101 protein-coding genes (1 of these 101 only partly in view) are annotated in these 114645 nt (G+C 63.2%); 60 read left to right on the forward strand and 41 right to left on the reverse strand.

Annotated elements, in window-relative coordinates:
- Window positions 1–109: 109 nt before the first annotated feature.
- Window positions 110–589, reverse strand: coding sequence for a DUF6538 domain-containing protein (locus AC19YR_RS01450; RefSeq protein WP_500596869.1), 480 nt, complete (start codon window positions 587–589; stop codon window positions 110–112).
- A gap of 285 nt (window positions 590–874) precedes the next feature.
- A complete protein-coding gene (locus tag AC19YR_RS01455; RefSeq protein WP_095107202.1) occupies window positions 875–1075 on the reverse strand; it encodes a YegP family protein in 201 nt (66 codons plus the stop codon).
- A 331-nt stretch (window positions 1076–1406) separates the two neighbouring features.
- On the opposite strand from AC19YR_RS01455, the gene AC19YR_RS01460 reads away from it, so the two are divergent.
- The 5 genes from AC19YR_RS01460 to AC19YR_RS01480 all read left to right on the forward strand — a co-directional run bounded on the left by AC19YR_RS01460 (window position 1407) and on the right by AC19YR_RS01480 (window position 6312).
- The gene (locus AC19YR_RS01460) at window positions 1407–2375 is read left to right on the forward strand and encodes a glycosyltransferase family 2 protein (protein ID WP_095107204.1); all 969 of its coding nucleotides are present in this window, start codon (window positions 1407–1409) and stop codon (window positions 2373–2375) included.
- Between the two features lie 3 nt (window positions 2376–2378).
- Window positions 2379–3089, forward strand: a complete 711-nt coding sequence (locus AC19YR_RS01465) for a class I SAM-dependent methyltransferase (protein ID WP_095107206.1) — start codon at window positions 2379–2381, stop codon at window positions 3087–3089.
- A 13-nt stretch (window positions 3090–3102) separates the two neighbouring features.
- Window positions 3103–3486: a GtrA family protein gene (locus AC19YR_RS01470; RefSeq protein ID WP_095107208.1), complete on the forward strand. Its 384-nt coding sequence runs from the start codon at window positions 3103–3105 to the stop codon at window positions 3484–3486.
- Window positions 3483–5591 carry a DUF6311 domain-containing protein gene (locus AC19YR_RS01475; RefSeq protein ID WP_500596870.1) on the forward strand — a complete coding sequence of 703 codons (2109 nt, stop codon included), beginning with the start codon at window positions 3483–3485 and terminating at the stop codon, window positions 5589–5591. The genes AC19YR_RS01470 and AC19YR_RS01475 overlap by 4 nt, the downstream gene beginning before the upstream one ends.
- Before the next feature lie 355 nt (window positions 5592–5946).
- A complete protein-coding gene (locus AC19YR_RS01480; RefSeq protein ID WP_095107212.1) occupies window positions 5947–6312 on the forward strand; it encodes a 5-carboxymethyl-2-hydroxymuconate Delta-isomerase in 366 nt (121 codons plus the stop codon).
- A gap of 2 nt (window positions 6313–6314) precedes the next feature.
- On the opposite strand, the gene AC19YR_RS01485 is transcribed toward AC19YR_RS01480, so the two are convergent.
- Complete coding sequence (locus tag AC19YR_RS01485) at window positions 6315–7241, reverse strand: LysR family transcriptional regulator (protein ID WP_095107214.1); 927 nt, start codon at window positions 7239–7241, stop codon at window positions 6315–6317.
- Window positions 7242–7328: 87 nt separating this feature from the next.
- Entirely contained in the window at window positions 7329–8240 is a 912-nt protein-coding gene (locus tag AC19YR_RS01490; protein ID WP_500596873.1) for a DMT family transporter, read from the reverse strand.
- Between the two features lie 427 nt (window positions 8241–8667).
- Between AC19YR_RS01490 and AC19YR_RS01495 the strand changes: the two genes are divergently transcribed.
- From AC19YR_RS01495 to AC19YR_RS01520, 6 genes are all read left to right on the forward strand, one after another.
- Window positions 8668–10050: a glutamine synthetase family protein gene (locus tag AC19YR_RS01495; protein WP_095107218.1), complete on the forward strand. Its 1383-nt coding sequence runs from the start codon at window positions 8668–8670 to the stop codon at window positions 10048–10050.
- 175 nt (window positions 10051–10225) lie between these two features.
- Window positions 10226–12025, forward strand: a complete 1800-nt coding sequence (locus AC19YR_RS01500; RefSeq protein WP_500596874.1) for a phosphoethanolamine transferase — start codon at window positions 10226–10228, stop codon at window positions 12023–12025.
- Window positions 12026–12049: 24 nt separating this feature from the next.
- Entirely contained in the window at window positions 12050–12703 is a 654-nt protein-coding gene (locus AC19YR_RS01505) for a class I SAM-dependent methyltransferase (RefSeq protein WP_095107222.1), read from the forward strand.
- Between the two features lie 123 nt (window positions 12704–12826).
- Window positions 12827–13960: a ribonuclease D gene (gene rnd / locus AC19YR_RS01510; protein WP_500596876.1), complete on the forward strand. Its 1134-nt coding sequence runs from the start codon at window positions 12827–12829 to the stop codon at window positions 13958–13960.
- Window positions 13957–14250 carry a YcgL domain-containing protein gene (locus tag AC19YR_RS01515; protein ID WP_095107227.1) on the forward strand — a complete coding sequence of 98 codons (294 nt, stop codon included), beginning with the start codon at window positions 13957–13959 and terminating at the stop codon, window positions 14248–14250. The genes rnd and AC19YR_RS01515 overlap by 4 nt, the downstream gene beginning before the upstream one ends.
- A 119-nt stretch (window positions 14251–14369) precedes the next feature.
- On the forward strand, window positions 14370–15302 hold the full coding sequence (locus tag AC19YR_RS01520; protein ID WP_095107229.1) for a D-2-hydroxyacid dehydrogenase: 933 nt from the start codon (window positions 14370–14372) through the stop codon (window positions 15300–15302).
- A gap of 40 nt (window positions 15303–15342) precedes the next feature.
- Here AC19YR_RS01520 and AC19YR_RS01525 read toward each other — a convergent pair whose 3' ends face one another.
- Window positions 15343–15936 carry a nitroreductase family protein gene (locus AC19YR_RS01525; RefSeq protein ID WP_500596877.1) on the reverse strand — a complete coding sequence of 198 codons (594 nt, stop codon included), beginning with the start codon at window positions 15934–15936 and terminating at the stop codon, window positions 15343–15345.
- Window positions 15937–16197: 261 nt separating this feature from the next.
- Between AC19YR_RS01525 and AC19YR_RS01530 the strand changes: the two genes are divergently transcribed.
- On the forward strand, window positions 16198–16647 hold the full coding sequence (locus tag AC19YR_RS01530) for a YcgN family cysteine cluster protein (RefSeq protein WP_095107234.1): 450 nt from the start codon (window positions 16198–16200) through the stop codon (window positions 16645–16647).
- Between the two features lie 47 nt (window positions 16648–16694).
- The gene (locus AC19YR_RS01535; RefSeq protein ID WP_500596878.1) at window positions 16695–17921 is read left to right on the forward strand and encodes a hypothetical protein; all 1227 of its coding nucleotides are present in this window, start codon (window positions 16695–16697) and stop codon (window positions 17919–17921) included.
- 18 nt (window positions 17922–17939) lie between these two features.
- Here the strand turns inward: AC19YR_RS01535 and AC19YR_RS01540 are convergent, their stop codons facing one another.
- The 4 genes from AC19YR_RS01540 to AC19YR_RS01555 form a co-directional block, all read right to left on the reverse strand.
- Window positions 17940–18287, reverse strand: a complete 348-nt coding sequence (locus tag AC19YR_RS01540) for a YgaP family membrane protein (RefSeq protein ID WP_500596880.1) — start codon at window positions 18285–18287, stop codon at window positions 17940–17942.
- 71 nt (window positions 18288–18358) lie between these two features.
- Window positions 18359–18826, reverse strand: a complete 468-nt coding sequence (locus AC19YR_RS01545) for an RNA methyltransferase (protein WP_095107241.1) — start codon at window positions 18824–18826, stop codon at window positions 18359–18361.
- A gap of 226 nt (window positions 18827–19052) precedes the next feature.
- Window positions 19053–19415, reverse strand: a complete 363-nt coding sequence (locus tag AC19YR_RS01550; RefSeq protein ID WP_095107243.1) for a YajD family HNH nuclease — start codon at window positions 19413–19415, stop codon at window positions 19053–19055.
- Window positions 19416–19463: 48 nt separating this feature from the next.
- Window positions 19464–20150, reverse strand: a complete 687-nt coding sequence (locus AC19YR_RS01555; RefSeq protein ID WP_500596882.1) for a spermidine synthase — start codon at window positions 20148–20150, stop codon at window positions 19464–19466.
- A 101-nt stretch (window positions 20151–20251) separates the two neighbouring features.
- Between AC19YR_RS01555 and AC19YR_RS01560 the strand changes: the two genes are divergently transcribed.
- Window positions 20252–20536: a hypothetical protein gene (locus AC19YR_RS01560; protein ID WP_095107247.1), complete on the forward strand. Its 285-nt coding sequence runs from the start codon at window positions 20252–20254 to the stop codon at window positions 20534–20536.
- Here the strand turns inward: AC19YR_RS01560 and AC19YR_RS01565 are convergent.
- Complete coding sequence (locus tag AC19YR_RS01565) at window positions 20533–21006, reverse strand: cyclic nucleotide-binding domain-containing protein (RefSeq protein ID WP_500596884.1); 474 nt, start codon at window positions 21004–21006, stop codon at window positions 20533–20535. The genes AC19YR_RS01560 and AC19YR_RS01565 overlap by 4 nt on opposite strands.
- 67 nt (window positions 21007–21073) lie before the next feature.
- Complete coding sequence (locus AC19YR_RS01570; RefSeq protein WP_500596886.1) at window positions 21074–23128, reverse strand: S9 family peptidase; 2055 nt, start codon at window positions 23126–23128, stop codon at window positions 21074–21076.
- 98 nt (window positions 23129–23226) lie between these two features.
- Here AC19YR_RS01570 and AC19YR_RS01575 point away from each other — a divergent pair, with 98 nt between their 5' ends.
- Genes AC19YR_RS01575 through AC19YR_RS01585 form a run of 3 tightly spaced genes read left to right on the forward strand, consistent with a single transcriptional unit; the run spans window position 23227 to window position 25093 of the window.
- Window positions 23227–23727, forward strand: coding sequence for an MFS transporter (locus AC19YR_RS01575; protein WP_500596887.1), 501 nt, complete (start codon window positions 23227–23229; stop codon window positions 23725–23727).
- Window positions 23728–23759: 32 nt separating this feature from the next.
- The gene (locus tag AC19YR_RS01580) at window positions 23760–24539 is read left to right on the forward strand and encodes a class II glutamine amidotransferase (RefSeq protein ID WP_500596888.1); all 780 of its coding nucleotides are present in this window, start codon (window positions 23760–23762) and stop codon (window positions 24537–24539) included.
- An 11-nt stretch (window positions 24540–24550) separates the two neighbouring features.
- On the forward strand, window positions 24551–25093 hold the full coding sequence (locus AC19YR_RS01585) for a DUF2937 family protein (RefSeq protein ID WP_095107257.1): 543 nt from the start codon (window positions 24551–24553) through the stop codon (window positions 25091–25093).
- A 41-nt stretch (window positions 25094–25134) separates the two neighbouring features.
- Here the strand turns inward: AC19YR_RS01585 and AC19YR_RS01590 are convergent, their stop codons facing one another.
- Window positions 25135–26046, reverse strand: coding sequence for a LysR family transcriptional regulator (locus tag AC19YR_RS01590; protein ID WP_095107259.1), 912 nt, complete (start codon window positions 26044–26046; stop codon window positions 25135–25137).
- Window positions 26047–26288: 242 nt separating this feature from the next.
- Here AC19YR_RS01590 and AC19YR_RS01595 point away from each other — a divergent pair, with 242 nt between their 5' ends.
- From AC19YR_RS01595 to AC19YR_RS01605, 3 genes are read left to right on the forward strand one after another with little or no spacing between them, the layout of a single operon-like run.
- Window positions 26289–27041: a 5-oxoprolinase subunit PxpA gene (locus AC19YR_RS01595; protein ID WP_500596890.1), complete on the forward strand. Its 753-nt coding sequence runs from the start codon at window positions 26289–26291 to the stop codon at window positions 27039–27041.
- Window positions 27038–27742, forward strand: a complete 705-nt coding sequence (locus AC19YR_RS01600; protein ID WP_500596892.1) for a 5-oxoprolinase subunit B family protein — start codon at window positions 27038–27040, stop codon at window positions 27740–27742. The genes AC19YR_RS01595 and AC19YR_RS01600 overlap by 4 nt, the downstream gene beginning before the upstream one ends.
- Window positions 27739–28662, forward strand: coding sequence for a 5-oxoprolinase subunit C family protein (locus AC19YR_RS01605; protein WP_500596894.1), 924 nt, complete (start codon window positions 27739–27741; stop codon window positions 28660–28662). Before AC19YR_RS01600 ends, AC19YR_RS01605 begins: the two co-directional genes overlap by 4 nt.
- A gap of 63 nt (window positions 28663–28725) precedes the next feature.
- On the opposite strand, the gene AC19YR_RS01610 is transcribed toward AC19YR_RS01605, so the two are convergent.
- From AC19YR_RS01610 to AC19YR_RS01620, 3 genes are all read right to left on the reverse strand, one after another.
- The gene (locus AC19YR_RS01610; RefSeq protein WP_095107268.1) at window positions 28726–29904 is read right to left on the reverse strand and encodes a vWA domain-containing protein; all 1179 of its coding nucleotides are present in this window, start codon (window positions 29902–29904) and stop codon (window positions 28726–28728) included.
- An 11-nt stretch (window positions 29905–29915) separates the two neighbouring features.
- Complete coding sequence (locus AC19YR_RS01615) at window positions 29916–30761, reverse strand: AAA family ATPase (protein WP_095107270.1); 846 nt, start codon at window positions 30759–30761, stop codon at window positions 29916–29918.
- A gap of 144 nt (window positions 30762–30905) precedes the next feature.
- Entirely contained in the window at window positions 30906–31982 is a 1077-nt protein-coding gene (locus AC19YR_RS01620) for a DUF748 domain-containing protein (RefSeq protein WP_500596895.1), read from the reverse strand.
- Window positions 31983–32108: 126 nt separating this feature from the next.
- Here AC19YR_RS01620 and cysK point away from each other — a divergent pair, with 126 nt between their 5' ends.
- From cysK to AC19YR_RS01640, 4 genes are all read left to right on the forward strand, one after another.
- Entirely contained in the window at window positions 32109–33083 is a 975-nt protein-coding gene (gene cysK, locus AC19YR_RS01625; RefSeq protein WP_095107274.1) for a cysteine synthase A, read from the forward strand.
- A gap of 194 nt (window positions 33084–33277) precedes the next feature.
- Window positions 33278–34216, forward strand: coding sequence for an aspartyl/asparaginyl beta-hydroxylase domain-containing protein (locus AC19YR_RS01630; protein ID WP_500596897.1), 939 nt, complete (start codon window positions 33278–33280; stop codon window positions 34214–34216).
- Between the two features lie 92 nt (window positions 34217–34308).
- The gene (locus AC19YR_RS01635) at window positions 34309–34473 is read left to right on the forward strand and encodes a hypothetical protein (protein ID WP_176465043.1); all 165 of its coding nucleotides are present in this window, start codon (window positions 34309–34311) and stop codon (window positions 34471–34473) included.
- Window positions 34474–34567: 94 nt separating this feature from the next.
- Window positions 34568–35431 (forward strand): DMT family transporter, encoded by an 864-nt coding sequence (locus tag AC19YR_RS01640; protein ID WP_095107720.1) that lies wholly within the window; start codon window positions 34568–34570, stop codon window positions 35429–35431.
- A gap of 123 nt (window positions 35432–35554) precedes the next feature.
- Here AC19YR_RS01640 and AC19YR_RS01645 read toward each other — a convergent pair whose 3' ends face one another.
- Window positions 35555–36346, reverse strand: a complete 792-nt coding sequence (locus AC19YR_RS01645; RefSeq protein ID WP_095107276.1) for a hypothetical protein — start codon at window positions 36344–36346, stop codon at window positions 35555–35557.
- Window positions 36347–36556: 210 nt separating this feature from the next.
- Entirely contained in the window at window positions 36557–37510 is a 954-nt protein-coding gene (locus AC19YR_RS01650; RefSeq protein ID WP_500596899.1) for an alpha/beta hydrolase, read from the reverse strand.
- A 145-nt stretch (window positions 37511–37655) separates the two neighbouring features.
- On the opposite strand from AC19YR_RS01650, the gene aroC reads away from it, so the two are divergent.
- The 6 genes from aroC (at window position 37656) to AC19YR_RS01680 (ending at window position 42406) form a co-directional block, all read left to right on the forward strand.
- Window positions 37656–38747: a chorismate synthase gene (aroC, locus tag AC19YR_RS01655; RefSeq protein WP_095107279.1), complete on the forward strand. Its 1092-nt coding sequence runs from the start codon at window positions 37656–37658 to the stop codon at window positions 38745–38747.
- 13 nt (window positions 38748–38760) lie between these two features.
- Window positions 38761–39909, forward strand: coding sequence for an MFS transporter (locus AC19YR_RS01660; RefSeq protein ID WP_500597038.1), 1149 nt, complete (start codon window positions 38761–38763; stop codon window positions 39907–39909).
- Complete coding sequence (locus AC19YR_RS01665; RefSeq protein ID WP_095107283.1) at window positions 39906–40526, forward strand: methylthioribulose 1-phosphate dehydratase; 621 nt, start codon at window positions 39906–39908, stop codon at window positions 40524–40526. The genes AC19YR_RS01660 and AC19YR_RS01665 overlap by 4 nt, the downstream gene beginning before the upstream one ends.
- A gap of 98 nt (window positions 40527–40624) precedes the next feature.
- Complete coding sequence (locus AC19YR_RS01670; RefSeq protein ID WP_500596901.1) at window positions 40625–41170, forward strand: 1,2-dihydroxy-3-keto-5-methylthiopentene dioxygenase; 546 nt, start codon at window positions 40625–40627, stop codon at window positions 41168–41170.
- Between the two features lie 4 nt (window positions 41171–41174).
- Window positions 41175–41858, forward strand: a complete 684-nt coding sequence (gene mtnC, locus AC19YR_RS01675) for an acireductone synthase (protein WP_095107288.1) — start codon at window positions 41175–41177, stop codon at window positions 41856–41858.
- Window positions 41859–42118: 260 nt separating this feature from the next.
- Complete coding sequence (locus AC19YR_RS01680; RefSeq protein ID WP_095107289.1) at window positions 42119–42406, forward strand: helix-turn-helix domain-containing protein; 288 nt, start codon at window positions 42119–42121, stop codon at window positions 42404–42406.
- A 39-nt stretch (window positions 42407–42445) separates the two neighbouring features.
- On the opposite strand, the gene AC19YR_RS01685 is transcribed toward AC19YR_RS01680, so the two are convergent.
- Window positions 42446–42724 (reverse strand): DUF3509 domain-containing protein, encoded by a 279-nt coding sequence (locus AC19YR_RS01685; protein ID WP_095107291.1) that lies wholly within the window; start codon window positions 42722–42724, stop codon window positions 42446–42448.
- Window positions 42725–43443: 719 nt separating this feature from the next.
- Between AC19YR_RS01685 and AC19YR_RS01690 the strand changes: the two genes are divergently transcribed.
- The 4 genes from AC19YR_RS01690 (at window position 43444) to AC19YR_RS01705 (ending at window position 46921) form a co-directional block, all read left to right on the forward strand.
- Entirely contained in the window at window positions 43444–45282 is a 1839-nt protein-coding gene (locus AC19YR_RS01690) for a long-chain-acyl-CoA synthetase (RefSeq protein ID WP_500596903.1), read from the forward strand.
- A gap of 97 nt (window positions 45283–45379) precedes the next feature.
- Entirely contained in the window at window positions 45380–45901 is a 522-nt protein-coding gene (locus tag AC19YR_RS01695) for an ankyrin repeat domain-containing protein (RefSeq protein WP_095107294.1), read from the forward strand.
- 226 nt (window positions 45902–46127) lie between these two features.
- Window positions 46128–46658: a hypothetical protein gene (locus tag AC19YR_RS01700; RefSeq protein WP_095107296.1), complete on the forward strand. Its 531-nt coding sequence runs from the start codon at window positions 46128–46130 to the stop codon at window positions 46656–46658.
- A 71-nt stretch (window positions 46659–46729) separates the two neighbouring features.
- A complete protein-coding gene (locus tag AC19YR_RS01705; RefSeq protein WP_074755146.1) occupies window positions 46730–46921 on the forward strand; it encodes a PLDc N-terminal domain-containing protein in 192 nt (63 codons plus the stop codon).
- 3 nt (window positions 46922–46924) lie between these two features.
- On the opposite strand, the gene AC19YR_RS01710 is transcribed toward AC19YR_RS01705, so the two are convergent.
- Entirely contained in the window at window positions 46925–47398 is a 474-nt protein-coding gene (locus AC19YR_RS01710) for a methylated-DNA--[protein]-cysteine S-methyltransferase (RefSeq protein ID WP_500596904.1), read from the reverse strand.
- 168 nt (window positions 47399–47566) lie between these two features.
- On the opposite strand from AC19YR_RS01710, the gene speE reads away from it, so the two are divergent.
- Both speE and AC19YR_RS01720 read left to right on the forward strand, forming a co-directional pair.
- Window positions 47567–48442: a polyamine aminopropyltransferase gene (speE, locus tag AC19YR_RS01715; protein ID WP_500596905.1), complete on the forward strand. Its 876-nt coding sequence runs from the start codon at window positions 47567–47569 to the stop codon at window positions 48440–48442.
- A gap of 410 nt (window positions 48443–48852) precedes the next feature.
- Entirely contained in the window at window positions 48853–50940 is a 2088-nt protein-coding gene (locus tag AC19YR_RS01720; protein ID WP_500596907.1) for an LTA synthase family protein, read from the forward strand.
- A gap of 70 nt (window positions 50941–51010) precedes the next feature.
- On the opposite strand, the gene AC19YR_RS01725 is transcribed toward AC19YR_RS01720, so the two are convergent.
- Entirely contained in the window at window positions 51011–51169 is a 159-nt protein-coding gene (locus tag AC19YR_RS01725; protein WP_169858239.1) for a DUF3309 family protein, read from the reverse strand.
- A gap of 279 nt (window positions 51170–51448) precedes the next feature.
- Between AC19YR_RS01725 and AC19YR_RS01730 the strand changes: the two genes are divergently transcribed.
- The 3 genes from AC19YR_RS01730 (at window position 51449) to csrA (ending at window position 53077) form a co-directional block, all read left to right on the forward strand.
- On the forward strand, window positions 51449–52264 hold the full coding sequence (locus AC19YR_RS01730; RefSeq protein ID WP_095107304.1) for an SDR family oxidoreductase: 816 nt from the start codon (window positions 51449–51451) through the stop codon (window positions 52262–52264).
- Window positions 52265–52328: 64 nt separating this feature from the next.
- Window positions 52329–52661, forward strand: a complete 333-nt coding sequence (locus tag AC19YR_RS01735; protein WP_095107306.1) for a YnfA family protein — start codon at window positions 52329–52331, stop codon at window positions 52659–52661.
- A gap of 221 nt (window positions 52662–52882) precedes the next feature.
- On the forward strand, window positions 52883–53077 hold the full coding sequence (gene csrA, locus AC19YR_RS01740) for a carbon storage regulator CsrA (protein ID WP_095107307.1): 195 nt from the start codon (window positions 52883–52885) through the stop codon (window positions 53075–53077).
- Here csrA and AC19YR_RS01745 read toward each other — a convergent pair.
- Window positions 53074–53301, reverse strand: a complete 228-nt coding sequence (locus AC19YR_RS01745; RefSeq protein ID WP_095107308.1) for a YheU family protein — start codon at window positions 53299–53301, stop codon at window positions 53074–53076. The genes csrA and AC19YR_RS01745 overlap by 4 nt on opposite strands.
- A gap of 118 nt (window positions 53302–53419) precedes the next feature.
- Between AC19YR_RS01745 and AC19YR_RS01750 the strand changes: the two genes are divergently transcribed.
- On the forward strand, window positions 53420–54190 hold the full coding sequence (locus AC19YR_RS01750) for a DNA/RNA non-specific endonuclease (RefSeq protein ID WP_500596908.1): 771 nt from the start codon (window positions 53420–53422) through the stop codon (window positions 54188–54190).
- Window positions 54191–54196: 6 nt separating this feature from the next.
- Here the strand turns inward: AC19YR_RS01750 and AC19YR_RS01755 are convergent, their stop codons facing one another.
- From AC19YR_RS01755 to mnmC, 4 genes are all read right to left on the reverse strand, one after another.
- Window positions 54197–55387 (reverse strand): osmoprotectant NAGGN system M42 family peptidase, encoded by a 1191-nt coding sequence (locus AC19YR_RS01755; RefSeq protein WP_095107311.1) that lies wholly within the window; start codon window positions 55385–55387, stop codon window positions 54197–54199.
- A gap of 195 nt (window positions 55388–55582) precedes the next feature.
- Entirely contained in the window at window positions 55583–57319 is a 1737-nt protein-coding gene (gene ngg / locus AC19YR_RS01760; protein WP_095107312.1) for an N-acetylglutaminylglutamine synthetase, read from the reverse strand.
- Window positions 57320–57322: 3 nt separating this feature from the next.
- Window positions 57323–59095, reverse strand: a complete 1773-nt coding sequence (locus AC19YR_RS01765) for an N-acetylglutaminylglutamine amidotransferase (protein ID WP_095107314.1) — start codon at window positions 59093–59095, stop codon at window positions 57323–57325.
- A gap of 584 nt (window positions 59096–59679) precedes the next feature.
- Window positions 59680–61662 (reverse strand): bifunctional tRNA (5-methylaminomethyl-2-thiouridine)(34)-methyltransferase MnmC2/FAD-dependent 5-carboxymethylaminomethyl-2-thiouridine(34) oxidoreductase MnmC1, encoded by a 1983-nt coding sequence (gene mnmC / locus AC19YR_RS01770; protein WP_500596909.1) that lies wholly within the window; start codon window positions 61660–61662, stop codon window positions 59680–59682.
- 198 nt (window positions 61663–61860) lie between these two features.
- Between mnmC and pap the strand changes: the two genes are divergently transcribed.
- The 10 genes from pap to AC19YR_RS01820 all read left to right on the forward strand — a co-directional run bounded on the left by pap (window position 61861) and on the right by AC19YR_RS01820 (window position 77011).
- Window positions 61861–63369: a polyphosphate:AMP phosphotransferase gene (pap, locus tag AC19YR_RS01775; RefSeq protein WP_095107318.1), complete on the forward strand. Its 1509-nt coding sequence runs from the start codon at window positions 61861–61863 to the stop codon at window positions 63367–63369.
- 148 nt (window positions 63370–63517) lie between these two features.
- The gene (locus tag AC19YR_RS01780; protein ID WP_095107319.1) at window positions 63518–64702 is read left to right on the forward strand and encodes a thiolase family protein; all 1185 of its coding nucleotides are present in this window, start codon (window positions 63518–63520) and stop codon (window positions 64700–64702) included.
- Window positions 64703–65045: 343 nt separating this feature from the next.
- Window positions 65046–66008 (forward strand): DMT family transporter, encoded by a 963-nt coding sequence (locus tag AC19YR_RS01785; RefSeq protein ID WP_095107321.1) that lies wholly within the window; start codon window positions 65046–65048, stop codon window positions 66006–66008.
- An 81-nt stretch (window positions 66009–66089) separates the two neighbouring features.
- Window positions 66090–67811 carry a bifunctional isocitrate dehydrogenase kinase/phosphatase gene (gene aceK, locus AC19YR_RS01790; RefSeq protein ID WP_500596911.1) on the forward strand — a complete coding sequence of 574 codons (1722 nt, stop codon included), beginning with the start codon at window positions 66090–66092 and terminating at the stop codon, window positions 67809–67811.
- Window positions 67812–67919: 108 nt separating this feature from the next.
- Window positions 67920–71831, forward strand: coding sequence for an ATP-dependent RNA helicase HrpA (gene hrpA, locus AC19YR_RS01795; protein WP_500596912.1), 3912 nt, complete (start codon window positions 67920–67922; stop codon window positions 71829–71831).
- 223 nt (window positions 71832–72054) lie between these two features.
- A complete protein-coding gene (locus AC19YR_RS01800; protein ID WP_095107324.1) occupies window positions 72055–73176 on the forward strand; it encodes a beta-ketoacyl-ACP synthase III in 1122 nt (373 codons plus the stop codon).
- 137 nt (window positions 73177–73313) lie between these two features.
- A complete protein-coding gene (locus AC19YR_RS01805; RefSeq protein WP_095107326.1) occupies window positions 73314–73928 on the forward strand; it encodes an RNA polymerase sigma factor in 615 nt (204 codons plus the stop codon).
- Entirely contained in the window at window positions 73922–74158 is a 237-nt protein-coding gene (locus tag AC19YR_RS01810; RefSeq protein ID WP_095107327.1) for an anti-sigma factor family protein, read from the forward strand. The genes AC19YR_RS01805 and AC19YR_RS01810 overlap by 7 nt, the downstream gene beginning before the upstream one ends.
- Before the next feature lie 235 nt (window positions 74159–74393).
- Window positions 74394–75737: an OprO/OprP family phosphate-selective porin gene (locus AC19YR_RS01815; RefSeq protein WP_095107328.1), complete on the forward strand. Its 1344-nt coding sequence runs from the start codon at window positions 74394–74396 to the stop codon at window positions 75735–75737.
- Between the two features lie 149 nt (window positions 75738–75886).
- Complete coding sequence (locus AC19YR_RS01820) at window positions 75887–77011, forward strand: GNAT family N-acetyltransferase (protein ID WP_095107330.1); 1125 nt, start codon at window positions 75887–75889, stop codon at window positions 77009–77011.
- A 20-nt stretch (window positions 77012–77031) separates the two neighbouring features.
- Here AC19YR_RS01820 and aqpZ read toward each other — a convergent pair whose 3' ends face one another.
- The 5 genes from aqpZ to AC19YR_RS01845 form a co-directional block, all read right to left on the reverse strand.
- Window positions 77032–77730, reverse strand: coding sequence for an aquaporin Z (gene aqpZ / locus AC19YR_RS01825; RefSeq protein ID WP_500596915.1), 699 nt, complete (start codon window positions 77728–77730; stop codon window positions 77032–77034).
- A gap of 190 nt (window positions 77731–77920) precedes the next feature.
- Window positions 77921–79753: an ABC transporter ATP-binding protein gene (locus AC19YR_RS01830; protein ID WP_095107332.1), complete on the reverse strand. Its 1833-nt coding sequence runs from the start codon at window positions 79751–79753 to the stop codon at window positions 77921–77923.
- A 77-nt stretch (window positions 79754–79830) separates the two neighbouring features.
- Window positions 79831–80394: a peptidylprolyl isomerase gene (locus AC19YR_RS01835; protein WP_500596916.1), complete on the reverse strand. Its 564-nt coding sequence runs from the start codon at window positions 80392–80394 to the stop codon at window positions 79831–79833.
- Window positions 80395–80397: 3 nt separating this feature from the next.
- Window positions 80398–81201 carry an alpha/beta fold hydrolase gene (locus AC19YR_RS01840; RefSeq protein ID WP_095107335.1) on the reverse strand — a complete coding sequence of 268 codons (804 nt, stop codon included), beginning with the start codon at window positions 81199–81201 and terminating at the stop codon, window positions 80398–80400.
- Between the two features lie 23 nt (window positions 81202–81224).
- A complete protein-coding gene (locus AC19YR_RS01845; protein WP_095107336.1) occupies window positions 81225–82148 on the reverse strand; it encodes a PA3225 family LysR-type transcriptional regulator in 924 nt (307 codons plus the stop codon).
- A 50-nt stretch (window positions 82149–82198) separates the two neighbouring features.
- Here AC19YR_RS01845 and AC19YR_RS01850 point away from each other — a divergent pair, with 50 nt between their 5' ends.
- The 3 genes from AC19YR_RS01850 to AC19YR_RS01860 all read left to right on the forward strand — a co-directional run bounded on the left by AC19YR_RS01850 (window position 82199) and on the right by AC19YR_RS01860 (window position 84346).
- The gene (locus AC19YR_RS01850) at window positions 82199–82513 is read left to right on the forward strand and encodes a 3-phosphoglycerate kinase (RefSeq protein WP_095107338.1); all 315 of its coding nucleotides are present in this window, start codon (window positions 82199–82201) and stop codon (window positions 82511–82513) included.
- Window positions 82514–82663: 150 nt separating this feature from the next.
- Complete coding sequence (locus AC19YR_RS01855; protein ID WP_500596917.1) at window positions 82664–83263, forward strand: FMN-dependent NADH-azoreductase; 600 nt, start codon at window positions 82664–82666, stop codon at window positions 83261–83263.
- 225 nt (window positions 83264–83488) lie between these two features.
- Window positions 83489–84346, forward strand: coding sequence for a carboxylate/amino acid/amine transporter (locus AC19YR_RS01860; RefSeq protein ID WP_500596919.1), 858 nt, complete (start codon window positions 83489–83491; stop codon window positions 84344–84346).
- A 20-nt stretch (window positions 84347–84366) separates the two neighbouring features.
- Here the strand turns inward: AC19YR_RS01860 and AC19YR_RS01865 are convergent, their stop codons facing one another.
- Window positions 84367–85638 (reverse strand): mechanosensitive ion channel family protein, encoded by a 1272-nt coding sequence (locus AC19YR_RS01865; RefSeq protein WP_500596921.1) that lies wholly within the window; start codon window positions 85636–85638, stop codon window positions 84367–84369.
- 192 nt (window positions 85639–85830) lie between these two features.
- On the opposite strand from AC19YR_RS01865, the gene AC19YR_RS01870 reads away from it, so the two are divergent.
- Window positions 85831–87177 (forward strand): DEAD/DEAH box helicase, encoded by a 1347-nt coding sequence (locus AC19YR_RS01870; protein ID WP_095107343.1) that lies wholly within the window; start codon window positions 85831–85833, stop codon window positions 87175–87177.
- A gap of 48 nt (window positions 87178–87225) precedes the next feature.
- Here the strand turns inward: AC19YR_RS01870 and AC19YR_RS01875 are convergent, their stop codons facing one another.
- Window positions 87226–87501, reverse strand: coding sequence for a hypothetical protein (locus tag AC19YR_RS01875; RefSeq protein ID WP_500596923.1), 276 nt, complete (start codon window positions 87499–87501; stop codon window positions 87226–87228).
- A gap of 164 nt (window positions 87502–87665) precedes the next feature.
- Here AC19YR_RS01875 and AC19YR_RS01880 point away from each other — a divergent pair, with 164 nt between their 5' ends.
- The gene (locus AC19YR_RS01880; RefSeq protein WP_095107347.1) at window positions 87666–88058 is read left to right on the forward strand and encodes a transcriptional regulator; all 393 of its coding nucleotides are present in this window, start codon (window positions 87666–87668) and stop codon (window positions 88056–88058) included.
- On the opposite strand, the gene AC19YR_RS01885 is transcribed toward AC19YR_RS01880, so the two are convergent.
- The gene (locus AC19YR_RS01885) at window positions 88059–88928 is read right to left on the reverse strand and encodes a DUF6279 family lipoprotein (RefSeq protein WP_500596924.1); all 870 of its coding nucleotides are present in this window, start codon (window positions 88926–88928) and stop codon (window positions 88059–88061) included.
- 175 nt (window positions 88929–89103) lie between these two features.
- On the reverse strand, window positions 89104–89292 hold the full coding sequence (locus AC19YR_RS01890; protein ID WP_176465044.1) for a PFL_1563 family small protein: 189 nt from the start codon (window positions 89290–89292) through the stop codon (window positions 89104–89106).
- 326 nt (window positions 89293–89618) lie between these two features.
- Here AC19YR_RS01890 and AC19YR_RS01895 point away from each other — a divergent pair, with 326 nt between their 5' ends.
- The 3 genes from AC19YR_RS01895 (at window position 89619) to AC19YR_RS01905 (ending at window position 91472) form a co-directional block, all read left to right on the forward strand.
- A complete protein-coding gene (locus tag AC19YR_RS01895; RefSeq protein WP_500596925.1) occupies window positions 89619–90455 on the forward strand; it encodes a CvfB family protein in 837 nt (278 codons plus the stop codon).
- A gap of 200 nt (window positions 90456–90655) precedes the next feature.
- A complete protein-coding gene (locus tag AC19YR_RS01900; protein WP_003184145.1) occupies window positions 90656–90784 on the forward strand; it encodes a PA1414 family protein in 129 nt (42 codons plus the stop codon).
- Window positions 90785–90878: 94 nt separating this feature from the next.
- Window positions 90879–91472, forward strand: a complete 594-nt coding sequence (locus tag AC19YR_RS01905; RefSeq protein WP_500596927.1) for a tRNA-uridine aminocarboxypropyltransferase — start codon at window positions 90879–90881, stop codon at window positions 91470–91472.
- Here AC19YR_RS01905 and AC19YR_RS01910 read toward each other — a convergent pair.
- The 3 genes from AC19YR_RS01910 to AC19YR_RS01920 are packed head-to-tail and all read right to left on the reverse strand — an operon-like array spanning window position 91469 to window position 96373.
- Entirely contained in the window at window positions 91469–92824 is a 1356-nt protein-coding gene (locus tag AC19YR_RS01910) for an HlyD family type I secretion periplasmic adaptor subunit (RefSeq protein ID WP_095107355.1), read from the reverse strand. The two genes, AC19YR_RS01905 and AC19YR_RS01910, sit on opposite strands and share 4 nt — an antisense overlap.
- Window positions 92825–92833: 9 nt before the next feature.
- A complete protein-coding gene (locus AC19YR_RS01915; RefSeq protein ID WP_500596929.1) occupies window positions 92834–94993 on the reverse strand; it encodes a type I secretion system permease/ATPase in 2160 nt (719 codons plus the stop codon).
- Between the two features lie 21 nt (window positions 94994–95014).
- Window positions 95015–96373, reverse strand: a complete 1359-nt coding sequence (locus AC19YR_RS01920) for a TolC family outer membrane protein (protein WP_095107357.1) — start codon at window positions 96371–96373, stop codon at window positions 95015–95017.
- A gap of 548 nt (window positions 96374–96921) precedes the next feature.
- On the opposite strand from AC19YR_RS01920, the gene AC19YR_RS01925 reads away from it, so the two are divergent.
- Window positions 96922–109257 carry a retention module-containing protein gene (locus AC19YR_RS01925; protein WP_500596931.1) on the forward strand — a complete coding sequence of 4112 codons (12336 nt, stop codon included), beginning with the start codon at window positions 96922–96924 and terminating at the stop codon, window positions 109255–109257.
- An 80-nt stretch (window positions 109258–109337) separates the two neighbouring features.
- Here AC19YR_RS01925 and lapD read toward each other — a convergent pair whose 3' ends face one another.
- The 4 genes from lapD to AC19YR_RS01945 form a co-directional block, all read right to left on the reverse strand.
- Entirely contained in the window at window positions 109338–111278 is a 1941-nt protein-coding gene (gene lapD / locus AC19YR_RS01930; protein ID WP_500596932.1) for a cyclic di-GMP receptor LapD, read from the reverse strand.
- 21 nt (window positions 111279–111299) lie between these two features.
- Window positions 111300–112004, reverse strand: a complete 705-nt coding sequence (lapG, locus tag AC19YR_RS01935; RefSeq protein WP_095107361.1) for a cysteine protease LapG — start codon at window positions 112002–112004, stop codon at window positions 111300–111302.
- A gap of 74 nt (window positions 112005–112078) precedes the next feature.
- Window positions 112079–112477, reverse strand: a complete 399-nt coding sequence (locus AC19YR_RS01940; protein WP_176465045.1) for a YbaN family protein — start codon at window positions 112475–112477, stop codon at window positions 112079–112081.
- A 10-nt stretch (window positions 112478–112487) separates the two neighbouring features.
- On the reverse strand, window positions 112488–113075 hold the full coding sequence (locus AC19YR_RS01945; protein ID WP_095107363.1) for a UPF0149 family protein: 588 nt from the start codon (window positions 113073–113075) through the stop codon (window positions 112488–112490).
- A 275-nt stretch (window positions 113076–113350) separates the two neighbouring features.
- On the opposite strand from AC19YR_RS01945, the gene recQ reads away from it, so the two are divergent.
- Window positions 113351–114645, forward strand: the 5' portion of a protein-coding gene (gene recQ / locus AC19YR_RS01950; protein ID WP_500596933.1) for a DNA helicase RecQ. 832 nt of this gene lie beyond the right edge of the window; the window shows 1295 of its 2127 coding nt (coding positions 1–1295); its start codon is at window positions 113351–113353; its stop codon lies off the right edge, out of view.

Raw genomic sequence — 114645 nt, forward strand, 5'->3', positions numbered from 1 at the left:
CAGGCTGAACGCTTGGGCACGAGCGATTTGAATGGTGGCGCGTTCTTCAACGCTGAGTTCGGAATAAGACATAGGGGCAACACCGTACCGGAAAGGTCAGGTGTTGCACTCAGTTTTTGCCGCCGCCCTGATATTCACGGAAGGGTTTTTGGCCGTATAGGTCAAACTTGGCCTCTTCGGCCTCCTGAGTGGTTGTCCATTTTTGAGTGTGTAGGATTAGATCGGTGATGTAACCGCCGAGTTCATCCACACTTTCCCGGCTGAGCCTCATATCTACGTCATCGGGACTTTTAGGCATGACGAGGCTTAACAGCCCGTTTTGCTGGCTCGTCTGGATCATCTGGGAAACGCTAAACGACGTTTCTGGGAGTTGGTCGGGGGTAGGCCCTGCCATGAGCTGCCGGGCTTTCGTAATGGCCTCCTTCCACATGTAGAGGTAGGCCAGCTTTTTCACCTGAGCTTCTGGCTTGCTGCCGGTCCTGAGCGATTCGGTGAACTCGCTTCGGTTCAAGACGTGCCGAACGTCCTTCGGGACGCTTAGACGGACGTACCACGTTCCTGACCGTAAAAGGAGGTTTTCGCTTGCCATTTTCGTCCCTTACCGGGTGGGGTTGGATGACGAAAAAATAGCTGTTTTTGGAACTAATTTGTAGCAAGATTTTGTAGCAAAATCGCCTGATAGCCTTGTAACCATTGATTTTAAAGGGATGCAGGGTTGGATTCGGAAAGTCCCTATCTCTCCGCCATTATTGAATAAGACTAAGCCCCTGAAATGGTTAAACATTTCAGGGGCTTTTTCGTTTCTGTATATCAGTTTTGCATGCCCTAAGGCCCCGCCAGGAATGGACGGGGCTTTTTGGTTTATACGTTGCGCTCAGCGGGCGGCGACCTCTTTTACTGGGGTGTCACGGTGGGTGCTGACGATAAGGGTGATGGCGTGTAGGCAATCGGCCTTGTTGTGGTAGGCCTCGCCGCTGGCGATGGGCTCATGGTTGCCGGCTTTCAAGCGCCAGCGCCATTGGTTCAGGCCGGTCAGGCTTGTGCCAGTGGTCTGTTGGTAGATCTCAAAGTACATGGGGCTGCTCCTTGCAGTTGTTGTGGGGTGACAGGCGCCTGGCCTGTGGGAAAGAACCTTAGCTGCCGACCTCAATACGGCCAGGTCGCACCTGTTAGCAATGGTGAGGGGATATTGCCTATAAAGGTTTGAGGCAGAGGGCATATAGGGGGAAATCTCCGACAACTTCGGCGAAATGAACGCCAGAAGCGAAAAAACTGCGGGCCAATGCCCTTGCCAGCCCCGTTCGCCTGCTGCTTAATACGACGCTCCTTGGGGGTGTAATCGGCGCTGTAGAGCGGCCGGCCAAGGTTCTGATTGATAAAAACTCATATAAAAAAAGAGCAATCAATTGACCCATGCGCACGTAACAGGCCCAACCACGCCGCTGACGCTTTCTCTGGTGGTGCCGGTCTTCAACGAAGTCGAGAGCATCGACCTGTTCATCGCCCGTATCTCTGAGGTTTTTCGCAGCGAGACGCAGGTTGCGGTGGACATCGTGTTCATCAACGACGGCAGCACCGATGGCACCTTGGAGCTGTTGCTGGAACGCCAGCAGCACGACCCGCGCCTGACAATCCTCGACTTGAGCCGTAATTTCGGCAAGGAAGCGGCCCTCACTGCCGGCCTGCAATACGCCGCTGGGCAAGTGGTGGTGCCGATTGATGTCGACTTGCAAGACCCTCCCGAAGTCATCCTGCAAATGATCGCCCTGTGGCGCGAGGGCTTTGAAGTAGTGCTTGGCCACCGTGTCAGCCGCGACAGCGACTCCTGGGCCAAGCAGGTTTCGGCCAATGGTTTCTACCGCCTGCACAACCGCATCGCCGAGCAGAAGCTGCCGGAGAATGTCGGTGATTTCCGCCTGATGGACCGCTGCGTCGTCCAAGCCCTGCAATCGCTGCCCGAATCGCGACGCTTTATGAAAGGCCTGTTCGCCTGGGTCGGGTTTCGCACCACCTACGTGGACTATGTGCGCCCGGCGCGGGCGGCGGGGGCGACCAAGTTCAACGGTTGGCGGCTGTGGAATTTCGCCCTGGAAGGCATCACCAGTTTCAGCACCGAACCGTTGCGTATTTGGACTTACCTGGGCCTGGGGGTGTCGCTGATTTCCTTTGCGTTCGCCATTTTCATCGTGCTGCGGGCGTTGATCCACGGCATTGACCTGCCTGGCTACGCCTCGCTGATGGTGGCGGTGACCTTCCTCGGTGGCCTGCAATTGATCGGCATTGGCGTGCTCGGCGAGTACCTGGGGCGCACTTACATTGAATCCAAGCGGCGCCCGGTGTTCTTGGTGCGGCGTATCTACAGCACTAAGGGTTGACCGATGGACCTCAAGGAAACCGACATCCTCGGTGCGAGCATTAACCAGCACTGGTATTACCGCTCCAAGGCCCGCGCGCTGACGCGGTTTTTGCAAGGCCAACCGGCCCGGACCATTTTGGATGTGGGCGCAGGCTCCGGGTTTTTCTCCCATCACCTGCTGACCCACACCGCGGCCCAAGAGGCCTGGTGCGTGGACATCAGCTACGACGCCGAGTCCGACGCCACGGTCAGTGGCAAACCGGTGCACTACCGCATTGGCGTCGATCAGGTAGAGGCTGACCTGGTGCTGCTGATGGACGTACTCGAACACGTAGACGACGACGTTGGCCTGCTGCGCGCCTATGTGGACAAGGTGCCCTCGGGCAGCCGCTTCCTGATAAGTGTGCCGGCGTTCCAAGCCCTGTGGAGCGACCACGACGACTTCCTCGAACACAAGCGCCGCTACACCCTCAAGCACATGGAGCAGGTGGCCCGCGACGCGGGTTTGCAGGTGCGCCACGGTGCCTACTACTTTGGCTTGGTGCTGCCGATTGCCGCCGCCCTGCGCCTGATGCCCAAAGGCCAGCAACCAGGCCCGGCGCGCTCCCAGCTCAAGGCTCACCACCCGTTGGTCAACGGCATGCTTACAGCGATGTGCAGCTTGGAATTGCCCCTGATGAAAGCCAATCGCCTCGGCGGTTTGACGGTGTTCTGCCTGGCGCAGAAGCCGTGACGGGGCGCCCGGCATGAGCCGGTCGCTGCCGTTGCTGTGGCACCGCGCCCTACGGTTTGGCTTGACCGGGTTACTGGTTACTGGCCTGCATGCCATCACTGCCATCGTATTGATCGAGTGGCTGGCCCTGGCGCCGCCCTTGGCCAATGGCGTGGCCTTCGCAGTGGCGACGGTGGTTTCCTACGTGGTCAATACAACGTGGAGTTTTTCCAGCCAGTTGCATGGGCGCACTTTGCGCCGCTTTGTCTGCGTGTCGGTGGCCGGGTTCCTGCTGGCGATGCTGGTGGCCTGGGTCGCGCAGCGCTGCGGGCTCGATTATTTACTGGGCATTCTGGCCGTGGCGCTGGTGATTCCGGCGTTCACCTTTGTGCTGCATAACTTCTGGACGTACCGATGAAGGCGTTGGCCAAACACTTGGGTTTTGACGCATTGGCGCTGCTGCTGGGGGCGTTGGCGTTTTTCATGGTGGTGGGGCCGCGGGTGCTCGACCCGCAGAACATTGCCTGGCTCGCGTCGGGCGACCCGGCTACCCACTATCTGGGCTGGGAATTTTTCCGGCAGGGGCCGTGGACTTTTCCGTTGGGGCTGAACCCCGGCTATGGCCTGGAGCTGAGCAGCTCGATCATCTTTTCCGACTCCAACCCGCTGCTGGCGTTTGTCTTCAAGCCCTTTGCCAGCCTATTGCCAGCGACGTTCCAGTATTTCGGCCTCTGGCTGCTGCTGTGCTTTGCCCTGCAAGCCTGGTTCGCCTTCAAGTTGTTGGGGCATGTCACTGCCAGCCCCGTGCTGCGCCTGTTGGGGGCGGGGCTGTTCGTGTTGTCGCCGCCATTGATGCTGCGCATTGGCGGGCACTTGTCGCTGGTGGGGCATTTTCTGATCCTGGCGGGGCTGTACCTGGCGTTCCACCCGGCGTTGCGCAGGCGGCGCCTGGCCTGGGGCGCTTTGCTGGTGGTCACCGCGCTGGTGCATTCCTACCTGTTGGCGATGGTCGCGGCGTTGTGGGTCGCCGACCTGCTGGGCAAGGTTGTGCAAAAACAACTGCCACGGACCCAGGCCTGGCGTGAGCTGGCCCTGCTGTTCGCCTGCGTGGCGCTGGCCTGCTGGCAAGCGGGTTACTTCAGTGTCGGTAACGGCACGGTCAGCGGTGGCTTTGGGCTGTATCGCCTGAACTTGCTGTCGATCGTCGATTCCAGCGGTTGGTCTTATGTGCTCAAGGATTTGCCCGAAGGCGCCGGGGATTACGAAGGCTTCAACTACTTGGGGCTGGGGGCGATTTTTCTTGTCCTCTGCGCGCTCGTGCCGATGCTGCGGGGCAAGGCCCGGTTGCGCGAACTGTTCCACGGGCGCCTGATGCTGGGGCTGATGTTGCTGGCCCTGATGCTGTTCGCCATTTCCCACCAGATCGGCCTCGGTCCGTGGGCGCTGCGCCTGCCGATCCCGGGTTTTGTCGAAAACCTGGCCAACGTGTTCCGCGCCTCGGGGCGGATGTTCTGGCCGGTGTTCTACGTAATGATCTTCGCCGCCGTGTTCCTCGTGGTGCGCGGTTGCTCGCGGCGGGTGGCCACCGTGCTGCTGGCCTTGGCGCTGGTGATGCAGGTGCTGGACACCCGCGCCGGTTGGACGGGCCTGCGCCAGACCCTGATGGCCGCGCCGGCCTCGCAATGGCCCAGCCCCCTGATCGACCCGTTCTGGGAGCAGGCCGGCGCGCACTATAAAAAGGTGCGCTGGGTTCAGCCGCAAAACACCCCGCCGGCCTGGTCGGTGCTGGCCAGCTACGCCGCGGCCCATCGCATGGGCACCGACGCCGTGTACCTGGGGCGCATGAGCAAGACCGCTCTCAAGCAGATGAAGCAGAAAACCGCGACCGCCATCGCCAGCGGCCAGTACGAGGCGGATTCGCTCTACGTCCTCGACGAACCAAGCGTGCGCCAAGTGGCCAGCAGCCTGAACCGCAGCACCGACCTGTTGGCCCGCATCGACGGCTATACCGTGCTGGCGCCAGGCTGGAAGCATTGCGCCACCTGCCTGGCGGCCCCGGCCGACCTCGACCCCCACGCCCTGATGCCCACCCAGGAGGCGGCGAGCGACATCCTCGGTTTTGCCCAGGGCAACCCCGGCACCGCTTACCTGCTCAGCGGTTGGTCCGGGCCTGAAGCCTGGGGCACCTGGTCCGATGGCGACAGCGCGCAACTGCTGTTCAAACCCGCCGGCCCGGTGCGCGCCCTGCGCCTGGAAACCCGGGCACTGGTGATCCCCAGCCATCCGCACCAGGACGTGCAGTTCAGCGTCAACGACGTGCCGGTGCGCACGGTGCGGCTGATTAAATTCGACGGTAACCAGATCGACCTCGACCTGCCCGCCGCCGCCCAGCAAGCCATCGCCCGCGAAGGCGTGGTGCGCCTGGCCATGACCTTCCTCAACGCGGTCAGCCCGCAGGAGCTGGGCCTGGGCGCCGATGACCGGCGCTTGGTGCTGGGGATCAAGACACTGGCGGTGCAGTAATGGCCATCGATGCCTAGCGTTCACATAGCTGGGCGCCAGCATCGCGCTGTTTCTACACTGGGTTTTCCGGGGGCGTGGGGCTGGCGATGAACCGCAACGAACTGCGCAAAACCGACGCCTGCGCAGCCTGTTCAACGACCCGCTGTTTAACTGTGTCGGCCACCGCATGGAACCCACGGCGCGGGCCGAAGCGATCAACCAGCACCTGGCGCCGGCGCTGGATTGCGCTAAGGGGCCTTCCACCGTTGCCACAGAGTGGGAGCGAGCCTGCTCGTAATGGCGTCCTGCGCTTGCCTGCCACCGCCCCACCCCGTATACCTGTGCTCTTTCGCCACGCACCTGAAGGAGCCGCGCCATGCCTCACTTGCACCTGGAATACACCCCCAACCTGCCTCAGCTGGAGGTCGATAAGGCCTTGTTGCGCCTCAACCACACGCTGGTGGCGTCCGGGCAGTTCGGCGCGGAGTTCGATATCAAGAGCCGCGCCGTGCCGGTGGGGGCCTTTCGCGTCGGCACAGGGCTTGGCGAGCGCGGGTTTGTCGCGGTGAAACTGGCGCTGCTCAGCGGCCGCTCGCCGCAGATCAAGAAACAACTGTCCGAAAGCCTGTTGGCGGTGTTGCAGGACCTGTGCGAATGGCCGGCCCAGGTGCAGGTGCAGTTGAGCGTGGAAATCATCGACATCGACCGCGACGCCTACTCCAAGGTCGCCGTCGGTGTCTGACCTCAGATCAGGCCCCCGTCCGCGCAGGCCTTGACGATCTGCTCGCGCAGCCACTGGTTGGCGCTGCCGGGGTCGCCCCACTGCATGTACAGGTTGAACCCCGGCAAGCCGTGGGGCGCCTCGCGGCTGGCGAAGGCATCGGCGCTGGCCAGGAGGCGGTGGATGCGCCGGGGCATGGTCACCACCAGCGGGCTGTCGGCGATCATTTTCAGGGCCGCGCCGTAGCTGTTGGTTTGCGCCACGAACTGGCGCTTGTGGCCCTGGCGGGCGAGCCAGCCGTCGATCATGTTGGTGTCGGACGTCCAGGGCGTAGGGAACACGTGGCGGCGTTCGAGAAAGCCTTGCAGGCTCAGGCGCGCCTCGGCGGGCGCGGCGGCCTTGGCGAACACGCAGACCAACTCATCCTCCACCAGCACCTGGCACTTGAAATCCGGGTGCGGCGGGTGGAAGTCCGGGCCGAACCCCAGCACCAGGTCGAGGCGGCCATCGGCCAGTTCCTCGCTCGGCGCGTGGCTGTCGAGTTTGCGCACATTGATGGTCACCCTTCGTTGCTCGGCATCGAAATGGCGCAGCAGGCGCGGCAGCACCAACAGCTCGAAGTACTCCGGCGCGCACAGGTTGAAGGTCACGGCCTGCTGGCCCGGGTCATAGGCGGCCAGGCCCGAATGGCACAGGTTGATGCGCTCGATGATCTGGCGTAGCGGTTCGAGCATGGCGCTGGCTTTGAGGGTGGGCAACATGCCCGCGCGGGTACTGATGAACAATTCGTCATCGAACGCCCCGCGCAGTTTCTTCAGGCAGTAGCTGACGGTGGACTGGCTGACGTGCAGGGCCTCGGCTACGGCGGTGACGTTCTGCTGCTCATGCACGGCGATGAACACCATCAGGTCCTGCATGTCGAGTTTGCGGAGGGCGTTGCTAGTGAGCATCCATGGCTTCCCGGGCGGCACTTGCGCCCTGATGGCGCGACAGTGGCCAGAGGGTAGCGCAGCCCGGGGCGCTACGAGAATGCCTTTTTATAGGCTCACCGCAACGTTACGCCGGCTGGCCATCACCAGCGCCAGCATGCCGGCGCCCACCAGCACGGCGCCCAGCCACTCCAGCGGTAGCGGCGCCTGCTGCAACCGCAGCCAATTGAACAACGTCAGCAGCAGGGTGCTCAGGTAGATGTAGGAAATCACTGTGGCCGGGGCGATCACGCCGATGGCGCGGTGCAACAACCAGAACGTGCCGAGGGTGGCGAACAACGCCAGGTACAGCAGCCACAGGCCATCGCCCAGGGTCAGTTGGGTGGCACTGCGCCAACCTCCGTTTTGCAGGCACAGGGCGAACAGGAACAGCGCACCGAACAGCATGTTCCAGAACGTCATCGCCACCGGCCCACGGCCCTGGAGTGCACCCGCCTTGAAGCGTTGGCTCAGGGGCGAATACAGCGCCATCGCCAGGCAACCGGCGCCGTATACCAGCACCGGGTACAGCGACGGCCACTGCCCGGGGCCGCCGCCCTTGAGGATCAGCAGCACCGCCCCCAACGCCGCCACCAGCATCGGCACCAGGCGCCTCCTCGCGTGGGTGCCCGGAATCAACAGCACCTCGCACAGCAGCGTCAACAAGGGCACCAGGGTGAACAAGGTGCCGGTATTGGCCGCCGAGGCATACCGCAGCGCCTCGAACAACGTGCCGAAATACACCGCCAGCAACAGCCCCAGCACCCCGTGGCTGGCCGTGGCGCGCCACGTCAGGCGCGCGGCGCCTTGCCACAGCAGCATCGGCAGGAACAACAACGCCGACAGCAACAGGCGCAATGCGGTGAGGAGGATAGGGTCCACGCTTTGCCCGACCTGCGCTGCGGCAAAAAACGACGCGGCGATCAATACGGACCAGGCCAGCATGCCGACATGGGCCGAAGTGAAACTGATGTGCTTCATGAAGTAAGCCTTGAATGAGAAGGCGCCGATTAGGCGACGCCCCGCAGCGCCGGGCAAATCAGAAAGTCTGGGGTGCTATCGAGAAAATGGGTTGCGGTGTATTCCTTGGTCTGAATGTTTAGTCCAGACATCAGCAAAGTTCTTCAAGTATGAATTTAACGAACTATCGCCCCGTGTGACGCTGCGGGCCTTCTGTTGCCCTTGGTTGCTCCCATGGACGCTTGGTTCGTCGCACTGCAATCCCCGGCCCCTGGCGCGTGTTCGCCTGGGGCGGTGCCTGCGTCGTGCCTGTGCGCCTTGCCCTCGCAATTGGCTTTTTGGGCGCTGTGGCATTGCCGCCATGCGCGCCCGCCGGATGCCTGCCGTTCCCGTTGACCTGCGGCCAGCCCCTCGTGCTGGCCAGACGCGAACCCATGAGAGCCTCCCAATGAGCGTTGCCCCCACCCTGTTTGCTAGCCGCGAAGAAGCCCAGTCATTCCTCGACCACAACCCCGATATCGAACTGTTCGAGCTGTTCATCCTCGACAGCAACGGCGTGCCCCGGGGCAAGCTGCTGCATCGCGATGAACTGCTGGCGGTGTACGACAGCGGCCGGCCGTTGCCCAGCACCATCCTGGGCCTGACGATTAATGGCGATGACGTAGAGGATTCCGGCCTGGTGTGGGACGTGGGCGATATCGACTGCCGCGCCTATCCGCTACCGGGCAGCTTGCAGCGCCTGCCGTGGCGCCTGCTGCCGACGGCGGCGGTGCAGGTCAGCATGCATCCCCGGGAGGGGCTGCCGGCGGCCGTGGCTGACCCGCGCCATGTGCTGGCGCGGGTGATCGATGGCCTCAAGGCCGATGGCTATTACCCGGTGATGGCGGCGGAACTGGAGTTCTACCTGCTCGATAGCCAGCGCGATGCCCAGGGCCGCCCGCAACCGGCGCTGGATGCCGACGGCGGGCGCCCCCGAGCGACCCAGGTGTATGGCCTGCGGGAGTTGGAGCAGATCGAACCCTTCCTCGCCGACCTCTACACCGCCTGCAAACTGCAAGGCATTCCGGCGCGCACGGCGATCTCCGAATACGCCCCAGGCCAGGTCGAGATCACCCTGCAGCACCGCGACGACGCCCTGCAAGCCATGGACGACGCGGTGCGCTACAAACGCCTGGTCAAAGGCGTGGCCCACAAGCACGGAATGACCGCGTGTTTTATGGCCAAGCCGTTCGATGACCTGGCCGGCACGGGCATGCACCTGCACGTGAGCCTGGCGGATGAACACGGCCACAACCTGTTCGCCAGCGAAGCCCTCGATGGCACGCCGCTGCTGCGCCACGCGGTGGGCGGCATGCTCGCCACCTTGCTCGACTCCTTGCTGCTGTTCTGCCCCAACGCCAACTCCTACCGGCGCTTCCAGAGCAACAGCTACGCGCCGCTGGCCGCCACCTGGGGCGTGGACAACCGCACCGTCAGCCTGCGGGTACCTGGTGGGCCGGCGTTTTCCCGGCACATCGAACACCGCATCTGCGGTGCCGACGCCAACCCCTACCTGGCGGCAGCGGCGATCCTCGCCGGCATCCATCACGGCATCCGCCAGCGCCTCGACCCTGGCGCGCCGGTGGAAGGCAACGGCTACGCCCAGGCCAAAGAGCTGCTGCCCACCGATTGGCTGACCACCCTGCGCGCCCTCGAAGGTTCGGCCTGGGCCCGGGAAGCCTTGGGCGCGGAGTTTTTGCGGGTGTACCTGGCGGTCAAACGGGCCGAGTACCGCCAGTTCATGGGGCAAGTGGGCGAGCAGGATTGGCGCTGGTACCTGCACCAGGCCTGAGGCGCCAAACCTTCGTTAAAAAGCCGCCAGGGCAAAATACTGGCGGCTTAATTATTCCTTACTATCTTTTTCACGAAACATTGATGATTGCCTGCTTAAAGTTCGTGCTGTCGTAGCCCGTGATTATGTTTGTTGCGCGCAGGCGGCACTTCTTTCAAGGAATAAGCAGATCATCATGTCAACGACTAAAGCCGTGCGCCCGGAATGGGTGACGTTGGTTGCCAGTGCCTTTTTATTAGTGGCCTTCAACATTACGTTATGGCAGCACCTGTTCGCGATTACCGCCACGGGCGGCCAGGGTTTTGGCCTGCGCGTGGCGTTCGGGGTGATGATCGTATTTGCGTTTAACCTGGTGCTGACGTTGTTGGCGTTTCGTTATGTATTTAAGCCGCTGTTGATTCTGTTATTCATGATTAGCGCTGGCGTGGCCTATTTTATGGCGCAATACGGGGTGTTGATCGATACCGGCATGGTACGTAACTTTGCCCAGACCAATGCCACGGAAGTGCGTGACTTACTGTCCTGGAAGTGGCTGGCTTATATAGTGGGCTTGGGTGTAATACCGTCGCTGATCGTGTGGAAACTTCCAATTAGTTATCGCCCCTGGCCCCGCGAGTTGTTGTTTAAGTTGCTGGCAGGTGTCGTGTCGATGGCAGTGATTGGTGGCGTGGCGTTGGTCAACTATCAGGGCCTGTCGTCGCTGTTTCGCAACCACCACGAACTGCGCCTGATGCTGGTGCCGAGCAACTACATAGGCGCTGCGGCGGGGCTGCTGCGCGAGCAAGCGGCGGCGGCCGGCCGGCCTTTTGTGGCCATCGGCGAAGACGCGCTAAAGAACCCCACCTGGCAAACCCACGGCCGTAAATCGCTGACGGTGTTGGTGGTGGGCGAGAGCGCCCGGGCGCAGAACTTCGGCATCCTCGGCTACGAGCGCGATACCACCCCGCAACTGAACAAGGAGAGTGGGTTGATCGCCTTTACCGACGTGCGCTCCTGTGGCACCGAGACAGCGGTGTCGGTGCCGTGCATGTTCTCCAACATGGGCCGCAAGGGCTACGACGCCAGCCAGGCGAAAAACCAGGAAGGCCTGCTGGACGTGCTCAAGCGCGCCGGGCTGGAGGTGATCTGGCGCGACAACCAGTCCGGCTGCAAGGGCACGTGCGACCGGGTCACCCTGCAAGATGTCAGCAACCTCAAGGACCCGCAGTTGTGCGCCAACAGCGAGTGCAGCGACGAAATCCTCCTGCAAGGCTTGCAGCAACTGATCGACAGCCTGGCCAAGGACACCGTGCTGGTGCTGCACCAAATGGGCAGCCACGGCCCGGAATACTTCAAGCGCTACCCCAAGGCCTACGAGCGTTTCACCCCGGTGTGCGAAAGCAATGCGCTGAACAATTGCAGCCGCGAAAGCATCGTCAATGGCTACGACAACACCCTGGTCTACACCGACCACGTGCTGGCGACCCTGATCGACCTGCTGCGGCGCAACCAGGACAAGGTCGATACCGCCATGCTGTACCTCTCCGACCACGGTGAGTCGCTGGGCGAGTACAACCTGTTCCTCCATGGCACGCCCTACATGCTGGCGCCGGACCAGCAAAAACACGTGGCGATGCTGGCTTGGTTCTCCGACAGCTACCAAAAGAGCTTTGCGCTGGACACCCACTGCCTGCAGTTGAGCCGCGACAAACCTTTGAGCCAGGACAACCTGTTCCATTCCATGCTGGGCCTTTTGGAGGTCAGCACCCAGGTGTACGACGGCAAGCTCGACCTGTTCGCCGGGTGCCGCACGCCGGTGCTCGATGGCGTGCTGGCCGGCGCAGGGTTGCGCAGCGACCCCAAAGCATCCGGCAACACCGCGTACTCAGGCCCTGAGAAGCCTGGGAGTGCTGCGCGGGCAAGCCCTCTTGTTACGACAAAGCACATGCGCTCACCTTTTTTTCACCTGCCAGCGGCTAACCTGCCGCTTCCATGACCCTTACCTTCGAGTGTTGGCTTGATGTCATCGCAGTCACCTTCCACCGTTGAGCATGAATTCGCCGAGCGTTACGAGCGCGAGCACGCCAGCACCTGCCTGGAGGCCCGGCCGCTGGGCCTGGGCCAGCGCCTGGCGCAATGGCGTGACGAACAACGGGTGCGTGGCGCACTCAAGGCTGCCGGGGAGCCGGGGTTGATCCTGGACGTGGCCTGTGGCGCGGGGCTGTTCTGGCCGGTGCTGGCCGAGCACGGCAACCGGGTGATCCTGGCGGCCGACAACTCCCCGCAGATGCTCGACCACGCGCCCATCCACCACCCGCGTGAAGTGCTGGCGCGGGTCAAGACCTTCCACAGTTCGGCCTTCAGCCTCGGCCTATCGGCCAATGCCGTCGATTGCATCTTCTGCATGCGCCTCTACGCCCACATGCTCAACGGCGAGCATCGCCTGGCCTTGCTGCGCGAATTCCACCGGGTCAGCCGTGACACGGTGATTGTTTGCGTGCGCCTGCTGGGGGGCCTTGACCTGGGCCGCGTACGCGATGAAAACCCCTTGCAGGGCAGCAAAAACCACATCGAAAAGGAATTCAGACAAGCGGGATTCGACATCGTCAGTCATCAGGATTTTTTCCCCGGCCTCGCCTTGTCGCGGGTTTATGTCCTGAGGAAGGCCAGTTAGGGCTGGCTTGTAGGTCTATTCTTCAGCTCTTGAAGGTTTTTTCCTTTGCGCACAGCTGTAGTTCAGGCGCGGAAATCCCCGGGGGCGATATATACTGCGCGCCATTCTTCAAGGGAGAGCCGTGTGGCCATCGATATTCACTGGATTCGCGACAACGATAGCCTCGGTCGTTTCTGTACACAGTGGCAGGCACTGCCCTTCGTCGCCCTCGACACCGAATTCATGCGGGTCGACACCTTCTACCCCATCGCCGGCCTGTTGCAGATCGGCGACGGCGAGCGCGCCTACCTGATCGACCCGTTGACCATCGACAACTGGCAGCCCCTGGCGGCATTGCTGGAAAACCCGGCGGTGACCAAGGTGCTGCACGCCTGCAGCGAAGACCTGGAAGTGCTGTTGCGCCTGACCGGCAGCCTGCCGGCGCCGCTATTCGACACCCAATTGGCCGCCGCTTACCTCAACCTGGGCTTCTCCATGGGTTACTCGCGCCTGGTCCAGGAAGTGCTGGGCATTGAGCTGCCCAAGGGCGAAACCCGCTCTGACTGGTTGCGCCGGCCGTTGTCGGAGACGCAAATCAGCTACGCCGCCGAAGATGCCGTGCATCTGGCCGAGGTTTACAACCACCTGCGGCCCAAGCTGTCGGACGACAAGCACGCCTGGGTCCTGGAGGATGGCGCCGAACTGGTGGCCAACCTGCGCCGCGAAACCGACCCCTACGAGGTCTATCGCGAGGCCAAGCTGGCCTGGAAGCTGTCCCGCGCCCAATTGGCGGTGTTGCGTGAGCTGTGCGCCTGGCGCGAGCAAGAGGCCCGCGCCCGGGACCTGCCGCGCAACCGCATCATCCGCGAGCACGCCCTGTGGCCATTGGCGCGCACCCAGCCCGACAACCTCTCGGCGCTGGCGAAAATCGACGACATGCACCCGCGCACCGTGCGCCAGGACGGCCAGTTCCTGCTCGACCTCATCCAGCGCTTCGCCAACCTGCCGCCCGAGCAATGGCCACCGGCCGTGCCCGAGCCGCTGCCGGTGGAAGCCGCCGCCTTGGTCAAGCGCCTGCGCGCCTTGGGCCAGAGCGAGGCCGAGCGCCTGGATATCGCCCCGGAGCTGATGCTGCGCAAGAAAACCCTCGAAGCGCTGATTAAAAGCGGCTTCCCCCAGGGCCCTTATCAATTGCCCGATTCCCTGCGTGGCTGGCGCCGCGAATTGATGGGCCAGGCCCTGCTCGACAGCCTGGCCACCGCCGGAGAACAGCCTTGAAACGTATTTGCTCCATCTACCGCAGCCTGAAGAAAAACGAGATGTACCTTTACGTGCTCAAAAGCGATGCCCTGGAGCGTGTGCCGGAAAACCTCTTGGCCGCGTTCGGCAAGCCGCACCACGCCTTCGACCTGGTGCTGAGCCCGCAGCGCGCGCTGTCGCGCGAAGACATCCATGTGGTGCTGGCGAACCTGGAATCCCAGGGTTACCACCTGCAAATGCCGCCCGCCGAAGACGAGTACATCGAGCACTTGCCCGAAGAGCTGCTGCGGCGCAATGACCCGGTGTGATCGCTAAGTGCCCTGCCAGGGGCGCTGTTATCCGTTGGATGCACATTTTTGCCAGGGGGGCGGGGCTGTCGGGAATCGACGGCCGCGGCCCCGAGCCCTGTTTTTGAAAGGTTTGAACCATGCGCGTTCTGATTGCTGAACACGACCACGCCCTCTACGCCCAACTGCTGCGCGCCGCCGCGCCCGACCTTGAGGTGCTGACCAGCGGCGATTCCGCCGAACTGGCCAGCCTGGCGGCCGACTGCCCGGTGTGGTTGGGCCAGCCCGACCTGTTGGCGACCCTGCTGCGCCAGGGCCACCACCCACAATGGCTGCAATCGACCTGGGCGGGCATCACGCCGCTGCTGGCCGACGGCTTGCCGCGCGACTATCGCCTAACCCGGGCGGTGGGGATTTTCGGCCAGGTCATGGCCGAATACGTGCTCACCTACATGCTCGGCCACGAGCGCGAAGTGCTGGCGCGCCTGGTCAGCCAGGTGGAGCGCAAGTGGGACGGGCGCCTGGGCCAGAGCCTGGCCGGGCGCAAGGCGTTGATCGTCGGCACCGGCGACATCGGCAGTTGTGTGGCGCAGTTTTTGGTGCCTTTTGGCGTGCAGTTGTACGGCATCGCCAGCAGCGCCCGCGAGCAGGCGCCGTTTATTGAAGTGGCGGCGCTGGAAGATTTGCCGCGGCTGGTGGGGCAGGTGGATTACGTGATTAACCTGCTGCCCAACACTCCCCACACCCACGACCTGTACAACGCCGCGCTGTTCAAGCAGTTCAAGCCCACGGCGCTGTTCATCAACGCCGGGCGCGGCGTGGCGGTGGTGGACGCCGACCTGGTCGAGGCCCTCAAGGAAGGGCACCTGGCCGGTGCAGTGATCGACGTCTGCCGCCAGGAACCGCTGCCCCAGCGCCATCCCTTCTGGACAGCCTGGGGCCTGCTGCTGACCGGCCACAGCTCCGCGCCCACTTCACCGCCGTTGCTGGTGCAGTTGTTCGTCGAAAACCTGCGTGCCTATCAGGCCCAGCAAGCCTTGCGCGGGGAAGTGGATTTCGCCCGGGGCTATTGAGCGGGCGTTGTCGCGGGTGGCTCCCACAGGTCTGTCAGCCTTAAAGGCTGAAATCCCCTTCCGCCGCCAACTCGCTCAGCGGGCGGCGGGGGCTTGGGGTTTCCTGGGCCTGTAGGTAGTCGGCCAGGGTGGCCTTGTCGCCGAGTTTGCCGATGGCCACGGCGGCGTGCAGGGCGTAGCCCTCGGGGATGTTCAGCTCCTTACGGGTCAAGTCTTGGTCGAACCCGGCCATGCCGTGGGTGTGCCAGCCGCTCAGGCTTGCTTGCAACGCCAGGTGGCCCCAGGCCGAGCCGGTGTCGAAGGTGTGCCACAGGGCCGGGGTTTCTTCGCTGGCGCCGGGGGCGGTGAAGGTGGTTTTCGAGATCACGATCACCAGGGCCGAGGCGTGTTGCGCCCAACTGCGGTTGAATTCGTTGAGCAGGCCCAGGTAGCGCTCCCAGTTCGGCGTGTCGCGGCGTGCATACAAAAAGCGCCACGGCTGCGAGTTGTAGGCCGAAGGCGCCCAGCGCGCGGCTTCAAAGAAGCTCAGCAGGTTTTCTTGGGGAATGCTCTCGCCGGTAAAGGCCCGGGGCGACCAGCGTTCGATGAATTGCGGGTGGATGGCGTAGTCGGCAACGCGAGGGTTAGCGCTCATGCAGGGTTCCTGGCTAGGTCAATGAATACGGATAAAAACCGGCGGGCGCAGATAGGCTGGGCGATGGGTTTTTGGCGGGGTTTACAGCGCGGCGCAGGCAACGCGGTCGAGCGTTAATGGCCTGCGGCCAGCGCCTAAAGCTACTGGGCGAGGGGCAAACTGACAAGCCTGGCGCTACCAGCAGTCGCCCGCCCTTGGCCCACCGCCCCCTTGGCACTAGACTGGCGGCCTTTTCACTGCGCTGATGTTGAACTGCGAACCATGGCTGCCAACGTAGAACCCTTCTGGACCCGCAAAACCCTCGAACAACTCGACCCGCAGGAGTGGGAATCGTTGTGCGACGGCTGTGGCCTGTGCTGCCTGCAAAAGCTCGAGGATGAAGAGGACAACAGCGTCTATTACACGCGAATTGCCTGCAAGTTGTTGGACCTGAACACCTGCCAGTGCAGTGACTACCCCAACCGCCGCGACACGGTGCCCGATTGCATCCAGCTCACCCCGGGCAAGGCCGACCAGTTCACCTGGCTGCCGCCGACCTGCGGCTACCGCTTGGTCAGCGAGGGCAAGGACCTGCCGCGCTGGCATCACCTGGTGTGCGGTGACCGCGACGCGGTGCACCACGAACGTATTTCCCAGTCCGGGCGCATGCTGGCCGAAGGCAGCGTGGCCGAGGACGATTGGGAAGACCACCTGATTTTTCGCGCAGGCTGAGGCCCCACGGCCCGGCGGCGCAATTGTTGAACCACGAGGGACTGTGTATGGCTGTAGGAACCCGGCTGGCGGCGGCCTGCTTGCTGCTGGCGCTGAGTGCGCCGCTGTGGGCGGCGAAGAAAGTCGACCTGGATTACCAGGTCAAGTTGTTGCCCAAGGGCGACCAGGCCTGGGTCACCCTGACCCTGGGCGAAGGCTCGGCGGTGCGCAGCCTGGATTTCGACCTGGGCGCGGGCGACGACTACAGCGACTTTAAAGCCGACGGCCAATGGCAGGCCCAGGACCGGCGCGGCATCTGGCGCCCGGCCAGCGGCAAGGCCAGCCTGAGCTACCGCGTACGCATCAACCAGGCCCGTGACAATGGCAGTTTCGACAGCCGCGTGACGCCCAAGTGGGCACTGTTGCGCGGCGATTTGCTGGTGCCGGCGGCGCGGCTCGATCAGCAGGATGGTGTCGAATTGGTGGCGCGCCTGGGCTTTGAGCTGCCGCCGGGCTGGAAAAGCGTCGAGACGGCGTGGCCGCGCATCGGCAAGCAGCGTTTTCGCATCGACAACCCTTCGCGCCTGTTCGACCGCCCCACGGGGTGGATGCTCGCCGGCACCCTGGGCAGCCGCCGCACGTTGCTGGGGGAAACCCAGGTCACCGTGGCCTCGCCCCAGGGCCAGGGCATGCGCCGCATGGACGTGCTGACCCTGCTGACGTTCGTTTGGCCCCAGGTGCAAGCGGTGTTCCCGCGCCACCCGGGCAAGCTGCTGATTGTCGGCGCCGGCGACCCGATGTGGCGCGCCAGCCTGGCCGGGCACGACTCCATTTACCTGAGCAGCCGCTTGCCGCTGGTCAGCGAGAGCGGCAGCAGCCCTTTGGTGCGCGAGTTGGTGCAGGTGTTCGGGCGGATCAACGACAGCCACGGCAGTGACTGGATCAGCGAAGGTTTTGCCGAGTACTACGCCATCGAACTGCTGCGCCGCGCCGGCGGCCTGAGCGACGAGCGCTACCAGAGCCTGCACGCCCGCTTGGCCAAGCAGGCCCACGAGGTCACTAGCCTGCGCGGCGAGCACATCGCCGGGGCGCAATTGGCCCGGGCGGTGCTGCTGTTGCAGGAGTTGGACAGTGAAATCCGCATCAAGACCCGCAACAAACGCTCCCTTGACGACGTGCTGCGGGCGGTGATGCGCCTGGAAAGCGTTAGCACCGCCGAGTTCGTGCAGCTTAGCGAGAGCATCCTGGGTGGCGGCTCAAAGGTGCTCGACAGCGAGTTGTTGAAGGGCGTGTAGACGCAGCCAGGTGCGCGCTTAGAGGTCGGGCTTGGCCTTGGGCGCAGCGGCGGCGTCGGCCTTGGCTTGCAGGTTGTTGAGGTCACGGGCGGCGCGTTCGATCTTGCCGCGCACGTTGTCCATGTCGCGGCGGCCTTTTTCCAGCAGGCTCTTGGCCGAACTGTGGCCGGTGATGCCACGGGCCAAGGCCACGCCGCCAATCGCCACTTGAATCAGGCCGAACACGCCGCCACGGCGCAGGCCTTTGCCCATCATCACCACACCGCCGGCCAGGGAGCCGATGCGTTCCCAGCCCTGCACGTTCTGTTCGGCGGGGCCGCGGGGCGTGGTGGATTCGATGCGTTGTACGAGTTTGCTGTCGCTCATGATCTGTCTCCTGGGGGCGGGTTGCTCTTAAGGCTGACTACGCGGGGGCGGCGCTTGTTCCATCGGATCGCTCAGAACTTAGGCCCGGAACGGGTGTTATTGCCCTTGGCCAAGCGGTCGTAGAGCACCACGTTGACCGTGGCCGCCAGGTTCATGCAACCGGTGGTGGGGATGTACACCACGTCTTCGCACCAGTCGCGGATCTCTTTGTCCAGGGAGCCGTCCTCGGGGCCGAAGATATACAGCGCGCGGTCCGGGTGAGTGTATTCGGGCAGCGAACGGGCGCCCTCGACCAACTCCACTGCCACCGGGATGCAGCCTAGGGGCAGGATTTTTTTCAGGTCGTCGATGCCGATCAGCGGGATGTCCTGGTGGACTTTTTTGGTGTCGGTCACGAAGTCGCGGGCCCGTTCATAGCGCTTGCCGGTGTAGAACACCGAAGCCACGCCATAGCAACCCGCCGCACGCATCACCGAGCCGACGTTTTCCGGTGATTTGGGGTTGTACAAACCAATGCAGCTGTATCGTTTGTTGGCCACGGGAGGGGGAGCCTTCGGGGAAAAGGCGCGATTATACGGCGATTGCGGTGTTTAGCCGATGGCTATCGCCAGCCTCTGTGGGAGCAGTTCCCCCGGCTTTTGTGGGAGCGAGCCTGCTCGCGATAGCAATCTGTCAGCAGGCAGGGGTGTTGGCGGTACCGCTGCTATCGCGGGCAGGCCCGCTCCCACAGTGGAGCGGACTCCAAGGCCCAGGTTGCAGGCGCAGTCACTCGTCCTTTTTCATCAACCCCGCCAGGGCGGCGAACGGGTTGTGGGTGGCCTTGGCGATGGTGGGGGTACTCAGGGAGCCCTCGCCGAAGTACTGCTGGTCGGTGTAGCGCGAGTGTTCGTTGTCGTGGCAGTACAGGCACAACAGTTCCCAGTTGGAGCCGTCCTGGGGGTTGTTGTCGTGGTTGTGGTCGCGGTGGTGCACGGTCAGTTCGCTCAGGCGCTTGCCGGCAAATTCACGGGCGCAGCGGCCGCACACGTGGGGGTACATTTTCAGCGCTTTGTCGCGGTAACCCATCTCGCGGTCGCGTTGGGCGTCGGCGAGGATACGGTCCAGTTTGGAGGTATTGGTCGAACTCATGGGTTCACCTGTGTAGAAGACGAATGACGGGAGTGCTGGCAGTTTAGCTCAGCCCTTGAGTTTCTCGGCAATCCAGATGGTGTGCCGGGTGCCCTTGTTGCCGTGGGCGAAGACTTGCACTTCTTCGGCCTTGAACCCGGCCTTTTTCAGTTTGTCGCTGAACTGGCGGTCGGCGCTGGCCGACCACACTGCCAGCACGCCCTTGGGCCGCAGGGCCTTGGCGCAGGCGCTGAGGCCGCCGGCCGAGTACAGCCAACTGTTGGCTTTCTGGGTCAGGCCTTCGGGGCCGTTGTCGACGTCCAGCATGATGGCGTCAAAGCCCTGGGGTTCGGCTTGCAGCACCTTGGCCACGTCTTCCAGGCGGATCACGGTGCGCGGGTCGAGCAGCGGGCGCCCGGATTTTTCCCCCAGCGGCCCGCGGTTCCACTCCACCACGCCTGGCACCAGCTCGGCGACCACCACTTCGGCGCTCTTGCCCAGGTGCTTGAGGGCCGAGGCCAGGGTAAAGCCCATGCCCAGGCCGCCGATCAGCACCCGCGAGCCGGGCCGGCCGGCCACTTTGCGGCAGGGGATCTCGGCCAAGGCATCCTCGGAGCCGTGCATGCGGGTATTCATCAATTGCCCGCCGTCGCCACCCTGGATCTTGATGACGAAATCCTCGCCGTACTCGAACAGGCACAAGGCACCGCCGTTGTCGGGGATCGGGGTGGTGTCCAGCAGAACGAAACGTTTCATGGGGTGCTCATGTAAGAAGGAGGAAAAACCGCGAGGGAGCAGGGCAAACCGGCGCGGTTGGGAGTAGCCTGAGGCTCACCACCAGGGCCAGGGAGCCAACGATGAAGCGCACCATTCTAACGGTCATTGCTGGGGCCGCGCTCTGGATAAGTGCGGCGCAGGCCCAGGAGTTGCAGACGGTGCCGGTGGCGCCGCCGCCCGTGCCGGGTTCGCCGGGCACCGCCACGCCCACGCCTTACCCGCAAGTCACCCCGCCCGGCGTGCCCCGGGCCACGGGCAGCCGCAACGGCGCGCCGCTGCTGCCGCCCATCGACAAGCCCGGGCCGCCGAAAGACCAGCCGTTGCCCGTAGACCCGGCCCCGGACAAGCTCAAGCCCGGCAGCTAGACCTGCTGCGACAGCAGTTTGCCATCGGCCATGCGCAGGCGTTTGGACAGGGCGATGGCCAGGGCGCGGATGATTTTGGCGGCGACTTTCGGCGCGTCGTTGAGCATGCGCTCCAGGGAATCCTTGCCCAGGGTCAGCAACTGGCAGTCCTCGGCGGCCACGCAACTGGCCGAGCGCCGCTCGCCGTCGAGCACCGCCATTTCGCCAAAGGCGCGGCCGGCGCGCAGGGTGGCGATGGTCACCGCGTGGCCGTCGCCATTGGTTTTTTGCACCGCCACCTGGCCGCTGTGGAGGATGCACATGAAGCTGCCGGCGTCGCCCTCGTGGAAAATGGCTTCGCCCTGGGCAATGGTGGCGATGCTGAAATAGCCCGCCGCCGCCGCGAAGTCCGCAGGCAGCAGTTGATCGAACAGGCCGCAGTCCATCAGCCAGTCGCGGATTTCGTTGTTCAGTAGGGTCGGTTCGGACATGGTCGTGCGTCTTTGGTCTTTGAAAATGAGTGCGTGTGGTTCAGACACGCACGCGGCCTACAGTTCCTCAGGCGATGCCCAGCACCTTGAACACAAAGGCGTATTCGAGAGCTACGTCACGTAATCCCTGATAGCGCCCGCTCATGCCGCCGTGGCCGGCCTCCAGTTCCGTCTTGAGCAGCAACGGGTTGGTGTCGGTCTTGGTGGCGCGCAATTTGGCCACCCACTTGGCCGCTTCCCAATACTGCACGCGGCTGTCGTTGTAGCCGGCGATCACCAGCAGCGCCGGGTAGGCCTGGGCGCGCACGTTTTCGTAGGGCGCGTAGGCCTTGATCCGCGCATACACCTGCGGGTCCTGGGGGTTGCCCCATTCGTCGTACTCGGTGACGGTCAGCGGCAACTCGGGGTCGAGCATGGTGTTGAGCACATCGACGAACGGCACTTCGGCAATGGCCGCAGCGAACAGCTGCGGGCGCTGGTTGAGCACCGCGCCAATCAACAGGCCGCCAGCGCTGCCGCCACTGATGACCAGTTGCTCGGGGCGGGTGTAGCCCTGGGCGATCAGGTGTTCGGCGCAGGCGATGAAGTCATTGAAGGTGTTCTGTTTGTGCTCCTGCTTGCCGGCGCGGTACCAGGCTTCGCCCAACTCGCCGCCGCCACGCACATGGGCGATGGCGAAGGCCACGCCCCGGTCCAGCAGGCTCAGGCGCGCGTGGGAGAACCAGGGGTCGAGGCTTTCGCCATAGGCACCGTAGCCGTAGAGGTAGAGCGGTGTCGGCTGGCCCAGGCATTGGCGCTTGACCACCAGGCTGATGGGCACCTGCGTGCCGTCCGGCGCGGTGGCCCACAGGCGTTGGCTGACGTAGGCGTCGGCGTCGAATGGGCCGAGCACCGGGGTTTGCTTGAGCACCACTTGCTCGCCGGTGGCCAGGTGCAGTTGGCGGATTTGCGCCGGACGGTTCAGGGCTTCGTAGCGCAGGCGGATGTGTTCGCTGGCAAATTCCAGGGTGTTTTGCACATAGAGGCTGTAGGCCGCGTCGGGCAACTCTACGCGGTAGGCCGGCAGGCCCTGGGGCCGCACTTCGATGACCGGCAGGCCACCGATGCGCAGGCTCAGGGTCAGGCCCCCAGCGTTGAGGCTCAAGCCGTCGAGCATCACCGTATCGCTGTGGGGGATCAGGGTTTGCCAGTCGCCGGCGGTGGGCGCCTGGCCCTGGTCAGCGGCTTGGTACAGGGCGAAGTTGATGCCGTCGCGGTTGCTGCGGATCAGCCAGGTCCACTGGCCGTCGAGCTGGCCGTGATCGACCTCGTATTCATGGCCTTCGACCCGCGGCGCCAGGCAAGTGAAGGGCTGTTGCGGCTGGCTGGCGTCCAGGGCCCAGACTTCGCTGGTGGTCTTGCTGCCCAGCGACAGCAGCAACTGGCGCTCGGAACTTGAGCGGTAGCAGTGCAGGAAAAAACGCCCGTCCGGCTCGTGGAACACTTCTTGTGCGGCGGTGCCGTCGAGGCGATAGCGAAAGAGTTTGTGCGGGCGATGGGTGTCGTCCAGTTCGCCGAAAAACAGGGTCAGGCTGTCGTTGGCCCAGGTCATGCTGCCGTCGCAGTCCTGGAAGGGCAGTTCGCTAAGTTTGTCGTTGCTCAGTTCCTTGACGAACAGGGTGTAGGTTTCTTCGCCGCTGGTGTCCAGGCTGTAGGCCAGGCGCTGGTGGTCGGGGCTGATGCTGAAGGCGCCGAGGGAGAAAAACCCGCCGTTGGCCAGCACGTTGGGGTCCAGCAGCAGTTGTTCGCGGCTTTCGTCCAGGGTCAGGCTGTCGTCCGCTGGGCGCGGGCAGCGGTAGTGGCGCGCGTACTCATCGCCCGCCGTGGTGCGGGTGTAATACAGATACGGGCCCCAGGGCGAGGGCAGGGACAGGTCGGTTTCCAGGATGCGGCCCTTGATCTCTTCGAACAGCGCCTCGCGCAGCGGCGCTTGATCGGCCAATTGCGCCTGCACGTAGCTGTTTTCGGCCTCGAGGTAGTCGAGCACCGGGGCGCTGTCGCGCTCCTGCAGCCAGGCGTAGGGGTCGGCACCGTCGGCCTTGTGGGCAACGGGCGCGGCGAGAACGGAAGAAGAAACGGGCATTTTGAGCTCTCGGGCAATTGACAAAACGGGCGACGCGCAAGGCGTACAAGCCTGATGGGCGAAAAGCCGTTATCATAGCGCCTCTTTGCCTGCCAGCCATGGACACCATGACCGAGAACGACTTTCTGATCGCCTGGGGCCTTTACGCCGTTGCCGCTTTGGGCTGCCTGTTGGTGTGGATGCGCATGACCCGCTGGATGTGGCGCTGGCTGCGCGAGCCCTTGCGGGTGTTGATGGCGGTGGTGTTGTTCACGCCCACCATCATCGACCCGGTCAAGGAGCAGTTCGCCCCCGCCGTGGCGATCACCGTGATGGACCTGCTGCTCAAGGTCGGCAACAACGTCCTGCGTGCAGTCTCGGACCTGGTGATGTACGGCATCATCGCCCTGGGCCTGTACCTGGTGTTCGCGCTGATCCGCTGGCCCATCGAGCGCAGCATCAACGAACGCAAGGCGCGCAACGAGGCCGCCAAGGCTGCCGCGGCCGCGGCTGACGCGCAGCTCGACGAACAACCTTTCGGGCATGCCGGAGACGACCGCTATGGCCGTGCGCCACTGCCCAGCAACCCCCAACGGTCGCGCGTCGAACCGCGTTTGTAACCTGGCCCCGGCATTGAAGCGAGAGTCCGAGCATGTGTGAGTTACTGGGCATGAGCGCCAATGTACCGACCGATATTGTGTTCAGCTTCACCGGGCTGATGCAGCGCGGCGGGCGCACCGGCCCGCACCGCGACGGTTGGGGCATCGCGTTTTATGAAGGGCGCGGCTTGCGCCTGTTCCAGGACCCGGGCGCCAGTTGCGACTCGGAAGTGGCGTTGCTGGTGCAGCGCTACCCGATCAAGAGCGAAGTGGTTATTGGCCACATCCGCCAGGCCAACGTCGGCAAGGTCTGCCTGTCCAACACTCACCCCTTCGTGCGCGAGCTGTGGGGGCGCAACTGGTGCTTTGCGCACAACGGCCAGCTCGCCGGTTTCGCCCCCACGGCCACCTTCTATAGGCCCATCGGCGATACCGACAGCGAAGCGGCGTTCTGCGACTTGCTCAACCGCGTGCGCGACGCCTTCCCGGAGCCGGTGGACATCGAGCAACTGCTGCCCTCGTTGCTGCAAGCCTGCGCCGAGTACCGCAGCCTGGGCGTATTCAACTGCTTGCTCAGCGACGGTGATTGGCTGTTTTGCTATTGCTCCACCAAACTGGCGCAGATCACCCGGCGTGCGCCCTTCGGCCCGGCGCGCTTGAAGGACGTGGACGTGATCGTCGACTTCCAGGCCGAAACCACGCCCAATGACGTGGTCACCGTGATCGCCACCGAACCCTTGACCGAAAACGAAACCTGGACCCGCTACCAGCCCGGCCAATGGAGCCTGTGGCGCGGTGGCGAATGCGTGGCCCAAGGCCAAACCGAATCATAAGGACGTCCACGATGTTGCTCAGTTATCTGCGCCTGGTGTTGTTTGCGGCGGGCCTGTTGATCGGGGTTCAGGTGCCGGGGTTTGTCAGCGATTACGGCAAGCGCGTCGAGGCGCACCTGATCGAAGCGCAGACCGGCCTGCAAGGCTTCCAGCGCACCGCCGAACAGTTCTTCAAGGGCGATTTGCAAGCCCTGGTCGCCCATTACCGTGCCAGCGACGACCCGGTGTTTCGCAGCGACGCCGACAGCCTGAGCACCTTGCTCACCCGCCAGCAGGCGTTAGACAAGCAGTTCCAGGCCATGCAAGGCCCGTGGTACATCCGCGTGCTGCAAGTGGCGCTGGCCGCCGACCCGGCAATCCGCGAGGAAACCTGGAACGGCTACAGCTACCAGATCCTCCTCACCCCCGAAGCCATGGGCTGGGCCATGGGCGGCGCGTTGGCCTTGTCGTTTGGCATCGAATGCCTGTTCCGCCTGATCGACTGGGTGGTGCTGGGCGGGCGGCGTCTGCGCCAGAGCCGGCCCATCGAAGACCGCAACCTGCGCGGCTTGTAATCCCCATAGGGTAGGAAGCGGGCAAGCCTGCTTGCTACGTCTTATTTGAGGGCGATGTAAGTCTCGCCCATCTTCTGCGCATAGGCGCTCACCGTGCTCTGGCACAGGGCCACGATGTCTTCGGCCAGGTCCACGCCCACGCGCCAGCACACCACCACTTGCAGGTTCGGTGGGCGCTGGTCGATGGGCAGCAGGGTCAATTCGCCCCGGGCCAGTTCTTCGCTCACCAGCACCGGCGGCAGCGCGGCGATGCCGAAGCCGTCACGCAGCAGGCGGGTGATGGCCGACACCGAATTCACGCAACTCAGGCGCGGCGACATTACGCCATGGGCCTGCATCAGCCCGAGGATTTCCTGGTGTGGGTGGGAGTTTTTCGAGTAGGTGATGATGCGCTCGTTGGCCAGGTCGGCCAGGCCTGAGTAATCGCGGTTGTAGATCGAATTGCTGGCCACGATCCACGCCACCGGGTGGCTGGCCAGTTCCAGGCTGCGCAGGCTTTCCTGGCGCAGCAGGTCGGTTTGCAGAATCAGATCGAGAAAGCCTTTTTGCAACTGATCGCAGAGGTTGAGCGAGGTATCGGCCACCAATTCGATTTCCACCTGCGGGTAGACGTCCGCCATCTGCGCCACCAGGGAGCTGAGCCAGGTGTGGATCACCGTGTCCATCGCGCCGATGCGGATGCGCCCCACCTTGCTGCTGCGGGTGGAGATCGACTGCTTGAGCGCCTGCATGGTGTCCATCATCTGCTCGGCGTAATCGAGCACCTTCAAGCCCTCGGGGGTCAGGCTCACGCCGCGCGAATCACGCAAAAACAGTTTGGCCCCCAACTCGCTTTCCAGCACCGCGATGCGGCTGGAAATCGAGGCCTGGGTGGTGAACAGCTTCTCTGCGGTCAGGCGAAAGCTCTTGAGGCGCGCGACCCAGACGAAGGTTTCGAGGAACTTGAGATTCATGGGATCAACTTTTACTTATGCCTTGAAGCGGTTTTTATTGGTTGGACGGGCAGGGCGCCAGCATCGAAAAATGCCTGCACCCACCATAGGCGTCGGGTTCGCACAATACCAATAAGAATCAGCTAGGCGCCCGGCTCGCCACTCGCGGTGGCCCGCCACGCAACGGACACTAACTGATAATCTGCGGAAGATTGAAGAAATTTCCCGCATAAAAATATTCAAAAGCCTACGGGAGTGTTCACGTGAGCCGCCTGCTATTGAACTGCGACATCGGCGAAAGCTTTGGCAACTGGACCCTGGGTCTGGACGCCGAGGTCATGCCCTTCATTGACTGCGCCAACGTTGCCTGCGGGTTCCACGCCGGCGACCCGAGCATCATGCGCAAGACCGTTGCCCTAGCCCTGAAGAGCGCGGTGCGCATCGGCGCGCACCCGGCGTACCAGGACCTGGCCGGGTTCGGGCGCCGCTCGATGGCGTATTCGGCCCAGGAAATCCAGGACCTGCTGCACTACCAGATCGGCGCGCTGGACGGCATCTGCCGCGCCCAGGGCACCCGCGTCAGCTACGTCAAACCCCACGGCGCGATGTACAACGACATGATGGCCAACCCCGCCCAGTTGCGGGCGGTCATCCAGGCCGTGGCCGCCTACGACCGGCAGCTGCCGCTGATGCTCATGGCCACCCGCGACAACAGCGCGGCCCAGGCCCTGGGCGATGAATTCGGCCTGACGTTATGGTTCGAGGCCTTTGCCGACCGCGCCTACGACGCCGCCGGCCATCTGGTTTCGCGGCAGTTGCCGGGGGCGGTGCACCACGACGCCGACACCATCATCGACCAGGCCCTGCGCATCGCCCGCGGCGAGCCGCTGGTGGCCAGTGATGGCAGCGCCTTGGTGCTGCACGCCAACACCCTGTGTGTTCACGGCGACAACGCCAGCTCGGTGGCTGCGGTACAGCGTATCCGCGAAGCCCTGGACCGGCAGGCCAACCCATGAAGCCACGGATTGAAACGGTCGCCATCGACTGCCTGATGGTGCGCCTGTTCGACGCCATCGCCGAAGAGAACATGCCGTGGATGCTCGCCGCGTGCGAGCGCGTACGCGAAGGCTTCGCCGCGCACCTGATCGACCTGGTGCCGTCCTACACCACGTTGATGGTGCATTACGACCTGCTGGCGCTGACCCCGGCCCAGGCCCGCGAACTGATCGCCGAGGCCTTGCACAACCTGGCGCCTAACGCCCAGGCCAGCGGCCAGCGCCATGTGTTGCCGGTGTGGTACGACCTTAGCGTCGGCCCGGAACTGAGCCTGTTGGCCCAGCGCAGTGGCCTGGCCATCCCCGAGGTGATCCGCCGCCACAGCGAGCGCGACTACCAGGTGTTTGCCCTGGGCTTTGCGCCGGGGTTCGCCTTTATGGGCCTGGTGGAAGAAACCCTCGCCGCGCCGCGCTTAGGCACCCCGCGCAAGCGGGTGGCGGCCGGCAGCGTGGGCATCGCCGAACGCCAGACCGCCGCTTACCCGGTGGTGTCCCCCGGTGGCTGGAACCTGATCGGGCGCACCCCCAGCAAACTGTTCGACCGCGAGCGCGACGGCTACAGCCTGATGCAACCGGGCGACACCGTGCGTTTCGAGGCGGTGAGCCATGCCGAATTCATCAACCTGGGCGGTGACGACACGCCGTTGGAGGCGCTGCCATGAGCCGTTTTTCGATCGAGGCCAGCACGCCGCTGTGCCTGTTGCAGGATGCCGGGCGCTTTGGCGTGCGCCATTTGGGCGTGACCCAGGGCGGCGCGGCGGACTGGGTGTCGATGGCCTGGGCCAACTGGCTGCTGGGTAATGCGTTGGACGCGGCGGTGGTGGAAGTTACCCTCGGCGGCTTTGCCCTGGTGGCCCAGGCCGACGGTTGCCTGGCCCTGGCCGGCGCCGACCTGGGCGCGCAACTCGACGGCCAGCCATTGCTGCCGTGGCGCAGTTTCAGCATCCGCCAGGGCCAGCGCTTGAGTTTCACCCAACCGGTGTTGGGCGCACGCGCCTACCTGGCGGCCCCGGGCGGTTTTGCCGCGCCAAGGGTGCTGGGCAGTTGCGCCACCGTGGTGCGCGAGGCGTTGGGCGGGCCGGACGGTTTTGGCCGGGCCCTGGCCAAGGGGGGCGAACTGACTTGCAGCGGCACGGCTGCGCCGGTGCGGGCGTTGGCGGCGGGGCAGGCCCCGGATTTCACCTCCCAGGCACCGCTGGACCTGGTGCTGGGGGCGCAGATCGGCCAGTTCAGCGGCCAGAGCCTGTTCGATGCCTTCAATAGCACCTGGACCCTGGACAGCCGCGCCGACCGCATGGGCATTCGCCTGTTGGGCACGGCGTTGCAGTATCAGGGCGCGCCGATGATTTCCGAGGGCATCCCGTTGGGCGCGGTGCAGGTGCCGCCGGACGGCCAGCCGATTGTGCTGCTCAACGACCGCCAAACCATCGGCGGCTACCCGCGCCTCGGTGCCCTGACGCCCCTGGCCCTGGCCCGGTTGGCGCAATGCCTGCCGGGGCAAGAAGTGCGGCTGGCGCCGGTGGTACAGGACCTGGCCCATGAGCAGCAGGTGCGGTATGTGCGGCGGTTTCTCGACTGCTGACGGCCTCGCGAGCCGGCCCGCTCCCATAGATGTTTTTCTGTGGGAGCGGGCCCGCGATCGCGTCTACTTGGACAAAAACCGCATCCCTTCCTCCAACCCCCGCAACGTCAGCGGGTACATCTGGTCGTCGATCAGGTCGCGTACCAGGTTGGTGGAGGCGGTGTAGTTCCAGGCGTCTTTGGGGTAGGGGTTGATCCAGATGAGCTTCTTGTACTTTTCCTTGAAGCGCTGCATCCACACATAGCCCGCCTCTTCGTTCCAGTGCTCGACGCTGCCGCCCGGTTGGGTGATTTCGTAGGGCGCCATGGCGGCGTCGCCGATGAAGATCACTTTGTAGTCGGCGCCGTACTTGTGCAGCAGGTCCTGGGTGGACGTGCGCTCGGAGGTGCGGCGCAGGTTGTTCTTCCACACCGACTCATAAACGAAGTTGTGGAAGTAGAAGTACTCCAGGTGTTTGAACTCGGTCTTGCACGCCGAGAACAGCTCTTCGCAGATTTTTACGTGGGCGTCCATCGAGCCGCCGATGTCGAACAACAACAGCAACTTGATGGTGTTGCGCCGTTCCGGGCGCATCTGAATGTTGAGCAGGCCGGCATCACGGGCGGTGTGGTCGATGGTGCCGTCGATGTCCAGTTCTTCGGCCGCGCCCTGGCGGGCAAATTTGCGCAGGCGGCGCAGGGCGATCTTGATGTTGCGGGTGCCCAGTTCCACCTGGTCGTCGAGGTTCTTGTACTCGCGTTGGTCCCAGACCTTGACGGCTTTGCCCTGGCGCTTGCCGGCCTCGCCCACGCGGATGCCCTCGGGGTTGAAACCGCCGGAGCCGAAGGGGCTGGTGCCACCGGTGCCGATCCATTTGTTGCCGCCGGCGTGGCGTTCCTTTTGCTCTTCCAGGCGTTTCTTGAATTCTTCGATCAGTTTGTCGAGGCCGCCTAAAGACTGGATCTGCGCCCGCTCTTCATCGCTCAGGGAACGTTCGAATTCCTTGCGCAACCAGTCTTCAGGGATCAGGGCCTGGAGGTGGTCGTCGAGTTTTTCCAGGCCATTGAAGTAGGCGCCGAAGGCCCGGTCGAACTTGTCGAAATGCCGTTCATCCTTGACCAGGATCGCCCGGGCCAAGTAGTAGAACTCGTCCATGTCGGCGAAGGTCACGCGCTGTTTAAGCGCGTTGATGAGGTCCAGCAGCTCGCGCACCGAGACCGGTACCTTGGCGGCGCGCATTTCATTGAACAGGTTAAGCAGCATGGCATTCGCCCTTATCGAGTGCCGCGACGGCTCATGAACGCCAGGCGTTCGAGCAACTGCACGTCCTGCTCGTTTTTCACCAGGGCGCCGGCCAGGGGCGGGATGGCTTTGGTCGGGTCGCGTTCGCGCAGCACCGCTTCACCGATGTTGTCGGCCATCAGCAGCTTGAGCCAGTCCACCAGTTCGGAGGTGGAGGGTTTTTTCTTCAGGCCTGGCACTTTGCGCACATCGAAGAACACGTCCAGGGCTTCGCTGACCAGGTCTTTCTTGATATCGGGGTAATGCACGTCGACGATTTTCTGCAGGGTGGTGCGGTCCGGGAAGGCGATGTAGTGGAAGAAGCAGCGGCGCAGGAAGGCGTCCGGCAGCTCTTTTTCGTTGTTGGAGGTAATGATGATGATCGGGCGCTTCTTGGCCTTGATGGTTTCGTCGATCTCGTAGACATAGAACTCCATCTTGTCGAGTTCTTGCAGCAAGTCGTTGGGAAACTCGATGTCGGCCTTGTCGATTTCGTCGATCAGCAGGATCACCCGCTCCTCGGCCTCGAAGGCTTCCCACAACTTGCCTTTTTTCAGGTAGTTGCGCACGTCGTGGACTTTATCCACGCCCAGTTGCGAGTCACGCAGGCGGCTGACCGCGTCGTACTCGTACAGGCCCTGGTGGGCCTTGGTGGTGGACTTGATGTGCCAGGTAATCAACTTGGCGCCGAAAGACTCGGCCAGTTGTTCGGCGAGCATGGTCTTGCCGGTGCCCGGCTCGCCCTTGACCAGCAGGGGCCGTTCCAGGGTGATGGCGGCGTTGACGGCCAGTTTCAGGTCATCGGTGGCGACATAGGCCTGGGTGCCTTCGAATTTCATCGGTAACTCCTTGAACGGTAACGCCGGCCTGCGCTGGGGCAGGGCGGACACAAATTGCAAACGTGCCCGACTATAGCGCGAGGCCCGGGCGACTGTGAACGCAGACGCCCCATTCAGTCTCTGAATGAGGCGTCACGCCGTGACTCAGTCAGCCTCGGGCTTGGGTTGCTCGTAGCGGGCATTGAAGGCCTGGACGAAGCCGTTGCGCAGAATCTGCAGGAAGGCCTGCAAGGCGCTGATGTTTTGCTGGTGCACGTTGCCGCTGAGTTCCACGCGGGTGGCGAACTGGTTCTTGCGCTGGTTTTTCAGCACGGTTTCGCTGGTGCCCACCAGGGCTTCCCAGATCGAACGGAAAATCCCCTTGTTGCGGTTTTCCACGTCCTGCTGCCAGTTGAACACCTCCACGTCGCGCAGCAGCGGCTTGATGTAACCGCTTAATTGACCTTTTTCGGCCTGGGCCTCGATCACCACATCGCCGGAGCCGGCGTTGAAGTCGAACTTGCCGTAGGCCGAGGCGAAGTCGTTCAGGCGTTTGAGCTCGATATCCCGGGCGCGCAGGCGGAACTGGAAGTCCTCGAAGTTGCTCAGCGGGTCGAAGGTGGCGGTGGTTTCCAGCGGCGCGTGGCCCAACAGCAGGGCCTTGCCCTCGAAACGGGCGTCGCGCTTGCCTTTGACGTCCACCACGTTGGTCAGGTTGTAGAAGCTGGCGTTGACCGCCGTGGCGTCCATCTTCACCGCCGGTTTGGAGTTGAAGTTGTGGAAGCTGACCTGGCCGTCGTCGATGCGCACTTCGTCCAGGGTGATCGGCAGCAGTTTGCCCAGTTGCGCCCGCCAGTCGGTGCCGGCACCGGTCTGGGACGCCTGGCGGTTGGCACCGCCATCGACGAAGTTGATCTGCGGTTTGACGAAGCGCACCCGGGCCACCACCGCGCGGTCGTACCACAATGCGTGCCAACTGACGGCGAGGTCGATCAGCGGCGCGTTGACGAACGGCACCGGCACCTTGGCGTCAGTTTTGACGATCTCCAGGCCATTGATCCGGTACGCGCCGCGCCACAGGGCCAGGTCCACGTCGCTGACCTGGCCGCGGTAGTCGCCCATGTCGGCGAGTTTTTCATTGAGGTAGTCGCGTACCAGGTAGGGCAGGGCGATGTGCAGGGCCAGCAGGAGCAGCGCGATGGCGGCCAGGCTCCAGAGTGGCCAACGGTAGCGGCGTTTCATGGGGTGGGTCTCCGGTGTAGGTAAGGGGTTGACCGCGCGGGCCGCTGGCCGTTCGCCTCGACTGGACGCCTCGCGGCACGAGGCATACCCTTGAACGCTTCTTCTTCGCTGCATAAGGACCCAGCCATGAGCCGCATTTTTGCTGACAACGCCCATTCCATCGGCAACACGCCCCTGGTGCAGATCAACCGCATCGCGCCGCGCGGCGTGACCATCCTGGCCAAGATCGAAGGGCGCAACCCTGGGTATTCGGTCAAGTGCCGGATCGGCGCCAACATGATCTGGGACGCCGAAAGCAGCGGCAAACTCAAGCCGGGCATGACCATCGTCGAACCCACCTCGGGCAACACCGGCATCGGCCTGGCGTTCGTCGCCGCCGCCCGTGGCTACAAGCTGATGTTGACCATGCCGGCGTCCATGAGCATCGAGCGGCGCAAGGTGCTCAAGGCCCTGGGCGCGGAACTGGTGCTCACCGAGCCGGCCAAGGGCATGAAGGGCGCCATCGAGAAGGCCGCCGAAATCCTGGCCAGCGACCCGGCCACCTATTACATGCCCCAGCAGTTCGATAACCCGGCCAACCCGGCGATCCACGAAAAAACCACCGGCCCGGAAATCTGGAACGACACCGATGGCGCCGTGGACGTGCTGGTGGCCGGCGTAGGCACCGGCGGCACCATCAGCGGCGTGTCGCGCTACATCAAGCACACCCAGGGCAAGCCGATTCTCTCGGTGGCCGTGGAGCCGATCACCTCGCCAGTCATCACCCAGGCCCTGGCCGGTGAGGAAATCAAGCCTAGCCCGCACAAGATCCAGGGCATCGGCGCCGGTTTCGTGCCCAAGAACCTGGACCTGTCCATCGTCGACCGGGTCGAGTTGGTGAGCGATGAAGAGTCCAAGGCCATGGCCCTGCGCCTGATGCAGGAAGAGGGGATTTTGTGCGGGATCTCCTGCGGCGCCGCGATGGCGGTGGCCGTGCGCCTGGCGCAAACCCCGGAAATGCAGGGCAAGACCATTGTGGTGATCCTGCCGGACTCCGGTGAGCGCTACCTGTCGAGCATGCTGTTCAGCGACCTGTTCACCGAGCAGGAAAACCAGCAGTAACCCCCCCACGGCGCCGGTTGACCCACATCAGCCGGCGCCGCGCCGCCTTATGGTAATAAGGGCTTTGTTGCGGATTTCTTAATACTGAATGTTGCCTCGCGCGGGTTTTGCCCAGGGGCCGTAGTGTTTATGATGGCCGCCTGCCGCGTCGGGTAAAGGACGCGCAGCGTTGCTTATTACCAAGGAGTTGTTGGATGACCTTTTCATTTGCCGCCAAGGCGTCGGTGTTGCTGCTGTTTTTGGGCAGCACGCTCTATGTGCATTTGCGTGGCAAGGCGCGCCTGCCGGTATTGCGCCAGTTCGTCAACCATTCGGCGCTGTTCGCCCCTTATAACGCCCTGATGTACCTGTTTTCGGCGGTGCCTTCCAAGCCGTACCTCGACCGCAGCAAGTTCCCCGAACTCGATGTCCTGCGCGACAACTGGGAGGTGATCCGCGACGAAGCCATGCATTTGTTCGACGAGGGCTACATCCGCGCCGCCGAAAAGAACAACGACGCCGGTTTCGGTTCGTTCTTCAAGAAGGGTTGGAAGCGCTTTTATCTCAAGTGGTACGACAAACCGCTGCCATCGGCCGAGGCCCTGTGCCCCAAGACCGTGGCGCTGGTCAGCTCCATTCCCAACGTCAAGGGGGCGATGTTCGCTTTGCTTCCGGGCGGCAGCCACCTTAACCCGCACCGCGACCCGTTCGCCGGCTCCTTGCGTTATCACCTGGGGCTGTCCACGCCCAACTCCGACGATTGCCGGATTTTCGTCGATGGCCAGGTTTACGCCTGGCGTGATGGCGACGATGTGATGTTCGACGAGACCTACGTGCATTGGGTCAAGAACGAAACCGACAAGACCCGGGTGATCCTGTTCTGCGACATCGAACGGCCCCTGAGCAACCGCGCGATGACGGCCATCAACCGTTGGGTCAGCGCCTGGCTGGGCCGCGCCACCGCGCCGCAGAACCTCGACGACGAGCGCGTCGGCGGCATCAACCGCGCCTATGCCTGGAGCAAGAGCTTCAGCGACGGCATCAGCGGCACGGTCAAGCAGTGGAAGCGCCGCAACCCCAAGCTCTACCGCGTCCTGCGCCCGGTTTTGGCGGTGGTGGTGCTGGCATTGCTGGGTTACTGGTTGTTCGGCTAAGCCGTTGCAAATTGTATCGGGCGCTGGTTATAGTCGGCGCTCGGTGTGGCCAAAGGCCTGCCTCTTTCTTCCTTCATAAAAAGATCTGCACCATGCCCGCATCCCTTCTCAACGCGGTAGTCGATTCAGCGCTCAACGCTGGCGTCATGCCGTGCGGGGAACAGCAACCGGCGCAGATCAGTCACTACCCTCCACCTGTCAGTAGCCCCCCGGTGTACGCCTGCGTAGCACCGCCGGGTGTCGGCATGTCGGGCTGATCGGCTTCGCGCTGTTCCCACGCCCGCCAGCACATCACTACTGAACCTTCAGCCTCGGCTGAATTGGCTATTTGCCTGATTACGGGTGGTCTTCATGTTTGTCATTTCCAAGCAATCCGTGGCCGCGGCGGCGTCCACGAGTGTGTTCGTCCTGCTGTGGAGCAGCGGTGCGATTTTCTCCAAATGGGGCCTGGCCCACGCTTCGCCCTTCGCCTTTTTGCTGATGCGTTTTGCCTTAGCGCTGGTGGCCCTGGTGCTGCTGATGCCGCTGCTCAAGCTCAAGCGGCCCAGGGCCGGCAAACCGCTGCTCTTTGCCCTGGCCACCGGGGCGGTGTTGTTGGGGGCTTATCAGATTTTTTACTTGCTGGCCCTGGACTTCAAAATCACTCCCGGCGTGATGGCCACCCTCATGGGTGTGCAACCGATCCTCACCGTGGTGCTGATGGAACGCCAGCGCTCGTGGCACCGCATCTTCGGCCTGCTGCTGGGCCTGGCGGGGTTGGTGATGGTGGTGTACCAGAGCATCGGCCTGGCCGGGGTGTCGCTGGCGGGCATCCTGTTCGGCCTGCTGGCGCTGCTGGCCATGACCCTAGGCTCGATCATGCAAAAACGCATCACCGATAACCCGTTGGGCACATTGCCGGTGCAGTACCTGGCGGGGCTGGTGCTGTGTGCGGTGTTCGTGCCGTTCCAGCCATTCCACTTCGAGTACAGCAGCGGGTTTATCGTGCCGGTGCTGTGGATGGGGCTGGTGGTGTCGGTGCTGGCGACCCTGCTGCTGTACCGCTTGATCGCCCGGGGCAATCTGGTGAACGTCACCAGCCTGTTCTACCTGGTGCCGGCGGTGACCGCGGTGATGGACTACCTGGTGTTCGGCAATCGCCTCGCGGCCCTGAGCGTGCTGGGCATGGGCCTGATTATCGTGGGGTTGGGGCTGGTGTTTCGTAAAAGCGCCTGAGGCTGGCCCCTGGGGGAGCGAGCCTGCTCGCGATAGCGGTTTGCCTGCCAGCATCGCTGCTGATTGTGCTGGCCTCATCGCGAGCAGGCTCGCTTCTACTGGGGGCTTTTCGCGCCCCTTTGCTTAGCGATGGGTGGCAATCCAGATCAACAACCCGGCCTGGAACACGCAGAACGCCACCAGGCAGGTGATGGTGAAGCGCAGGCCGGTGTCTTCGCGTTTGTACTTGCTGACCTTGTCTTCGTGCTGGCGCAACTTGACTTCCTGTTCGGCCAGGTTCTGCTCGGCTTGCTGGAGCATCTGCGCCGCTTCGAGGATTTCCACGAACTGCACCTTCTCGGTGTTCCAGTCCGCCAGCAGGTCTTCGACCTGCACGTCCTTGACGCTGCCCTTCATGTGCTGGGCGTCGGTGTAGACCACGTCGAAACCCTGGATGCGCAGAAAGTGATCGCGGCGCAGGCGCGTGTCTTCGCTCAGGGCGTCTTTGCTGGCCAGGTCTACGCCATCGACCTTGTAGTGGGGCCACTTCTTGCGCGCCCAACTGATGGCCTGGGCCAGCAGGAACCGCCCCAGGCCGCGGTTCAGCGGTTCGATCTGCACGCTGCTTTGCGGGCCGAAACTGACCCGCTTGGTCTCGTGATCGACCCACACATCCAGGCGGTTCTGTTCCTTGCGCACCCGTTGCCCCGGCAACTGGATGACCATGCGCAACAGGCTCTGGCCTTTGTTATTGCGCTCGGCATAGCCGAACTCGACAAAACGCAGCGGCCGCCCGCCAGTGACGCGGTCGGTCTGTTGCGGCGCCAGGCGCAGCATTTTGTGGTGCTCGGTGTGGACATCCGCCCACGGCCGCTCGACCGCTTCTGGGGCGTCTTGCTCTGGCGCGGTGTCAGTCGAATTCTGGGTATCAGTCATAACGGCGAGATCCTGTCCAAGCCCTGCTTGGCGACCGTATGTTGACGGCCGACAAAGGCTTATCGGCCGTTTTTTGCAAGACTGGAGGGTAGTGCCCGTTTAATGGGGCCAGGTGTTGCTTTTGTGTCGCCATCCCGTGGGCGTCGGGCAGCGGTCTCAAGGGCGCTGTCGCGGGCGGGCGGAGCGCCGTCCGGCCCGCTCCCACACTGCTTATGGGGCGGTGAGGGTGGCGATAAAGTGCAGAATCTGCGCGCCCAGTTCCGCCGCTAGGGGCAGTTGCGGGTCTTTGTAGGAGGCCAGTTGCCGCCGGGTGTCGTTGGCCACGATGCGCAGCACGTGGTTCATGCCTTCGATCAGCGCCAGGTGCGCGTCGGGTTTGGCGGCTTTGAGCAGGCGCGCATCCGCCACGCCGACCTGGATATCGTTACTGCCCTGGATGATGAGCGCCGGCATTTTCAGGCGTGCGAAAGCGCCCGCCGGGTCCTGGCGGAACAGGCTTATCAGGTAGGGCTGCACGCTCGGGCGGAAGATCACTTGCAGGGCTGGCGGCACCTCGGCGTCCACCTGGCCGGCCTTGAGGCTGTCGAGCAGTTGATTGCTGCGCAGCATCAGCGCGGGCGGCAGGCGCGTGGCCAATTGCTGGCGCAGCACCTCGTCGATAGGGCGGGCGCTGCCGGACACCGAAATCACCCCAGCGGCCTCCACCGTGGGCGCGGCGAGGCTGGCGATCAGCGCGCCCTCGCTGTGGCCCAGCAGGATCAACGGGCCCATACGCGGGTCGTTCTTGAGTTGCTGGCCCCAGGCCACGGCATCGCTGACATACGCCTCGACGCTCAGGTTGCGCTCGTCCGGGGTGGCCGCCAGGCTTGCCGCCACGCCGCGCTTGTCGTAGCGCAGGCTGGCGATGTTGTGTTTGGCCAGCACCCAGGCCAGGCGCTTGAGGCTGTCGTTGCGCCCGCCATCGGGGTTGTTGCCGTCGCGGTCGGTGGGGCCGGAGCCGGAAATTATCAGTACCACCGGCACCGGCGTGTCGGACTTGGGTAACAGCAACGAACCATGCAGCACGCCGCTGCCGGTGTCCAGGGTCATGGGGCGTTGCAGTACGGTGGCCTGGACCAGGCCGGTAAACAGGGAAAGGGTCAAGGCAAGGACTCGTAGCATCATCACGCCATTATTGGTCAGGTGGCGTTTGGACTCGCCGCCCCTATAAAGGTTCGAGGATGAACTCGTTGCACAGCCTGCGTATACTGGCGCGCGGCTCAATGCCCGCCAGAGCCACGTCTTCCAGCGATTTCACGGAGCGCCCCGCATGTCCGGCAATACCTACGGCAAGCTGTTCACTGTCACCACCGCCGGCGAAAGCCATGGCCCGGCGTTGGTCGCCATTGTCGATGGCTGCCCGCCAGGCCTGGAATTGTCGCTGGACGACCTGCAACACGACCTCGACCGGCGCAAGCCCGGCACCAGCCGCCACACCACCCAGCGCCAGGAAGCCGACGAAGTCGAAATCCTCAGTGGCGTGTTCGAGGGCCGCACCACCGGGTGTGCCATTGGCCTGCTGATCCGCAACACCGACCAGAAGTCCAAGGACTACTCGGCCATCAAAGACCTGTTCCGCCCGGCCCACGCCGACTACACCTACCACCACAAGTACGGCGAGCGCGACTACCGCGGTGGCGGCCGCAGCTCGGCGCGCGAGACGGCGATGCGCGTGGCGGCGGGGGCGATCGCCAAGAAGTACCTGGCCAGCCAGGGCATCGTGATTCGCGGCTACATGAGCCAGCTCGGCCCCATCGAGATTCCGTTCAAGACTTGGGAGGCGGTGGAGCAAAATGCCTTCTTCAGCCCCGACCCGGACAAAGTGCCCGAGCTTGAGGCCTACATGGACCAACTGCGGCGCGACCAGGATTCGGTGGGCGCCAAGATCACAGTGGTTGCCGAAGGCGTGATGCCGGGGCTGGGCGAGCCGATCTTCGACCGCCTCGACGCCGAACTGGCCCACGCGCTGATGAGCATCAACGCGGTCAAGGGCGTGGAAATCGGCGCCGGGTTCGCCTGTGTCGCCCAGCGCGGCACCGAGCATCGCGACGAGATGACCCCCGAAGGCTTCCTCAGCAACAACGCTGGCGGCATTCTCGGCGGCATTTCCTCGGGCCAGCCCATCGTCGCGCACCTGGCGTTGAAGCCGACCTCCAGCATCACCACGCCGGGCCGCTCCATCGACGTCCATGGCAACCCGGTGGACGTGATTACCAAGGGCCGCCACGACCCCTGCGTGGGCATCCGCGCCACGCCTATCGCCGAAGCGATGATGGCCATTGTGTTGATGGACCACTTGCTGCGCCATCGCGGGCAAAACGCCGACGTGCGCGTCAGCACCCCGGTGCTGGGCCAGTTGTGACCCGGCCCCACGCCTGATGGCCGCGCTGCCGTACTGGCGGTTATCCAGTTTCTACCTGTTCTACTTCGCCCTGCTGGGGTCCACGGCGCCATTCCTGGCGCTGTATTTCCACCACTTGGGGTTCAGCGCCGCGCGTATTGGCGAACTGGTGGCCATCCCCATGCTGATGCGCTGCGTGGCGCCCAATATCTGGGGCTGGCTGGGGGACTACACCGGGCGGCGCCTGGCCATCGTGCGTGTTGGCGCGTTGTGTACGGCCCTGACCTTTTCCCTGATCTTCTTCAGCAAGAGCTACGCCTGGCTGGCGGTGGTCATGGCGCTGCATGCGTTCTTCTGGCACGCGGTGCTGCCCCAGTTCGAGGTCATCACCCTGGCCCATTTGAATGGCCAGACCGCGCGCTACAGCCAGATCCGCCTGTGGGGTTCTATCGGTTTCATCATCACCGTGGTCGCCTTGGGGCGCCTGTTCCAGTGGCTGAGCCTGGACATCTACCCGGTGGCGCTGGTGGTCATCATGGCCGGCATCTTCCTCAGCAGCCTGTGGGTGCCCAACGCCCAACCGGTGCAGAGCAGCCGCAGCGCCGGCGGCGGTTTCCTGCAGCAACTGCGCAGCCCTGGGGTACTGGCGTTCTATGCCTGCGTGGGGCTGATGCAGTTGAGCCACGGCCCGTATTACACCTTCCTGACCTTGCACCTGGAGCACCTGGGCTACAGCCGTGGCCTGATTGGCCAGTTATGGGCGGTGGGGGTGGTGGCCGAGGTGCTGATGTTTTTGGCCATGAGCAAGATCCTGGCGCGGTTTTCCGTGCGCCGGGTGCTGCTGGCCAGTTTCCTTTTGGCGGCCCTGCGCTGGGTGCTGCTGGGTGCCTACGCCGAATCGGTGTGGGTGCTGCTGTTCGCCCAGGTGTTGCACGCAGCGACGTTCGGCAGCTTTCACGCCGCTGCCATCCATTTCGTGCAACGTAGCTTCGGCGCGCGCCAGCAAGGCCAGGGCCAGGCACTGTACGCCGCGCTGGCCGGCATCGGCGGCGCCCTGGGCGCGTTGTACGCCGGTTACAGCTGGAATGCCCTGGGTGCCACCTTGACCTTTAGTATTGCCAGCGTCGCGGCCCTGGCCGCAGCCGTTATCATTGCCACCCGCATGCAAGAGGACAGGCCATGAGCCCTACCCGTGAACACCTGGCCCGGCAGATCATCGACGCCGGGCGCTTTCTGTATGGCCGCGGCTGGTCGCCGGCCACCAGCAGCAATTACTCGACGCGCCTGGGCGCGGAGCAGGCGTTGCTGACGGTGTCGGGCAAGCACAAAGGGCAACTTGGCCCGGACGATGTGCTCGCCACCGACCTGGCCGGCAACAGCCTGGAGCCGGGCAAAAAGCCCTCGGCTGAAACCCTGCTGCACACCCAGCTCTATGCCTGGCGCGCCGACATCGGCGCCGTGCTGCACACCCACTCGGTCAATGCCACGGTGCTGTCGCGGGTGACCGCCGGGGCGTTCATCGAGTTTGAAGACTACGAGCTGCAAAAAGCTTTCAGCGGTATCTCGACCCACGAATCGCGGGTGCGGGTGCCGATTTTCGATAACGACCAGGACATCGTGCGCCTCGCCGCCCAGGTCCAGCCGTGGCTTGACGCCCACCCCGAGTGCGTCGGCTACCTGATCCGCGGCCACGGCCTCTACACCTGGGGCCCGCAGATGAGCGACGCGCTGCGCCAGATCGAGGCGTTCGAGTTCCTCTTTGAATGCGAACTCAAGACCCGTTCCGTACTTGCCCGCTAACGCTGACTTCGCCTGAAGTCGCCCACAGCCTGATGAAACCCAGCGCCTGAGCGGTGTGTAAAAACCGCAGGGCCCTGCCAGACCGAGGAGTTGCCGCCATGAGCAGCCTGTCCGTTTACCACGTTTCCAGCCCCGAACTGCCGAACAAGGTTCTCACCCATTTCGAGGACATTGCCGCCACGTTGGCCGATAAAGGCGTGCGTTTCGACCGTTGGCAAGCCAATCGCAAAATCGAACCGGGCGCCAGCCAGGAAGAGGTGATCGCGGCCTACCAGGAGCAGATCGAGCGCTTGATGAGCGAGGGCGGCTACGTCACCGTGGACGTCATCAGCCTCAACAGCGACCACCCGCAAAAAGCCGAACTTCGCGCCAAGTTCCTCGACGAACACCGCCATGGCGAAGACGAAGTGCGCTTTTTCGTCGCCGGCCGCGGGTTGTTCACCCTGCACATCGACGACTACGTGTACGCGGTGCTGTGCGAGAAAAACGACCTGATTTCGGTGCCCGCCGGCACGCCGCACTGGTTCGACATGGGCGAGCACCCGCATTTCGTCGCGATCCGCCTGTTCAACAACCCTGAGGGTTGGGTGGCCAAGTTCACCGGTGAAGACATCGCCAACCGTTTCCCGCGCCTGGAGGATTGAACCGATGCCGATCAAGGCCATTGTCACTGACATCGAAGGCACCACCAGCGCGGTAAGTTTTGTCTTCGACGTGCTCTTCCCCTATGCCGCCCGGCACCTGCCGGACTTCGTGCGGGCTAACGCCGAACGGGCGGACGTGGCCGCGCAACTGCTGGCGGTGTGCCAGGACAGCGGCGAACCCGGGGCGGATGTAGAGCGGGTGATCGCGATCCTGCTGGGTTGGATCGCCGAAGACCGCAAGGCCACGCCGCTCAAGGCCTTGCAGGGCATGGTCTGGGAGCAGGGCTACCAGGCCGGCCAGTTGAAGGGCCATGTCTACCCGGATGCGGTCGAGGCGTTGCAGCGCTGGCATCGCGAGGGCTATCAGCTGTTCGTCTACTCCTCCGGCTCGATCCAGGCCCAGCGCTTGATTTTCGGCTGCTCCGAGGCGGGCGACCTGTCGGGCCTGTTCAGCGGCTACTTCGACACCACCACCGGGCCCAAGCGCGAGGCGCAGTCTTACCAGCGCATCGCCCAAGCCATTGGCCTAGAGGCGCCGGCGATTCTGTTTCTCTCGGACATCGTCCAGGAATTGGATGCGGCGCAGCAGGCTGGCATGGCCACTTGTGGCCTGGTGCGTGATGGCGGCGAATTGGCCGGCCATGTGAACGTGGCCAGTTTTGCCCAGATCGACCTTGCCACCTTCTGACTTTTCCGTTCGCACCCGGTGAATCGCCAATTTCCACGGTGGGATTTGGCGACATACCTCACCGTTCTTTCGGAGGTATCCGGGGTCGCTTCTTAGGATTGGGTAGGACACTGCCTGATACCGAGTAGGGGCCTACTGTTTAGCGGTTTACGCGCTTGTTTAATCCCTCGCCTGTGTAACTCTCAGATCGTCAGGTGCCTGTCAGCTGAAGGTTGGCATGGGCAATTTGGCGGTTCTGGACGAGAAGCGGGAGAGTGCGAATGAACAGTTCACTGCCAAGCGGCCTGGATGGGGCGGATGTTCGCCCCTTGGTAAAACCCAAGGCCAAGCGACCTCGCAAACGCCCGGTGGGCGAGCCACTGAGTGCGAAGGAACTGGAGATTCTGCGCTGGGCCAAAGAGGGGAAAACCGTCTGGGAAATCAGCGTGATCCGCGCCATATCCGAGGCCACGGTCAAGTTCCACCTGCGCAATATCTACATCAAGCTGAGCGTCAGTAACCGCGCCCAAGCCGTAGGCGAGGCGGTCAAGCGCGGCGTGCTGAGTTGAAGGGGTGGAGCCCGCAGGCTCCACGACGCCGCGTCGGGTTCAAGCCGAGTGGTAGGTCGGCAGGGCAAAACGCTGCTGGCTTTGCAGCATGGAGATTTGCGGCAACTCGCTGGCCTGTTCGGCCAGGTCGCGGCGAATGGCGCTGATAACCCAGGACAACTGGTCCCCGGCGTGCAACTGGGCGTAGGAAATCGAGCGTTTGAACTGCTTGCCTTCGCTGTTGCGCAGGGTCAGCAGGATGCCCCCATCCGGACGGGCCTGGGTGGTGACCTCGAAATTGGAAAACAGGGAAGTGAATTTTTCTTGGATCAAGCTCATGTCTATCCGCTCCGTGAGTGCTAAGGGCAATCGTGGAGGGGTAGTTGCAGCGATTGTGCCAGTATCTGATTTATATAAAATCGTTATAAATCAATAGCTTATAAATTTTCTAATTTGGCGGATTCGTGCATTTTGCATGAATGGCCATCGTGCATCCTGCATTTTGCGAGACCGGGCCGTGGTAGGCGTGCTCCTGTGACCCTGCCGGCCGCCGGAAAATTCCATCTCTGGTTTCAGCGTTGCTGCGGCTTTGCAAGAGGGGTGAAAAGGTGAAGAGATACAAAACTTTTCAAATCCTCCATGTACAGCCCGAGAAGGCCTGACGTATTTTCCAGGCTGTCACAAGCACTTGTTAACCGTTTTGTTAGTCGGGCAGCCTCAACGGTTGCCTGATTCCATGCAGGACGCATGGCGCGCCACATCACGACAGGGACTGTTCTGCGTTGCAGCTGGATTGCTCTGTGTTCGCCCGATAATAAGAAAATAGGAATTCACCTATGACCCACGATTTCTGCGTTATCGCCCAAGGCACCCCGCAACTCCAGGCTGTTCCCGCGCTGTTTTCTGCTCCCCAGGCCGGGGCGAACGAACTCTGGCTGATTCCCTGGCCGACCTGAACCTCTTCGCGTCACCGAACCTTCAATCGTTAATTCATTGTTATCGGCTTGCCCTGGCTGAGTCGCCGGTGCGTCGCCGTTTTGTGTTGAGCAGGAGCCACCATGAGCAGCAACTCTAGCGACATGATTACCTGGGGCATGATGATCCGTAAGTTGCCCGCCATCGCCAAAGCCATTCCGCGGGTACTCAAGGGCCTCAAGACCGCCAATATCAAGGATGCGCAGCAGCCCTGCGGCCTGGGTTGGACGTTCGAACAGGCCACCTTGCGCAACCCTCAGGGGCCGGCGCTGATGTACGCCAACGTCGCGTTCAGCTACGAGCAGGTCAACCAGTGGGCCAACCGCATCGCCCATCACCTGATCGCCCAAGGCATTGGCAAGGGGGATGTGGTCGGGATCTTTATCGAAAACCGCCCCGAATTGCTGGTCACGGTACTGGCGGTGGCCAAGGTGGGTGGCATCTGCGCGATGCTCAACACCTCCCAGACCCAACACGTGCTGGTGCACAGCCTGAACCTGGTCAAACCCGTGGCGATTATCGTCGGCGGCGAGTTGACCGAGGCCTATTCGGCGGTCCGCAGCCAGGTAGACATCCCAGACGCCCGCACCTGGTGGGTGGCCGACCAGGACACCTCGCGCCACCACGGCCAGGCGCCCCAGCATTACCTCAACCTGATGGCCGACAGCGCCGACGCCGCGCAGGACAACCCGGTCACCAGCCAGAAGGTGTACCTGGACGACCCTTGCTTTTATATCTACACCTCCGGCACCACCGGGCTGCCCAAGGCCGGGGTGTTCAAGCACGGCCGCTGGATGAAGACGTCGTCTATCTTCGGCGTGATCGCCCTGGACATGACGCCCCAGGACATCCTCTATTGCACCTTGCCGCTGTACCACGCCACCGGCCTGTGCGTGTGCTGGGGCTCGGCCATCAGCGGCGCGTCGGGCTTCGCCATCCGGCGCAAGTTCAGCGCCAGCCAGTTCTGGAGCGATGCGCGCAAGTTCAACGCCACCACCATCGGCTACGTCGGCGAGCTATGCCGTTACCTGATGGACCCGCCGCCCAGCGCCGAAGACCGCGATAACCCAGTGGTGAAAATGATCGGCAACGGCCTGCGCCCGGGCGTTTGGGGGCCGTTCAAGGAGCGCTTCGGCGTCAGCCACATTTGCGAGTTGTATGCCGCCAGCGACGGCAACATCGGCTTCACCAACATCCTCAATTTTGACAACACCATTGGTTTCTCCCTGATGGCCTGGGAGCTGGTGGCCTATGACCATGACAGCGGTGCGCCGGTGCGCGGCGAATCCGGGTTCATGCAGAAAGTGCCCAAGGGCAGCGAAGGCCTGTTGCTGGCGCGGATCGACGACAAGGCCCCGCTGGACGGTTACACCGAGCCGGAAAAAACCGCCAAAGTCATCCTCCACGACGTCTTCGCCAAGGGCGACCGCTACTTCAACACCGGCGACCTGCTGCGCAATATCGGCTTTGGCCACGGCCAGTTCGTCGATCGCCTGGGGGACACCTTCCGCTGGAAAGGCGAGAACGTCTCCACCACCGAGGTGGAGAACATCTTCCTCATGCACCCGCACATCGCCGAGGCGGTGGTGTACGGGGTGGAAATCAACAACACCAACGGCCGCGCGGGCATGGCGGCCATTACCCCGGCCGAATCCCTGGCCACCCTGGATTTCGGCGAGCTGCTGCGCTGGGCCAAGGAACAGATGCCGGCCTACGCCGTGCCGCTGTTTTTGCGGGTGAAGGTGAAAATGGAAACCACCGGCACCTTCAAATACCAGAAAGTGCGCCTACGCGACGAAGCCTTCGACCCGCGCAAGGCCGGCGATGACCCGATCTACGCCTGGCTGCCCGGCTCGGACACCTACGTGCAGGTGACCGAGGACGTATTAGCCGATATCCATGGCGGCAAGTTCCGTTATTGATTGGCGCTATGGTGGTGGATGAGAAAAAAACCGTGACAGCGCGCCGGCCGCTTGAGGACACTAGCGGCCTTTGCGATTGCCGAAAACGGAGCCAGCCATGTCAGACAACAGCCGCCAGATGACCCAGGAAGAAGCCGAAGAATTCGCCGAGCAGGTGTTCAACGTCGCCCGCAGTGGCGACGCGGCCATGCTCGCCGCCCTGGTGACCAAGGGCCTGCCCGTCAACCTGCGCAACCACAAGGGCGACACCCTGTTGATGCTGGCCAGCTACCACGGCCACGTCGATGCGGTGAAGGTGCTGCTCGAACACAAGGCCGACCCGGAACTGCGCAACGACAACGGCCAAAGCCCGATTGCCGGCGCGGCGTTCAAGGGCGACCTGGCGGTGGTCAAGGCCCTGGTGAGCGGCGGGGCGCAAGTCGAGGGTGCGTCTTTCGACGGGCGTACAGCCTTGATGATGGCGGCGATGTTCAATCGCGGCGAAATCGTCGACTACCTCATCAGCCAAGGCGCCGACCCCCGCGCCAAGGACGCCAACGGCGTCACTGCCCTGGACGCGGCCCGCACCATGGGCGCGGTCGATACGGCAGCGCAGCTTGAGAAACTGTTGAACGCTTAAGGCCTCTGTGGGCGGCGGCTTTTTGTGGGGTCGGGCTTGCTGTGGGAGCGGGTTGCCCGCGATGAGGCGGTATCTAGAGCCTCTTCACTGCCTGGCGCGCTCCCACACACACTTCGCACAAGCCACTCTCCCAGTAGGGCCCTCACACAAGCCTGCCCCCACACGGCCACACCCCAATCGGGTATCCTTCGCGCCCTCGAATTTCCCCAGCCACAGGATTGCCCCCATGAAAGCCGCACTCGTCGAACTTATCAGCAAAATCAGCTCCGGCTGCATGGCCGACGATGAGATCCAGCGTGTGGCGGACGAAGCCGCCCAGGCTTACGCCGACGCCGGTGGCTTTCTGGCGGCCAACCCGGACATCAACTACGACGACACCTTCCCGATCCCCCTGGGCGAGTGGGTGGTGGTCGGCAGCCTGCCGCAAACCGTGCTGTTCCAGGCTGATACCTACATGGACCTGTTCGCCCAGATCGTCGCCTCGTTCGGCCCCGGCGTGGCGTTCAACCTCAAGCCCAAGCAATTGGCGAAAACCGAAGCGCTCACCGCCCTGAACCGCATGCAGATCCAACTCGCGGCCATGAACCCGGAAAACGGCGGCTATGTGCTGATGAACTTCAGCCAACTGCTCGATGACGAGCTGCAAATGGTGCTGGTCTACGGCAACGATGTGCAGCGGGTGCTGGCGTTGTGCGCACAAGTGGGCATCAGCGCGGCCCCTGCGCTGGAAGCCTTGAAAGTCGCGATTCACGTCTGAGGCGAATAAAAGGGAACCCTGGCCGGGCGCGTCTATCCTAAGTGGGCATGCCACTTCTTGGGAGCGACACCATGGGTTCCACGTTTAACGGTCTGATTGGTCTGATAATTCTTGCCCTGGACATCTGGGCAATCATCAACGTGCTTAAAAGCGGCGCCGAAACCGGGATGAAAATCCTCTGGGTGCTGCTGATCGTCCTGCTGCCGGTGCTGGGCCTGATTATCTGGGCCATTGCCGGGCCGCGTGGCAACGTGCGGATCTGAGCCTCACAACAACCACGCACCCTCAAGCTGCAACAACGCCTGTTTGCGCTCAAGGCCGCCGGCATAGCCGGTGAGGGTGCCGTTGCTGCCGATCACGCGGTGGCAGGGAATGAGGATCGAGATCGGGTTGGCCCCATTGGCGGTGCCGACGGCGCGGATGGCCTTGGGGTTGTCGATGTGTTGAGCCAACTGGGCATAGCTCCAGGTGTGCCCGAACGGAATGCGCTGCAACGCCTGCCACACCTGCTGCTGGAACGGCGTGCCCCGGGGCGCCAGGGCCAGGTCGAACACCTCGCGCCGGCCTGCAAAATACTCATCCAATTGCCGGCATACGGCATCCAACTCGCTGGTGGCTTCGCGCCATTGCGGTTGCGGTGTCCAGTGCTTGTGGCCGTCCATATAGAGCATGCGCAGGCCTTGCTCGTCGCCCGCCAGGAACAACGGACCGGTGGGGCTGGGGTGATAGCGATAAAACATCTGCTGGCCTCCTGACCAAAATCCGCCACCAAGATAGAGCCAGAAGGTTCGACCTGTCATGTGCAGCAACGTAGAATGCGCGCCTTTCCTTGGTCAGGCGCAACGGCGGCTGGCCATCATGGGCGGGTGACCGTCCGTTGCCACCAGCATTTATCGGGGGTCTTACCCATGAGCACCAACCACACCAGCGATTACCTGGAAACCCTCTACGAAGGCTACGGCCAGCGTTTTCGCATGGAAAAACTGCTGCACGAAGTGCGCACCGAACACCAGCACCTGGTGATTTTCGAGAACCCGCGCATGGGCCGTGTGATGGCACTGGACGGTGTGATCCAAACCACCGAGGCCGATGAGTTCATCTACCACGAGATGCTCACCCACGTGCCGATCCTCGCCCACGGCACCGCCAAGCGCGTGCTCATCATCGGCGGCGGCGACGGCGGCATGCTGCGCGAAGTGGCCAAGCACGGCAGCATCGAGCACATCACCATGGTCGAGATCGACGCCACGGTAGTGGAAATGTGCAAGGAATTTTTGCCCAACCACTCCAAAGGAGCCTTTGAAGACCCGCGCCTGAACCTGGTGATCGACGACGGCATGCGTTTCGTCGCCACCACCACGGAAAAATTCGACGTGATTATCTCTGACTCCACCGACCCCATCGGCCCGGGCGAAGTGCTGTTCTCGGAGAACTTCTACGAAGCCTGCCGCCGCTGCCTCAATGAGGGCGGCATCCTGGTGACCCAAAACGGCACGCCGTTCATGCAACTGGGCGAAGTGCAGACCACCGCTGGGCGCCTGCGCAGCTTGTTTCCGGACTGGCACTTCTACCAGGCTGCGGTGCCGACCTACATTGGCGGGGCCATGACCTTTGCCTGGGGCTCGACCAACACGGCGTACCGCCAGTTGTCCCGCGAGACCCTGTGCCAGCGTTTCGCCGGCAGTGGCATCGTGACCCGCTACTACAACCCCGAGATCCACATCGGCGCCTTCGCCCTGCCGCAATACGTGCTGCAGGCGATCAACAAACCGAGCAACGACTGAGCTGACGTGTAGCCAGCGGGCTTGCAGCGGCCGTCATCGCCGTCAATCCGGCAGGCGTAAGGGGCTGCTGGGCAGCCCAGCGCGGGCGAGCCCGCTTGCTACAACGGTAGGATCAAGGGCCTCACGGCCCTTTTTTTGTATCGAAACATGCGTTAAACGAAATTTTCACAAGCGCTCCAAGACAATCCCCAGCGCTTTTGCTAATGCCAACTACCCTTGACGCTCCGTTCCAGCCCCCTGGAACGCCTTGGCGGGCCTGACGAACACTAATCAATAGCGTTGCCAAAGGCGATCGTGCACTCTGCGCGCACTGCGCATACCCCGTCGCCACTGCGTTTTCGCAGGGATGAAAAGAGGCCAGGGTGCAGCTGTTCTTTGAAACTTCAACTTCCAATGAGTCTTGACACGACATGGCAAACCCGGACGCCCTGAATCAGCAGCGTGCTTCAAGCCGCTTACTGCAACCCACCGTCAAATCCCACCTGGCCTACACCCTGTTGTGTGCCCTGGTCATGATGGTGATGCTTTCCCTGCTGCGCCTGGCGCTGCTGGTTTATAACCGGGACATGATCCTCGACACCCCGGCGGCGACCTTCCTCGAAGCCTTCGCCAATGGCCTGCGTTTCGACCTGCGCCTGGTGGTGTACCTGAGCATTCCGCTGTTGCTGGCGCTGTTCAGCGTGCGCGCCATGGCGGCGCGGGGGTTCTTCCGTTTCTGGTTGACCCTGGCTTCCAGCATTGCGCTGTTGCTGGGCCTGATCGAGATGGACTTCTACCGCGAGTTCCACCAGCGCCTCAACGGCCTGGTGTTCCAGTACATCAGCGAAGACCCGGCCACGGTGTCGAGCATGCTGTGGAACGGTTTCCCGGTGGCCCGCTACCTGGTTGCCTGGGCCATCGGCACCTGGCTGCTGAGCCTGGCGTTCAAGGGCGCCGACCGTGCGACCCGGCCCCGTGGCCCGTTCAGCGGTGGCACCATCGTCAGCCGCCAGGTTGCACCTTGGTACACCCGCACGGCGGTGTTCATGGTCTGCCTGGTGATCTGCGTGATCGCCGCACGCGGCACCCTGCGCCAGGGCCCGCCGATGCGTTGGGGTGACGTCTACACCACCGACTCGATCTTCGCCAACCAATTGGGCCTCAACGCTTCGCTGTCGTTGATCGGCGCGGCCAAGAGCCGTTTCTCCGAGCACCGCGACAACGTCTGGAAGGCCACCCTGCCCGACAGCGAAGCCCAGCAAGTGGTGCGCGACCTGCTGCTGTTGCCGCAGGAAAAACTGGTGGATGCCGATATCGCCGCCGTGCGCCGCGACTACCTGCCGCCGGCCGAGAAGACCCTGCCGATCAAGAACGTGGTGGTCATCCTCATGGAAAGCTTCGCCGGGCACTCGGTGGGCGCTTTGGGGGCTTCGGGCAATGTCACGCCTTACTTCGACAAACTGGCCAAGGAAGGTCTGCTGTTCGACCGCTTCTTCTCCAACGGCACCCATACCCACCAGGGCATGTTCGCCACCATGGGCTGCTTCCCCAACCTGCCGGCGTTCGAGTACCTGATGCAGACCCCCGAAGGCAGCCACAAGCTGTCGGGCCTGCCGCAACTGCTCAGTGCGCGTAATTTCGATGACGTGTACGTCTACAACGGCGATTTCGCCTGGGACAACCAGTCCGGGTTCTTCAGCAACCAGGGCATGACCACCTTCATCGGCCGCAACGACTACGTGAACCCGGTGTTCTCCGACAGCACCTGGGGCGTGTCCGACCAGGACATGTTCAACCGTGGCCTGGAGGAACTCAAAGCCCGCGAAGGCAAGGCGCCGTACTACGCGCTGCTGCAAACCCTGTCCAACCACACGCCGTATGCCTTGCCCACGCCGTTGCCGGTGGAACCGGTGACCAACCGCGGCCGCCTCAACGACCACCTGACCGCCATGCGCTATTCCGACTGGGCGCTGGGGCAATTCTTCGAGAAAGCGCGCAAGGAGCCCTACTTCAAGGAAACCCTGTTCATCGTCGTCGGCGACCACGGCTTTGGCGACGAGCGCCAGATCACCGAAATGGACCTGGGCCGCTTCAACGTGCCGCTGCTGCTGATCGGCCCGGGGGTGCAGGAAAAATTCGGCCAGGTCGCCCACACCGTTGGCACCCAGATCGACATCGTGCCCACCATCATGGGCCGTTTGGGCGGCGAAGTGCGCCACCAGTGCTGGGGCCGCGACCTGCTGAACCTGCCCCAGGGCGACACCGGGTTCGGCATGATTAAGCCCTCGGGCAGCGAGCAAGTGGTGGCGTTCGTCACCACCGACCGCATCCTGGTCCTGCCCAAAGACATGCCACCCAAGGTCTACAGCTACCAGTTGGGCAGCAACCCCACGTCGGCGGTGATCCCCGATGCGCAAGACACCGAACAACAACGTCGCAAACTGGAAGCCTTTATCCAGACTGCGACCAAGAGCCTGCTGGATAACACTGCGGGTGTGGTTAACGGCAAACCGGATTGATGGTTTGACGGCATAAAAAAAGAGGCCCTGAGGGCCTCTTTTTTTATGCGCTGCTAAAGGTTTGCGGCAGTTATATCTTGCCCAGCAACAACAGGATCAACAGCACCACCAGGACAACGCCGATGATGCCCGAGGGGCCATAACCCCAGCTTCTGGAGTGCGGGAAGACAGGCAGGCCGCCCACCAGCAGGAGGATCAGGATGACGATAAGAATGGTGCCCATGTCGATTTCCTTATTAGTGTTTTCTGGAATGACCGTAGCTTTTCAGTTCGCCGCTCAATGGTTAAGGCGTTGAGCGCTTAAAGACTCCGACTGGTCGCCGACACGGAAGATTCCAAGTTTTTTTAGTGTTTTTTCCGTCCCCGCTTATTTCCTTTACGCGTGTCTCCCGTAGGGCGTCGTGCCCAGGGTTTGCCTGGGGCATTCAGCACCCTGATGGTGCGTGGGCGGGCCGATTTCCTTCGCTACACTGCGGCCCAACTTCCCCAGAACAACAAGGCAACTTTTATGCAAAATCGCATGATGATTACCGGCGCCGGTTCCGGCCTGGGTCGCGAAATAGCGCTGCGCTGGGCCCGTGAGGGCTGGCAGTTGGCCTTGTCGGACGTCAGCGAACCGGGCTTGCAGGAAACCCTCAGGCTCGTGCGCCAGGCCGGTGGCGACGGGTTTGTCCAGCGCTGCGACGTGCGTGACTACAGCCAACTGACGGCGTTCGCCCAGGCCTGCGAAGAGAAGCTCGGTGGCATCGATGTGATCGTCAACAACGCCGGCGTGGCCTCGGGTGGCTTTTTTGCCGAGCTGTCCCTGGAGGACTGGGACTGGCAAATCGCGATCAACCTCATGGGTGTGGTCAAGGGCTGCAAGGCGTTCCTGCCTCTGCTGGAAAAAAGCCGCGGCAAGATCATCAACATCGCCTCCATGGCCGCGCTGATGCAGGGCCCGGCCATGAGCAACTACAACGTGGCCAAGGCCGGGGTGGTGGCGTTGTCCGAGAGCCTGCTGATCGAGTTGGCGCAGCAGGAAGTGGCGGTGCATGTGGTGTGCCCCTCGTTCTTCCAGACCAACCTGCTGGACTCTTTCCGTGGCCCGACCCCGGCGATGAAGGCCCAGGTGGGCAAGTTGCTGGAAAGTTCTCCCATCAGCGCCAGCGACATTGCCGACTACATCTACGAGAAAGTCGCGGCCGGCGAGTTCATGATTCTGCCCCACGAGCAGGGGCGCATGGCCTGGGCGTTGAAGCAGAAGAACCCGCAGTTGCTCTACGACGAAATGACCCAGATGGCCGACAAGATGCGTGCCAAGGCCCGTCAAGCGGCCAACTGAACTTGCCCGCCCGCCGCTGCCTCGTTAGGGTTGCCACCTTCGGCACCCCTAACGAGGCGGATTCATGCTCAATTACCTGTGGTTTTTTCTCGCGGCGCTGTTTGAAATCGCCGGGTGCTATGCCTTCTGGATGTGGTTGCGCCAGGGCAAAAGCGCCTGGTGGATCATCCCCGCGCTGCTGAGCCTGACCCTGTTCGCCCTGCTGCTGACCAAGGTCGAAGCCACCTACGCCGGCCGTGCCTACGCGGCTTACGGCGGTATCTACATCATTGCGTCCATTGGCTGGCTGGGGCTGGTGGAGCGCATCCGCCCCTTGAGTTCGGATTGGCTGGGTGTGGCCCTGTGCGTGGTGGGTGCCGGCATCATCCTGTTTGGCCCGCGTTTTTCCAGTGTCTGAAACCTTACCTGCGCACGCGGTGCAAGCGTATTGAGTGCATAGGAATAGCCCTTGAAGGCTGTAGGTGTGTTCAAACCGCTGCGAAAAGCAGCGTTTGAAAGAAATTTCTGTAGGGGTTGGTTCGTCGTGGCGTAGGGGATGACTGTTTTGATGCTGGCGCATTGAAGGCAGTGGATCCAGCGGGCATCTTCAAGGCCCGGTTACCCTAAAGGACTAGTGCCATGCTTGTATTGAGCCGCGTTGTCGGCGAGCTGATTTCCATCGGCGACAACATCACCGTACGCATACTTTCCGTCAACGGCAGCAATGTTCGCTTTGGCGTCGAGGCGCCGAAAAACGTCGAGGTCCATCGGGCCGAGGTGTATGAACGCATCATCGCCCGCCAGGGCGCCAAGAGGACCCAGGGCCAGGGTTAGTCGAACAGGGCCTTGGGCACGTCATGCTTGAGCATCAGTTGACACTGCTGGCTCTCGGGGTCGAACACAATCAACGCCTGCCCCTTGGTCAACGCCTGGCGAACGCGCAGCACGCGGGTTTCCAGCGGCGTGTCGTCACCGTTGTCGGTGCCGTCACGGGTGACGAAGTCTTCGATCAAGCGGGTCAGGGTGTCTACTTCGAGTTGGTCGTGGGGGATCAGCATGGGCGCCTCGGCGGTGCATCCGCGAAAAGTGGTAGATATTAACAGCATTCATCCGGCGCTCCGGCCCTAGCCTCGCTCATGCAGATTGACTGCAATGACGAACTAGGAAACCCCTCAGATGAATGCATGGATTGCACGTTTCACCCCCCGCCACCCGGGCCTCGTCGGCCTGTTGTTGAGTTTTTGCCTGGCGCTGCCACAGGCCCGCGCGGCCACGATTATCACCCTGGACCGTGGGCTGTTCAGCCTGCGTTATGACTGTGATAACCGCACGGCCCTGCGCTTCGCTTACCGGTTGACGGCAGACAAAGGCAACGCGCCGCGCCCCCGTGGCTTTGAACTCGACCCGAGCTTGCCGGGCCATTGCCAGCAGCAGTTGAGCGCCGCGTCCTACGACCGCGTGGCCAAAGGCTGGGACCGCGGCCACCTGGTGACTTCCAATCATTTGGATCACAACCCGCGCAGCATTGCCCTGACGCACCGCATGACCAACATCGTGCCGCAGTGGCGCTCATTCAATCAGGGGGTGTGGCGCCAGACTGAGGAAATCGCCGAGTGCTATCGCGACCTGGCGCCGGTGCAGGTTTACGGCGGGGTGCTTTACAACGACCCGCGCAACGACCACTTCCTGGCCTCCCACGGTATCCGCACCCCGGATTACTTCTGGAAGACCCTGGTCACTAAGGACGCCGCCGGGCGCACCCAGACCCTCAGTTGGCTATTTCCCAACGTGCCGGGCCTGGGGCCGCTGGACAGCTACATCGTCAGTATCCGCGCCCTGGAAAAACGCATAGGCAAACAAGCGGTGGGCATCACCTTGCCCTACGCGCTGAAAACCCGGGTGGCGACGCGCAGTTGGCCGCTCCCGAAAAACTGCCAACCCGGCTAAGCCCCGTCAGCCGTCGCGTTTTGGGCCTACCACGCTGTCCACCGAGGGCACGCGGGTGTCGCTTTCCATTTGCGCGTCGTGCTCCAGTTGATGGCTGAAGCGGTCCAGGGAACCCTGGGCCGGTTGGGCGTCGCTGGCGAACACCGGCGGGCTGAGGATGTAGGCGCCCAACAGGCGGCTGAGGGCCGCGAGGCTGTCGATGTGGGTGCGCTCGTAGCCGTGGGTGGCATCGCAGCCGAAGGCCAGCAGGGCGGTGCGGATATCGTGGCCGGCGGTGACCGCCGAATGGGCGTCGCTGAAGTAGTAGCGGAACAAGTCGCGGCGCACCGGCAACTCGTTGTCGCCGGCCAGGCGCAGCAAATGGCGCGACAGGTGATAGTCGTACGGCCCGCCCGAATCCTGCATGGCCACGCTCACCGCGTGCTCGCTGGAGTGCTGGCCGGGGGCGACCGGGGCGATGTCGATGCCGACGAATTCGCTGACGTCCCAGGGCAGGGCCGAGGCCGCGCCGCTGCCGGTTTCTTCGGTGATGGTGAACAGCGGGTGGCAGTCGATCATCAGGCTCTGGCCGCTGTCGACAATGGCCTTGAGCGCCGCCAGCAGCGCCGCCACCCCGGCCTTGTCGTCCAGATGGCGGGCGCTGATGTGGCCGCTGTCGGTGAATTCGGGCAAGGGGTCGAAGGCGACGAAATCGCCAATGCCGATGCCCAGGGAATCGCAATCGGCGCGGGTGGCGCAGTAGGCGTCCAGGCGCAGCTCCACGTGGTCCCAGCTGATGGGCATTTCATCCACCGCCGTGTTGAACGCATGCCCCGAGGCCATCAGCGGTAACACGCTGCCGCGGATCACGCCGTTGTCGGTGAACAGGCTGACACGGCTGCCTTCGGCAAACCGGCTCGACCAGCACCCCACCGGCGCCAGGCTCAGGCGCCCGTTGTCCTTGATCGCCCGCACGCTGGCGCCGATGGTGTCCAGGTGCGCGCACACCGCTCGGTCGGGGCTGTTTTGCCGGCCCTTGAGCGTGGCGCGAAGGGTGCCCCGGCGAGTCAACTCGAACGGGATGCCCAGCTCCTCCAGGCGCTCGGCGACGTAGCGCACGATGGTGTCGGTAAAACCGGTGGGGCTGGGAATGGCGAGCATTTCCAGCAGGACTTTCTGCAAGTAGGCGAGGTCGGGTTCCGGGATGGTACGGCTCATGGAAACTCCTGGGTGGGGAAGGGGGATCTGTGCGGGGCCATCTGTAGGAGCCGTTCAGTGTGGGAGCGGGCTTGCCCGCGATGGCTGCATAGAAATTCAGTCGAGATGTCGACTGAGCTGCTGTCATCGCGGGCAAGCCCGCTCCCACAAAAAAACCGACAAGCGCAATTTCTGCGCAGGCCCGCTCTTAAAGCCTCAGCGGCTATGGGGAAACAACAAATCCACAAAGCGCTCGGCGGTGGGTTGGGGTTCGTGGTTGGCCAGGCCGGCGCGTTCGTTGGCCTCGATAAACACGTATTCGGGGCGGTTGGCGGCGGGCACCATCAGGTCCAGGCCCACCATCGGGATGTCCAGGGCGCGCGCGGCGCGCAGGGCGGCATCGATCAGGGTGGGGTGCAGCATTGCGGTCACGTCTTCCAGGGTGCCGCCGGTGTGCAGGTTGGCGGTGCGGCGCACGGCCAGGCGTTGGCCGGGGGGCAGGATGCTGTCGTAGTCGTAGCCGGCCGCGTGCAGGGTGCGCTGGGTTTCGGCGTCCAGGGGGATTTTGCTTTCGCCGTCGGTGGCGGCCTGGCGCCGTCGGCTCTGGGCTTCGATCAACGCGCCGATGCTGTGCTGGCCGTCGCCGACGATGTGCGCCGGGTGGCGGATGGCGGCGGCCACCACCTCAAAACCGATCACCAGGATGCGCAGGTCCAGGCCCTCGTGGAAGCTTTCCAGCAACACGCGGCTGTCGAACTGGCGCGCGCTGTCGATGGCCTGCTGCACCTCTTCGATGGTGCACAGGTCCACCGCCACGCCCTGGCCCTGTTCGCCGTCCAAAGGCTTGACCACTACCCGCGTGTGCTCGTCGAGAAACGCCAGGTTGTCGTCGGCATTGCCCACTCGTTGCTGGGCCGGCACGTTCAGGCCCGCAGCCTTGAGCACCTTGTGGGTCAGGCTTTTGTCCTGGCACAGGCTCATGCTGATGGCGCTGGTCAGGTCGCTGAGGGATTCGCGGCAGCGCACCCGGCGCCCGCCGTGGGTGAGGGTGAACAGGCCACTGTCGGCGTCTTCGACTTGCACGTCGATGCCGCGGCGGTGGGCTTCTTCGACAATGATCCGTGCATAGGGGTTGAGCTCGGCGCTTGGCCCCGGCCCGAGGAATAGTGGCTGGTTGATGCCGTTCTTGTGCTTGATGGCGAAGGTGGTGAGGGTGCGAAAGCCCAATTTGGCGTAGAGCTGCTTGGCCTGGCGGTTGTCGTGCAGCACCGAGAGGTCGAGGTAACTCAGGCCCCGGCTCATGAAGTGCTCGATCAAATGCCGTACCAGCACCTCGCCCACCCCGGGCCGCGTGCAGTGCGGGTCCACCGCCAGGCACCAGAGGCTCGAACCGTTCTCCGGGTCGTGGAACGCCTTGTGGTGGTTCAGGCCCATGACGCTGCCGATCACCGCGCCGCTGTCTTCGTCCTCGGCCAGCCAGTACACCGGGCCGCCCTCGTGGCGCGGGGTCAGGCGTTGCGGGTCGACGGGCAGCATGCCGCGCGCCTGGTACAGCGTGTTGATGGCCTGCCAGTCCGCCTCGCTTTGCGCGCGGCGAATGCGAAAACCGCGAAACACTCGGGTGGCCTGGCGGTAGTCGGTGAACCACAGGCGCAGGGTGTCGGAAGGGTCGAGGAACAACTGCGCCGGTTCCAGCCCCAGCACCTGTTGGGGTGCGGCCACGTAGAGGGCGATGTCCCGTTCGCCGGGCGCTTCGTGAAGCAACTCGCAGGCCAGGCTGGCGGGGTCGGGGAAGGTGTGGCCGATGAGCAAGCGGCCCCAGCCGCAATGCACGGCGATGGGGTCGGGGCCGGGTTCGCTGCCGTCTTCGGCAAAACGCGCCTGTAAGCGCTCATAGGACGGCGTCTGGCCGCGCAACAGGCGTTGGCTGTAGGCGGAGGCATGGGGTTTCATCGGTCAGATTCCTTGTTCGCTGAGCCATAGGTTCAGCGCGGCCAGTTGCCACAACTTGGAGCCGCGCAGCGGCGTCAACTGGCCCTGCGGGTCGCTGAGCAAACGGTCGAGCATGGCCGGGTTGAACAGGCCACGATCCTGGCTGGGGTCGAGCAGCAACTCGCGCACCCAGCCCAGGGTGTCGCCTTGCAAATGCTTGAGGCCAGGCACCGGGAAGTAGCCTTTCTTGCGGTCGATCACCGCGCTGGGGATAACCCGCCGCGCCGCTTCCTTGAGCACCTGCTTGCCGCCGTCGGGCAGCTTGAACCGGCCGGGCACCCGTGCCGACAGCTCCACCAGGCGATAGTCGAGGAACGGCGTGCGCGCCTCCAGGCCCCAGGCCATGGTCATGTTGTCGACCCGTTTGACCGGGTCGTCCACCAGCATCACCGTGCTGTCCAGGCGCAGGGCCTTGTCCACGGCGGCCTCGGCGCCGGGCTGGGCGAAGTGCTCGCGCACAAAATCCCCGGCCGCGTCGTTGGCGGTCAGCCACTGCGGCTGCACGGTGGCCGCGTAGTCGTCGTAGCTGCGGTCGAAGAACGCCTCGCGATAGGCCGCGTACGGGTCGCTGGCGCCGTCCACCTGTGGGTACCAGTGATACCCGGCGAACAACTCGTCGGCGCCCTGGCCGCTTTGCACCACTTTGCAGTGCTTGGCCACCTCCCGCGACAGCAGGTAGAAAGCAATGCAGTCGTGGCTGACCATCGGCTCGCTCATGGCGCGGAATGCCGCCGGCAGTTGCTCGATGATTTCTTTTTCGGCGATGCGCAACTGGTGGTGTTCGGTGCCGTAGTGCTGGGCGATCAGGTCCGAGTATTGGAACTCATCGCCCCGTTCGCCGCCGGCATCGGCAAAACCGATGGAGAAAGTCGACAGTTGCTCCACGCCCACCTCGCGCAGCAACCCCACCAGCAGGCTGGAGTCCACGCCGCCGGAGAGCAGCACACCCACCTCCACCGCCGCCCGTTGGCGAATGGCCACGGCCTCGCGGGTGCTGTCCAGCACGCGGTCGGTCCAATCCTCCAGCGTCAGGTGCTGCTCATCGGCACGCGGGCCGTAGGCCAGGCTCCACCAGGTTTTTTGCTCGGTGCGGCCATCGGCGTCGATGCGCAGCCACGTGGCGGGGGGCAGTTTTTCGATGCCCGCCAGCAGGGTGCGCGGCGCCGGCACCACGGCGTGGAAGTTGAGGTAGTGGTTGAGCGCCACCGGGTCCAGCAGCGGGTTGATGTCACCGCCCTTGAGCAGCGCCGGCAACGTGGAAGCAAAGCGCAGGCGCTGGCCGGTGCGCGACAGGTACAACGGCTTGACGCCGAGACGGTCGCGGGCGATGAACAGACGCTGCGCGTCGCGTTCCCAAATGGCGAAGGCGAACATGCCGTTGAGCTTGGGCAGCAGGTCGGCGCCCCAGGCGTGGTAGCCCTTGAGCAGCACTTCGGTGTCGCCGCCGGAATAAAAGGCGTAGCCCAGGCCTTCCAGCTCGGTGCGCAGTTCGGGGAAGTTGTAGATCGCGCCGTTGAAGGCCAGGGACAGGCCCAGTTGCGCGTCCACCATCGGCTGGGCCGAGCCGTCCGAGAGGTCCATGATTTTCAGCCGCCGATGGCCCAGGGCAACCGGCCCCTGGCTATGAAAACCCCAGGCGTCGGGGCCGCGAGGGGCCAGGTGATGGGTGATTCTTTCCACCGCTGCCAGGTCGGCAGGGTGGTGATCGAAACGTAACTCGCCAGCTAATCCGCACATAAATTCCTTACCGGTTTTTCCGTTGGGGAGGGGCATTCGTGCCGGCGCCAAAACAGCGCGGGCAAGGAAACTGACCGGTGTCGAACCTGGGAGTTTTAGATCGATCCGTTATAAGCGGCCGCGGCGCAAGCGCGTGGGCCGGCGCATCGGGTAGTAAATAGTTGCGCCCTGGGCCGGTGCGCCGAGTGTTTTAGTAAGCCGCGCCGTGGGTTCTTCAGCAGGGGCGCGCAAGGTTGCTCGCCAGGGTTCGCGGCTTAATCAGGAGCGAACACAGTGGCAAGGCAAGACCGCGCGGTTAACCCCCCATCGACCGTTTCGCGGGACGAACAATTGGCGGCATTGCTGGACATGACCGGCGATCTGGATAACGCCGGTCCTGCCCGAGAACCTGGCGCCGTGGTTGCTGCACGCCCACGGGCAAGACCTGCAGGAACTGCGAACCAACCTCCACAACCTGCACGATTTTCAGCGGCGCACCGAGGCCGCAATGCGAGGCTTGGTACCTGCGCTTGAGTATTGCCGTTCGCTGTTAAAGGCCACCTGGGTATCTGTAGCATTCCCGAGCGCCGCTGAGCGCGTGGGCCTCAGGCCTTGCCGCGCACTAGGGCGCGCAGGGCGAAGCGGTTGGGGTGGCAGGCCTGGGCCACGTCCTTGGGCACGGGCAGGGGTTCGTCATCCAGCCATGCCGCCAGCAACTGCGCGGCCAGCGGCGCGGTAATCAGGCCGCGCGAGCCGTGGCCGCTGTTGACGAACAACCCGTCAAGCCACGGGCAGGGCACATCGGGCACCTGACGGGCGTCCTTGGCCAATGCGGCGTAGGCCTGGGCGAACGCGGGCAGGTCGGCCAATGGGCCGACGATGGGCAGGTAGTCGGGGCTGGTGCAGCGGAACGCGGCGCGGCCCTGGAGTTGGGCCGGGTCCAGTTGCCCGGCGTGCAGGCGCTGGAAGAGGTCGCTGGAAATGGCCTCCAGCAGTTGCAGGTTGCTGGCGTGGTCGGCGGCAGTGGTGGCGCTGTCCTGGCTCTTGAAATCGAAACTGGCGCCCAGGGTGTGTTCGCCGCCGCGCACCGGTGCCACGTAGCCTTCGGCGCAAACCACCGTGGCCAGGCTTTGGCTGGTAGCGGTGGCGGGCAACCGGGTGATCTGCCCGCGGATGCGCTTGAGGGGCAACCCGGCGCTTTGGCTGAAACCCTTGATCTCGGCGGCCCCGGCCAGCACCACCACGGGCGCCTCGGCCAGTACCTGCTCGCCCGCCAGGGCTTGCCACTGGCCGTCAACCTTGCGCAGCGCCAGGGCTTCATGGTGGGTCAGCAATTCGATCCCCGGTTGGCTGGCCAACCACTGGCACAGGGCCGGCGGATGTACCCAGCCGCCCTCGGGGAAAAACAGCCCGCCGTGGGCCAGTTCCACCCCGGCCAGGGCTTGCGCCTGGTCGCGGTCTAGCAAGTGCAGCAGGTCGGGGGCGAAGGCCTCGGCCAATTGGCCCTGGCGCTCGGCTTCCTTGGGGTCGAACGCCAGTTGCAGCACGCCGCAGGCGTCCCAGTCGTGGCCGCGTTGCAGTTGCTCCAGCAGGCGCCGGGTGTGGCCGAAACCGCTGACGATCAAGCGCGACAACGCGGTGCCGTGGGCCGACAGCTTGAGGTACAGCACCCCTTGCGGGTTGCCCGAGGCTTCCTGGGCCACGGCGCCGTGACGCTCCAGCAGGGTGACCTGCCAGCCCCGCGCCGCGAGGCTGGCGGCGCTGGCGCAACCGGCCAGGCCGGCACCGATCACCAGGGCCCGGCGCTCGCCGTGGGGCGGCGCAGGGCGGGCGAACCAGGGTTTGCTGGCGGCGGGCGGTGCCACGTCGGCGGGCCAGCCGAGAAACTCGCCGCGCAGGATCTCCCACTTGTGGCCGATGCCCGGGGTGCGCTTCATCTTGAACCCGGCGCCGTTGAGCAGGCGCCGTACCCAACCGGTGCTGGTGAAGGTGCTGAGGGTCGCGCCGGGGGCGGCCAGGCGCGCCAGTTCGGTGAACAGTTCGGCGGTCCACATGTCAGGGTTTTTCGCTGGGGCAAAACCGTCGAGGAACCACGCATCGACCTGGCCATCCAGTTGCGGCAATTGCTCCAGGGCGTCGCCGATCAACAGGGTCAGGCTGACCCGGCCATGGCCCAGGATCAGGCACTGGAAGCCGGCGTGGATCGCCACGTATTGCGCCAGCAACTGCTCGGCCAACGGCTGCAACTCGGGCCACAGGGCCAGAGCCCGGCTCAGGTCGGCGTGGCTTAAGGGGTATTTTTCGACACTGACAAAATGCAGCCGCGCCCCGGCCGGCGCCTGTTGCTCGAACAACTGCCAGGCACAGAGAAAGTTGAGCCCGGTGCCGAACCCGGTTTCGCCAATCACCAGCCGCCCGTGGGGCGCCAGCGCGGCGAAACGCTCGCCCAAGCGGTTTTGCTCGATGAACACGTAGCGGGTTTCGGCAAGGCCCGATTGGTCGGAGAAATACACGTCGTCAAACACCCGCGAGTGCGGGCGACCTTGGTCATCCCAGTCGATCTGGGCGTGGGGCAGGGCAGTGGTCATGGTCGGCTCGGCTACGGCAAGGGCGCCATTCTAGCCGATCAGGGTGGTGGCGATTGATCCATGGCAAGGTGGGCGCTGATCCAAGGGCGGAAAATCCGCGGCCTGCTGTGCGTCCCGTCCGGGGAAGGGGGTGGATTTTGTTCCACCGCCGCCCTATGCGATCCGCTAGTCTTGCTCAATCTTGGAAGGGAGCCGCTCATGTTTGAATCCGCCGAAATCGGTCACGCCATCGACAAAGACACCTACGACGCCGAAGTGCCGGCCCTGCGCGAAGCTTTGCTCGAAGCCCAGTTCGAGTTGCAGCAGCAGGGCCGCTTTCCGGTCATCGTGCTGATTAATGGCATCGAGGGGGCGGGCAAGGGCGAAACCGTCAAGCTGCTCAACGAGTGGATGGACCCGCGCCTGATCGAGGTGCGCACCTTCGACCAGCAGTCCGACGAAGAACTGGCCCGCCCGCCGGCCTGGCGCTACTGGCGCCTGCTGCCGGCCAAGGGGCGCATGGGGATTTTCTTCGGCAACTGGTACAGCCAGATGCTCCAGGGCCGGGTCCACGGGCGCTTCAAGGACCCTGGCCTGGACCAGGCCATCGGCGGTGCCGAACGCCTGGAGAAAATGCTCTGCGATGAAGGCGCGTTGATCTTCAAGTTCTGGTTCCACCTGTCCAAGAAGCAAATGAAAAACCGCCTCAAGGCCCTGCGCGACGACCCGCTGCACAGTTGGCGCATCAGCCCGCTGGACTGGCAGCAGTCCGAAACCTACGACCGCTTCGTGCGCTTTGGCGAGCGGGTGCTGCGCCGCACCAGCCGCGACTACGCGCCCTGGTACGTGATCGAAGGCGTGGACGCCCATTACCGCAGCCTCACCGTGGGCAAGATCCTGCTCGAAGGCCTGCACGCGGCGCTGAGCCGGCCCAAGGTCAACCCCGACCGGGTCAGCGCCGCGCCGCTGCCGCCGAGCATCGACCAACTGAGCCTGCTGGGCAGCCTGGACATGAGCCAGCGCTTGGACAAAGCCGACTACGAAGAGCAACTGATTACCGAACAGGCGCGCCTGTCGGGGTTGATGCGCGACAAACGCATGCGCAAGCACGCCTTGGTGGCGGTGTTCGAGGGCAACGATGCGGCCGGTAAGGGCGGCGCGATCCGCCGCGTGGCTGCCGCCCTGGACCCGCGCCAGTACCGCATCGTGCCCATCGCCGCGCCCACCGAGGAAGAACGCGCGCAGCCGTACCTGTGGCGCTTTTGGCGGCACATTCCGGCGCGGGGCAAATTCACCGTGTTCGACCGTTCGTGGTACGGCCGGGTGCTGGTGGAACGGGTCGAAGGCTTTTGCGCCAAGGCCGACTGGATGCGTGCCTACGGCGAAATCAACGACTTCGAGGAACAACTGAGCGATGCCCGGGTGATTGTGGTCAAGTTCTGGCTGGCCATCGACAAGCAGACCCAGCTCGAACGCTTCCAGGAACGGGAGGAAATTCCCTTCAAGCGCTTCAAGATCACCGAAGACGACTGGCGCAACCGCGAAAAATGGGACGACTACCGCGCCGCCGTCGGTGACATGGTTGACCGCACCAGCACCGAAGTTTCGGCCTGGACCCTGGTGGAAGCCAACGACAAGCGCTGGGCGCGGGTCAAGGTGCTGCGCACGATCAACCAGGCGTTGGAAGCGGCCTTTGTCCGCTCGGACAAGCAGGACAAAAAGAAATAACCCTACGTGTAGCAAGCCCGCTTTTTACAAGGGGGCCGGCCTACCCAATGGTTTTGCATACGCCCGATGAATGATTGTCGCGGTCGGCGCGCCCGGGGATTTACTCTCGGGCCACTCTCAACCGACAACAACAATCCCGAGGTGTGGCATGCGTGAAGTAGTGATCGTCGACAGTGTGCGTACCGGCCTTGCCAAGTCCTTTCGCGGCAAGTTCAACCAGACCCGCCCCGATGACATGGCGGCCCATTGCGTCAATGCGCTGCTGAGCCGCCACGGCATCGACCCGGCCAGTGTCGAGGACTGCATCGTCGGCGCCGGCTCCAACGAAGGTGCCCAGGGCTACAACATCGGGCGCAACGTGGCGGTGCTGTCGCGCCTGGGCACCGGCACGGCAGGCATGACCCTCAACCGCTTCTGCTCCTCGGGCCTGCAGGCGATTGCCATCGCGGCCAACCAGATCGCCTCCGGGTGCAGCGACATCATCGTCGCCGGCGGGGTGGAATCCATCAGCCTGACCCTCAAAAGCGTCAACACCGACCACCTGATTAACCCGCAGCTCAAGGAGCAGGTGCCGGGCATCTACATGCCCATGGGCCAGACGGCCGAGATCGTCGCGCGGCGCTACAACGTCAGCCGCGAGGAACAGGACCTGTACGCCCTGCAAAGCCAGCAACGCACCGCCCAGGCCCAGGCCGACGGCTTGTTCGACGATGAAATCGTGCCCATGGCGGTCAAGTATGCGGTCGAAGACAAGGCCAGCGGCCAGGTGCAGATACTTGATGGCGTGGTCGAGCGCGACGACTGCAACCGCCCCGACACCACGTTGCAGAGCCTGGCCGGGCTCAAACCGGTGTTCGCCGAAGACGGCTCGGTGACGGCGGGCAACTCTTCGCAGCTGTCCGATGGCGCTTCCATGACCCTGGTGATGAGCCTGGAAAAAGCCCTGCAACTGGGCCTTAAGCCCAAGGCGTTCTTCCGCGGTTTCACCGTGGCCGGTTGCGAACCGGACGAAATGGGCATCGGCCCGGTGTTCTCGGTGCCCAAATTGCTTAAGGCCAAAGGCCTGCAAGTGGCCGACATCGACCTGTGGGAACTCAACGAAGCCTTCGCCTCCCAGTGCCTCTACGCGCGCAATCGCCTGGAAATCGACAACGCCAAATACAACGTCAACGGCGGCTCGATTTCCATCGGCCACCCCTTCGGCATGACCGGCTCGCGCCAGGTCGGCCACCTGGTGCGCGAACTGCAACGGCGCAACCTGCGCTACGGCATCGTCACCATGTGCGTGGGCGGCGGCATGGGCGCTACCGGGTTGTTTGAAGCGGTGCGTTGAAGCGCTACAAGCCCTGCAATTATTGAATGGGTCTTATGTGGGAGCGGGCAGGCCCGCTCCCACAGCTGAACTGTGGTGCGGGTGGGATTTTCATTTTTCCTCTGTGGGAGCGAGCCTGCTCGCGATGGCGCCACATCAGTTGCTGGATGAGTGGCTGACCCACCGCCATCGCGGGCAAGCCTGCTCCCACAGGTGTTTCTCCCACAGGGTAAAAGGTGCTTTCCATGCTGTAGGGCAACCGCCCCATACAGTTCTGCCTGCGGCGCGTTTCAAACTGTGACTGTGTGTCGCGCCGTGGTGGGCCTAGAATGGCGGTCTTTCGCCGTCGCTTCAGAGGTTCGCCATGCACGTTTCGTCCGGTCGCTGGGTTTATGGGCTGCTCCTGGCCTTGTTGACCGCGTTGTTGTGGGGGATCTTGCCGATCAAGCTCAAGCAGGTGCTGGTGGTCATGGACCCCCTGACCGTGACCTGGTATCGGCTGCTCGTGGCCGGTGGCCTGCTCTTCATCTACCTCGCCCTGGCCCGGCGCTTGCCGAGCCGCAAGGTGCTGGGTAAGCGCGGTAAATGGCTGGTGCTGCTGGCCTCGCTGGGGCTGGCGGGCAACTACGTGCTGTACCTGATGGGCCTCAACCTGCTCAGCCCCGGCACCGCGCAACTGGTGGTGCAGACCGGCCCGGTGATGCTGCTGGTGGCCAGCGTGTTCATCTTCCGCGAGCGTTTCACCCTCGGCCAGGGCGTGGGGCTGTTGGTGCTGCTGGTCGGGTTCGGGTTGTTCTTCAACCAACGCCTGGTGGAATTGCTCACCTCCCTGACCGACTACACCGCTGGCGTGCTGCTGGTGCTGGCCGGCTCCACGGTCTGGACCTTCTACGCCCTGGGCCAGAAGCAACTGCTGACGGTGTGGAGTTCGTTGCAGGTGATGATGGTCATCTACCTGTTCTGCGCGTTGGTGCTCACCCCTTGGGTGCATCCGCTGGAGGCCTTGCACCTGACGTCGCTGCAAGGCTTTTTGCTGTTCGCCTGCTGCCTCAATACCCTGATCGGCTACGGTGCGTTTGCCGAGGCCCTGGCCCATTGGGAAGCCTCGCGGGTCAGTGCGACCCTGGCGATCACGCCGCTGGTGACTTTCGTTGCCGTGGCCCTGGCCGCGTGGCTGTGGCCCGATTACGTGCACGCCGAGCAGATCAATGGCCTGGCCTACTTCGGCGCGTTGCTGGTGGTGCTGGGGTCGGCGCTGACGGCGTTGGGCCCGTCGTTGATGGCCGGGCTCAAGGTACGGCGCGAGCGCCTGGCCACCAGAGTCTAGCAATTGCCCACATTGGCCCTTCTCCTGGGCCCGGGCACTGGCTAAGCTCCAGGCTTCGCAAATTCCCGCAGAGGTCTTCCTATGCCGCAGCAATGGCCCGCCGCCGATATCGCTCGAATGATCCTTGAAGGCTTCGACGATTACCGTGAGCACTTTCGCCAGATCACCGACGGCGCCCGGGCGCGGTTCGAGCAAGCCCTGTGGCAGGAAGCCCAGGCCGCGTCGGCGGCACGCATCAACCTCTACGAAGAAAAAGTCGGCGAAACCGTGGCGCGCCTGCACCAGGCCTTCGACGGCCAGGCCCTGCTCGACGTGAGTTTCTGGCCCCTGGTCAAGAGCGCCTATATCAGCCTGATCGACCTGCGTTTCGACGATGAGCTGTCCGAGACCTGGTACAACTCCACGTTCTGCGGGCTGTTCAGCCATGACCTGATTAGCGACGGCTGCATGTTTATCCACACCACCCGGCCCAGCCTGCGCCGGGCCCGCGCCGCGCAGACCCGCACCTACAAACCCGAGGGCGAGCTGTCGGGCATGCTGGAGCAGATTTTCGTCGACTACAGCTTCAGCGAACCCTACGCCGACCTACCCGGCGACCTGCGGCGCCTGCTCGCGCAACTGCGCGAGAACCTGCCGGACTGGGTCTGCAAGGACCCGCACCTTTCAGTGGAGCTGTTTTCCTCGGTGCTGTACCGCAACAAGGGCGCGTACCTGGTGGGGCGCATTTACACCCCGGACGAGCAGTGGCCGCTGGTGATCCCGCTGTTGCACCGCGAGGGCCGCGGGATCCAGATCGACGCGCTGATTACCGATGAAGCGGACGTGTCGATCATCTTTTCCTTCACCCGTTCCTACTTCATGGTGGATGTGCCGGTGCCAGCCGAGTTCATCGGCTTTCTCAAGCGCATCCTGCCGGGCAAGCACATCGCCGAGCTGTACACCTCCATTGGTTTCTACAAACACGGCAAGTCGGAGTTCTACCGCGCCCTCATCAATCACCTGGCCAACACCGACGACCAGTTCATCATGGCCCCGGGCGTGCGTGGCATGGTCATGAGCGTGTTCACCCTGCCGGGCTTCAACACGGTGTTCAAGATCATCAAGGACCGCTTCTCGCCGTCGAAAAACGTCGACCGCGCCACGGTGATCGAAAAGTACCGCTTGGTGAAAAGCGTCGATCGCGTCGGGCGCATGGCCGATACCCAGGAGTTCGCCGATTTTCGCTTCCCGTTGAGCAAGTTCGAGCCGGCGTGCCTGGCCGAGTTGCTGGAAGTGGCGGCGGGCACGGTCGAGGTGCATGGCGACACGGTGCTGATCCGCCACTGCTGGACCGAGCGGCGCATGACGCCCCTGAACCTGTACCTGGAAAACGCCAACGACGCCCAGGTGCGCGAAGCCCTGGAGGACTACGGCCTGGCCATCAAGCAACTGGCGGCGGCGAACATCTTCCCCGGCGACATGCTGCTCAAGAACTTCGGCGTCACCCGCCACGGCCGTGTGGTGTTCTACGACTACGACGAAATTTGCTTCCTCACCGAGGCCAACTTCCGCCACATCCCGCAGCCGCGCACCCCGGAAGACGAAATGGCTTCAGAACCCTGGTACTCCATCGGCCCGCTGGACGTGTTCCCCGAGGAGTTTCCGCCGTTCCTGTTCGCCGATGCCGGCCAACGACGGTTGTTCGACCAACTCCACGGCGAGCTGTACAACGCCGACTACTGGAAAAGCCTGCAAGAGGCGATCCGCGCCGGGAAAGTAATCGACGTGTTCCCGTACCGGCGCAAGGGCCTGGATAACGAGTGAGCCGCAGTGTGGGAGTGGGCCTGCGCAGGCTCACACCCGACCTGCGGTGATGGCCATAAATCTGCGACAATCGCCGCCCTGCGCCACTAGACGACCTTTGCCTACCTGATGACTGACCAATCGCCTGCTTTCGACCAACTGCTGAAAAACCTCGACCACGCCATGCTCGCCGACCGTCACCGGTTGCGCCGCCAGTTGCTGGAGCTGCGCAAGCAACCCGACGAGGCCAAGCTGGCGCAGTGGCTGGAGCGCGCGCAGGCGTCCTGCGCCCGGGTGCTGGCGCGGCGGGCCAGCCTGCCGCTGATCCGCTACGACGACAGCCTGCCCATTGCCGCCAAGCGCGATGAAATCAAGGCTGCATTGCTAAAGCATCAGGTGCTGATAATCGCCGGCGAAACCGGCTCGGGCAAAACCACCCAGTTGCCCAAGATCTGCCTGGAAATCGGCCGTGGCCAGTACGGCTTGATCGGCCACACCCAGCCGCGGCGGATCGCGGCGCGCAGCGTGGCGAGCCGGGTCGCCGAAGAGCTGGCCACGCCGTTGGGCGCGTTGGTGGGTTATCAGGTGCGGTTCGAGGACCAGAGCGACGCCAATACCCTGGTCAAGTTGATGACCGACGGCATCCTCCTGGCCGAGACCCAGAACGACCGCTACCTGGAGCGCTACGACACGATCATTGTCGACGAGGCCCACGAACGCAGCCTCAACATCGATTTTTTGCTCGGCTACCTCAAGACCCTGTTGCCGCGCCGCCCCGACCTGAAAGTCATCATCACCTCGGCCACCATCGACCTGGAGCGCTTCTCCAAGCACTTCAATGACGCGCCGATCGTCGAAGTCTCGGGCCGCACCTTCCCGGTGGAGACCTGGTATCGGCCCCTGACCCTGGAGCAGGACGAGGAGGGCAACCGGGTCGAGGACGACTTGACGGTGGACCAGGCCATTCTCGCCACCCTCGACGAAATCGCCGCCCACGAGCGTAGCGAGCGCAAGAGCCCGGGCGATGTGTTGGTGTTTTTGCCCGGCGAGCGGGAAATCCGCGACGCCGCCGACATGCTGCGCAAGGCCCAGCTCAAGCACACCGAGATTTTGCCGTTGTACGCGCGCCTGTCGCCGGCCGAGCAACAGCGGATTTTCCAGTCCCACCCGGGGCGGCGCGTGGTGCTGGCCACCAACGTCGCGGAAACCTCCCTGACAGTACCGGGCATTCGCTATGTGATCGACAGCGGCACCGCGCGCATCAGCCGCTACAGCTACCGCGCCAAGGTCCAGCGCCTGCCCATCGAGGCGATTTCCCAGGCCAGCGCCAACCAGCGCAAGGGCCGCTGCGGGCGGGTCGAACCGGGCATCTGCATTCGCCTGTACGCCGAGGAGGATTTCCTCGCGCGCCCCGAGTTCACCGACCCGGAGATCCTGCGCACCAACCTGGCCGCGGTGATCCTGCAAATGCTTCACCTGCGCCTGGGCGAAATCACCGACTTCCCCTTTATCGAACCGCCGGATGGCAAGGCCATCAGCGACGGCTTCAACCTGCTGCAAGAACTCTCGGCGGTGGACCGCAACAGCCAATTGACCCCGCTGGGCCGCCAGTTGGCGCGCCTGCCGGTGGACCCGCGCATGGGCCGCATGCTGCTGGAAGCGGCCAAACTGGGCAGCTTGCAGGAAGTGCTGATCGTCGCCAGCGCCATGTCGATCCAGGACCCCCGCGAGCGCCCGCCGGAGCGCCAACAGGCCGCCGACCAGGCCCACGCGCAGTGGAAGGACGTGGACTCGGATTTCGCCGGGTTGGTCAACCTGTGGCGCGGTTTTGAGGAACAGCGCCAGGCCCTGACCGCCAGCCCGCTGCGCAACTGGTGCCGCAAAAATTTTCTCAACTATTTGCGCCTGCGCGAGTGGCGCGATTCCCACCGCCAATTGAGCCTGATCTGCCGCGACATGCAGTTGGCCGTCAATAAAGAGCCGGCCGACTACCCGAAACTGCACAAGGCCGTGCTGGTGGGCCTGCTCAGCCAGATCGGGCAGAAAACCGAGGACGGCGACTACCTCGGCGCCCGCCAGCGGCGGTTCTGGATTCACCCGTCCTCGGGCCTGGGCAAAAAGCGCCCGCAATGGCTGATGACCGCCGAACTGGTGGAAACCACCAAGCTCTATGCGCGCATGGTGGCCAAGATCGAGCCGGACTGGATCGAGCCTCTGGCCGGGCACCTGATAAAGAAAAACCACTTCGAGCCGCACTGGGAGAAGAAGCGCGGCCAGGTCGTGGCGTTCGAGCAGATCACCCTGTTCGGCCTGATCGTGGTCGGCCGCCGCCCGGTGCATTACGGGCCGATCGACCCGCCGCTGGCGCGTGAGCTGTTTATCCGCGAAGGCCTGGTGCGCGGTGAAATCCAGTCGCGGGCCAAGTGCCTGAGCGCCAACACGCGCCTGCTGGAGCAGTTGGACGAACTGGAAGCCAAGGCGCGCCGGCGCGACATCCTGGCCGACGAAGAAACCCTGTATGCCTTCTACGACGCGCGCCTGCCCGCCGAGATCCACCAAACGGCCACGTTTGACAGTTGGTACAAGGTCCACAGCCAGAAAGACCCGCAGCTATTAATGATGCGCGAGGAAGACGTGCTAGCCCGCGAGGCCAGCGAAGTCACCGCCGCCCATTACCCCGACACCCTGCATCTGGGCGATTTGGCCTTGGCGCTGAGCTATCACTTCGAGCCCAACCACCCGCGTGACGGCGTGACCTTGCGCGTGCCCGCGCCGCTGCTGCCGGCGTTGCCGCCCGAGCGCCTGGAATGGCTGGTGCCGGGGTTGATCGAAGCCAAGTGCATCGCCCTGGTGCGCAACCTGCCCAAGGCCCTGCGCAAGAACTTCGTGCCGGTGCCGGATTTCGTCAAGGCCGCGTTGGCGCGCATCACCTTCGCCGAAGGCTCGCTGCCCCAGGCCCTGGGCCGCGAGTTGCTGCGCATGACCGGGGTGCGCGTCAGCGATGAAGCCTGGGCCGAGGCGGCGCAGCAGGTCGACAGCCATTTGCGCATGAACCTGGAAATCGTCGATGGCCAGGGCAAGTTCCTCGGCGAGGGCCGTGATTGGGCACAGTTGACCGCTCGTTTCGCCGAGGCCAGCCAGGCTGCGCTGGCGGTGCCGCACACGGCGAAAAGTCAGGAGCCGGTGCAACCCAAGGCGTTCGCCGCGGTGGCCGAGAAAACTCAACAGAACATCGCCGGGCTGTCGATGACGGTGTACCCGGCGCTGGTGGAAGAGGGCGGCACGGTCAAGGAAGGGCGCTTCTCCACCCTGGCCGAAGCCGAGTTCCAGCACCGCCGCGCCTTGCAGCGCCTGCTGATGCAGCAACTGGCGGAGCCGGCGAAGTTCCTGCGCGGCAAATTACCGGGCCTCACCGAACTGGGGCTGATGTACCGCGAACTGGGGCGCATCGATGCCCTGGTCGAAGACATTCTGCTGGCCAGCCTCGACAGCTGCGTGTTGGACGGCGAAACCAGCCTGCCCCGCGACGGTGCCGGGCTCGCGTCCCTGGCCGAACGCAAGCGCGGCGCCTGGACCGAACACGCTGAACGCCTGGCGCGCCTGACCCTGGACATCCTCAAGCTGTGGCATGGCCTGCAAAAGTGCTTCAAGGGCAAGATCGACCTGGCCCGCGCCGTGGCCCTCAACGACATCAAGCAGCAACTGGGCAACCTGGTGTACCCAGGGTTTGTGCGCGAAACCCCGGTGCAGTGGCTCAAAGAATTGCCGCGCTACCTCAAAGCCATCGAACTGCGCCTGGAAAAACTCCCCGGCCAGGTGCAGAAGGACCGGGTCTGGAGCGGCGAGTTGAGCGGCCTGTGGGCGCAGTACCAGGCCCGTGTCGCCAAGCATGCTCAGGAAGGCAAGCGCGACCCGCAATTGGAGCTGTACCGCTGGTGGCTGGAGGAGTACCGGGTGTCGTTGTTTGCCCAGCAGTTGGGCACCAAGGTGCCGATTTCAGACAAACGCCTGAGCAAACAGTGGAGCCAAGTAGAGCCCTAGTGCATTTGCCCTGCTGCCCTGTCGTCTCGGCATAGGGGCCAAATGCTGGCGTTTATGGCAAACTTCGCCGCTATAAACGCCGTACCCGCAGTGCTGCGCTTTCGCAGCCACGGCGGATCGGAATAAAGCGACGCCAGGCCCGGCCCTCTAAGGGAGCCGGACCCTTTATGTGTTGGTACGTCGGTGCCAATGCTTTCTGCCTGAACGGATTAGAGAAACGACCATGCATAACGTCGTCATCAGTGGCACCGGCCTGTACACACCGGCCAACAGCATTTCCAACGAAGAACTGGTGCAGTCTTTCAACACCTACGTGGCCCAATTCAACCACGACAACGCCGAGGCCATCGCCCGCGGCGAGGTTCAGGCGCTGACCGAATCCAACGCCGCTTTTATCGAAAAAGCTTCCGGTATCAAGAGCCGCTTCGTGATGGACAAGGAAGGCATCCTTGACCCGCAGCGCATGGCCCCGCGCCTGCCCGAGCGCAGCAATGACGAGTGGTCGGTGCTTTGCCAAATGGCCATCGGCGCCGCCGAACAAGCCTTGCAGCGCGCCGGCAAGACCGCGGCCGACATCGACGGCGTGATCGTCGCCTGCTCCAACCTGCAACGCGCCTACCCAGCCATTGCCATCGAAGTGCAAGAAGCGCTGGGCATCCAGGGGTTCGGCTTTGATATGAACGTGGCCTGCTCCTCCGCCACCTTCGGCATCCAGGCTGCGGCCAACAGCGTGCAACTGGGCCAGGCCCGGGCGATCCTGATGGTCAACCCGGAAGTCTGCACCGGCCACCTGAATTTCCGTGACCGCGACAGCCACTTCATCTTTGGCGACGCGGCCACCGCCGTCATCATCGAGCGGGCCGACCTGGCCACCTCCAAGCATCAGTTCGACATTGTCAGCACCAAGCTGCTGACCAAGTTCTCCAACAACATCCGCAATAACTTCGGCTTCCTCAACCGTGCCGCGGAAGAGGGCATCGGCGCCCCGGACAAGCTGTTCGTGCAGGAAGGCCGCAAGGTGTTCCGCGATGTGTGCCCGATGGTGGCGGAACTGATCGGCGCCCATTTGCAGGAAAATTCGCTCAACGTCGGCGATGTGAAGCGTTTCTGGCTGCATCAGGCGAACCTGAGCATGAACCACCTGATCGTCAAGAAACTGTTGGGCCGCGAAGCCACGGAAGTCGAGGCGCCAGTGATTCTCGATACCTACGCCAACACCAGCTCGGCCGGTTCGGTGATTGCTTTCCACAAGTACCAGGACGATTTGCCGACCGGCTCCCTGGCCGTGCTCAGTTCGTTCGGTGCGGGTTACTCGATTGGTAGCGTGATTCTGCGCAAGCTCTGACCTGTCGGTTATGTTTCGCGCGCTAAAAGATGAAATTTCCTGCATTCGAAGGGGTTAAAGCGCTGTAACTTTTGGGCGCTGTCGCAGGTTTCCCAATACCTGCGGCCTTCTCCTAACAGCGACAGGAAGGGCAGTGAATGTTGGCTAAGGATGATGCACAACTGATCGAGCGCCTACTGGCGGGCGAGCAATTGGCCTACAAACAGTTGGTCAGCACCTATCAAAGCGCCATGCGCGCCGTGGCCTACGCCATCGTCGGCAACCGCCATGCCGATGAAGTGGTGCAGGATGCCTGGCTCTCGGTGGTGCGCAGCCTGGCGAAGTTCGAGGGGCGTTCGAGCCTCAAGACTTGGTTGCTGACCATCACCGCCAACGCCGCCAAGGGCCGCTACCGGCAAAACCGCCGCGAAGTGCTACTCGACGACCTGCCCGCCCCCCACGGTACCCTCGGTGACGAACGGTTCAGTCACGAGGATGGCCACTGGCTGGTGGCTCCTTACGCCTGGCATCAGGATTCCCCGGAAGCCTTGCTCAGCCAGGAGCAGTTGCGTCAATGCCTGGAACACACCTTGCTTAGCCTCTCCGAGTTGCAAAGCAGCGTGCTGTTGCTGCGCGAGCGCCAGGGTCTGGAGATGGAGGAAATCTGTAATCTTCTGCATATCTCCCTCTCCAATGTCCGCGTGCTGCTACACAGGGCACGGCTCAAAGTTTTCGCAACCGTGGAACATTTCGAGGAAACCGGCGAATGCTGACCTGTAAGGAACAAGTGGCCCGCTCCAGCGACTTTATCGATGGCCAACTGAGTTTTCGTGAACGACTGATGATGCATCATCACCTGCTGTTCTGCCCCAATTGCCGCCGTTTCATGCGCCAGATGCGCTTGCTGCAAGCGACCCTGCGCGAGCTGCCGGAACCCCCCGTACCGGGCCTGGACGAACTGGCTGCACGCCTCGCTGCCGAACAAAAAAACACCATCAAATAGCCCTCGCCTCCCGCCGAAAACTCCCCCGAACCGCTCTAGATTGCGGCTTACAGCTTGCCGCTCGGCGTCTGAACCGCTTATTTCTTTTCGAAGTAAAAAAGTTCCGCTGTAACAAAATCTTTATATATCAGCAACTCCTCTGAAATAACCCGCCGCCAAGATTCCCTCCCAACACCAGCGGGCCAGCCCCGCGTGTTTTCCAACGCCAAAGACCACCAATTAGGGGAACTCTTCGATGATCCGTAAGCACTTCGCCGGTTTTGCCGCCAGCGCCCTGGCCCTGGCAGTTACCGCCCAGGCTTTCGCTGGCACTGTCACCACTGACGGCGCCGATATCGTAGTCAAAACCAAGGGCGGCCTTGAGGTTGCTACCACCGACAAAGAATTCAGCTTCAAGCTCGGCGGGCGTTTGCAGGCGGACTACAGCCAGTTCGACGGCGTGTACACGAAGAATGGCGACACCGCTGACGCGGCTTACTTCCGTCGCGCGTTCCTGGAACTGTCCGGTGTGCTCTACACCGACTGGGCCTATGCCATCAGCTACGACTTCTCCCATAACGCCGGCGATTCGGACAACGGCTACTTCGACGAAGCGTCCCTGGCCTATAACGGCTTCAAGCCTGTATCGATCAAGGTCGGCCGTTTTGACCCGGACTTCGGCCTGGAAAAAGCCACCAGCTCCAAGTGGGTCACCGCGCCAGAGCGCAACATGGCCTATGACATGGTCGATTGGGCCAACAGCCACCAAAACGGCCTGGGCCTGCAAGCCTCCAGCACCTTCGCCGACTCGTTCTACGCCTCGGCTGGCGTGTTCAGCAAAGACACCGACGACACCGACGGCAACAGCGTCAAGCAGGTCAACGGCCGCTTTGTGTTTGCGCCGATGCACGAGGCTGGCAACGTGCTGCACTTTGGTGTGAACCTCGCGTCCCGCGATGTTTCCGACACCGCGTTCGATTCGCGCTACCGCACCCGTATGGGCATCCGCGGCGTGGAAACCCTGGGCGGCAACGACGCCGGCACCAACGGCAACCGTCCGATCCTGGGTGGCAGCTCTTCCTCGCCAGCAGGTTCTTATGACCGCGATGACGCCTTCGGCTTGGAAGCCGCGTTCGCCATGGGCCCGGCCTCGATCCAGGGTGAGTACATCGCCCGCAAGACCAAGGCTGACGACAGCAGCCGCGAAGACATCAAGGGCCATGGCTTCTACGTGCAGGGTGCGTACACCCTGACCGGCGAATCGCGCGGCTATAAAGTCGGCAAATTCGACGCAATCAAACCGGCCAACAAAGCCATCGGTGCCTGGGAACTGTTCTATCGCTACGACAGCCTGACCGTCGAAGACGACAACATCACCACCGCCAGCCTGACCCGTGACGTCGGCGACGCTGAAGCCAAGGTGCACACCCTGGGCGTGAACTGGTACGCCAACGAAGCGGTGAAAATCTCCGCCGCCTACCTCAAGGCCAAGACCGACAACGTGACCAACGCCACCGCCGCCAGCGGCGGCACCCCGGCGCGTCGTACCGGCGACGACAGCGGCGACGGTTTCGTGGTCCGCGCCCAGTACGTGTTCTAAGCCTCACGCTGTTGCGTTCCAGGAGCTCTTTCTTCATCCGTTAAAGCTCCCCTCGTGTTCAACCCCGCTTCGGCGGGGTTTTTTTATTTCGGCCGGTGTCGCGGATAGGGGATACTCGCCGGGACTTTGGGTTCAGGGCGGGGGGTAGGATGGTGCTTGAGGTTGTGCAGGATTTTTCGGCCATCGCGCCCGCTGAATGGGATGCCCTGGTGCCGGCGAACCAGCCGTTCTTGCGCCACGGTTTTCTGGCGGCGCTGGAGGCGAGCGCCAGTGTCGGCCAGCACACCGGGTGGCAGCCCGAGCATCTGCTGCACCGTGAGGGCGGGCGCTTGCTGGCGGCGTTGCCCAGCTACCGAAAATGGCATTCCTATGGCGAGTACGTGTTCGACCACGCGTGGGCCGATGCCTGCGAGCGCGCCGGTATCGACTATTACCCCAAGCTGTTGACGGCCGTGCCCTTCAGCCCGGTCAGCGGCCCGCGCCTGTTGACGGCGGCCGGGCAGGATGGCGCCGAGTTGCTCCAGTGCCTGCCCGGTTACCTGGAGATCGAAGGGCTGGGCAGCGCCCATATCAACTTCACCGACGCCGCCACCGATGCTGCCTTGGCCGGGCAACCGGGTTGGCTGCAACGCATTGGCTGCCAGTACCACTGGCACAACCGTGGCTATCGCGATTTCCAGGATTTCCTCGACGCCCTCAGCTCGCGCAAGCGCAAGCAGATGCGCAAGGAGCGCGAGCAAGTGGCGGGGCAGGGCATCGATTTTGAGTGGCTCGAAGGTCGGCAAGTGGGCGAAGCACAGTGGGATTTTGTCTACGCCTGCTACGCCAATACCTACGCGGTGCGGCGCCAGCGGCCGTACCTGACGCGGGCGTTTTTCAGCCTGTTGGCCGAACGCATGCCCGAGGCGATTCGCGTGGTGCTGGCCAAACAAGGCACGCGGCCGGTGGCAATGGCCTTCAGCCTAGTGGGCGGCGACAGTTTTTATGGCCGCTACTGGGGTTGCCTGAAGGAGTTCGATCGCCTGCATTTTGAAACCTGCTTCTACCAGGGCATGGAATACGCCATCGCCGAGGGTTATCAGCGTTTCGATGCCGGCGCCCAGGGCGAGCACAAGTTGATCCGCGGGTTTGAGCCGGTGCTGACCCATTCGTGGCATTACCTGCGGCACGCAGGGCTGAAGGCGGCGGTCAGCGACTTTTTGGAGCAGGAGCGCGGCGGGGTGATGGCTTATGCGCTGGAAGCGAAAGCAGCCTTGCCCTATCGGCAAGGCTGACCTTCTTCAGGGATAGCGGTTCAGTGCTCCTCCTTGCCCAGCCAGCGGTAAGTCACGCCACCGATCACCGCACCGAGGATCGGCGCCAGCCAGAACAGCCACAACTGCTGGATCGCCCAGCCACCGACAATCAGCGCCGGCCCCGTACTGCGGGCCGGGTTGACCGAGGTGTTGGTCACCGGGATGGAGATCAAGTGGATCAGGGTCAGGGCCAGGCCGATCGCAATCGGTGCCAGCCCCGGTGGGGCGCGTTTGTCGGTGGCGCCGAGGATGATGACGATGAACATCGCCGTCATCACCAGCTCACTGACAAAGCCTGCGGCCATCGAGTAGCCCCCCGGCGAATGTTCGCCATAGCCGTTGGAGGCCAGGCCGCTGGCCAGCTCGAACCCCGGTTTGCCGCTGGCGATGAAGTACAGCAACGCCGCAGCGACCACCCCGCCAATCACCTGAGCCACTACATAGGCCGGCAGTTCCCGGGCGGGAAAGCGCCCACCGACCACCAGGCCCACCGACACGGCGGGGTTGAGATGGCAACCAGAGATATGACCAATGGCGAAGGCCATGGTCAGTACGGTGAGGCCGAATGCCAGCGATACCCCCAGCAAGCCGATTCCGACATCCGGAAACGCTGCCGCCAGTACCGCACTGCCACAACCGCCCAACACCAGCCAGAAAGTACCTAACAACTCAGTAACTGAACGTTTGAACAGAGACATGAGAGTGTCCTTTGAGGTCGACTTATCGACTCGATACAGCCGTTATGCTTCCTGCGTCTTACTTCAGGCTCTCTCCAGAACCTTGGCTCAGTACAGCAGGCCTGTGGCGTAATGCCAGTGCCCCGAAAAAAAACGCCGGGCCCCTGGTTTACAAGGGCCCGGCGTCACTTCGGCGGCGTGCGGCAGGCGTTCAGTCGATGCCGACGAAGCCGCCGGTCTGGTGTTGCCACAAGCGCGCATAGAGGCCGCCGTGGGCCAGCAGTTGGGCGTGGGTGCCGGTTTCGGCGATGCGGCCCTTGTCCAGCACCACCAGGCGATCCATGCGCGCAATGGTGGAGAGGCGGTGGGCGATGGCGATCACGGTTTTGCCTTGCATCAGGGTTTCCAGGCTTTCCTGGATGGCCGCTTCGACCTCCGAGTCCAGGGCCGAGGTGGCCTCGTCCATTATCAGGATCGGCGCGTCCTTGAGCAGCACCCGGGCAATGGCAATGCGCTGGCGCTGGCCGCCGGAAAGCTTGACCCCGCGCTCGCCCACGTGGGCATCGAAACCGGTGCGGCCCAGGGCATCGGACAGGTGCGGGATGAATTCGTCGGCGCGGGCCTTGCGCACCGCTTCCCACAGTTGCTCGTCGCTGGCATCGGGCTTGCCGTAGAGCAGGTTGTCGCGGATCGAGCGGTGCAGCAGGGAGGTGTCCTGGGTAATCATGCCGATTTGCTCGCGCAGGCTTTCCTGGGTGACGTCGGCGATGTTTTGGCCATCGATCAGGATGCGCCCGCCCTGCAGGTTGTAGAGGCGCAGCAGGAGGTTGACCAGGGTCGATTTGCCGGCACCGGAGGGGCCGATCAAACCGATTTTTTCCCCGGGCTCGATGACCAGGTCCAGGCCACTGATGACGCCGCTGCGCTTGCCGTAGTGGAAGTCCACTTGCTCCAAGCGCACTTCGCCGCGCGCCACGTGCAGGCGCGGGGCCTGTTCGCGGTCGGTGACGGCCACCGGTTGGGCGATGGTCTGCAAGCCGTCCTGGACCATGCCGATGTTCTCGAAAATGCCGTTGACCACCCACATGATCCAGCCCGACATGTTGACGATGCGAATCACCAGGCCCGTGGCCAGGGCGATGGCACCCACCGAGATCAGCGAGTGGCTCCACAGCCATAGGGCCAGGCCCGTGGTGGTGACGATCAGCAAGCCGTTCATGGCGGTAATGGCCACGTCCATGCTGGTGACCACGCGCCCGGACAACTGGGCTTTTTCGGTTTGGTGGGCGATGGCTTCGCGGGCGTACTGCTGTTCGGACTGGGTGTGGGCGAACAGCTTGAGGGTGGTGATGTTGGTGTAGCCGTCAACGATGCGCCCCATCAGTTTGGAGCGTGCGTCGGAGGACTCCACCGAGCGCTGCTTGACCCGTGGCACGAAGTAGTAGAGCGCGCCGATGTAGGCGGCGATCCAGGTCAGCAGCGGGATCATCAGGCGCCAGTCGGCTTCGGCGAACAGCACCAGGGAGCTGATGGCGTAGATCAGCACATGCCACAGGGCGTCGACCGCTTGCACTGCTGAATCGCGCAGGGAGGCGCCGGTTTGCATGATGCGCTGGGCGATGCGCCCGGCGAAGTCGTTCTGGAAGAAGTTCAGGCTTTGCTTGAGCACGTAGCTGTGGTTTTGCCAGCGGATCATGCTGGTCATGCCCGGGTTGAGGGTCTGGTGTACCAACAGGTCATGCAGGCCGAAAAAGATCGGGCGCAGCACCAGGGCCACCACGGCCATCCAGATCAGTTCGTTGGCGTGGACGCTGAAAAAATCGGGAGAGGGCGTGCCCTGGGCCAGGTCGATGATGCGGCTCAGGTAGCTGAACAGGGCGACTTCAATCAGCGAAGCCACCAGGCCAATCAGCAACAGGGCGGCAAACAGCGGCCAGACCTGGCGCAGGTAATAGAGGTAGAAGGGCAGGACTTTGTCGGGGGGCGTCGCGTCGGGGGCGTCGCGGAAGATGTCGATCAGTTGCTCGAAACGACGATAGAACATGGGCTCGGTGCCCGCGTGCGGGCTCTCCTTGTCGAGGGTGGAGCGGCGCGAGGCAGGCCCCGCGCCGCTGGCGCGCGTCAGTCGATGCGCTTGGCCGACTTGATGAACACCGGGTCGGCGGGCACGTCGCGCATGCCATTTTTGACGGTGGTACGGGAGTTGACGATCTGGTCGACCACGTCCATGCCCTTGGTCACCTTGGCGAACACGGCGTAACCGGCATCGCGGCCCGGGTCGAGGAAGGCGTTGTCGGCAACGTTGATGAAGAACTGGCTGGTGGCCGAGTTCGGGTTGGAGGTGCGGGCCATGGACAGGGTGCCGCGCACGTTATGCAGGCCGTTGCTGGCTTCGTTTTTGATCGGGTCCTTGGTGTCTTTTTGCACCATTTGCTCGGTGAAGCCGCCGCCCTGGGCCATGAAGCCCGGGATCACGCGGTGGAAAATGGTGTTGTTGTAGAAGCCGCTGTCCACGTACTGGAGAAAGTTTTTGCTGCTGATGGGCGCCTTGACCGGGTCCAGCTCGATTTCCACCGCGCCGAAACTGGTATCCAGCACGACTTTGGGGGCTTTTTCCGGCGTGGCAGCCATCAGGTGGGCGGCGAAGAAGACAGAGCCAGCGACGAGGGCGAGTTTTTTTAGCATGGGTCAGTGATCCTGAGGGGTGGTGTCGACTGTGGTTAGAAACTCAAGCAGGGTTTGGTTGAAGCGGTGTGGCTGGTCTAGCGGGGTGGCATGCCGCGAATCGGCGATGACCACCAGGTGCGCATCGCTCAGGAGCCGGACATAGGCTTCCTTGAGTGCCACCGGCGTGTAGTCACGCTCGGCGCTGATGACCAGGGTTGGACAGGTGACCCGCGAAAGTCGTTCCTGCACGCCCCAGCCGACGATGGCATCGAAGCTGGCGAGATAAGCACGTTTGTCGTTTTTTGCCCAGCGCTCAGCCATTTTTTGCCGCAGCGCCGCTTGTTCTGGCTTGGGAAACAGCTTGCTACCCAAGGCCCGGCCAATAGTGTCCATACCCAGCAGGCGCGCCAGGCTCCAGCGCTTGAACCACTGCCAGTAGTCGTCGGCGCTGCGCAGCTTGACCTGGGGGGCGCTGTTGACGATGCACAGGCTCTTGAGCAAGTGCGGTTGGTCCACCGCCAATTGGAAGCCGATCATGCCGCCCATGGACAACCCCACCAGGTGCACCGGCCCCAGGTTCAGGTGCTCGATCAGCGCCACCAGGTCGGCGCTGAACCCGGCAATGCTGTAGCGCTCGCGGGGTTTGTCGGAACGGCCGTGGCCGCGCACATCGGGGATGATGAGGCGGTAGCGGGCGGCAAGGTCAGGGATCTGCATCTCCCAATCCAGGGCGCTGGAACCCAGGCCATGGACCAACAGAAGCAGCGTGCCGTGGCCGTATTCCTCGTAGTGCAGGGTGCAACCTTCGTGCTCGAAATAGGCCATGGCAGAACTCCTTGTTCAGTGGGTCAGGCTTGCTCGGGGGCGGCGAACGGGGCCTCCAGCGGCGCGGTGTCGAAGGTGCGCAGCAGTTCGACGAGGATTTGCGTGGCTGGGCCCAGGGGTTTTTCCTTGTTGGAGTACAGGTAGAAAGTCGGGTGGCGGCTACCGCCCTGGTCCAGCGGCAGCAACTTGAGCAGGCCTTCCTTTATTTCCCGCTCGATCAGGTGCCGCGGCAGCCAGGCAAAGCCCAGGCCACTGCCCACGAAGGTGGCGGCGGTGGCCAGGCTGCCGACGGTCCAGCGCTGTTCGGCGCCCAGCCAGCCGACGTCGCGTGGCTGCTGGCGGCCGGAGTCGCGGATCACCACTTGCAACTGGCTTTCCAGGTCCTGGAAGCTCAGCTCCCGCTGCAAACGGTGCAGGGGGTGGTCGGGGTGGGCAACGGCGACGAACTCCACGCTGCTCATCTCGGTGCCCAGGTAGCCGGAGATGTTGTAGCCGCTGATGGCCAGATCCGCCACGCCTTCGAGCAGGACTTCTTCGACCCCCGACAACACCTCCTCGCGCAGGCGCACGCGGCAGCCGCGGCTTTGCGGCATGAACGCGGTGAGGGCGCGCACGAGGCGGGCATTGGGGTAGGCGGCGTCCACCACCAGGCGCACTTCGGCTTCCCAGCCCTGCTCCATGTGGTGGGCCAGGTCTTCGAGTTGGCTGGCCTGCTTGACCAATTGCCGCGAACGGCGTAACAGCACGCCGCCGGCCTCGGTGAGCACGGCTTTGCGCCCGTCGATGCGCAGCAAGGGCACGCCGAGCTGGTCTTGCATGCGCGCGACCGTGTAGCTCACGGAGGACTGCGAACGGTGCAGCGCTTCGGCGGCCTGGGCGAAGCCGCCGTGATCGACCACCGCTTGCAGGGTCCGCCATTGATCGAGGGTAACGCGGGGCGCTTTCAAGTTGAGCTCCTCTTGTCCTAAGCTGGCAGCCCTTTGTTGGAGGCTGCCGAATGAGAAAAATTTGTTTTGCGTTACTGGCGCTGTTGCCGCTTAGTGCGTTCGCCTACCCGATCGCGGTGGAAAAACACCTCACCGGCGTGAGCGTCGACTACACCGCGTTCGACACCGATGCCGACATCGGCTCCATCCAGATCAACAACTACGGCAAGAGCGACGCGCTGTGCACGGTGGTGTTCCGTAATGGCCCCGAGGCGCCGCGCACCCGCAAAGTCGAGGTGCCGGCCGGCAAGTTCAGGAACGCCACGGCCAAGTTCAACCGCAGCATCATCCGCCTGCGTATCGAGCTGACCTGCGTGGCCAAGTAACGGGACGGGAGGCGGTCCTACGGGGAACGCTTCGCTTATAAACGAATTTATAGATCGGTTATAGCAGTTATTTGCGCTTTTTCATCGATATGACTCTGTTTAACCTCCACTCCATCGCCTTACAGCATCTACCGATGGAGCCTACAAGCTATGTCACGCGTTCTTATCATCGAAAGCAGCGCCCGCCAGCAGGACTCGGTGTCCCGCCAACTGACCCAGACCTTCATTACCCAGTGGCAGGCCGCGCACCCGGCGGATCAGATCAGCGTGCGTGACCTGGCCCTCAACCCGGTGCCGCACCTGGACGCCCACCTGCTGGGCGGCTGGATGAAACCCGCCGAACAACGTACGCAAGCCGAACAGGCCTCCCTGGAGCGTTCCGAAGCCTTGACCGAGGAACTGCTGGCCGCCGATGTGCTGGTCATGGCCGCGCCCATGTACAACTTCACCATCCCCAGCACCCTCAAGGCCTGGCTCGACCACGTGCTGCGCGCCGGAGTGACATTCAAATACACCGCCACCGGCCCCCAAGGCCTGCTCACCGGCAAGCGCGCCTTTGTGTTGACGGCCCGTGGCGGCATCTACGCCGGCAGCAGCGCCGACCACCAGGAACCCTACCTGCGCCAGGTCATGGCGTTTATCGGCATCCACGACGTGGCGTTCATTCATGCCGAAGGCCTGAACCTGGGCGCCGACTTCCACGACAAAGGCCTGAGCCAGGCCAACGCCCGTTTGGCCCAGCTCGCCTAAGGCGTTAATCGCCCGGTAATCGTAGGCAGGCTTAGTAGGCCTCCTTGCGCATTCCCCTTCAGATCGGTTCGCGCATCGAACCTCCCTTTGCACTTGTTGCTCCTGAGTGCTCCCGCCCGATCGGCCCTGTGGCCTGATCGGGTTTTTTTTGCCTGCGGGTTCCTGCCGGGTTTCCCTGCGCGGCGCAAAACCGCTAAGGTCGCCGCCATTTGAAATGAGGTGCCTATGGGCTATCTACTGGTTGTCACGCTGATTCAGGCGTTTTCCTTCAGCTTGATCGGCGAATACCTGGCCGGGCATGTGGACAGCTACTTCGCCGTGCTGGTGCGGGTGGTATTGGCCGGGTTGGTGTTCATTCCCCTGACCCGTTGGCGCCAGGTGGAACCGCGTTTCATGCGCGCCATGCTGCTGATCGGCGCGTTGCAGTTCGGCGTCACCTACGTGTGCCTGTACCTGAGTTTTCGGGTGCTGACGGTGCCGGAGGTGCTGCTGTTCACCATCCTCACGCCGTTGCACGTGACCCTGATCGAAGATGCCCTGAACCGGCGTTTCAACCCTTGGGCGTTGATCGCGGCGCTGGTGGCGGTGCTGGGCGCGGCGGTAATTCGCCTGGACCGCATCAACCCGGACTTCTTCATGGGGTTCTTGCTCCTGCAACTGGCCAACTTCACCTATGCGGCGGGGCAGGTGCTGTACAAGCATTTGGTGGCGCGCCACCCCAGTGACCTGCCCCATTACCGGCGCTTCGGTTACTTCTACTTGGGGGCGCTGGCGGTGGTGTTACCGGCGTTCCTGGCCTTCGGCAAGGCGGATTTTTGGCCCGCAGCGCCGTTGCAGTGGAGCGTGCTGGTGTTTTTGGGGTTGGTGTCTACGGCGCTGGGGATGTACTGGTGGAACAAGGGCGCGTGCCTGGTCAGTGGCGGCACCCTGGCGGTGATGAACAACCTGCACGTGCCGCTGGGGCTGCTGGTCAACCTGTTGATCTGGAACCAGCACGAAGACCTGGGGCGCCTGGCCCTTGGCGCCCTGGTGATCCTGGGCGCGGTGTGGATCAGCCGCCGCGGCGCACTTCGCACCTCGTAGCAAGCGGGCGAGCTCGCTTGCTACGTTGTTTCGGGGGCGAGAGGCGGGAAGAGCCCGGCGCGCAGGTCGTTGCCGCTGGGCTGTTGGTACAGGCTCAGGCCGAATTCCGGTAGCACCGCCAGCAGGTAGTCGAAGATATCGCCCTGGATCCGCTCGTAATCGGCCCACGCGGTGGTGCGGGTGAAGCAGTAGATCTCCAGCGGCACCCCTTGGGCCGTGGTTTGCATCTGGCGGACCATGCAGGTCATGTTCGGCTGAATTTCCGGGTGGCTCTTGAGGTACGCCAGCGCGTAGGCGCGGAAAGTCCCCAGGTTGGTCATGCGGCGGCGGTTGGCCGACAGCTCGGCGACGTTGCCCTGGGCCTCGTTCCAACTCTTGAGTTCAGCCTGTTTGCGGCCGATGTAGTCGGTCAGCAGGTGCACCTGGGTCAGGCATTGTTCTTCCTCGTCGCGCAGGAAACGCACACCGATGGCGTCGATGTACAGGCTGCGCTTGATCCGCCGGCCACCGGCCTGTTGCATGCCGCGCCAGTTCTTGAACGACTCGGACATCAGGCGCCAGGTGGGAATGGACACGATGGTTTTATCGAAATTCTGCACCTTGACCGTGTGCAGGGTGATGTCCACCACGTCGCCGTCGGCGCCGACTTGGGGCATTTCGATCCAGTCGCCGACCCGCAGCATGTCGTTGCTGGTCAACTGCACGCTGGCGACGAACGACAGCAGGGTGTCCTTGTAGACCAACAGGATCACCGCCGACATCGCCCCCAGGCCGGATAGCAGCAACAGCGGCGAGCGGTTTATCAGGGTGGCGACGATGATGATCGCGCCAAACACGTACAGCACCATTTTCGCCAGTTGCACGTAGCCCTTGATCGACCGGGTGCGGGCGTGTTCGGTGCGCGCGTAGATGTCCAGCAAGGCATTGAGCAGGGCGCTGAGGCTCAGTACCAGGAACAGGATGGTGAATGCCAGGGCGACGTTGCCCAGAAACACGTGGCTGTTCTTGCTCAGATCCGGCACCAGGTTGAGGCCGAACTGCACGATCAGCGACGGCGTCATCTGGGCCAGGCGATGGAACACCTTGTTTTCGCGCAAGTCGTTGACCCAGTGCAGGGCCGGTTGCCGGCCCAGTAGCCGGGCGGCGTGCAGAATTAAGTAGCGTGCCACTCGTCCGAGCACCAGGGCGACCACCAGCAAGGCGCTCAGGGCCAGGCCGGAAAACAGCAGCGGGTGTTGATCGAGCATGCCCCAGAGGTCTTGGGCGTTGAGCCAGAGCTGTTTCATATCCATGGGTAAAGCGATTCTTCTGTAGGACGAGACCGGGCGATTAGAGCATTTAAGACAAGCGAGGTTACGATTCGGGACAAGTTCGCTAACAAAAATGCAGCTGATTGCGCTGCTTTGCGTAAAGAAACTCGGTTTGGCCGCGCGAAACCGTTACCCTATGCGGCTGTTTTTCTGCATTTCTTCGAGGTAGCACCCGTGTTTTCCCAATTCGCCCTGCACGAACGCCTGCTCAAAGCCGTGGCCGAGCTTAAATTTGTCGAGCCTACGCCAGTGCAAGCCGCGGCCATCCCGCTCGCGCTCGAAGGGCGTGACCTGCGGGTGACGGCGCAAACCGGCAGTGGCAAAACCGCCGCTTTCGTCCTGCCGATCCTCAACCGCTTGATCGGCCCGGCGAAAGTCCGCGTCAGCATCAAGACCCTGATCCTGCTGCCGACCCGCGAACTGGCCCAGCAGACCTTGAAGGAAGTGGAGCGTTTCGCCCAATTCACCTTCATCAAGTCCGGTCTGATTACCGGCGGCGAAGACTTCAAGGTGCAAGCCGCCATGCTGCGCAAGGTGCCGGACATCCTCATCGGTACGCCGGGGCGGATGATCGAGCAGCTCAACGCCGGTAACCTCGACCTCAAGGAAGTCGAAGTGCTGGTGCTGGACGAAGCCGACCGCATGCTCGACATGGGTTTTGCCGACGACGTGCAGCGTTTGGTCGAGGAATGCGCCAACCGCCAGCAGACCATGCTGTTCTCCGCCACCACCGGCGGCTCCACCCTGCGCGACATGGTCGCCAAGGTGCTGGTCAACCCTGAGCACTTGCAGCTCAACAGCGTCAGCCAACTGAACGCGACCACTCGTCAGCAGATCATCACGGCCGACCACAACCAGCACAAAGAACAGATCGTCAATTGGCTGCTGGCCAATGAGACTTATCAGAAGGCAATCATCTTCACCAACACCCGGGCCATGGCCGACCGCATCTACGGCCGCCTCGTGGCGCAGGAATACAAGGCCTTCGTCCTGCACGGCGAAAAAGACCAGAAAGACCGCAAGCTGGCCATCGACCGCCTCAAGCAGGGCGGCGTGAAAATCCTCGTCGCCACCGACGTCGCCGCCCGCGGGCTGGACGTCGAAGGCCTGGACATGGTGATTAACTTCGACATGCCCCGCAGCGGCGACGAGTACGTGCACCGTATCGGCCGCACCGGCCGCGCCGGTAACGATGGCCTGGCGATCTCGCTGATCTGCCATGGCGACTGGAACCTGATGTCGAGCATCGAGCGCTACCTCAAGCAAAGCTTCGAGCGCCGCACCATCAAGGAAGTCAAAGGCACCTACGGCGGGCCGAAAAAGGTCAAGGCCTCGGGCAAAGCCGTGGGCGTGAAGAAGAAAAAGGTCGACGCCAAGGGCGAGAAGAAGAAAACCGGCGCCAAGTCGCCGACCAAACGCAAGATCGCCAACCGCCCCAAGACCGACGCCCTGTCGCTGGTCAGCAAGGACGGCATGGCGCCGCTCAAGCGCCGCAAGCCCGAAGCACCTGCGGCCGAGTAAGGCGCGCAGGCCTTAAAAAAACCGGCCCCTGGCCGGTTTTTTATGGCCTCAACTATCTGCCTTGGCCTCGGCCTTGTTCAGCTCTTGAAGGCGTTTGTCGATCAACTGGCATTTGTCCGGCAAATCCTTGCTGGCGGTGGTCAGGTCCATTTGCTGCAACTCGTCGTTGATCTCCTTGGCTTTGGCCGGGTTCTGCTCGGTGATCTGGGTGACCTTCTCGGCCACTTCCTTGCGTTTGGCTTCGGCCTCTTCGGGGGTGCAGGCCCAGGCGGGCAGGGCGGTGAACAGGGCGGCGGCGACCGTCAATTTCAACAGGGTATTCATGATGCAGACCTCCAGGTTTGCGGGTGCACTACGCCCGGTTGAGGCTGGCGCTTGGGCAAAAGTTCAGTGAAATTGCGCCCATCAACCCGGCTGAACGGCTGCGGAACAGGCAGGTCACACCCTTTGAAAGGCATCTTTTTCTTATGCCTGCCGGAGGATTCAGGATGACTACTTACAACTGGGAACTGATCGAACGCCTGCTCCACGAAGTTCAGAACGGCGCCGACCACAGCTTCACCCCACGGCCCTATGCCGAAGAGCACGCAGCGGCCAAAGCGGCGGAAGGTGAGCAGGTGGAGAACCTCGACCATCTGAAAACCACCGCCACCGAGTACGAAAAGCTCCTGCTCGACCGTGGTTTCATCGCACCGCGCCCCGAGGAAGAGGGCGGAAATGGCGAAAATTTTGTGCTGACACCTCGCGGTTCCAGCTTGCTGGCGATGATCGACAGCAGCATTCCCGGCAACGACCACCCCCGCGAACTGTTGGACCAACAGGCCGACGCCCTCGACACCGCGACCTTCGACAGCCTGGCGTCCAGGGCGCAGAACGCCTGATTAACCGGGGCGCACGGTTTGCAGGCATTGCAGTGAAGTGAGGTCCTGGCGCACGCCGTCGAGTTTTTTCAGCAGGCGTGAACGCTGGGCCTCAGTGCTTTGGGCCATGAGGTCAACGATCAGGCTGCGGGCCGCTTGCTCGGTCCGCTCGAAGGCCTGGCGATAGGCGGGGCTCCACAACTGCTCGCGTTCCACCAGCAATTGCTCGATGCGTTGTGGGAAGTCAGCGGCATGACGCTGGGCCACTGCGGTGCTGAACTCGCCTTGCCATTGGGCGCGGTTGGCGATCCATTCGCGGTTTTGCTCGCCCAGGCTGGCAGACCAAGCCTGTACCCGTTGCCGCTGGCCGGGGCTGAGGGGGCCGAGCCAAGTGGCCAGGCGCTTGGCCATGCGCTCGGCGCGCTCGCGGATTTGCTGCTCCAGCGGTGGTTCGACGTATTTGGCCTGGCGTTCGCGCAGGTCCTTGGCGAAGGCCGCGTTCATCTCGGCCACTTGCCGCTCGCTCAGCCCTTGCAGCAGCTCCACGGCCGAGGGGGTAATGGCCCGGGCGGTTTGGCTGATGGCTTGCTTGGCTTCTGCGGCCCGGGCTTGCAGGGCCTGATCGCTGACCTGGTCGGTCTTGACCATGGCCTCGACACGGTCGAGCCAGTCCAGGTAGGCAGGCAATTGGGTGCTGCAATGCCAGCTCAGGTGCTCCTTGAGACGTTGGTCGAACCAATCTTTTTGGGGGCGGTTCATGTCCAGGTAGTCGCTGAGCGTCCACGGCACGATCACATCAAGGTTGCGGTAGGCCAGCCCGACGCGGCTGCACCCGGCGAGGGTCAGGCCGAGGGCCAAGAGCAGGGTGATGGCGTTGAACCAGCGGGGCATGGGCAAGTCCTGGCAGGCAGTCATAGACCCTCATCTGAACCCGCAAGGGTGCTGGCAGTTCAGTGTGGTTCAGGCGCTGGGGCAGGATTTTTACGGGTGATGGGGGAGGCGGGGCTCTAGCCCTGGCGCTTCGAGGCTCGAAGCGCTTAGGGACCAGGGATTGCTGCGCGGGGTGTTACTTTTTGCCAAGGGTAATTTGCTTGGACGGGCCGAAGGTCTGGCCACTGACGCCTTTGGCGATTTGCTGGATTTCACCGCCGGACTTCAGGAAAGCAGCAATCTGCTCGTTGATCGAATCGCTGGTTTCAACGGCTGGAGCTGGCTTTGATTTGCTATTGGATGCTTTTACGCGCATGGCGGCCATTAACCTGTAGAAAATTAACTTGGCCAGGCATCGTACAGGAAATACTTGACAATTGCTTGGTAAATATCTGCTGAAATGAATTAACTCATCGTTTGGAAATTAAAACCCGCGCATTCAAATAACGCCCTAAGCGGTTGTTTTCACTCAAAAGAGGCGGCAAATAAATACGGGCGTTGCGCCGATTGCCCCAAGCGCGGCCTGACGAGCGGCTCGTCCGTGCGCTAAATTCAGGCGCCACAAGGACTTTTTTCCGCCGCGCCCGCAGCCTGCAGAACGGCGCCGGTAAACTCGGGTAGAATGCCGCCCACGCAATGAGGGTATTGGAAATGGCTTTAGTCGGACGCTACAACAGTTTGCAAGTGGTTAAACATACTAACTTCGGTTTGTATCTGGACGGCGGCGCCGATGGCGAAATCCTGCTGCCCAATCGTTATATTCCAAAAGATATTCCCAGCGAAGATGAAGACTGGCTCAACGTTTTTATTTATTTGGACAGCGATGACAAACTTATCGCCACCACGGAAAAACCCAAAGTTCAGGTCGGTGAATTCGCCAGTTTGAAAGTGGTTGAAGTCAACAGCATCGGCGTGTTCCTCGACTGGGGCCTGCCCAAGGACCTGTTGCTGCCGTACTCCGAAGAAAAACGCCAGATGACCGCCGGCGAGTACTGCGTGGTGCATGTGTACCTCGACAAACACACCCGCCGCATCACCGCCACCGCGCGCCTGGACCGTTACCTGGACAAAACCCCGGCCAACTACCAAGTGGGCCAGGAAGTGGACTTGCTGGTGGCCGAAGCGACCGACATGGGCTTCAAGGCCATCATCAACAACAAGCACTGGGGCTTGATCCACAAGAACGAAATCTTCAAGTTCATGCGCGCCGGTAAAGAAGAAAAAGGCTTTATCAAAGAGATTCGTGCCGACGGCAAGATCAGCCTGAGCCTGCAACCGGTGGGTGAAGAAGCCGTCAGCAGCCTGAACTCCAAGATCCTCGCCAAGTTGCGCGAAAACAACGGCAGCCTGCCGGTCAGCGACAAAAGCGACCCGGCCTTGATTAGCAGCCTGTTTGGCGTCAGCAAGGGCAACTTCAAGAAAGCCATTGGCGCGCTCTACAAAGGTGGGCAGATCGTGATCCACGCCGACCGCATCGAGTTGAGCTGATTGCCTGAGGGGGATAGTGGCATTGAGCCGCCTAGCGCGGCGGTTTGCCGGGGTTTACGTGGGATGCAGGGCCTATTGCTGATGGATTCAGTAATAGATCATTGTAAGAACGAGCGAGCATTGCGTAGGAGTTAGGACTATTCTCTGTGAGAACACGTTTAAGACTCTCGATCGCACCGCATTACCCTGAAGGGGGCACCATGAAAGAGAAAATTCAAAACTGGCTCCACGACCTCGGTGTTGCGCTGGGTCTGATCGAACCGCCGCTGCAACCGGTGCCTATCCGCACGGACGACGAGCAACGCCGTCGCCAGCCGCGCCGCCGCTAACCCCCGCCCTTGAAGTGACCCAGGGCCTGATGCCGGTCAGGCCCACCGGTTTTCCCCTGTGCCCGCCCCGGGCTTTTTCTTTGTCCAGAACCCTATGCCCCGCCCACACTGCCCGCGCTGCCTGCGCCCCGACACCCATTGCCTGTGCCCGCTGATCCCCAGCCTCGACAGCCGCACCCGGGTGCTGTTGCTGCAGCACCCCAGCGAGGTACGCCACGCGCTGAACACCGCGCGCCTGGCGGCGTTGGGCCTTAATAACGCTGAGTTGATCGTGGGCGAGGTGTTCGCCGACCTACCGGCGCTGCTCGACCGCCCCGGTTACCAGGCGCGGTTGTTGTTTCCGGGCGAAGAATCCCAGGCGCTGCACGCTTATGGGCCGGCGGAGCTACCGCTGTTGCTGGTGGTGCCGGACGGCACCTGGCGCAAGGCGCGCAAGCTGTTGCACCTCAATCCGCTGCTGGCCGCGCTGCCCCGGGTCAGCCTGGCGGCGGGGGCGGTGTCGCGCTACCGCTTGCGCAAGGCGCCGGGGCCGGGGGCGTTGTCCACGGTGGAGGCGATTGCCCAGGCGTTGCAGGTGCTGGAGGCGCCGGCCTCGTTCGAGCCATTGCTGCACCCGTTCGAGGCGTTGATCGAGGGCCAGATCGCGGCGATGGGTGATGACGTTTACCAGCGCAACCACGGTGTCTAGCGTTCGCGCATCGCCTCGGTGCGAGCCTTGAGCACCGGTTTGAGCAGGTAATCGAGCACACTTTTTTCGCCGGTGATGATGTCCACGGTGGCCACCATGCCGGGGATTATCAGCAGCGGTTTGACGTCGCCGCCCAGGTGGTTTTTGTCGGTGCGCACCTGGATCAGGTAGAAACTGTTGCCTTTGTCGTCGGTGATGGTGTCGGCGCCGATCAATTCCAGCTTGGCGCTCAGGCCGCCGTAGATGGTGTAGTCGTAGGCGCTGAACTTGACCATGGCTTTCTGCCCCGGGTGCAGGAAGGCCACGTCCTGCGGGCGGACTTTGGCTTCGATCAGCAGGTTGTCTTCCAGGGGCACGATTTCCACCATGTCGCTGCCGGGTTGGACCACGCCGCCGATGGTGTTGACCTTGAGCTGCTTGATGACCCCATGCACCGGGGAGGTCACCGTGGTACGGGTGACGCGGTCGTCGATGGCGATGCTGGTGGCGGTGATTTTCGACAGTTCGGCGCGTTTTTCGTTGAGTTCCTTGGCCGCCTCGGAGCGGAAGCTCTGCTCCGATTCATCGATCTTGCTCTTGATCTCATTGATCGCCGATTCGGCCCGGGGAATGGCCAGGGTGGTGGCATTGAGGGAACCGCGGATTTCCACGGCGGCGCGTTTGAGGCGCAGGATTTCCACCGGCGACACCGCCCCGGTGCCCACCAGGGGCGCGGACATGTTCATTTCCTGTTGCAGCAGCCCCAGGCTTGAGCTGAATTGCCCTTGTTTTGAGCGAAATTCCGCCAGTTCTTGGGTTTTTTGCCGAAGTTGCTCACTCAAGGTCCGTTGTTCGCTGGCCAACCTGCGTTGGCGCTGCTCGAACAGCGAGCGTTCGTCCTCGGCCACTTGCGGGGCCTTGGCCACCACTTCGTCGGAGAGCTTGAAGGGCCGGCCCTCGGCTTCGGCCGACAGGCGTTCGACCTGGGCGGTGAGGGTGAAGCGGTCCACCTCGCTTTCGCCCTTGTTGGAGCGAAACCGCGTGTCATCCAGGCGCAGCAGGGTGTCGCCCTTGTTCACCATTTGCCCTTCGCGCACGAAGATCTCGGTGACGATGCCGCCCTCTAGGTTCTGGATCACCTGCACCTTGCTCGACGGAATGGCCTTGCCTTCGCCCATGGTCACTTCTTGCAGCACAGCGAATTTGGCCCACAGCAGGGCGCTGATGATGAGCGCGGCGGCGATCCACACCGTCAGGCGCGACCAGCGCGGCGAGTCTTCCTGGGCGACGCCGGCCACTTCGGGCATGAATTCGCTGTCGGCGTTTTTGTTGAAACGAGCGAAGTAGCCGCGCGGGGCAGTGGGGTTGGACATGGGCGCCTCCTAGACGGCCGCAGAGCCGACACGGCCCTTGCGCAGTGCATCGATGACCGCTTCCTTGGGACCGTCGGCGACGATCTTGCCGTTGTCCAGCACGATCAGGCGATCCACCAGGCTGAGCATTGAGGTGCGATGGGTGACCAGCAACAAGGTCTTGCCCGCGACCCAGGTGTGCAGGCGTTGGCGCAGGGTGTCTTCGCTGCTGTTGTCCATGGCGCTGGTAGGCTCGTCGAGCACCATGATCGGCGGGTCGAGTAGCAACGCCCGGGCCAGCAGCACAGCCTGGCGCTGGCCGCCGGAGAGCAATTGGCCGCGCTCGCCCACCGGGCGGTCGAAGCCTTGGGGGTGCTGGCGGGCCAGTTCGGTGACGCCGGTCAGCTCCGCCACTTCAAGCATCCGCGCATCGCTGATGTAGCGTGCGCCGAGGGTCAGGTTGTCGCGCAGGCTGCCGGCCAGCAGCGGCAGGTCATGGGCGACATAGCCGATCTGTTGGCGCAGGTCGGCCACGTCCAGTTGCCGCAGGTCCAGGCCATCGAACAGCAGTTGGCCTTCGTCGGGGGCGTAGAAACCCATCACCAGGCGCCCCAGGGTGCTTTTGCCCGAGCCGCTGCGGCCGATGATGCCGATGCGCTCCCCCGGTTTGACGCTGAAGCTGATGTTGTGCAGCGCCGGCGCGCCTTGCCCGGCGTACTGGAAGGTCACCTGGCTGACGTCCAGCGCGCCTTGCAACTGGGTGCGTTCCAGCGGCCGCTGCTTGGCGTCGCGTTCCTGGGGCAGGCCCATCAGGGCGTCGGTGCTGCGCATGGTCAATTGGGCTTGCTGGTAGCGGGTGATGAGCCCGGCGATCTGCCCCAGGGGCGAGAGCACGCGGCTGCCGAGCATGTAGGTGGCCACCAGGGCGCCGACGCTGAGGCTGCCGGCGATGATGCTGTAGACCCCGGCGATGATGGTGGTCATGCCACACAACTGCTGGATGAACAGGGTGCCGTTGGTGGCCATGGCCGACAGGTTGCGGGCATGGCTGTCCAGGCGCGTGAGGGCACCGTGGGTGCTTTCCCATTTGTGCTGGCGCTCGCTTTCGGCGCTGCAGGCCTTGAGGGTTTCCAGGCCACTGAGGGTTTCGATCAGCAGGGCCTGGCGTTCGGCACCCAGGGACAGGCTTTTTTGCACGGTGTCGCGCAGGCGTGCCTGGATCACCATGGCAAAGCCGATGGTGATGGGGAACGCCAGCAGCGGGATAACCACCAGCCAGCCGCCGAGCAGGCCGATCACCACCAGCATCAGCACGGCGAAGGGCAGGTCGATGAGGCTGGTCAGGGTCACGGCGGTGAGGAACTCACGCAGGCCCTGGAAGTCATGGATGCTCTGGGCAAAACCGCCGATGGTGGCCGGGCGGGCCTTCATCGACATGCCGGTGATGCGCTCAAACAGCGTGGCGGAGAGGATCACGTCGGTTTTCTTGCCGGCGGTGTCCAACAGGTGCGCGCGCACCACCCGCAGCACCAACTCGAACCCGGTGCCGATCAACAGGCCCACCGACAGCATCCACAGGGTGGACGTGGCCTGGTTGGGCACCACGCGGTCGTAGGTCTGCATGACGAACAACGGCACCATCAGGCCCAGCAGGTTAATCAGGAAACTGGCGAGGATCGCGTCGCTGTACAGCCAGCGCGACAGCTTGAGGGTGTCGCGAAACCATGCCTCTACCCGGGGCACCAGGGGCGCGCGCAGGTCTTCGAGTTCGTGGCGCGGCCGGGCGAAGAGGGCCTGGCCGCTGTATTCCTCGGCCAACTCTTGGCGGCTGACCCACTGCTCGCCGCCCTCGGCTTCGCTGGGCAGGATCAGCGCCTTGTCGTCCTCGCTCCAACGGCGCAGTACGGCGGTGCGGCCGTTGTTGAGGATCAGCAGCACCGGCAGGTTTAGCGCAGAAATGGCCGACAGGTCCCGGCGCAGCACCCGCGCCTGCAACCCGGCCCGGGCCGCGGCCCGGGGCAGCAGGTCCAGGCTCAGGCGTTGCTGGGCCAGGGGCAACCCGGCGCTCAGGCTGGCACGGCTGACGGTGCGGTCGTGCAGCTTGCACAGGATCATCAACCCGTCCAACAACGGGTCGTCGAAGCTCAGACGCGGGTCCACGCCAGTATTGCCGGGTTCCATGCTGGTCAAGTTGCGCACTCCTTGTACCGACTACTTCATTTCAGGCAAACGGGCTTCGTTTCTCACTTCGGTCTGGGCGATGGCTTCGGCGGGGACGACGACTTTCTCCTTGTTCAGCAACTCCCCCATGTTGGCCAGCACGCGGTACATCGAGAACTCTTCGGTGTAGCGCACTTCGGTGTAGCGGCGGTTGGCGTTGTACAGCTCGTTTTCACTGTCGAGCAGGTCGAGCAGGGTGCGTTGGCCCAGGCCGAACTGGTCTTGGTAGGCGGCGCGCACACGGGTGGTGGTTTCGGCGTATTCGCGGGCGGTGGGGGTTTGCTTCTTGGCGTTGACCATGGCGTTCCAGGCCAGGGTGATGTTCTCGTTGAGCATGCGCAGTGCGTTGTTGCGGATGTCCATGGCCTGGTTGATTTTGTGCGCGTCCGATTGCAGGCGTGCCTTGTCGCTGCCGCCCTTGAACAGGTTGTAATTCATGATGACGCCCACGCGCCATTCGTTGTCATGGCCCTTGTCGCCCTGGATGTTGTCGTTGGCGCCCACTGCCGCTTCGGCATCGAAACGTGGGTAGAACGGCGACTTGGCCACCTCATATTGGCTTTCGGCGGACTGCACGTCGGCCTGGGCGGATTTGAGGTAAGGGTTGTTCTCCAACATGCTCTGGCGCGCGTCCGGCAGGCTGGCGGGCACTTCACCACGAATCGAGGGCAGGGTTTCCAGTTCGTCGGGCATGCGGCCAACGGCGCTGAAGAAGTTCGCCTCGGCATCGGCCAGGTCGACGGTGGCGGTGTCAAAGTTGTTTTCCGCCAGGGCACGACGGGCGGCCGACTGGTCGAGGTCGGCGTTGCTGCCCACGCCGCGCTGGGTGCGCAGGCCAATCTGGTCGTTCACCCGCAGGTGCGCTTGCAGGTTGTTCTTGGCCAGGGTCACCAGTTCACGGCGCTTGAGCACCTCCAGGTACACCTCGATGGTACGCAGGGCCAGGCTTTCGGCGGTGCCGCGGGTGTAGTAGGCGCGGGAGTTGACCACCGATTGGGTGCGGCCCACTTCATTGGCGGTATTAAAGCCGTCGAACAGCATTTGCCGCAGGCGCAGTTCCGACTGGGTGTAGTTCAACGTTTCGGTGTGGTGGTTGCCCTGGCCACGGGTGGTGCTGTTGTCGCTATAGCCACGGCCATACCCGGCGTTGAGATCCAGCGAAGGGTAAAAACCACCCTTGGCGACCTTCACGTCTTCATCCGCCGACAAACGGCTGTTCTGGGTCGAACGCAGCTCGGGGTGATTATCCAGCGTGCTTTGGATGGCTTCAGTCAACGACATGGCCTGGGCCGCGGGGGCGCAGGCGATAGCCAATAAAACCGCGCTGCAGAGGGGTGTCAAAACGCGCATGGGTACTTCTCCCTGGTCCTGATGGTGCTTAGCAGTCGCCAAAAAGTTGACGAATTTTTTAGTTCAAACCGTTTCAGGTTTGTAACATGAGAGCTAAGAACACTTTTGCGCCGACCTAAGAAGAATTTCTCATAACACTTATGCCAAAAAAAACTTATGCACTCTGCCAGATCCAGCACATTGTTGATTGCGCGGGCCCTTATTAACCAAGCCCTCTGGAGCTTTTAAGGGGTTTCGCAAAGTTCAATCAATTTTGCAGTACAGGTCGGGAAAGGAGTGAAAAGGCGAGGGCGGCATCGTTTTTCGGGCGGCGGTTTTTTGTCACTTGCCCCTGGTTAGCGCTGTGACGCCCCTTCCCTTGAACGGTTTTGAGGCGGATGAGCTTGATTTTGTTTGGCTTGTTCCGCTTTCACCGGTAGTTCGGGAGGTGTAAGGGGTGACGGATTTGTGCCGCGCTTAGAGACGCGGCGCAGATCGGTCGCCCCGTGCCATTCACGCTTTCTCTGCATACGTAGATGCCGATAGCTGTCGGCGGCGGAGGAATGGATATGGCAACGCTCATCGGTATCGTCAGTCAGGTAGTGGGTCAGGTTTACGCAGTGGCGAGCAACGGTGCCAAGCGCGCCCTGGTCGAGGGCGACCGGCTGTTTGCCGGGGAAACGCTGGACACCGGCGCCTCCGGCGCGGTGGCCGTGCGCTTGCAGAACGGCCAGGAATTGACCCTCGGCCGTGGCAGCGAGCTGCAATTGAGTGCCGACCTGCTCAGCGACAAGGTGCCTCACGTCGTCGCCGCTGAAAGCACCACGCCGAGCCAGGCGCAATTGACGGACGTCGAGCAATTGCAAAAAGCCATCGCCGCTGGCGCCGACCCCACCCAAACCGGCGAAGCCACCGCGGCCGGCCCCGGTAGCCCCGGCGGTACGGGCGGCGCGGCGGGCGGCGGCCACACCTTTGTATTGCTCGAAGAAGTGGCGGGCCGGGTGGACCCGGTCATCGGCTTCCCCACCGCCGGGTTCAACGGTATTCCCGAATTCGTCCCGCAGATCATCGACCCGGTGCCAGAGGACACCACGCCCCCCATCGTGCCGCCCAACAACGAAGTGAGCCTGGGCGGGCTCGCGGTCGAGGGCGGCGAACTGACCCTCAACGAAGCCAACCTGCAGCAGGGTTCGGCCAGCGACCCGGCGGCCCTGACCCAAAGCGGCAGCTTCAATGTGTCGGCCCCCGATGGCCTGCTCAACCTCAGCGTGGGCGGCATCAGCGTGGTCAGCGGCGGAGTGGCCGCGCTCTTTCCGCAGTCGATCACCACCCAACTGGGCAACACCCTGACCATCACCGGCTACAACCCGGCCACGGGCGTGGTCACCTACAGCTACACCCTCAACGGCAACGAAACCCACTCAGCGGCCGACGGCGCCAACAACCTGAGCGAACAGTTCACGGTGGTGGCCAGCGACACCAACGGCGACACCGCCACCGGCTCGCTGGACATCAACATCACCGACGACCTGCCCAGCGCAGCCAACGACAGCAACGCCGGCGTCGGCTCCGAAAGCCAACTGACCCTCACCGGCAACGTGCTGACCAACGACGTACAAGGCGCCGACCGCGTGGCCAGCGGCCCGGTCACGGCCGGCACCTACACCGGCACCTACGGCACCCTCGTGCTGGCGGCCGATGGCAGCTACACCTACACCCTCAACCCCACGGGCGCGGCGTTTTTGGCCCTCAAGGGCGATGGTAGCGGCACCGAAACCTTCACCTACACCCTCACCGACTCGGACGGCGACACCAGTACCGCCAACCTGGTGCTCAACGTCCACAACAATGACGACCCCGCGACCCTCGATGGCCTCAAAGTCGAAGGCGCCGAACTGACCTTCTATGAAAACGCCCTGAGCGACGGCTCGGCGCCAGGCAGCAGCCCGCTGACTCAGGGTGGCTCCTTCACCGTGACCGCACTGGACGGCGTACAAACCCTCACCGTCGGCGGTATCAACGTGGTGACCGGCGGTCTGGCGGCCACTTTCCCACAGGTGTTTACCACCGACCTGGGTAATACCCTGACCATCACCGGGTACAACCCGACTACAGGCGTGGTGACTTACACCTACACCCTGAACGACAACGAGGCCCATGCAACGGGTGCAGGCACCAACAACCTCAGTGAAAGCTTCACCGTGACCCTGGTGGACAGCAACGGCACCACAGCCACCGACTCCCTGGACGTGAACATCGTCGACGATGTGCCAACGGCTAAAGACGACAGCAACACCCAAACTGCCACCGAAACCCTGACGTCATTGACCGGCAACGTGCTGGACAACGACATCCAAGGCGCAGACCGCGTAACCACCGGCCCATCGGCAGGTCCTATCACTGGCGGTACCTTTACTGGCACCTACGGCACCCTGGTTCTAGGGGCAAATGGCACTTACACCTACACCCTTGACCCCAACAATCCTGCATTCAAAGCGCTGACCACGAACGCCACCGAGACCTTCACCTACACCTTCACCGACAAGGACGGCGATACGAGCACCGCGAATTTGGTGCTCAACGTTCACAACAACGATGACCCAGTGGTGATCGATGGCCTGAAAGTGGACGGCGGGGAAGTCACGTTGTACGAAAAAGCGCTCTCGGACGGTTCCGCTCCGGGGAGTTCGCCGTTGACCCAGGGCGGCTCCTTCACCGTGACCGCACTGGACGGCGTACAAACCCTCACCGTCGGCGGCATCAACGTCGTCACCGGCGGCGTGGCGGCCACTTTCCCACAGGTGTTTACCACCGACCTGGGCAACACACTGACCATCACCGGGTACAACCCGACTACAGGCGTGGTGACTTACACCTACACCCTCAACGACAACGAGGCCCATGCAACGGGTGCAGGCACCAACAACCTGAGCGAAAGCTTCACCGTGACCCTGGTGGACGGTAACGGCACCACAGCCACCGACTCCCTGGACGTGAACATCGTCGACGATGTGCCAACGGCTAAAGACGACAGCAACACCCAAACCGCCACCGAAACCTTGACGTCATTGACCGGGAACGTGCTGGACAACGACATCCAAGGCGCCGACCGCGTAACCACCGGTCCATCGGCCGGCCCCATTACCGGCGGTACATTCACCGGCACCTACGGCACCTTGGTTTTGGGGGCGAACGGTACTTATACCTACACCCTTGACCCCAATAATCCCGCCTTCAAGGCACTGACCACGAACGCCACCGAGACCTTTACCTACACCTTCACGGATAAGGACGGCGACACCAGCACCGCGAACCTAGTGCTCAACGTCCACAACAACGATGACCCGGTGGTAATCGATGGCCTGAAAGTGGACGGCGGGGAAGTCACGTTGTACGAAAAAGCCCTGGGCGATGGCTCCGCTCCTGGCAGCAGCCCGCTGACCCAGGGCGGCTCCTTCACCGTGACCGCACTGGACGGCGTACAAACCCTCACCGTCGGCGGCATCAACGTGGTGACCGGCGGTGTGGCGGCCACTTTCCCACAGGTGTTTACCACCGACCTGGGTAATACCCTGACCATCACCGGGTATAACCCGACTACAGGCGTGGTCACTTACACCTACACCCTCAACGACAACGAAGCCCATGCAACGGGTGCAGGCACCAACAACCTGAGCGAAAGCTTTACCGTGACCTTGGTGGACGGCAACGGCACCACGGCCACCGACTCGCTGGATGTGAATATCGTCGACGATGTGCCAACGGCCAAAGACGACAGCAACACCCAAACTGCGACTGAAACCCTCACCAGCCTCACCGGCAACGTGCTGGACAACGACATCCAAGGCGCCGACCGCGTGACCACCGGCCCATCGGCCGGCCCCATTACTGGCGGTACATTCACCGGCACCTACGGCACCCTGGTTCTGGGGGCGAACGGTACTTACACCTACACCCTCGACCCCAACAATCCCGCCTTCAAAGCGCTGACCACGAACGCCACCGAGACCTTTACCTACACCTTCACCGACAAGGACGGCGACACCAGCACCGCGAATTTGGTGCTCAACGTCCACAACAACGACGACCCGGTGGTAATCGATGGCCTGAAAGTGGACGGTGGTGAACTGACGCTTTACGAAAAAGCCCTGAGCGATGGCTCGGCGCCAGGCAGCAGCCCGCTGACTCAGGGTGGCTCCTTCACCGTGACCGCACTGGACGGCGTACAAACCCTCACCGTCGGCGGTATCAACGTCGTCACCGGCGGCGTGGCGGCCACTTTCCCACAGGTGTTTACCACCGACCTGGGTAACACCCTGACCATCACCGGGTACAACCCGACTACAGGCGTGGTGACTTACACCTACACCCTGAACGACAACGAAGCCCACGCCTCCGGCGCCGGCACCAATAACCTGAGCGAAAGCTTCACCGTGACCCTGGTGGACGGCAACGGCACCACGGCCACCGACTCCCTGGACGTGAACATCGTCGATGACGTGCCAACGGCCAAAGACGACAGCAACACCCAAACTGCCACCGAAACCCTGACGTCATTGACCGGCAACGTGCTGGACAACGACATCCAAGGCGCCGACCGCGTAACCACCGGTCCATCGGCCGGCCCCATTACCGGCGGCACCTTTACTGGCACCTACGGCACCCTGGTTCTGGGGGCGAACGGTACTTATACCTACACCCTCGATACCAACAGTGCGGCGTTCAAAGCGCTGACCACGGATTCCACCGAGACCTTTACCTACACCTTCACCGATAAGGACGGCGATACCAGCACCGCCAATCTGGTGCTGAACGTTCATAACAACGACGACCCGGTGGTGATCGATGGCCTGAAAGTGGACGGCGGGGAAGTCACGCTGTACGAAAAAGCCCTGAGCGATGGCTCGGCGCCAGGCAGCAGCCCGCTGACTCAGGGTGGCTCCTTCACCGTGACCGCACTGGACGGCGTACAAACCCTCACCGTCGGCGGTATCAACGTCGTCACCGGCGGCGTGGCGGCCACTTTCCCACAGGTGTTTACCACCGACCTGGGTAATACCCTGACCATCACCGGGTACAACCCGACTACAGGCGTGGTCACTTACACCTACACCCTCAACGACAATGAAGCCCATGCCTCCGGCGCCGGCACCAATAACCTGAGCGAAAGCTTCACCGTTACCCTGGTGGACAGCAACGGCACCACGGCCACCGATTCGCTGGACGTGAACATCGTCGATGACGTGCCAACGGCCAAAGACGACAGCAACACCCAAACTGCCACCGAAACCCTGACGTCATTGACCGGCAACGTGCTGGACAACGACATCCAAGGCGCAGACCGCGTAACCACCGGTCCATCGGCCGGCCCCATTACCGGCGGCACCTTTACTGGCACCTACGGCACCCTGGTTCTAGGGGCAAATGGCACTTACACCTACACCCTTGACCCCAACAATCCTGCATTCAAAGCGCTGACCACGAACGCCACCGAGACCTTTACCTACACCTTCACGGATAAGGACGGCGACACCAGCACCGCCAATCTGGTGCTCAACGTCCACAACAACGACGACCCGGTGGTGATCGATGGCCTGAAAGTGGACGGCGGGGAAGTCACGCTGTACGAAAAAGCCCTGAGCGATGGCTCCGCTCCCGGCAGCAGCCCGCTGACTCAGGGTGGCTCCTTCACCGTGACCGCACTGGACGGCGTACAAAACCTCACCGTCGGCGGCATCAACGTGGTGACCGGCGGCGTGGCCGCGACTTTCCCACAGGTGTTTACCACCGACCTGGGTAATACCCTGACCATCACCGGGTACAACCCGACTACAGGCGTGGTCACTTACACCTACACCCTCAACGACAACGAAGCTCATGCAACGGGTGCAGGCACCAACAACTTCAGTGAAAACTTTACGGTCACTTTGGTGGACGGCAACGGCACCACGGCCACCGACTCGCTGGATGTGAATATCGTCGACGATGTGCCAACGGCCAAAGACGACAGCAACACCCAAACCGCCACCGAAACCTTGACGTCATTGACCGGGAACGTGCTGGACAACGACATCCAAGGCGCCGACCGCGTAACCACCGGTCCATCGGCCGGCCCCATTACTGGCGGTACATTCACCGGCACCTACGGCACCCTGGTTCTGGGGGCGAACGGTACTTATACCTACACCCTCGACCCCAACAATCCCGCCTTCAAGGCACTGACCACGGATTCCACCGAGACCTTTACCTACACCTTCACCGACAAGGACGGCGATACGAGCACCGCGAATTTGGTGCTGAACGTCCACAACAACGACGACCCGGTGGTGATCGATGGCCTGAAAGTGGACGGCGGGGAAGTCACGCTGTACGAAAAAGCGCTCTCGGACGGTTCTGCTCCGGGCAGCTCGCCGCTGACCCAGGGCGGCTCCTTCACCGTGACCGCACTGGACGGCGTACAAACCCTCACCGTCGGCGGTATCAACGTGGTGACTGGTGGTGTGGCGGCGACTTTCCCACAGGTGTTTACCACCGACCTGGGTAACACCCTGACCATCACCGGGTACAACCCGGCGACTGGCGTGGTCACTTACACCTACACCCTCAACGACAACGAAGCCCATGCCTCCGGCGCCGGCACCAACAACCTGAGCGAAAGCTTTACCGTGACCTTGGTGGACGGTAACGGCACTACGGCCACCGACTCCCTGGACGTGAACATCGTCGATGACGTGCCAACGGCCAAAGACGACAGCAACACCCAAACTGCGACTGAAACCCTCACCAGCCTCACCGGCAATGTGCTGGACAACGACATCCAAGGCGCCGACCGCGTAACCACCGGCCCATCGGCTGGCCCCATTACTGGCGGTACATTCACCGGCACCTACGGCACCCTGGTTCTAGGGGCGAACGGTACTTATACCTACATCCTCGACCCCAACAATCCCGCCTTCAAGGCACTGACCACGGATTCCACCGAGACCTTTACCTACACCTTCACCGACAAGGACGGCGACACCAGCACCGCGAATTTGGTGCTCAACGTCCACAACAACGATGACCCAGTGGTGATCGATGGCCTGAAAGTGGACGGCGGGGAAGTCACGCTGTACGAAAAAGCGCTCTCAGACGGTTCTGCTCCGGGCAGCTCGCCGCTGACCCAGGGCGGTTCCTTTACCGTGACCGCGCTGGACGGGGTACAAACCCTCACCGTAGGCGGTATCAACGTGGTGACCGGCGGCGTGGCGGCAACTTTCCCACAGGTGTTTACCACCGACCTGGGTAACACCCTGACCATCACCGGGTACAACCCGACTACAGGCGTGGTCACTTACACCTACACCCTCAACGACAACGAAGCCCATGCCTCCGGCGCCGGCACCAACAACCTGAGCGAAACCTTTACCGTGACCTTGGTGGACAGCAACGGCACCACGGCCACCGATTCGCTGGACGTGAATATCGTCGACGATGTGCCAACGGCTAAAGACGACAGCAACACCCAAACTGCCACCGAAACCCTCACCAGCCTCACCGGCAATGTGCTGGACAACGACATCCAAGGCGCCGACCGCGTAACCACCGGTCCATCGGCCGGCCCCATTACCGGCGGTACATTCACCGGCACCTACGGCACCCTGGTTCTGGGGGCGAACGGTACTTATACCTACACCCTCGACCCCAACAATCCTGCATTCAAAGCGCTGACCACGAACGCCACCGAGACCTTTACCTACACCTTCACGGATAAGGACGGCGACACCAGCACCGCGAACCTAGTACTGAACGTCCACAACAACGACGACCCGGTGGTGATCGATGGCCTGAAAGTGGAGGGCGGGGAAGTCACGCTGTACGAAAAAGCCCTGAGCGATGGCTCCGCTCCTGGCAGCAGCCCGCTGACTCAGGGTGGCTCCTTCACCGTGACCGCGCTGGACGGCGTACAAACCCTCACCGTCGGCGGCATCAACGTCGTCACCGGCGGCGTGGCGGCCACTTTCCCACAGGTGTTTACCACCGACCTGGGTAATACCCTGACCATCACCGGGTACAACCCGGCGACTGGCGTGGTCACTTACACCTACACCCTCAACGACAACGAAGCCCATGCCTCCGGCGCCGGCACCAACAACCTGAGCGAAAGCTTTACCGTGACCTTGGTGGACGGTAACGGCACTACGGCCACCGACTCCCTGGACGTGAACATCGTCGATGACGTGCCAACGGCCAAAGACGACAGCAACACCCAAACTGCGACTGAAACCCTCACCAGCCTCACCGGCAATGTGCTGGACAACGACATCCAAGGCGCCGACCGCGTAACCACCGGCCCATCGGCTGGCCCCATTACTGGCGGTACATTCACCGGCACCTACGGCACCCTGGTTCTAGGGGCGAACGGTACTTATACCTACATCCTCGACCCCAACAATCCCGCCTTCAAGGCACTGACCACGGATTCCACCGAGACCTTTACCTACACCTTCACCGACAAGGACGGCGACACCAGCACCGCGAATTTGGTGCTCAACGTCCACAACAACGATGACCCAGTGGTGATCGATGGCCTGAAAGTGGACGGCGGGGAAGTCACGCTGTACGAAAAAGCGCTCTCAGACGGTTCTGCTCCGGGCAGCTCGCCGCTGACCCAGGGCGGTTCCTTTACCGTGACCGCGCTGGACGGGGTACAAACCCTCACCGTAGGCGGTATCAACGTGGTGACCGGCGGCGTGGCGGCAACTTTCCCACAGGTGTTTACCACCGACCTGGGTAACACCCTGACCATCACCGGGTACAACCCGACTACAGGCGTGGTCACTTACACCTACACCCTCAACGACAACGAAGCCCATGCCTCCGGCGCCGGCACCAACAACCTGAGCGAAACCTTTACCGTGACCTTGGTGGACAGCAACGGCACCACGGCCACCGATTCGCTGGACGTGAATATCGTCGACGATGTGCCAACGGCTAAAGACGACAGCAACACCCAAACTGCCACCGAAACCCTCACCAGCCTCACCGGCAATGTGCTGGACAACGACATCCAAGGCGCAGACCGCGTAACCACTGGCCCATCGGCCGGCCCCATTACCGGCGGTACATTCACCGGCACCTACGGCACCTTGGTTTTGGGGGCGAACGGTACTTACACCTACACCCTTGACCCAAACAATCCCGCCTTCAAGGCGTTGAAAACCGACACAACGGACACCTTCACCTACACCTTCACCGACAAGGACGGCGACGTCAGCACGGCGAAACTGGTGCTTAACGTCCACAACAACGATGACCCGGCGGTTATCAATGGCCTGAACGTCACGGGCGGGGAGTTGACGCTGTATGAAAACGCCTTGAGCGATGGCACTGCGCCGGGCAGTTCGGCCCTGACGCAAGGCAGCACGTTCAGCGTGACGGCCCTGGATGGGGTGAAAACCCTGACCGTGGCTGGGATGAATGTGGTCAGTAATGGCGTGGTGGCGAACTTCCCGCAGGTGTTTGTCACGCCTCTGGGCAACACCCTGACGGTCACGGGCTACAACCCGGCGACCGGGGTGGTGAGCTACACCTACACCCTCAACGACAATGAGAACCACAGCGGCGGCAATGGCACCACCCTGGCCGAGCCGTTCACCGTGACCCTGGTGGACGGCAACGACAGCACGGCCACCGGCACGCTGGACGTCACCATCGTTGACGATACGCCGCTGGCCAAGCCGGATACCGGCACGGTGATCGAAGGCAGCACCCTCAATATCGCGGTGCTGGGCAATGACGTGCTCGGTGCCGACGGCGCGACGCTGGGCGGTGCTGTGGTGGGGGTGAAGGCGGGCAATGGCACCGGCACCCCGGTGACCACCGGCCTGAACAGCAACATCGCCGGCAACTTTGGTTACCTGACGCTGGATGCGGCGGGCAACGCGGTGTACCACAGTTACGCGAACTCGGTCAGCGGCACGGTGACGGATACCTTCACCTACACCATCCGTGACGGCGACGGCGACCTGAGCACCACCACCATCACCGTGACGATCAATGACAGTGGCCTGAAGGCCATCGTCGATCAGGACGTGACGGTGTACGAAAAAGCCCTGGACCTGGGCAAGGATGGCCTGGACCTGGTCGGCGGCACGGTGGTCGGCAGCGATCCTACGTCCACCGGCGAAACCGCCACCGGCACCCTGGTGGGTTCGGTCACCGGTGGCGTCGGCGCCATTACCTACACCCTGGTGGGCAGTGCTACCGGTGCCTATGGGCAACTGTTGCTCAACCCCAACGGCACCTACACCTACACCCTGAGTTCGGCGCCGAAAACCACGCCCAATGCCAACGACGGCATCACCACCAACCAGACCGAAACCTTCACCTACAAGGCCACAGACGCTGCGGGCAACACCCAGACCAGCACCATCGTCATCAACATCGTCGACGACGTGCCCAAGGCTGTGGCCGCCGAGCGTTCGATGACCACGGTGGAGGTCGATACCAACCTGCTGATCGTGCTCGACACCTCCGGCAGCATGGACTGGGAGTCGGGGGTGGCGGGCAAATCGCGCCTGCAACTGGCCAAGGAAGCCATCACCGCATTGCTCGACAAGTACGACGCCATGGGCGATGTGATGGTCAAACTCGTCACCTTCAGCTCCACCGGTGTCGAACAGGGAACGACCTGGGTCAGTGTGGCCGTGGCCAAAAGCCAAATCGCCGGGCTGATCGCCGACGGTGGCACCAACTACGACGGCGCAGTGGCCAAGGCGATGACGGCGTTCCTCAAAAGCGGCAAGCTCACGGGCGCACAGAACGTCGGCTACTTCTTCTCCGACGGTGAGCCTACCGCTGGCCAGGAAATTTCTGGCAGTGATATCACCAACTGGCAGAACTTCCTCAACACCAACGGCATCAACAACTACGCCATTGGCCTGGGGCCGAACGTTTTTGCCTCCAACCTTGACCCTCTGGCGTACAACGGCAATACCGGGACGGACACCAACGCGGTGATCGTCACCAACCTGGCGCAACTGGACTCGGTACTCGCCGGCACTGTGCAGGGCACGCCGGTTACCGGCACGTTGCTTGGCGAAGGCGGCTCGTTCGGCGCCGATGGCGGCTTTATCAAATCCATCGTGGTCGATGGCATCACCTACACCTACGACCCCAAGGCCTTGAACAACCAGGGCTCGGTGACCGCCACCGGCGTCGGTACAGTCACCGGGATCTTCAACACGGCGAACAACACCCTCAGCGTCTCCACCACCAAGGGCGGCACCCTGTTGGTGAACCTGGATACCGGCGAATTCACCTACACCTCGCAAACTGTCTCGACTACGCAAAAGGTCGAAAACTTCACCTACACGGTGAGCGACAACGACGGCGACCTGGCCGGTTCCACCCTGACCATCAAGGTCAACCCCAACGCGGCGCCCGTGGCCGGTGACGACAACATCATCACCAACGTGGCCTCTAGCACTATCGTGATCCCCGGCGATGTACTGCTGGCCAACGACAGCGACGCCAATGGCGACCCGTTGACGCCGTCCACCACCAGCTTCGCCACGGGGTGGATCGCCCGAGGGGCGGACTTCTCGGGCACCGGTTCGGTGAGTTTCGCCGGGACCCAAAACAACTCGGGCAACCAAAACCTGGCCAACGTGCGCACCAACTTCGCGCGCACCCCAGGCACCATGACGGCGGCGCTGGCCATCAGTGCCTTCTTGGGCGCGGTCAACGCCAACAACGCCAACGACGAGGACTTGGTTACCGTCAACCTCAAGCAGGGCGAGGTGCTCAAGGCCTCCCATAACCTGGGGGCAGGCCAGGTAACGCTGGCGTACTCGATCAACGGTGGGGCTTTCGTGCTCATCAACAGCGGCGATTTGATCCCGGCGGCCACGGGGGCCAATGACGTGTATCGCATCCGTGTGGTTAACGTGGCCGACACCCCCGGCGGCGACACGGGCTCGGAAACCTACACCCTGAGCCTGTCCATCGATTACACCGCCACGTCCCCCATCACCCCGGACGTCAACGCCAGCTACACGGTCAATGACAACCACGGCGGCAGCGACAGCGCCGCGGTAAACATCCACTACCAGGACGGCCTCACCCTGACCGGCACCAGTGGCAACGATGTGCTGGTGGCCGGCGAAGGCGACAACACCCTCAACGGTGGCGCCGGCAACGACGTACTCACCGCGGGCTCGGGCAACAACACCCTCAATGGCGGCGATGGCAACGACCTGCTGTTCAGCGGCATCGGCAACGACACCTTGATCGGCGGCAGTGGCAACGACACCGTCAGCTACGCCCACGCCACTTCGGCGGTAAACGTCAGCCTGCTGGAGGGCGGTGGGCAGATCACCGGCGGGGCGGGCACGGACATTCTGAGTGGCATCGAGAACCTGATCGGCTCCAACTACAACGACACCCTGACCGGCGACAACAACGCCAACGTCATCACCGGCGGCTTGGGCAACGACATCCTCAACGGCGGTGGCGGTGACGACTTCCTGATCGGCGGCCCGGGCGACAACACCCTGACCGGCGGCACGGGCAGCGACACCTTCCAGTGGGGCGCGGGCAACACCGGGCACGATGTGGTCACCGACTTCACGCCGGGCACCGACAAGCTCGACCTGTCCCAGTTGCTGCAAGGGGAAAACGCCACGGCGGCCTCCCTGGATGACTACTTGCACTTCAAGGTCACGGCGGCGGGCACCACCATCGACGTCAGCGCGGCGGCGGGGGCAGCGACCACCCAGACCATCGACCTGGCCGGCGTCAACCTGGCCACCCAGTACGGGGTCACGCCGGGGGCGGGCGGGGTGATTGCCGCCGGGGCGGACACCGCGACCATCATCAACGGCATGCTCAACGACCACTCGTTGAAGGTCGATACGGTGTAAGGGAGCAAGCACCGAAAACCCGCCATCCTCAGCCGAGGGTGGCGGGTTTTTTTTGCTTTCTTTGTTGTAGCAAGCGTTGCCTACATGGGTTCAGGCGGGCCGATGAGGCGGCCCATGACGCCGAACAGGCCCAGGGATTTGATGGCGTCCAGTTCGCCCTGGGTTTCGACCATTTCTGCGATCAGGGGCAGGTCGATGCTGTTGGTGGCGCGGAAAATCGCTTCGATGAACAGGCGTTTGTCGCTGTGTTGGTCAATGCCGCGCAGGTAGCTGCCGTCGATTTTCAGGTATGCCAGGCCCAGTTGGGTGAGGTTGCCAATCTGGCTGAAGCTGCCGCCAAAGTGCTGCAGGCCGATGGCGTAGCCGGTGGCTTGCAGGCTTTTGCTCAAGGCTTGCAACTCGCCCGGGGGCGGCAGTTGGCGCTCGTCGATTTCCAGGGTCAGCAGCGGCGCGAGCTCGGGCTGGGCCTGGAGCAGGTCCAGCACGCTGCGCAGCGAGGTACTGTCGCGCAGGGTACTGCCGCTCAAGCTCAAGGCCAGGGGCCAGGGGTGTTCGGCCAGGTAGTCGAGGGTATGCCGCAGCATCGCCAGGTCCAGGCGCGACGACCAGCCCAGGCGTTCGATCCAGGGCAGGAACTGCCCGGCGGCGATGGCTTCGCCTTGGGGGGCGAGCAGGCGCGCAAGGACTTTGTGGTGCAACACTTGGCTGGTGTCGGCGCATTCGACCACCGGTTGGAAGTACAGCTGCATCTTGCCCTGGGTGAGGGCTTCGTCGATCCAGGTGCGCCAGTCCTGCGGGGCCTGGCCTGGGGCGCCATGGAAGTGCTCCAGGTGCGCCCAGGGTTTTTGCGGTTGCTGCTGGGCCTGGGCCAGGGCTTGGTCCAGGTGCAGTAGCACCGTTGGCGCGGTGTCGCCGGGTTGGTAGGCGACCACGCCCAGGTGGGCCACCGGGGTGCAATCACTGGCGCCGGTCAGGCGCAGGTTTTCCAGGGTGGCGCTGAGTTCGCCGGCCAGGCGTGCGGCATCGCGGCTGTCCAGGCCCGGGGCGAGCAGGCTGAACTCGCCGCCGCGATTGCGCGCCGCCAACCAGTGGCGGCGCTCGGGTTGTTCGAGCAAACGCTTGAGCACCTGGCCGATGCTGCTTATCAAGGCATCGGTGCGCTGCCCGCCCAGGCGCTGGTTGAGCCCGGCCAGGTCATTGACCCGCAGCAGCAGCAAGTGGCCGGCGCGGCTTTGTTCGGTCACCAGCAATTGGTCGGCGAGTTGCTCGTCGAGCAAGCGGCGGTTGGCCAGCCCAGTCAGGCGATCCTGATAAGACTCGGCCCGCAGGGCTTCGCTGCGCGCCGCTTCTTCGGCGAACAGGGCCTTGAGTTTTTCCACCATCTGGTTCATCGCCAGCACCACGCGCTTGAGCTCCGGGGTGCGCGGCAACTGGGGCAGGCTGAGGAACTCGCGTTTGCTGATGGCTTGGGCCTGTTTGACCATGTTGTCCAGCGGCTGTAGCTGTTTGCGCAACAACCAGCCGCCGAACACCGCGCTAAGCAGGCCACAGGCCAGCAGCCAGGCCAGGCTACCCAGGGCGCTGTCCCACAGGCGCGCCAGGGCGAATTGCGGGTTGCTCAGCACCTCCACCCGCGCCGCTTGCTCCCAACCGCGCATCACCAGTGCATCGCCCCCTTGCGGGCGCAGGCCGACCAGGTTGACGAACCAGGCCGGCACGCCTTCGGCGCTGGCCGCTGTGCTGCGCTCGGCCAGTACTGCATTGTCGGCGATGTTGACCACGCGGATGCTGGTGAAATAGCCGCTGTCGAAGATCGAGCTGACCAGCAATTCGGTCATGGCCGGGTCGTCGATTTCCCGGGTCAGGGTCAGCCCTAGGGCGGTGGCCGCGTCTTGGGCGTGGGCGCGCAGCTGGCTGAGCATCTGCCCGCGGGACGCTTCCAGGCTGACAAAAAAACTGCCGCTAAAGGCCACCAGCAAGAACAGGCATATGGCCAGGAAGAGTTGCTTGAGTAGGGACATGCGGCGCTCCTTTTCGTGCGGTCAGCCATCGCCCACGGCGAAGCCTTCGGCCTGCATTTTTTGCAGCACATCCTGCCAGCGCGAGAGTTTTTTCGAGTCGCTGCTGCGCTTGCCGCCATTGGCGCCGGGCAGGTACAGGCCTTCGGCATTGAAGGCGTAAACCGGTAGCAGATCCTTGCGTTGGGAGGCGGGGCGGATCTCGCCGATCAGGTTGTCCAGCACCAGGGGGTCGGCGGTGGGGTTGGGGTAGTAGGTGAGCACCATGTGCGCCTGGTTTTGGGTCAGGGCCTTGACGTAGGTGATGCGCAGCTTGTCGCTGGCTACCCCCAGTTTGCGCAGGCTGAAGTACTTGGCCAGGGCGTAGTCCTCGCAGTCGCCGGCGCCCTTGAGCAGGGCTTGCACGGGGGTGGCCCAGTAGTCGGTCTGACGCCAGATGCGGCGGTCGTCCTGGAAGGTCAATTGCCGGTTGAAGAAGCGGTTGACCGCGTTCAGTTGTTCGCGCTCCGCTTGCCCGGCCTCGCCTTGCAGCAGGCGGCTCCAGGCTTCGATCCGGGCCTTGCCGGTGCCCAGGCTGCCGTAGCGTTGCTGGGCGGTCTCGAGAATGCGCGAAAAATCCCAGGTGGCCGCCACACTGGCGCTGGCCAGCAGCCAAATCACCACCCACAGCCAGGCACCGAGCCCAAGTCGGGGCGCTGACCATCCTGGACTACGCGCACTTCGGACCATATCGAGCTGCTCGCCTGCAGATGCCTGAAGTCTAGGCGTTATGCAGGCGAAGCGAGGGCAGGTCGTCGGGTGGCTCAGGGCCGTTGTAGGGTTTTCTGGCGCAGGATGTAGAGGCTCACCAGCACCGCGCTGGTCAGCATGAAGGCGCGGGCCCAGGGCAGCGGTACCAGGTAGCAGGACAGGCCGATGCTCAGCCACATCAGGCCAATGGCGTAGACCTTGCCCTTGAGCGGGATGCCGTTGCCATCGAGGTAGTCGCGGATCCACGGGCCCAGGCGCGGGTGTTCCACCAACCATTGGTAGAAGCGCGGGGAACTACGGGCGAAACAACCGGCGGCGAGCAGCAGGAACGGGGTGGTCGGCAGGACTGGCAGGAAGATCCCGACCACTCCCAGCACCACGCTCAGCCAACCGATGGTCAGCAGAACGTAGCGCACGAGCAGGGAGCGGTCGCCTATGGGCGTGGGCGCCACAGGCACGACCTTAGTGGTGGCGGGGCTTGAGGATCGCCGGTTTTTCGTCCGGGGCCTGGCACAACAGGTACAGCGCGGTCAGCGCCTCGGGGATCTGCACGATCATGTCGTCCATCAGGTTGGCATCGCTGGCGATGTCGGAGAATTCTGGCTGCTCATCGAACAGGCCAGAACCGACCATGATCGGCAGGAGCATTTCGCTGACTTCGTCTTCGGCGGTCTCGAACCAGGCTTCTTCGCGCAGGAACACGCCTTCCATGAACCCGATGCACCAGCCGCGCAGTTCTGAGTCGTCCGGATCGTCGCCCAGGTCCAGGTCGCACGGCAGCTCGAACTCTTCGTCGGCGGCCAGTTGGCGGGCGATGTGGGCCTTGAGTTGGATCAGCGTGGCTTCGATCATTTCGCGCTCGGCGTCGTCGGCGTAGTGCGGTTCTTCGGAGAACAGGGCGTCGATCCATTCACGGTCCGGCACTTCTTCGGCACAGATCGACAGGGCGGTCAGATAGCCGTGGGCGGCCACGTAGTCCAGCGCCTCGTCATGCAGCTCGTCGGCGTCGAGGAAGACTTGCAGGCGGGTTAGTTGCTCAGCGAAGGACATTAAGGGCTACCTTGGGGAATAAACGATGCTGAATTCTAGGCCTTCTTGCGGCCCCAGGCCAGCCGCCGCGCCGATTTGCCCGGTAATGCCTGCGGGCACCTATTCGCAGGCGGCGCCCTGCGCCCGGGAGCGCTCGGGTATACTGCCGCGTTTTGCAATGCCCTGCGGGTGTGGTTGATGGGGGCGGACACGTCCGCTTACCGATCGGCCCAGGAAGAATCGCTCGTTTTGAGCCAGCCTGCCCCAGGGATATTCGGCGATATTTGGAGTTTTTCATGCTCGAACAGGCTCAACGCGTCCTCAAGGACATCTTCGGCTACGACAGTTTTCGCGGTCGCCAGGGTGCAATCATTGAGCGCGTGGCCAGTGGTGGCGATGCGTTGGTGCTGATGCCCACCGGCGGCGGCAAGTCGCTGTGCTTCCAAGTGCCGGCGCTGTTGCGCGAAGGCCTGGCGGTGGTGGTTTCGCCGCTGATCGCGTTGATGGACGACCAGGTGGCGACCCTCGAAGAACTGGGTGTGGCCGCCGCCGCCCTGAACTCGACCCTGAGCGCCGAGCAGCAGCGCGAGCTGGCGGCGCGCATCCGCCGTGGCGAAGTGAAAATGCTCTACCTGGCCCCCGAGCGCCTGGTGCAGCCGCGGATGCTGGCGTTCCTGCAGAACCTCGATATCGCCCTGTTTGCCATCGACGAAGCCCACTGCGTGTCGCAATGGGGCCACGACTTCCGCCCCGAATACCTGCAATTGGGGCAGTTGGCCGAGTTGTTCCCCAACGTGCCGCGCATCGCCCTGACCGCCACCGCCGACAAGCGCACCCGTGAAGAAATTGTCACGCGCCTGCACCTGCAAAACGCCGAGCGTTTTCTGTCGAGCTTCGACCGGCCGAACATTTTCTACCGCATCGTGCCCAAGGAGCAGGCGCGCAAGCAGTTGCTCGCGTTCCTCGGCGAGCGGCGCAGCGACGCCGGCATCGTTTACTGCCTATCGCGCAAGAAAGTCGACGAAGTGGCGGCCTTCCTCTGCGACCAGGGCTTTCCGGCGTTGCCTTATCATGCCGGGCTGCCCAGCGAAACCCGGGCGGCGAACCAGAAGCGCTTTCTCAATGAAGAAGGCCTCATCATGGTCGCCACCATCGCCTTCGGCATGGGCATCGACAAATCCAACGTGCGCTTCGTCGCCCACATGGACCTGCCCAAGTCCTTGGAGGCGTACTACCAGGAAACCGGCCGGGCCGGCCGTGATGGCTTGCCGGCAGATGCCTGGATGGTCTACGGCCTGCAAGACGTGGTGATGCTCAAGCAGATGCTGCAAAACTCCGAAGGCGACGAACGCCACAAGCGCTTGGAGCAGCACAAGCTCGACGCCATGCTGGCCCTGTGCGAGGAAACCCGCTGCCGCCGTCAGACGTTGCTGGCGTACTTCGACGAAGACATGCCGCAACCCTGCGGGCACTGCGATAACTGTGTCGATGGGGTACAGACCTGGGACGCTACCGAGCCGGCGCGCCAAGCCCTTTCCGCAATCTACCGCACCGGCCAGCGCTATGGCGTCGGCCACTTGGTGGACGTGCT

It is taken from the genome of Pseudomonas sp. MF08817, from assembly GCF_059862705.1.

What these genes read in the sequence shown, in the direction of transcription:
- AC19YR_RS01450 (WP_500596869.1), bottom strand. Translation starts at nt 589, where the DNA reads ATGGCAAGCGAAAACCTCCTTTTACGGTCAGGAACGTGGTACGTCCGT.
- AC19YR_RS01455 (WP_095107202.1), bottom strand. Translation starts at nt 1,075, where the DNA reads ATGTACTTTGAGATCTACCAACAGACCACTGGCACAAGCCTGACCGGC.
- AC19YR_RS01465 (WP_095107206.1), top strand. Translation starts at nt 2,379, where the DNA reads ATGGACCTCAAGGAAACCGACATCCTCGGTGCGAGCATTAACCAGCAC.
- AC19YR_RS01470 (WP_095107208.1), top strand. Translation starts at nt 3,103, where the DNA reads ATGAGCCGGTCGCTGCCGTTGCTGTGGCACCGCGCCCTACGGTTTGGC.
- AC19YR_RS01475 (WP_500596870.1), top strand. Translation starts at nt 3,483, where the DNA reads ATGAAGGCGTTGGCCAAACACTTGGGTTTTGACGCATTGGCGCTGCTG.
- AC19YR_RS01480 (WP_095107212.1), top strand. Translation starts at nt 5,947, where the DNA reads ATGCCTCACTTGCACCTGGAATACACCCCCAACCTGCCTCAGCTGGAG.
- AC19YR_RS01485 (WP_095107214.1), bottom strand. Translation starts at nt 7,241, where the DNA reads ATGCTCACTAGCAACGCCCTCCGCAAACTCGACATGCAGGACCTGATG.
- AC19YR_RS01490 (WP_500596873.1), bottom strand. Translation starts at nt 8,240, where the DNA reads ATGAAGCACATCAGTTTCACTTCGGCCCATGTCGGCATGCTGGCCTGG.
- AC19YR_RS01495 (WP_095107218.1), top strand. Translation starts at nt 8,668, where the DNA reads ATGAGCGTTGCCCCCACCCTGTTTGCTAGCCGCGAAGAAGCCCAGTCA.
- AC19YR_RS01500 (WP_500596874.1), top strand. Translation starts at nt 10,226, where the DNA reads ATGTCAACGACTAAAGCCGTGCGCCCGGAATGGGTGACGTTGGTTGCC.
- AC19YR_RS01505 (WP_095107222.1), top strand. Translation starts at nt 12,050, where the DNA reads ATGTCATCGCAGTCACCTTCCACCGTTGAGCATGAATTCGCCGAGCGT.
- AC19YR_RS01520 (WP_095107229.1), top strand. Translation starts at nt 14,370, where the DNA reads ATGCGCGTTCTGATTGCTGAACACGACCACGCCCTCTACGCCCAACTG.
- AC19YR_RS01525 (WP_500596877.1), bottom strand. Translation starts at nt 15,936, where the DNA reads ATGAGCGCTAACCCTCGCGTTGCCGACTACGCCATCCACCCGCAATTC.
- AC19YR_RS01530 (WP_095107234.1), top strand. Translation starts at nt 16,198, where the DNA reads ATGGCTGCCAACGTAGAACCCTTCTGGACCCGCAAAACCCTCGAACAA.
- AC19YR_RS01535 (WP_500596878.1), top strand. Translation starts at nt 16,695, where the DNA reads ATGGCTGTAGGAACCCGGCTGGCGGCGGCCTGCTTGCTGCTGGCGCTG.
- AC19YR_RS01540 (WP_500596880.1), bottom strand. Translation starts at nt 18,287, where the DNA reads ATGAGCGACAGCAAACTCGTACAACGCATCGAATCCACCACGCCCCGC.
- AC19YR_RS01550 (WP_095107243.1), bottom strand. Translation starts at nt 19,415, where the DNA reads ATGAGTTCGACCAATACCTCCAAACTGGACCGTATCCTCGCCGACGCC.
- AC19YR_RS01555 (WP_500596882.1), bottom strand. Translation starts at nt 20,150, where the DNA reads ATGAAACGTTTCGTTCTGCTGGACACCACCCCGATCCCCGACAACGGC.
- AC19YR_RS01560 (WP_095107247.1), top strand. Translation starts at nt 20,252, where the DNA reads ATGAAGCGCACCATTCTAACGGTCATTGCTGGGGCCGCGCTCTGGATA.
- AC19YR_RS01565 (WP_500596884.1), bottom strand. Translation starts at nt 21,006, where the DNA reads ATGTCCGAACCGACCCTACTGAACAACGAAATCCGCGACTGGCTGATG.
- AC19YR_RS01570 (WP_500596886.1), bottom strand. Translation starts at nt 23,128, where the DNA reads ATGCCCGTTTCTTCTTCCGTTCTCGCCGCGCCCGTTGCCCACAAGGCC.
- AC19YR_RS01575 (WP_500596887.1), top strand. Translation starts at nt 23,227, where the DNA reads ATGGACACCATGACCGAGAACGACTTTCTGATCGCCTGGGGCCTTTAC.
- AC19YR_RS01580 (WP_500596888.1), top strand. Translation starts at nt 23,760, where the DNA reads ATGTGTGAGTTACTGGGCATGAGCGCCAATGTACCGACCGATATTGTG.
- AC19YR_RS01585 (WP_095107257.1), top strand. Translation starts at nt 24,551, where the DNA reads ATGTTGCTCAGTTATCTGCGCCTGGTGTTGTTTGCGGCGGGCCTGTTG.
- AC19YR_RS01590 (WP_095107259.1), bottom strand. Translation starts at nt 26,046, where the DNA reads ATGAATCTCAAGTTCCTCGAAACCTTCGTCTGGGTCGCGCGCCTCAAG.
- AC19YR_RS01600 (WP_500596892.1), top strand. Translation starts at nt 27,038, where the DNA reads ATGAAGCCACGGATTGAAACGGTCGCCATCGACTGCCTGATGGTGCGC.
- AC19YR_RS01605 (WP_500596894.1), top strand. Translation starts at nt 27,739, where the DNA reads ATGAGCCGTTTTTCGATCGAGGCCAGCACGCCGCTGTGCCTGTTGCAG.
- AC19YR_RS01610 (WP_095107268.1), bottom strand. Translation starts at nt 29,904, where the DNA reads ATGCTGCTTAACCTGTTCAATGAAATGCGCGCCGCCAAGGTACCGGTC.
- AC19YR_RS01615 (WP_095107270.1), bottom strand. Translation starts at nt 30,761, where the DNA reads ATGAAATTCGAAGGCACCCAGGCCTATGTCGCCACCGATGACCTGAAA.
- AC19YR_RS01620 (WP_500596895.1), bottom strand. Translation starts at nt 31,982, where the DNA reads ATGAAACGCCGCTACCGTTGGCCACTCTGGAGCCTGGCCGCCATCGCG.
- cysK (WP_095107274.1), top strand. Translation starts at nt 32,109, where the DNA reads ATGAGCCGCATTTTTGCTGACAACGCCCATTCCATCGGCAACACGCCC.
- AC19YR_RS01630 (WP_500596897.1), top strand. Translation starts at nt 33,278, where the DNA reads ATGACCTTTTCATTTGCCGCCAAGGCGTCGGTGTTGCTGCTGTTTTTG.
- AC19YR_RS01635 (WP_176465043.1), top strand. Translation starts at nt 34,309, where the DNA reads ATGCCCGCATCCCTTCTCAACGCGGTAGTCGATTCAGCGCTCAACGCT.
- AC19YR_RS01640 (WP_095107720.1), top strand. Translation starts at nt 34,568, where the DNA reads ATGTTTGTCATTTCCAAGCAATCCGTGGCCGCGGCGGCGTCCACGAGT.
- AC19YR_RS01645 (WP_095107276.1), bottom strand. Translation starts at nt 36,346, where the DNA reads ATGACTGATACCCAGAATTCGACTGACACCGCGCCAGAGCAAGACGCC.
- AC19YR_RS01650 (WP_500596899.1), bottom strand. Translation starts at nt 37,510, where the DNA reads ATGATGCTACGAGTCCTTGCCTTGACCCTTTCCCTGTTTACCGGCCTG.
- aroC (WP_095107279.1), top strand. Translation starts at nt 37,656, where the DNA reads ATGTCCGGCAATACCTACGGCAAGCTGTTCACTGTCACCACCGCCGGC.
- AC19YR_RS01665 (WP_095107283.1), top strand. Translation starts at nt 39,906, where the DNA reads ATGAGCCCTACCCGTGAACACCTGGCCCGGCAGATCATCGACGCCGGG.
- AC19YR_RS01670 (WP_500596901.1), top strand. Translation starts at nt 40,625, where the DNA reads ATGAGCAGCCTGTCCGTTTACCACGTTTCCAGCCCCGAACTGCCGAAC.
- mtnC (WP_095107288.1), top strand. Translation starts at nt 41,175, where the DNA reads ATGCCGATCAAGGCCATTGTCACTGACATCGAAGGCACCACCAGCGCG.
- AC19YR_RS01680 (WP_095107289.1), top strand. Translation starts at nt 42,119, where the DNA reads ATGAACAGTTCACTGCCAAGCGGCCTGGATGGGGCGGATGTTCGCCCC.
- AC19YR_RS01685 (WP_095107291.1), bottom strand. Translation starts at nt 42,724, where the DNA reads ATGAGCTTGATCCAAGAAAAATTCACTTCCCTGTTTTCCAATTTCGAG.
- AC19YR_RS01690 (WP_500596903.1), top strand. Translation starts at nt 43,444, where the DNA reads ATGAGCAGCAACTCTAGCGACATGATTACCTGGGGCATGATGATCCGT.
- AC19YR_RS01695 (WP_095107294.1), top strand. Translation starts at nt 45,380, where the DNA reads ATGTCAGACAACAGCCGCCAGATGACCCAGGAAGAAGCCGAAGAATTC.
- AC19YR_RS01700 (WP_095107296.1), top strand. Translation starts at nt 46,128, where the DNA reads ATGAAAGCCGCACTCGTCGAACTTATCAGCAAAATCAGCTCCGGCTGC.
- AC19YR_RS01705 (WP_074755146.1), top strand. Translation starts at nt 46,730, where the DNA reads ATGGGTTCCACGTTTAACGGTCTGATTGGTCTGATAATTCTTGCCCTG.
- AC19YR_RS01710 (WP_500596904.1), bottom strand. Translation starts at nt 47,398, where the DNA reads ATGTTTTATCGCTATCACCCCAGCCCCACCGGTCCGTTGTTCCTGGCG.
- speE (WP_500596905.1), top strand. Translation starts at nt 47,567, where the DNA reads ATGAGCACCAACCACACCAGCGATTACCTGGAAACCCTCTACGAAGGC.
- AC19YR_RS01720 (WP_500596907.1), top strand. Translation starts at nt 48,853, where the DNA reads ATGGCAAACCCGGACGCCCTGAATCAGCAGCGTGCTTCAAGCCGCTTA.
- AC19YR_RS01730 (WP_095107304.1), top strand. Translation starts at nt 51,449, where the DNA reads ATGCAAAATCGCATGATGATTACCGGCGCCGGTTCCGGCCTGGGTCGC.
- AC19YR_RS01735 (WP_095107306.1), top strand. Translation starts at nt 52,329, where the DNA reads ATGCTCAATTACCTGTGGTTTTTTCTCGCGGCGCTGTTTGAAATCGCC.
- csrA (WP_095107307.1), top strand. Translation starts at nt 52,883, where the DNA reads ATGCTTGTATTGAGCCGCGTTGTCGGCGAGCTGATTTCCATCGGCGAC.
- AC19YR_RS01745 (WP_095107308.1), bottom strand. Translation starts at nt 53,301, where the DNA reads ATGCTGATCCCCCACGACCAACTCGAAGTAGACACCCTGACCCGCTTG.
- AC19YR_RS01750 (WP_500596908.1), top strand. Translation starts at nt 53,420, where the DNA reads ATGAATGCATGGATTGCACGTTTCACCCCCCGCCACCCGGGCCTCGTC.
- AC19YR_RS01755 (WP_095107311.1), bottom strand. Translation starts at nt 55,387, where the DNA reads ATGAGCCGTACCATCCCGGAACCCGACCTCGCCTACTTGCAGAAAGTC.
- ngg (WP_095107312.1), bottom strand. Translation starts at nt 57,319, where the DNA reads ATGAAACCCCATGCCTCCGCCTACAGCCAACGCCTGTTGCGCGGCCAG.
- AC19YR_RS01765 (WP_095107314.1), bottom strand. Translation starts at nt 59,095, where the DNA reads ATGTGCGGATTAGCTGGCGAGTTACGTTTCGATCACCACCCTGCCGAC.
- mnmC (WP_500596909.1), bottom strand. Translation starts at nt 61,662, where the DNA reads ATGACCACTGCCCTGCCCCACGCCCAGATCGACTGGGATGACCAAGGT.
- pap (WP_095107318.1), top strand. Translation starts at nt 61,861, where the DNA reads ATGTTTGAATCCGCCGAAATCGGTCACGCCATCGACAAAGACACCTAC.
- AC19YR_RS01780 (WP_095107319.1), top strand. Translation starts at nt 63,518, where the DNA reads ATGCGTGAAGTAGTGATCGTCGACAGTGTGCGTACCGGCCTTGCCAAG.
- AC19YR_RS01785 (WP_095107321.1), top strand. Translation starts at nt 65,046, where the DNA reads ATGCACGTTTCGTCCGGTCGCTGGGTTTATGGGCTGCTCCTGGCCTTG.
- aceK (WP_500596911.1), top strand. Translation starts at nt 66,090, where the DNA reads ATGCCGCAGCAATGGCCCGCCGCCGATATCGCTCGAATGATCCTTGAA.
- hrpA (WP_500596912.1), top strand. Translation starts at nt 67,920, where the DNA reads ATGACTGACCAATCGCCTGCTTTCGACCAACTGCTGAAAAACCTCGAC.
- AC19YR_RS01800 (WP_095107324.1), top strand. Translation starts at nt 72,055, where the DNA reads ATGCATAACGTCGTCATCAGTGGCACCGGCCTGTACACACCGGCCAAC.
- AC19YR_RS01805 (WP_095107326.1), top strand. Translation starts at nt 73,314, where the DNA reads ATGTTGGCTAAGGATGATGCACAACTGATCGAGCGCCTACTGGCGGGC.
- AC19YR_RS01810 (WP_095107327.1), top strand. Translation starts at nt 73,922, where the DNA reads ATGCTGACCTGTAAGGAACAAGTGGCCCGCTCCAGCGACTTTATCGAT.
- AC19YR_RS01815 (WP_095107328.1), top strand. Translation starts at nt 74,394, where the DNA reads ATGATCCGTAAGCACTTCGCCGGTTTTGCCGCCAGCGCCCTGGCCCTG.
- AC19YR_RS01820 (WP_095107330.1), top strand. Translation starts at nt 75,887, where the DNA reads ATGGTGCTTGAGGTTGTGCAGGATTTTTCGGCCATCGCGCCCGCTGAA.
- aqpZ (WP_500596915.1), bottom strand. Translation starts at nt 77,730, where the DNA reads ATGTCTCTGTTCAAACGTTCAGTTACTGAGTTGTTAGGTACTTTCTGG.
- AC19YR_RS01830 (WP_095107332.1), bottom strand. Translation starts at nt 79,753, where the DNA reads ATGTTCTATCGTCGTTTCGAGCAACTGATCGACATCTTCCGCGACGCC.
- AC19YR_RS01835 (WP_500596916.1), bottom strand. Translation starts at nt 80,394, where the DNA reads ATGCTAAAAAAACTCGCCCTCGTCGCTGGCTCTGTCTTCTTCGCCGCC.
- AC19YR_RS01840 (WP_095107335.1), bottom strand. Translation starts at nt 81,201, where the DNA reads ATGGCCTATTTCGAGCACGAAGGTTGCACCCTGCACTACGAGGAATAC.
- AC19YR_RS01850 (WP_095107338.1), top strand. Translation starts at nt 82,199, where the DNA reads ATGAGAAAAATTTGTTTTGCGTTACTGGCGCTGTTGCCGCTTAGTGCG.
- AC19YR_RS01855 (WP_500596917.1), top strand. Translation starts at nt 82,664, where the DNA reads ATGTCACGCGTTCTTATCATCGAAAGCAGCGCCCGCCAGCAGGACTCG.
- AC19YR_RS01860 (WP_500596919.1), top strand. Translation starts at nt 83,489, where the DNA reads ATGGGCTATCTACTGGTTGTCACGCTGATTCAGGCGTTTTCCTTCAGC.
- AC19YR_RS01865 (WP_500596921.1), bottom strand. Translation starts at nt 85,638, where the DNA reads ATGGATATGAAACAGCTCTGGCTCAACGCCCAAGACCTCTGGGGCATG.
- AC19YR_RS01875 (WP_500596923.1), bottom strand. Translation starts at nt 87,501, where the DNA reads ATGAATACCCTGTTGAAATTGACGGTCGCCGCCGCCCTGTTCACCGCC.
- AC19YR_RS01880 (WP_095107347.1), top strand. Translation starts at nt 87,666, where the DNA reads ATGACTACTTACAACTGGGAACTGATCGAACGCCTGCTCCACGAAGTT.
- AC19YR_RS01885 (WP_500596924.1), bottom strand. Translation starts at nt 88,928, where the DNA reads ATGCCCCGCTGGTTCAACGCCATCACCCTGCTCTTGGCCCTCGGCCTG.
- AC19YR_RS01890 (WP_176465044.1), bottom strand. Translation starts at nt 89,292, where the DNA reads ATGGCCGCCATGCGCGTAAAAGCATCCAATAGCAAATCAAAGCCAGCT.
- AC19YR_RS01895 (WP_500596925.1), top strand. Translation starts at nt 89,619, where the DNA reads ATGGCTTTAGTCGGACGCTACAACAGTTTGCAAGTGGTTAAACATACT.
- AC19YR_RS01900 (WP_003184145.1), top strand. Translation starts at nt 90,656, where the DNA reads ATGAAAGAGAAAATTCAAAACTGGCTCCACGACCTCGGTGTTGCGCTG.
- AC19YR_RS01905 (WP_500596927.1), top strand. Translation starts at nt 90,879, where the DNA reads ATGCCCCGCCCACACTGCCCGCGCTGCCTGCGCCCCGACACCCATTGC.
- AC19YR_RS01910 (WP_095107355.1), bottom strand. Translation starts at nt 92,824, where the DNA reads ATGTCCAACCCCACTGCCCCGCGCGGCTACTTCGCTCGTTTCAACAAA.
- AC19YR_RS01920 (WP_095107357.1), bottom strand. Translation starts at nt 96,373, where the DNA reads ATGCGCGTTTTGACACCCCTCTGCAGCGCGGTTTTATTGGCTATCGCC.
- AC19YR_RS01925 (WP_500596931.1), top strand. Translation starts at nt 96,922, where the DNA reads ATGGCAACGCTCATCGGTATCGTCAGTCAGGTAGTGGGTCAGGTTTAC.
- lapD (WP_500596932.1), bottom strand. Translation starts at nt 111,278, where the DNA reads ATGTCCCTACTCAAGCAACTCTTCCTGGCCATATGCCTGTTCTTGCTG.
- lapG (WP_095107361.1), bottom strand. Translation starts at nt 112,004, where the DNA reads ATGGTCCGAAGTGCGCGTAGTCCAGGATGGTCAGCGCCCCGACTTGGG.
- AC19YR_RS01945 (WP_095107363.1), bottom strand. Translation starts at nt 113,075, where the DNA reads ATGTCCTTCGCTGAGCAACTAACCCGCCTGCAAGTCTTCCTCGACGCC.